The sequence below is a fragment of the Micromonospora sp. RL09-050-HVF-A genome (assembly GCF_019374995.1).
Classification (GTDB): domain Bacteria; phylum Actinomycetota; class Actinomycetes; order Mycobacteriales; family Micromonosporaceae; genus Micromonospora; species Micromonospora antibiotica.
In genome coordinates, this window is the sequence record NZ_JAGKQP010000002.1 from 3,228,054 (window position 1) to 3,343,396 (window position 115,343).

A 115,343-nucleotide genomic window follows, 5' to 3' on the forward strand; every position below is an offset into this window, starting at 1 on the left:
ACGTGAAGCTGCTGTGCCACGCTGTCTCCTTGCTGCGGCGGCGGATTGTCGAAAGTCTAGTCGGAGCCTGGTGACCTACCCAACGCGGGTGCCGAGACGTACGCCACCACCCGGCGTGTCGGCTGGCCGGGCGGTGGCGTCGGCATCTGGCGGATCACTTGGTCTTGTTACGGAACTCCGGGTGCTCCAGCAGGAAGGCGTCCAACTTCTCGTTGCCGAGGGCGGTGAAGAAGTCGTCGGCGACGGGCAGCAGCCGCTCGCCCCGGTAGCCGTTGCCGGTGCCGATCCCCTCCCCCGGCAGCTTGATCAACTCGACGTTCTCCGAGCGGATGCCCTTGAGCGCGATGGCGAAGTCGACCACGCTGCTGCCCCGGCCGTTGAAGGTCAGCGACTGACCGGCAGCCCGGATCACCCGGTCCAGCTTGATCGGGTTGGTCACCACGTCGGCGCTGAACGCCTGGCTGACCATCGCCTTGATGAACTGCTGCTGGTGGCGCTGCCGGCCGTAGTCGGCGTCGGGAACGCCGTTGCGGGGGTAACGCTGCCGGACGTAGTCCAGCGCCTGCCAGCCGTTGAGGTGCTGGTTGCCCTTCTTGTAGACCGCCTGCGGCCCGATGTAGCCCTCGCCGTACGGGTTGCCCTTGCGGTGCTTGCCGTTCGGCTCCCGGTGCTCGGACTTGACCTGACGCTCGATGTACATGTCGACACCGCCCATCGCGTCGACGATCTTCTGGAAGCCGGTGAAGTTGATGATCGCCCCGGCGTCGAACCGCTCGATCCCGGTCGCCTTCTGCACGGTCTTGGCGAGCAGTTCGAAGCCCTGCGGGGCGCTGGGGTTCTTGCCCTCCACGATGCTGCCGAACGACATCGCCGCGTTGATCTTGCCGGAGCCACCCCGGTAGCCGGCCTTGTCGAACTTGGGGATGTCGACGTAGAGGTCGCGCGGAATGGAGAAGATGTACGCCTGCTCCAGCGACTCCGGCACGTGCAGCACCATGATCGAGTCGGCCAGCGGCGGGGTCTTCGCGTCCCGGGGGTCGATCCCCACCAGCAGGATGTTCAACGGGCCCTTGACGTTGCTCTTGCGCTCCTGCGCCCCGGCCGCCTTGTCACCGAAGAGGTCGGCCTTGCCCACCGAACCCTCGTAACGCGACAGCAGCGTCTCGTAGCCCACCAGGACCGCGCCGCTGAGCATCAGCAGCACGACCCCGAAGATGGTGCACACGCGCGCCCAGCGGGGCACCCCGGACCAGATCGACCGCCTGCCGCCCTTGCCGGTCTCACCGACCGCGCCGGCCCTGCCGATCCCGCCGCCCTTACCGTCCCTGTCGCCCTTGCCGGCCTTGCCCACCAGCAGCTCCATTCGTCGCGCACGGGGACTCGTCACGAGGATTCGTCACGCCCACGAAGAGGAGACGGGCGTACCCGGTCGAAAAGTTGCACCGCGTCGACACCCGAACCCGAGAGTCGTTCTCGAAACGGTACCCCGCCTCCCGACCAGTCCTGCGCCCGGCAACCGGACACCGGCCCCCAGCAGGCACAACAACGGCCGAAGGCCACCCCGGCTCGCGCCGGGGTGGCCTTCGTGGGACGACTGTCGAGGGGCTCAGCCCTCCGACATCAGCTCCTTCGCCTTGCGCTCCAGGTCCTCCAGACCACCGCACATGAAGAAGGCCTGCTCGGGGAAGTGGTCGTACTCACCCTCGCTGATCTTCTTGAACGCCTCGATGGTCTCGGCGATCGCGACCGTCGAGCCCGGCACACCGGTGAACTGCTCGGCGGCGTAGGTGTTCTGCGAGAGGAAACGCTCGATCCGGCGGGCCCGGCCGACGGTGAGCTTGTCCTCCTCGGACAGCTCCTCGATGCCGAGGATCGCGATGATGTCCTGGAGGTCCTTGTAGCGCTGGAGGATGCGCTTGACCTCGGTGGCCACCGTGAAGTGCTCCTCGCCGACGAACTCCGGGGCGAGAATCCGGGACGAGGACGCCAGCGGGTCCACGGCCGGGTAGATGCCCTTGTCGGAGATCGACCGCTCCAGGTTGGTGGTCGCGTCCAGGTGGGCGAACGTGGTGGCCGGCGCCGGGTCGGTGTAGTCGTCGGCGGGCACGTAGATCGCCTGGAGCGAGGTGATGGCCTGGCCCCGGACGGAGGTGATCCGCTCCTGGAGCTCGCCCATCTCGTCGGCCAGGGTCGGCTGGTAACCCACCGCGCTCGGCATCCGGCCGAGCAGGGTGGAGACCTCGGAACCGGCCTGGGTGAAGCGGAAGATGTTGTCGATGAAGAGCAGCACCTCCTGCTTCTTGACGTCCCGGAAGTACTCGGCCATGGTCAGCGCCGACAGCGCCACCCGCAGCCGGGTGCCCGGCGGCTCGTCCATCTGGCCGTAGACCAGCGCGGTCTTGTCGATGACGCCGGACTCGGTCATCTCGGCGATGAGGTCGTTGCCCTCACGGGTGCGCTCACCCACGCCGGCGAAGACCGAGGTGCCACCGAAGTTCCGGGCCACCCGGGTGATCATCTCCTGGATCAGCACCGTCTTGCCCACGCCCGCGCCGCCGAACAGGCCGATCTTGCCGCCCTTGACGTACGGGGCGAGCAGGTCGATGACCTTGATGCCGGTCTCCAGCATCTCGGTCTTCGGCTCCAGGTCCGCGAAGGCCGGGGCCTTGCGGTGGATGCCCCACCGGTCGTCCGCGTCGAGCGTCTCGCCCTCGGTGAGGTTGAGGCACTCGCCGATGGCGTTGAAGACGTGGCCCTTGACGGCGTCGCCCACCGGGACGGTGATCGGGGAGCCGGTGTCGACCACCTCGGCGCCCCGGACCAGACCGTCGGTCGGCTGCATGGAGATGGCGCGGATCAGGTTGTCACCCAGGTGCTGGGCGACCTCCAGGGTCAGCGTCTTCTCACCACCGGAGAGGTTCACCTCGACGTGCAGGGCGTTGAACAGGGCCGGCATGCCGTCGCGCGGGAACTCGGCGTCGACGACCGGGCCGATGACCCGAACCACGCGACCGGTGGCCGTCCTGGTCTCTGCCGGTCCCCCGGCAACTGCGGATACAGTCATCACACTTCACTTCCCGACGCGGCCAGCGCGTTCGCGCCGCCGACGATCTCACTGATCTCCTGGGTGATCCCGGCCTGGCGGGCCGAGTTCATCTCACGCGTGTACTTCTCGATCATCTCTTCGGCGTTGTCGGTGGCGCTCTTCATCGCCCGCCGCCGGGCCGCCGACTCGCTCGCCGCCGACTCCAGCAACGCCGCGTAGATCCGCGTGTTGATGTACCTCGGCAACAGCGCGTCGAGCAGCGACTCCGCCTCCGGCTCGAACTCGTACGCCGGCAGCAGCCCCTCGGAGCGCGGCCGGTCCTCGACCTGCATCGGACCGATGATCTTGGTGACCGGGTTCTGCGTCATCAGGCTGTGGAACTCGGTGTAGACGATGTGCAACTCGTCGATGCCGAGCACGCCGTCCGGCCCGGCGTCACCGTCGGTGTCGTCGGCACCGGCGGTGAACGCCGCGATCAGCGTCTCGCCGACCTCACGGGCGTCGGCGAAGGTGGGCTGCTCCGAGAAGCCGGTCCAGTTCGCCGCGATCTGCCGGTTGCGGAACCGGTAGAACGTCAGGCCCTTGCGCCCGATGACGTAGAGCACCGGCTCCTTGCCGTCGGCGGTGAGCCGGGCGATCAGCGACTCGGCGGTCCTGATCGCGTTGGAGCTGTACCCACCGGCCAGGCCCCGGTCGGAGGTGACCAGCAGGACGCCCGCCCGCCGCACCCGCTCGCGCGGGGTGAGCAGCGGGTGGTCGATCCGGGCGTTCGAGGCCAACGCCGTGAGCACGCCGGTGATCGCCTGGGCGTACGGCAGAGACGCCGTCACCCGGGCCTGGGCCTTGGCGATGCGGCTCGTCGCCACGAGCTCCATCGCCTTGGTGATCTTCTTCATCCCCTTCGCCGAACGGATCCGTTGACGAAGAACGCGTACCTGGGCCGCCATGACTCAGCCCTACTGCTTCTCGGCGTCGCCGCCGGCGTAGCGGGTGACCGTCTCGCGGTCGGCCTCACCCTCCAGCGGCTTGGCGGGCGCGTCGTTGACCCGGTGCTCGTCGGCCTTGCCGAGGAAGACCTGCTTGAACTCGGCGATGGCCGAGTCGAGCGAGGCCGCGATGTCGTCGCCCCACTTGCCACCGGCGATCGAGGCCAGCACGCCCTCGTGCTTGTGCCGCAGGTACTGGAGGAACTCCGACTCGAAGCGACGGACCTCACCGACCGGGACGTCGTCCAGCTTGCCCTCGACGCCGGACCAGACCGAGACGACCTGCTCCTGCACCGGGTACGGCGAGTAGTTCGGCTGCTTGAGCAGCTCGACCAGCCGGGAACCCCGGTTCAGCTGGGCCTGCGAGGCCTTGTCCAGGTCGGAGGCGAAGGCGGCGAACGCCTCCAGCTCACGGAACTGGGCCAGGTTGAGCCGCAGCGAGCCGGAGACCTTCTTCATCGGCTTCATCTGCGCGGCACCACCGACCCGGGAGACCGAGGTGCCGACGTTGATGGCTGGCCGGACGCCCTGGTTGAACAGGTCGGACTCCAGGAAGATCTGGCCGTCGGTGATGGAGATGACGTTGGTCGGGATGAAGGCCGAGATGTCGTTGGCCTTCGTCTCGATGATCGGCAGGCCGGTCATCGAGCCGCCACCCAGCGCGTCGGAGAGCTTCGCGCAGCGCTCCAGCAGGCGGGAGTGCAGGTAGAAGACGTCACCCGGGTACGCCTCACGGCCCGGCGGGCGACGCAGCAGCAGCGACACGGCCCGGTACGCCTCGGCCTGCTTGCTCAGGTCGTCGAAGACGATCAGGACGTGCTTGCCGCCGTACATCCAGTGCTGCCCGATGGACGAGCCGGTGTACGGGGCGAGGTACTTGAAGCCGGCCGGGTCGGACGCCGGGGAGGCCACGATGGTGGTGTATTCCAGCGCGCCCGCGTCCTCCAGGATGCCCTTGATCGAGGCGATCGTGGAGGCCTTCTGGCCGATGGCGACGTAGATGCAGCGGACCTGCTTCTTCGGGTCGCCGGAGCGCCAGTTGTCCCGCTGGTTGAGGATGGTGTCCAGCGCGACGGTGGTCTTGCCGGTCTTCCGGTCGCCGATGATCAGCTGCCGCTGGCCCCGACCGATCGGGGTCATCGCGTCGATCGCCTTGATGCCGGTCTGCAGCGGCTCGTCGACGGACTGCCGGGACATCACGTTCGGGGCCTGGAGCTCCAGCTCGCGGAAGCCCTCGTCGGCGATGTCGCCGAGGCCGTCGATCGGCTGGCCGAGCGCGTTGACCACGCGGCCGAGGAAGGCGTCGCCGACCGGGACGGAGAGCACCCGGCCGGTGCGCTTGACGCGCTGCCCCTCCTCCAGCTTGGCGGAGTCACCGAGAACGACGACACCGATCTCCCGGACGTCGAGGTTCAACGCCACGCCGAGCGTGCCGTCCTCGAACTCCAGGAGTTCGTTGGTCATGGTCGAGGGCAGGCCCTCGACGTGGGCGATGCCGTCACCGGTGTCGGCGACGGTGCCGACCTCCTCGCGGGAGACGTCGGTCGAGTAGGAGGAGACGTAGCGCTCCAGGGCGCCGCGGATCTCCTCCGTCGAGATGGTCAGCTCGGCCATCCTCTGCTTCCTTAAAATTCAGGGGCCCGGGATACCTAGTACCGACCGGTCCGAATGGCGTCGATCAAAGGGCGGCGAGGCCGCTGGTCAGCGCTGCACGAGCGCGTTGCGGGTCTCGTTGAGGCGGCGCAGGACGGTGCCGTCGTACAGGTCGGAACCGACCCGCACGCTCACCCCACCGAGCACCTCCGGGTCGACCGTCTGCTTGACGGAAACCTCTCGACCGTACATCGCGGAGAGGCGGGCACCGAGCCGTCGCTCGTCGGCCTCACTCAACGGGGCAGCCACGGTCACGTACGCGACCTGGCGGTCCCGCCGGTCGGCGGCCAGCTCGACCAGCCGGGTGAGCGCCCCGGTGAAGGAGCGTCCCCCGAACCCGCCGAGAGCCACCTCGACGAGGCGGACGGTGACCGGACGGGCCTTGCCGGCGAGCAGTTCCCGGGCCAGCGCGGCCCGCTGCCCGGCCGGGGCGATCGGGTCGGCCAGCGCCGCGGAGAGCGCGGACTGACCGGTGACCACCTGGCCGAAACGGAACAGCTCGTCCTCGACCTCACCGAGGTCGCCGGCGGAGTCGGCGCTGGCCAGCAGCGCCTCCACCCCGAGCCGCTCGGTGCCGTCGAGCAGCTCCGACGGTGCCGACCAACGGCCGGCGACCAGGCCGGACAGCAGGTCGAGCGCGTCCGCGCCGATCTTGCCGGCCAGGATGCCGGTGAGCAGCGCCGCACGGTCGTCGCCGCTGCGGGCCGGGTCGGACAGCGCCCGGCGCAGCCGCGGCTCACCCCGCAACAGGGCGGCGACGGCGAGGATGTCGTCGGCGGTGGAGGCCACCACCGACGGCTCCGCACCGCGGACGTACGCGTCGAGGCGCTCGGCCGCGATCGCGTACGACTCCCGGCTGGCGGCCTGCATCAGCGGGCCCCCGTGCTCTCGAGGTTGCTCAGGAACCGGTCGACGGTGCCCTTGCGGCGGGCCTCGTCGGCCAGCGACTCCCCGACGATCTTGCTGGCCAGGTCGACCGCGATGGTGCCCACCTCGGTACGCAGCTCGCGCACGATGGTGGCCCGCTCCGCGGCGAGCTGCTCCTTGCCGGCCGCGATGATCCGGTCGGATTCCTCCCGCGCCTTGCCGAGGATGTCCTGCCGGATGCCCTCCGCGTCGGCCCGGGCGTCGTCCCGGATCTTGGCAGCGTCGGTACGCGCCTCGGCGAGCTGCGCGCGGTACTGCTCGAGGAGCTGGTTGGCCTCGGCCTGGGCGGCCTCGGCGCGCTTGATGCCGCCCTCGATCGCGTCGACCCGGGCCTGGAACGTCTGTTCCATGCGGGGGAAGACGAACTTCATCAGGACGAAGCAGAGTACGGCGAAGGCGACGCTGCCGACCACGATCTCCTGCCAGATCGGGATGATCGGGTTGTGCGTCGACTCACCACCCTCAGCGGCGAGGAAGTACATGGATGACCTCCTGGTCTGCGGGGACTGGGTCAGCCGGCCCAGATGAAGCCGAAGGCGATGCCCAGCAGCGCGAGCGCCTCGATGACGGCGAAGCCGATCCAGACGTACGGCAGGGTCATCCGGGACGACTCCGGCTGGCGGGCGGTCGACTGGATGTAGGCGGCGAAGACCAGGCCGACGCCGATGCCCGGGCCGATGGCGGCGAGGCCGTAGCCGATGGCGGCGGTGCTGCCGGTGACCTCGGCGAGAACGCTAGCGTCCATGGGTGTGGTTCCTCCTGGGTATCTCGCGTGACTCTCACGCGGGACGACAACGGGTTGATGCGGTGGACCAGTGCTCGCACGCTGGCGAGCCCCCGCCCGGTGGACCAGTGCTCGCTCGCGAGCCCCCGCCCGGTGGATCAGTGCTCGTCGGCGAGCGCGCCCTGCACGTAGCTTGCGGTGAGGACGGTGAAGACGTATGCCTGCAGGCAGATGACCAGGAACTCGAGGAAGGTCAGCGCGATGGTCATCACCCAGGACAGCACCGAGACCGGCGCCAGCCAGGCGTTGGCGCTGATCATCGCGAAGCCGCCGAGGGTGAAGACCAGCAGCAGCATGTGCCCGGCGAACATGTTGGCGAACAGACGCACGGCCAGCGAGAACGGCCGGACGATGAAGGTCGAGAAGAGCTCGATCGGGATCAGCAGCGGCAGGATGAACCAGGGTGCCGGCGGAACCAGAGAGTTCTTGAAGTACTTCACGAAGCCGTGCTGCCGGATGCCGATGTAGTTGAACAGCACGTAGCTGATCACCGCGAGGATCGCCGGGAAGGCGATGTGCGAGTTCGGCGAGATCTGGAACAGCGGCACGATCGCGAAGAAGTTGGTCAGCAGGACGAAGCAGAAGAGCGTGGTGAAGTACGGCGCGAACCGCACCCCCCGGTGCCCGAGCATGTCGACCGCGATGTTGTTGCGGACGAAGCCGTAGATCGACTCGGCGAGCCACTGCTTCTTGGTCGGGACCAGCTGCGGCTTCCGGTAGGTCGCCAGGAAGAAGATGATCAGGATGCCGGCCGCGACCCAGACCATCGCCGTGATCTTCGTGAACCAGTACGAGTCGTGCGCACCCCAGGGCAGGATGCTGGGCAGGTAGAAGTCCTCCACGCTGGGTGGGAATGCCGCCTGGCCCGCTGCCAGGACGTTCGCCTGTCCGAACACCGCGTCCCTTCCTAAGTAGGCGTGCCGAGCCGACGGACGACCAGGATGATCCCCCCGGCCATGCCGAGCACGACACCGATCCCGGTGGCGATGCCGCCGGAGTCGAGCCACTGGTCGACCAGCCAGCCGATGAAACCCCAGACGAGCATGCCCCCGATGAGGTACGAGAGCGCGGTCCAGCCCTGACCGGCGCCGGTCGGAACGTCGTCCGGACCGCCGGTGGGTTGGGGGGTTTGGTCACCAGCCATGACGGGGCGAACGATATCAGTCGGGAAGACGAGGCTGTGCCTCACCCCCCGCACAACCGTCGTTGTGTGGGCATCAGGCGGGCTCCATCGTCTGGGGGCACGCTACTCCCCTTCGGCCAGTGAGAGAATGACCGCACGCCGACAGTCGCCCACCCGTCCACCATGTGGGACGCCCGGTTCACGGTCGACGGGAATTCCTGCTGCTCAGCCACCAGATGTGCACTCCGGTCCAGACCGCCACGCCGGCGGCGATGCCGACACACAGCGGCACCAGGCCGTCCCAGCCGGTCGACGCCACCGCCACCATGACCACCCCCAGCAGGGTGAACTTGGCGATGTACAGGCCCAGCCCGAGCGGCAGCACCAACTGCGGGTTGATCGCGTCGGCCCAGGCCAGCACCACTGTGGTCAGGGTGTAGCTGAGCACGGTCACCGCCACCCCGGCCGCCGCGCCCGCCGCCGCGGCTCCGCCGCCGGTCAGCCCGCCGACCACCGCCGCGACCGCCCCCAACACCGCCGAGGCGGCCAGCAGCACCGGCAGGTGGCGCAACCGCCAGCCCCGTTCGTCGGCCACCTCCGGCGCGCGTACCCCCGGCTCAGCCACGCGAGTCCACCGGACTGCCGAAGACCAGCCGGACCAGCTCCGGACCAGGGGCGTCGAGCCGGTCGAGGGCCGGTTCCCACAAGGTGTGCTTCGCGTTCTCCACAGCGAAAGAGTCTACGGAGCCGCACACTGGAGACCGTGAGATGCCTCGTCACCGGCGCCACCGGCTACATCGGTGGACGACTCGCGCCCCGGCTGCTGGCCGAGGGGCACCAGGTGCGCTGTCTGGCCCGCAGGGCGGGTCGGCTGCGCGACGTGCCCTGGGCGGCCCGCGCCGAGGTGGCCGAGGGGGACCTACGCAAACCCGAGACGCTGTCGGCCGCGTTCGCCGACGTCGACGTCGCGTACTACCTGGTGCACTCGCTCGGGCAGGCCGACTTCGAGGCCGCCGACCGGGAGGCCGCCACCCACTTCGCCGCGGCCGCCGCGGCCGCCGGCGTACGCCGGATCGTCTACCTGGGTGGGCCGGAGCCGGCGGCGGGCGGCGGCGTGCCGTCGCCGCACCTGCGGTCCCGGGCCGAGGTGGCCCGGATCCTGCTGGCCGGCGAGGTGCCCACGGTGGTGCTGCGGGCCGCCGTGATCATCGGATCCGGGTCGGCCTCGTTCGAGATGCTGCGCTACCTCACCGAGCGGCTGCCGGCCATGGTCACCCCCCGCTGGGTCGGCAACCGGATCCAGCCGATCGCCGTCCGGGACGTGCTGCGCTACCTGGTCGGCTGTGCCACCCTGCCGGCCGAGGTGGACCGGGCCTTCGACATCGGCGGCCCGGACGTGCTCACCTTCCGGGAGATGATGCAGCGGTACGCGCAGGTCGCCGGGTTGCGCCGCCGGATCATCGTGCCGGTCCGCCCGCTGACCCCGGCGCTCTCCTCGCACTGGGTGGGGCTGATCACCCCGGTGCCGAACGCCATCGCCCGGCCCCTGGTCGAGAGCCTGATCCACGAGGCGGTGGCGCACGAACACGACATCGCCCGGTGGCTGCCCGACCAGCCCGGCGGACTGACCGGCTTCGACGACGCCGTCGCGCTGGCCCTGACCATGGTGCGCGACGCCCAGGTGGAGACCCGCTGGTCGAACGCGAGCGGCCCGGACGCACCGGCCGAGCCGCTGCCGTCGGACCCGCACTGGTCCGGCGGCACGGTCTACACCGACGTCCGGGAACGCGAGGTCGACGCCTCGCCGGCCGAGCTCTGGCGGGTGATCGAGGGCGTCGGCGGTGAACACGGGTGGTACTCGTTCCCGCTCGCCTGGTCCGTCCGGGGTTGGCTGGACCGGCTGGTCGGCGGGGTGGGGCTGCGCCGGGGCCGCCGTGACCCGCACCGTCTCCAGGTCGGCGAGGCGTTGGACTTCTGGCGGGTGGAGGAGATCGTCCCGGGTGAGCTGCTCCGGTTGCGTGCCGAGATGCGCCTTCCCGGCCGGGCGTGGTTGGAGATGCGCGCGGAGCCGCTCGGCGAGGGCCGCACCCGCTACGTCCAACGCGCCGTCTTCCTCCCCCGCGGCCTGCCCGGCCATCTCTACTGGCTCTCGGTGGCCCCCTTCCACGCCGTCGTCTTCGGCGGCATGGCCCGCAACATCGCCAACCACGCCCCGACCCCCTGATCCCCTGCCCCCGCTCCCCGCTCTGTCGATCATGGAGTTGTGGTGGCCGGATCAGCCTGTTTTAGCCTGTTCTGCGAGCACCACAACTCCATGATCGACGGGGGGCGGGTGGGCGGGGGGCGGGGGCGAGGTCAGTTGCCGGTGCGGGGGGTGGGGGTGAGGCGGTAGGTGATGGACTCGTTGGGTGGGACGAAGTCCCGGACGGGGGTGTCGGACAGGGCGGCGGCGAGGATCCGGCCCACCGCGTCGACCATCCGGGACTGGACGGCGGCACCGACTGCGTCCCGGGGGTCGTCCGGGTTGGCGGCGATCTGGGCGACCGCGAGCTGCGGGGTGAAAGCCACCACCGACTCGGTCTCGTTCCGCTCCGAACTGCCGGTCTTGCCGGCCACCGGGCGACCCAGCCCCGTCCGGAGCTTCTCCGCCGTACCACCGTCGCAGCGGCGGTACATCGACTGGTCGCCGACCGGACAGCGGGCCGCGTCGGCGGCGGCCCGGGCCACCTCGGTGTCGACCACCTGCCGGCAGTCGGGCCGGCCGGCGGCCACCTCCTTCCCGGCGTTGTCCCTGATCGACACGACCGGCAGCGGCGCACACCAGGTCCCCTCGGCGGCCACCGTGGCGTACGCGTTGGCCAGGTCGAGCGGGGTGGTGGAGGAGACCCCCAGGGTGAACGCCCCCCAGTCGCGGGCCCCGGACCGGGCCAGTTCGGCGTCGTCGGCGGCGCGGAACCGGATGCCCAGCCGCTCGGCCATCTCCACCACCCGGTCCGCGCCGACCTGCTCGGTGAGCCAGGCGAAGTAGGTGTTCACCGAACGGCCGAAGGCGGTCCACATGGTGCGGTAGCCGTCCATCCACTCGGGGGTGGCGTTGGCCGGGCACCACCGGCCGCCGCAACTGGCCCGGGCGTCGTCGGTCGGGAAGCGGGTCACGATCCGGCTGGGCGCGATGAAACCCGTCTCCAGGGGCCGCCCGGACTCCAGGGCGGCCAGCAGGGTGAACAGCTTGAACGTCGAGCCGGCCTGGTATCCCTCGATGCCGCCGCCACCAGCGATCAGCTGGTTGACCGTGTTCGGATAGTTCCGCTGCCCGGCCGGGTTGGGGGTGACGCTGTAGTGGCGGTTCACCGCCAGGGCGAGCACCCGCCCGGTGCCGGGCTGGACCACCGCCACCGGCGCCGCCCGGGGATCGTCGACGTCGTAGATGTCGGTCGCCTGGCGGACGGCGGAACGCTGCACGGCCGGGTCGAGCGAGGAGACGATCCGGAAGCCGCCCCGGCGCAGGTTGTCCTGCCGCTCGGCGGCGGTGGCACCGAAGGCGGGCTGGTCGCTCCACCACTGGGTGAACCAGTCGCAGAAGAAACCCCAGTCGTTGCGCTGCTCGGGCACGGCGGTGCAGTCGTTCGGCGTCCGGCTGGGGCGCAACGTCAGCGGCGCGTCCCGGGCCACCGCCGCGTCCTCCGCCGGCACCTGGGCCAACGCCACCATCCGGTCCAGCACGTACGACCGGCGGGTCAGCGCCGCGTCGGTGTCGCCGTTGATCGGATCGTCGGTGTCCGGGGAGCGGACCAGCCCGGCCAGCAGCGTCGCCTGGGCCAGGGTCAGCCGGGCCGGGGTGGTGGAGAAGTACCGCTTGGCCGCCGCGGCGATGCCGTACGCCCCGGCACCGAAGTACGCGATGTTGAGGTAGCGGGTGAGGATCTCGTCCTTGGTCAGTTCGCGCTCCAGCGCCAGGGCGTACCGCATCTCCTGGAGCTTGCGGGCGGTGCTGATCTCGGTGGCCTTCTTCCGCTGCTCCTTGGTCAGCCGGGGATCGCTGCTGAGCACGTTACGGACGTACTGCATGGTCAGCGTGGAGGCACCCTGCCGGGCCCGGCCGTCGCGCTGGTTGGCGGTGAAGGCCCGGACCACGCCCCGCACGTCGACACCCCGATGCTGGTAGAACCGGGCGTCCTCGGCGGCCACGATCGCCTGCCGCATCACCGGGGCGACCTTGGCCAGCGGCACGTCCACCCGGTCCTCGGTGTAGAACGAGGTGATCAGGGTGACGCCGTCGGCGGCGTAGAGGGTGGAGCGTTGGGCGGTGGGTGGGGTGCGCAGCGTGTTGGGCAGCTCGGCGTAGGAGGACGCCAGCCCGCCGAAGCCGATGCCGAACACCAGGGCGAGCGGCAGGGCGGCCGCCGCCAGCACCAGACCGGCGAGCACGCCGGCGATCAGCACGGTGAACACCTTGTCGAGGTGGGCCCGGATCATCAGTGCTCCCCGCAGGAGTCGTCAGGACCCGTTCAGCATGACCCGCAAAACCACCCGAACTCTCATCTTTCCCCGAAACCGGAGGAAGATCGCGAGAAGGACACGGCGCGCACTGCGGGACACGCCGCACCCATCACCCGCAGGAGACCGGCACCGCCACCCGCCGCAACCGGCGCGGCCGGGAGTCCGGCACCCCGCCTTGAAGCCAGCGCAGCGCGAAGACCGGAAGCCAGGGCAGCGAGAAGATCAGGGCAGCAGCGCCGAGGCGAGCGGGTGCACCGTCTCCTCGATCTCGTCGGCCACCCGGCTGAAGCACTGGTCACCCCGGCCCCACGGATCGTCCAGGTCGTCGGAGTGCAACGAGGCCGCCCCCTGCCGGGCCGCGTCGACCGCCGCCACCAGGGCCACCCCCCGGGCGTACACGGCGTCCGGGGTGGCCTGGGCCGATGGCAGGGCGGCCACGTCCACCGTGGCGAGCAGCCGGCCGAACTCCCCCAGCACGAAGGTGCGACCGGCCGCGTCCGGGCGCAACGCCACCACGTACTCCTGCTGGTCGGCGGTGGCGGTGAGGACGAGGTCGGCGGCGTCGATCAGGTCGGAACGCAGCTTGCGGGCGGCGAACCCGTCCACGTCACCACCGCGGCCCAGCACCTGCCGGGCGGCGGGCGGGTTCATCTCCTCCCCCGCGTGCCAGCCGCCGGTGCCGGCGCTGTGGCTGTGCAGCAACGCGTCCGAGCCGGCCGGGTCGACGCCGAGCCGGCCCAACCGCTCGCGGACGGCGAGCACCAGCAACCGCTCGGCCATCGGGGACCGGCAGATGTTGCCCATGCAGACGTGCAGGACGGTGAACGGCGGCACTCAGGCTCCCCGCTCGTCGAGGATGTCCGGCGCCACGTCACGGAGCTGGTCCAGGTTGATCGCGCCGACCCGGAGCAGCCGGGGCACCTCGGCGGTCAGGTCGACGATGGTGCTCGGCACCGGATCGGGGCACTCCCCGGCCTCCAGATAGACCCGCACCGAGTAGCTGAGCTGGTCGCGGGCCTGCTCGGCGGTCAGTGCCGCCGGCTGGCCCACCTTGTTGGCCGAGGCCACCGCCATCGGGCCGGTCTCCCGCAGCACCTCCAGCGCCACCGGGTGCAACGGCATCCGCACCGCGACCGTCCCGCTGGCGTCGCCCAGGTCCCAGGCGAGGCTCGGCGAGTGCTCCACCACGATGGTCAACGCCCCCGGCCAGAACGCCTCGACCAGGTCACGGGCCGCCTTGGGCAGCGAGAAGACCAGGCCGTCGAGGGTGTGCCGGGAACCGATCAACACCGGCGGCGCCGCCTGGCTGCCGCCCCGGGCATCGGAGAGGGCCTTCACCGCGTACGGGGTGAACGCGTCCGCGCCGATCCCGTAGACCGTGTCGGTGGGCAGAACGACCAGCTCGCCGTTCTTGACCGCCTCGATCGCCGCGGCGACACCGCGGTCCCGGTCGGCGGGCGACCGACAGTCGTAGAGCATCACGAGGAGCCAGTCTGCCACGCCGACGCCCGGACGGCGTGCGGGCCGTCCGACCGGCGGGACGCGGTGGCGAACCGGGCCCGCCCGGCCAGGTCCCGGTGGGCCCGCACCGCCGCGTACCGGCCGTCGGCGGTGAGCAGCGCCGGCACCGCCGCGCCGTGCGTGTCGTCGTGCTCGACGCCCAGCTCGCCGCCGGGTCGTAGCAGCTCGGCCGCCCGGCGCAGCACCGGCCGCAACACCGTCAACCCGTCGGCCCCGCCGAACACCGCCTCGTCCGGGTCGTACCCGGCCACCTCCGGCGGGACCGCCACCGCACGCGGCACGTACGGCGGGTTGCACAGCAGCACGTCCACCGCACCGACCAGGTCGGCGAGCAGCCCCGCACCGGTGACGTCGGCCACCACCACCTCGACCGGCCGGTCCCCGGCGGCGGCCCGCTCGGCGGCGTTGCGGCGCAGCCAGGGCAGCGCGGCCGGGGACCGCTCCACCGCCACCACCCGGGCCGCCGGCACCTCCTGGGCCACCGCCAGCGCGATCGCCCCCGAACCGCTGCACAGGTCGACCACCACCGGGGCGTCCCGGGTCAGCGCCCGCTCGATCCCCCAGCCGGCCAGCAGCTCCGTCTCCGGGCGGGGCACGAAGACCCCCGGCCCGACCGCCAGCTCCAGGTGCCGGAAACCGGCCCGGCCGGTCAGGTGCTGCAACGGCTCACGATCGGCCCGCCGGGCCACCAGCGCCTCGTAGCGGGTCCGCTGGGCGTGGGTGAAGCCGTCGGACAGCACGAGCCGCCCCCGGGGCACCTCCAGCACGTACGCGGCGAGCTGCTCCGCCTCGGCGCGGGCCGACGCCACCCCGGCGGCGGCGAGGGTACGGGCGGCTCGGGCCACCACGGGCGAAGTCCGCTCGCGTTCTGTCCCTTCGGACGGGTGGCGCGGGAGTGAGGTCACGCCATAATCATGAGGCGTCGTCGACCGCGCCACGAGTGGGTGCGGCCGGGCGCACACCGACGGGAGGTTCGCCAGGTGGGGTGGCTCGACCGGGTCGATGACCAGGTTGACGCCCTGACCCATGCCCGCGACCTCCAGGAGGCCAGCCGCTCGGCCGAGGCGGTCGGGGTCCTCGACCGGGTGCTGCGCACCACCGCCGACCCGTACACGAAGGCCGACGCGCTGGTGCAGCGGCTCTGCGCGCTGATCAACCTCGGTCGGACGGCCGAGTTCACCCGGGCCATCGAGGAGGCCTCCGGGGCCGTGCGGGACCTCCCCGAGCCCTACCTGCACGGGCACCTCAACGCGCTGGCCGCGCTGGCCGCGCACCACCAGGGCGCGCTGGACCGCTGCGTCATGCACCTGGTCCGGGCCTCGCGGGCGCTCAAGGCGGCGGAGGACCGGGACCGGGACACCGCCTGGGGCTGGCACGACCTGGCGATGGCCTACTCCTACCTCAGCTTCCACGGCCATGCGCTGGGCGCGATCGAGCGGGCCCGCCAGCACGGCGCCGCCGCCGGCATCCCCGAGGAGACCTTCGCCGCCCCGGGCATCCGGCTGCGCAACGCCGTCGCCCTGGACCACAACGGCGACAGCGACGGCTGCCTGCGGGTGCTCCGCGACATCGCCGCCGACCTGGCCCGTTTCGTCGCCGACGGCCGGGCCGAGCGGCTGCGGCCGAGCAGCCTCGCCGCCTACGGCTACGCGGCGGCCCGCCGGACGGCGCTCGGCGACCCGGGCCCGGTCGGCCCGGAGCCGGCCCGGCTGCTCGACCACAGCGGGGACAGCGCCCGGGCCCGGGACATGCGGCAGCTCGGCCACGTCTGCCTGGCGGTCGCCGACGGACGCCCGATCGAGGCGATCACCCGGCTGGACTCGGCCCGGGTGTCGGCCGAGACGCTCGGCGCGGCGGAGCCGTCCCGGCTGCGCAGCATCGCCTTCTCCCGGGCCGGCGACCACGCCGCCGCGCACCGCGCCGACCGGATGGCGTTCCGGCTGGCCGGGCAGCGCAACGACCGGCTGCGGGACGTCTACATCGACGGCATCGCGTTGCGCATCGACCACGAGGAGATGCGCCGGGAGGCGGCCCGCTACGAGGGTGAGGCGCTGACCGACCCGCTCACCGGGCTGCCCAACCGGCGTCAGTTGGAGCGGCACATCGCCTCGGTGGTGTCCCGGGGCGAGCGGGTGGTGATCGGCGTCTGCGACCTGGACGGCTTCAAGGCGGTCAACACCACCCACGGCCACCACTCCGGCGACCTGGTGCTGCAACGCATCGCCGGGGTGATCAACCGGGTGATGCGGCGGGGCGACTTCGTGGCCCGCTACGGCGGCGACGAGTTCGTGGTGGTGCTCTCCGGGGCCGGCATGGCCGAGGCCGCCGAGGTGACCCGCCGGATCGACGCGGCCGTGCGTACCGAGGACTGGGAGTCGCTGGTGCCCGGCACTCCGGTCGGGTTGAGCATCGGCTTCGCCGAGGTCAGCGGCACCGGGACCGCGCTACGCGACGCCCTCGGCGCCGCGTTCGAGATCGCCGACCGGGAGATGCTGCGGGCCAAGAACCGCACCCGCGCCTCCTGACCGCGCCGGGGACGGCCCGGGTGACCCGGCCCGGCGGCGACGCAGCCGGTGGCGGGCCACCGCTGGTGGGGCGCCGGTGGCGGGGCGCGGTCAGCGGCGGGTCAGCTCGGTGTCGCCGGCCAGCCGGGCGGCCCGGTCGGCCTCGGTGAGGGCGTCGAGGACCCCGTCCAGTTCCCCGGCGAGCGCCAGGTCGAGGTTGTACGCCGTGTAGCCGATCCGGTGGTCGGTGATCCGGTTCTGCGGGAAGTTGTAGGTGCGGATCCGCTCCGAGCGGTCCACGGTGCGCACCTGCGCCCGGCGGGCGTCCGAGGCGGCGGCGTCGGCCTGCTCCTGGGCCACCGCCAGCAACCGGGCCCGCAGGATGCGCATCGCCTGCTCCCGGTTCTGCAGTTGGGACTTCTCGTTCTGGCAGGAGACCACCACCCCGGTCGGCAGGTGGGTGATCCGTACCGCCGAGTCGGTGGTGTTCACCGACTGGCCGCCCGGCCCGGACGAGCGGAACACGTCGATGCGCAGCTCGTTGGGGTCGATGGTGACGTCGACGTCCTCGGCCTCGGGCAGCACCAGGACGCCGGCCGCGCTGGTGTGGATGCGGCCCTGCGACTCGGTGACCGGGACCCGCTGGACCCGGTGCACGCCACCCTCCCACTTCAGCCGGGACCAGACGCCGTTGCCGCCGTCCGGGACCCCCTTGGTCTTGATCGCCAACGAGACGTCCTTGACCCCGCCGAGGTCGGAGTCCTGCGCGTCGATCACCTCGGTCAGCCACCCGTGCCGCTCGGCGTAGCGGGTGTACATCCGCAGCAGGTCCCCGGCGAACAGCGCGGACTCCTCGCCGCCCTCACCGGCCTTGATCTCGATGATCACGTCCTTGGCGTCGTGCGGGTCGCGGGGGATCAGCAGCTCGGCCAGCCGCTCCTCCAGCGCCGGCAGGGTCGCCGCGATCGAGTCCGCCTCCTCGCCGAACGCCGGGTCCTCGGCTGCCAGCTCCCGGGCCGCGACCAGGTCGGCGCGGGTCTGCTCCAGCTCGTCGGCGGCCTTGTGCAGTGGGACCAGCGCGGCGTAACGACGACCGACCCGGCGGGCGGTGTTCTGGTCGGCGTGGATGGCCGGGTCGGCCAGCCGCTTCTCCAGCTCGGCGTACTCGTCGAGGAGGGCGGCCAGGCGCTCGCTGCTCATGTGGGGGTGCTCCTTCGACGGATCCGGTGCAGAGGGAAGGCTGAGGTGAAAAGTAGGACGTAACGGACGACGCCCGCGTCCGGCACGGGGCCGGACACGGGCGTCGTCGGTGGAGCTACTTGGCCTTCTTCGCCTGAACCTTGGCGTACTTCTGCTGGAACTTGGCGACCCGGCCGGCGGTGTCGAGGACGCGCTGCTTGCCGGTGTAGAACGGGTGGCAGGCGCTGCAGGTCTCGACCGAGATCGAACCGCCCTTGGCGGTGCTGCGGGTCGTGAAGGAGTTGCCGCAGGAGCACTTGACCTCGGTCGTCGTGTACTCCGGGTGGATGTTGGGCTTCATGTCGCCTCGGTCCTTTCGTCAGGTGGTCGCCGGGTCGCCGCTGATCCCCCGTCGCCTGGTGCGCGACGGACTCGGGCGTGAACCGGAACCGGTGGCCGATTGACCAGTGTGCCATGGGCGTTAGCCGACCCGACGGGCGGGCCACACGATCGGTCCGGCAGTCGTAACGCCGGCCCACCACCCGTCATTCCCGCTGCTCGCGCCCACCATTCCTGCCCCGGCGCACCGACCGGCCGGGCGGGCTCCTCCCCCAGGTTCAGGAGCCCGCCCGGCCGGACCGCCGGGCGGCGCACGCCTCCCCAGGTCTGCGCCGCCCTCCGGTGGCCGGCCCGGCCGGATCGGCCGGGAACCGCACCTCCAGTCAACCCGGCGGCGCACACAACTTTCAAGAGCTGCCAGGTCTGCCGAAAGAAAAGTCCACCGACGGGGATTCCCACCTACAGGACTCCGGGGGTACGACGAAGGGCACGACCGGAGCGGCCGTGCCCTTCGTCGTGGTCTCACCCGGGAGGGGTCACTCCCCCGGCGTCGACTTGGCGATCTGCATCAGGAACTCGATGTTGGTGCGGGACTGCTTGAGCCGGTCGAGCAGCAGGTCCAGCGCCGCCTGCGAGTCCAGCGAGTGCAGGACCTTGCGGAGCTTGTGGATGATGGCCAGCTCCTCCGGCGCGAGCAGGATCTCCTCCTTGCGGGTACCCGAGGAACTGACGTCCACCGCCGGGAAGGTCCGCTTGTCGGCGATCTTCCGGTCCAGCTTCAGCTCCGCGTTGCCGGTGCCCTTGAACTCCTCGAAGATGACCGTGTCCGCCATCGACCCGGTCTCCACCAGCGCGGTGGCGAGAATGGTCAGCGAGCCGCCGTTCTCGATGTTGCGGGCCGCACCCAGGAAGCGCTTCGGCGGGTAGAGCGCGGTGGAGTCGATACCACCGGACATGATCCGCCCGGAGGCCGGCGCCGCCAGGTTGTACGACCGGCCGAGCCGGGTCACCGAGTCGAGCAGCACGACCACGTCGTGCCCCAGCTCGACCAGGCGCTTGGCCCGCTCGATCGCCAACTCCGCCACCGTGGTGTGGTCCTGCGGCGGACGGTCGAACGTGGCCGCGATGACCTCGCCCTTCACCGAACGCTGCATGTCGGTGACCTCTTCGGGCCGCTCGTCGACCAGCACCACCATCAGGTGGCACTCCGGGTTGTTGTGGGTGATCGCGTTCGCGATCGCCTGGAGCACCATCGTCTTACCGGCCTTGGGCGGCGACACGATCAGCGCCCGCTGCCCCTTGCCCAACGGCATGACCAGGTCGATCACCCGGGTGGTCAGGATGTGCGGCTCGGTCTCCAGCCGCAACCGCTCCTGCGGGTAGAGCGGGGTCAGCTTGTAGAACTCGGGACGACGCTTCGCCTCGTCCGGCTCCATGCCGTTGATGGTGTCCAACCGGACCAGCGGGTTGTACTTGTCCCGCCGCTGGTCACCGCTGGCGCTGCTGTCCCGGGTGGCCCGGACGGCGCCGGTGATCGCGTCACCCCGGCGCAGACCGTACTTCTTGATCTGCGACATGGAGACGTACACGTCGTTCGGGCCGGCCAGGTAGCCGGTGGTCCGGACGAAGGCGTAGTTGTCGAGCACGTCGATGATCCCGGCCACCGGGACCAGCACCTCGTCCTCGCCGACCTGCGGCTCACGGCTGCCGCCGCCGTTGTCGTTGCCGCCCTCGACCCGGTCGCCCCGGCCACGCCGGCGGTCCCGGAACCGGCTGCGCCGACCCCGCCGGCCACCGCCCTCGTCGTCATCCGAGTCGTCGCGGTTGTCGCGGTTGTCGCGCTGACCACGCTCGCCCGAGCGGTCACCCCGGTCGTTGCGGTCGGACCGCTCGCCCCGGTCGCCCCGGTCGTTGCGGTCACCCCGGTCGGAGCGCTCGTTGCCGCCGCGCTCGGCCCGCTCGCCACGGTCGCCGCCCGTCCGCTCGGCCCGGTCGTTGCCGGCCCGCTCACCACGGTCGTTACCGGTACGGCCGGCGCGGTCGTTGTCCGTCCGCTCGACCCGGTCGCTGCCGGCCCGCTCGGCCCGGTCCACGCCGGTCCGCTCACCACGGTCGTTACCGGCCCGCTCGGCCCGGTCCACGCCGGTCCGCTCGCCACGGTCCCGACCGCTGCGTCCCTCGGCCCGCTCGGGACGCTCGCCGGTCTCGACCGGTGCCTCCTCGGTACGGGTCTCCACGGGTCGGGCCTCGGCGGCCCGTGGCTCGGCGGCCCGTGGCTCGGCGGCCGACCGGGCCTCGGCGGTGCTGGCCCGGCTGCGCCGGGTCCGGGTCCGACCCTCGGTCTCACCGGTGGCGGCAGGGGTCGCCGACGCCGGCTCGGTGGCCCGCTCCGGGGTGGTCACCTCGGCACGCACCTCCTCCCGGACGGGGGCAGCCGCAGCAGCAACCTCGGCCCGCGGTCGAGGGGTGCCGGTCGCGGCGCCGCCCTGCTGCCGCTCGGAGATCGCGCTGATCAGCTCGCCCTTGCGCATGCGGGCGGTCCCGGAGATGCCGAGCGACGCGGCCAGGCTCTGCAGCTCCGGCAGCAGCATCGCCGACAGGCCGGTGCCGCTACGCCGACGGCGGGCGGGGGCGGCGGTGGTGGCATCGCCAGCGACGTTGGAAACATCCGACGTCACGTCGGTGGTGTCGCTCAATGGAATCCTTCCCTCGATAGGCCGGGACTGCCCGGGATCGACAAGCAAGGTGGCCGGGCGGCCTCGGTGCACCCGCCTCGCATGACGCGTCGCGGGAGTCTGTGGCACAGCAGCCGGGCGGTTTCCCAACTCACCAACGTCGGTGAGCAGGTCTCGCCGTCTGCGGCGACCTGCGGAAACTGCGGTGCGGCGTGGGCCTTTGGCAGGGGTGGCGGGCTGACCGCCGAGAGCTTCGGGGTGCGCCGACCCGCAGAGAGATCGCGTGCTTCGCGGCTGTGCTGAGTCTAGAGCGTAATCAACTCTTCCGACCTGCGGCAACAGGGCCCCGCTCGGCGTGTCCCAGTCTACCCCGTGCGACCGTCGCTCCGCGCGCCTCTACCGGCAACCGCCAGACTTCCCATTCTGTTCCCTCGGTGAACCCCGCGGGCGGCTCGGTGAACGCCAGCACGGTGGGGCCCGCCCCACTGACCACGGCCGCCACACCAGCCGCTCGCAACGCGCTGACCAGGGCAGCCGTCTGCGGCATTCCCGGCGCACGGTAATCCTGGTGCAGCCGGTCGACGGTGGCCGGCAGCAGCAACGTCGGCTCGGCGGTCACCGCGTGCACCAGCAACGCCGACCGGCCCGCGTTCAGCGCCGCGTCCCCGTGCGGGACGGTCGACGGGAGGGCCGCCCGTGCGGTGGCCGTCAGACCCCGCTGCGCCGGTACGAAGACCGTGGGGCGGACCCCGGCCGCCACCGGCAGCGAGACCGCCCGGCCGCCACCCGGCTCGGTCCAGGCGATGGTGAACCCGCCGAGCAGGCAGGGCGCGACATTGTCCGGATGGCCCTCGATCTCGGCGGCCAGCCGCAGCACGGCGTCGTCGTCGAGCCGCTGCGCGCCGTCGGTGACCAGCGCCCGGGCCAGCAGCACCCCGGCCACGATCGCCGCCGAGGAAGACCCCAGGCCCCGTGCCTGCGGGATCCGGTTGACGCACTCCAGCGCCAGCCCGGGCGGCTGCCCACCGAGCAGGTCGAAGGCGGCCCGCATGGCGACCACCACCAGGTGCCGGTCGTCCTGCGGCAGCTCACCGGCCCCCTCACCGGTCACCGCCACCCGGACGTCGGTCGAGGTCACCTCGGCGGACACGTCGTCGTGCAGGGCGAGGGCGAGCCCGAGGGCGTCGAACCCGGGGCCCAGGTTGGCGCTGGTCGCGGGCACCCGCACCCGCACCGGCCCGGAGGCGAAAGTCGTCGGCACCGGCTCATGCTAGGGCCCGGGGCCGACGACGCACCCGCTCGCCCGGCCGGTGGGACTGGATCGCCTCGGTTAGCCTGACGCCGATCTATCAGCCGCTCAGGAGGCGACGTGGGAATGTTCGGTTACCGGATCACGCAGTTGGTGGGGCACCTTCCCGTGCTGCTCACGCTGCTCGTCGTCCTGGTGCTCGCCGCCACCGCCCGCCGCCGGCTGCCCGGCCGGGCCCGGTCGTTGCTGATCGCCGGGGCCGCTGTCCTGCTGCTGGTGGAGCTGTTCAACACCGCCTGGGTGGCGGCCCTGCCCGAGCTGATCCGGGCCCGGGTCCGCTCCGGCGGGATGCGGCAGTTCGAGCTGATGAACCTCGCCGCCAGCACGGTCAGCTGGATCGGCTACCCGATCGGCCTGGGCCTCGTCGTCGCCGCCGTGTTCGCCGGCCGCGCCGCGAGCCACGCCCCCGGCCAACCGTGGGGCGCCTGGACGCCCCGGCCGGATCCGCCGCCGGCCAACCGTCCGGCTTCGCCGCCGGCCACCCGGGCACCGGCCACCCGGGCCACGGCCACTCGGCCTCCGGCCACCCGGGCCCCGGCCCCGTGGTGCCGGGCCCGGCCGCCCCCTGGGGCGGGAGCGACCGGCCGCCGGCCGCACCGCCACAGGGCGACCGGGTCGACTGAGCCGCCCGAGGGTCAGCGGGCGGTCAGCGGGTCCGGGCCGGCGGCCGGGTCGGTGAGCGAGAGCCGGCGGGTGGCGATCCGCCAACCCACCGCGTACACGACGGTGACCAGGCCGCAGCCGGCCAGCACCACCCGCTCGTCCACCAGGTCGACCACGCCGGCCACCACCAGCTGACTGACCGAGATCGCCAGGGTCGCCAGCATCATGTCGGTGGCGAACACCCGGCCGCGCAGCCGGTCGGGCACCTCGCCCTGGAGGGCGAAGTTCGACAGCACCCAGTTGCTGCCGCCACCGAAGTGGGCCACGAAGACCAGCAGCAGCACCAACGGGAACCAGCTCGCCACCGCCGCACCCAGGTAGGCCAACCCGTACAGCGACATCGACAGGGCCAGGCCGGGCAACAGCCAGGCCCGGTTGGTCAGCACCCGGCTCATCAGGATCGGCCCGACCAGCGCCCCCGCCCCGCGCGCGGCGAAGAGCAGCCCGGTGCCGACCGGCCCCACCCCGTAGACGGCGGCCAGCAGCGGAAAGACCGTCAGCACACCGTTGCCCAGGCCCACCGCCGACTTCACCGTGACCAGCGCCAGCACCCGGGGCCGGTGCCGGATGTGACCCAGCGCCTCGCGGATCGCCACCCAGGTGCGCGGCGTCGACCGGTCGGCCTCCCGGGGCGCCTGCAACGGCCGGCGGATCAGCGCCGCCAGGCCCGCCGCCAGCACCAGGCCGACCGCCCCCACCCAGAAGCAGGCGTACGGCCCGACCACCGCGCTCAACACGCCACCGAGGGACGCGCCGACCACCGTCATCGTCCCCCAGGCGGACCCGGCGATGGCGTTGCCGGCAGCCAGGTCGGCCGGGTCGACGACGTTGGGCAGGGCGGCCTGCGCGGCGGGCGAGTAGAACGCCTTGCCGACCGCCACCGCCGCGATCGCCACCATGGCCAGCCAGGCCGTGCCGGCGTCACGCACCCCGAGCAACAGCAGCACGCCGAGCAGGGTCACGCCGTTCGCGGCCATCATGACCTTGCGGCGGTCGAACCGGTCGGCGATGGTCCCGGTGTACGGCAGCAGCAGCGCCAGCACCCCGGTGTCCAGGGCCAGCACCAGGGCGCCCCACACGCCGCTGCCGGTCAACTGCGGCAGCAGCACCAGCAGCGGCACCATGACGAACCAGTCGGCGCCGAAGACCACCAGCTCGGCCAGGAAGAGGTTGCGGAAGTCCCGGTTGCGGACGAGTACGGAGAGCGGAGAGGACACGTGCCCGCACCCTACCCGCCGGCTCGCGGCCCGCTCGTTCGGCTCAGCAACTGGGAGACCGTGACGAAGGTGTAGCCCCGGGCCCGCAGACCGGTGATCATCGCGTCCAGGCCCCGCACCGCCACCTGCCGGTTCTCCGGACCCGCGTCGTGGGCCAGCAGGATCGTGCCCGGCACGACGTCCGCCACGATCCGCCGGGCGTGTCCGGCCGGGTCGTCCGGGAACTCACCCTCCACCATCTGCAACGACCAGAGCACGACCCGGTAGTCCAGGCGTACGGCGGCGTGCAGCACCCCGCCGCCCAGGTGCCCGTACGGCGGGCGGGTCAACCGGGGTGCCACCCCGGCGGCCTCGGCGATGGCCTCGTGCGACCGGCGCAGGTCGTCGTGCACCTCGGCGGCGGCCAGCCTCGCCAGGTCCCGGTGCCGCCAGCTGTGGTTGCCCACCTCGTGCCGGGCCAGCCGCCCCCGGATCAGGTCGGCGTGCCGGCGGACCCGCGCGCCGACCAGGAAGAAGGTCGCCGGCACCGCGTGCCGCTCCAGGGTGTCCAGCACGGTCGGCGTCCACCGCGGCAGGGGCCCGTCGTCGAAGGTGAGGGCCACCAGCCGTTCGGTGGTGGGGGCGTGCCACACCACCTGGAGCCCGCCCGCACCGACGTCCTGGCGTCGGTTGCCGACGGTGGCGCTGGCCGGGCCGCCGGAGAGCGGCAGGTGCCGGTCGGCGAGCGACGCCCCCTGCGACATGCCGACGGCGCCCAGCGTGATGCCCCGGCCAGCAGCGCCCCGCCGCCCAGCACCCGCCGTCGGCCCCACCGCCCGCCGCCCGGGCCGGTCGTCTCACCCCCGTCCCGCGCCATCACCGACGGTGGATGGACGATGACCGAAGGTAGGTGACCACAGGGTGACCGTACCCCCAGGTCGGCGCGCTGTCCCGGGCCCGACACGACGCGCCCCGGCCGGTGGTCCCGGGCCGGGGGCGCGTGGTGGGGCGACGGTCGTGCCGGGTCTGACCCGGCGCGCTGGTGCGTCGTGGCGTGTCCACCGCGCCGCGACCCGGCTGACGGTCGCGATGCGGTGGACGGGGCTACTCGGTCGGTGGCAGCGGCGACCGGCGGCTCTTCGGCAGCCGCAGCACCTCGAACTGGTCGGTGCCGTCCACCAGGGCCGCCGACGGGGTCGGCCGGGCCGGCGCTTCGGCGGCGGCCTCGGCTGCCGGGGCACCCACCGGCGCCGACACCTCGGCGTCCGGCTCGGCGGGCGTCCCGGCGGGTCCACCCTCGTCGGAGGTGCGCCCCCGCCGGCCGGCCCGCCGCTCCCGCAGCGACTCCTTGGTGCGCTCCACCATCGTGTAGAAGGTCGGCACCAGCACCAGGGTGAGCAGGGTGGAGCTGAGCAGGCCACCGATCACCACCACGGCGAGCGGCTGGGAGATGAAGCCGCCCTCCCCGGTGAGCCCGAACGCCATCGGCAGCAACGCGAAGATGGTGGCCACCGCAGTCATCAGGATCGGCCGCAACCGGCGTCGGCCGCCCTCGACCACCGCCTCGCTGACGCTCATCCCCTGCCCCCGGTACTGGTTGACCAGGTCCAGCAGCACGATCGCGTTGGTCACCACGATGCCGACCAGCATGAGCACGCCGATCAGCGCCGGCACGCCCAGCGGGGTCCCGGTGACCAGCAGCAGGCCGATCGCACCGGTCGCCGCGAACGGGATGGAGATCAGCAGGATCAGCGCCTGGACGATGCTCCGGAACGTCGCCACCATGATCAGGAAGACGATCGCGATCGCCGCCAGCACGGCCAGGCCCAGGTCACCGAAGGCGTCCTCCTGCTGGGCGCTGGCCCCGCCCACGGTGATCGTCGCCCCGGCACGTCCAGCTCGTCCAGCCGCTGCTTCAGCTCGGTCGTGGTCGCACCGAGGTTGGAGCCGGTGGCCGTGCCGGTCACCGACACGCTGCGCTCACCGTCGATCCGGGTGACCTGCTGCGGCCCCTCGCCCCGGGTGACGTCGGCGATGTCGTCCAACTTCACCGGGCCCACCGGCAGTGCCCGCAACTGCTCCTCGGTCAACGGCGGGGTGGCCGTGGTCCGCAGCACCACGTCCTGCTGGCCGCCGTCGAGCGTCACCCGGCCCAGCGGACTGCCCCGGTACGCCTGCGACACCAACTGCCCGACCGCCGCCTCGCTCAGCCCCACCCGGGCCGCGGCCAACCGGTCGACCCTGACGTCGACCCGGGGCACCCGGTCGGCCAGGCTGGTGGCGACGTCCTCGACCCCCGAGATGCCCGCCATGGCGCCCCGGACCTGGTCGGCGGCCCGGTTCAGGGTGTCGGTGTCGGCGGCCTGGACGACCACCTCCAACTCGTTGCCCGAGGTGCCCCCCTGCCCGTTGTCGAAGCTCAGCTCGCCGGCTGCGGCACCGAGCCCGTCGAACTCCCGGCGCAGGACCTGCTTCATCTCCTTGGCGTCGGTGTCGCCGCCGAGCGCCACCGACCAGCGGGCGGTGTTGTTGCCCCCACCCGCCAGCCACGGCTGGTCGTTGCCGCCCGCGCTCACCTGGTAGGTCTCGACCCCGTCGGTACGCGCCAGCACGCCCTCCACCAGGCGGGCCGCCTGGTCGGTGGCGGCCAGCCCCGAGCCGGCCGGCAGCTTCTGGCTGATGTTCAGGGTGTCCTGGCCTGAGTCGTCGAGGAAGTTGGTCTCCAACTTCTGGGCCAGCCCGAAGGTGCCGAACAGCAGCAGGATGCCCACCGCCACGGTGATCCACCGGGTCCCGCGGGACCGGGTGGCGAACCCGATCACCGGCAGGTACGCCCGTTGCAACGGGCTACGCAGCTCCTTGGCCTCCGCGGCGCGGCGTACCGCCTCGTCCGCACCGTCGCGCGGCGGCTTGAGGAACCAGTACGCCAGCACCGGGATCACCGTCAGCGACACCAGCAGCGAGGCGAGCAGGGCCACCGTCACGGTGATCGCGAACGGCGCGAAGAGCTGCCCGACGAAGCCACCCACCAGGGCGATCGGCGCGAACACCGCGACCGTGGTGAGCGTCGACGCGGTGACCGCCCCGGCCACCTCACGGACGGCGGCGACGATCGCGTCCCGTTTCGGTTCGCCGTACTCCAGATGGCGTTTGATGTTCTCCAACACCACGATCGAGTCGTCGACCACCCGCCCGACCGCGATCGTCAGCGCGCCCAGGGTGAGCAGGTTGAGCGAGTAGTCACCGACCCAGAGGGCGAGCAGCGCCACCACCACCGACAGCGGGATGGAGACCGCGGTGACCAGGGTGGACCGGACCGACAGCAGGAAGACCAGGATCACCACGACCGCCATCAGCAGGCCGAGCAGCCCCTCCGTGGTCAGGCTCTCGATCGACTTCTCCACGAACGGGGCCTGGTCGAACACGATGGTCAACTCGGCGCCGGAGGCGGACCGCAGGTCGTCCAGCCGGTCCCGGATGTCGTGCGAGATCCGTACGGCGTTGCCGTCCTGCGCGGCCGTGACCTGGACGCCGATGCTCTCCTTGCCGTTGGTACGGGTGATCGCGGTGGCCGGGGCGAGCTGCTGCTCGACGGTCGCCACGTCACCGAGGCGGACCGGGGCGGCCTTCGGCGCGGTCGGGGTGAGCGCGATGCCCCGCAACTCGTCGAGGGTGGTGACCGGGGCCCCCACCTGCACCGGCAGCGCGGTGGTGCCGTCGACGACCGCACCGGCCGGGACGGCGATGCCGTTGGTCTTGAGCGCGGTGGCGATGGCGGTCGGGTTCAGCTTCGCGGCGGCGAACTTCGCCGGGTCCGGGACGATCGTCACGACCTGGTCGCGGGTGCCGGTGACGGCGACCGTACGGACCCCGTCGATGCCCTCCAACTCGGGCACCACCGTGTCGCGCAGCTTGGCGGCGAGCGCCTGCTCGTCGCCGCCGCCGGTGGCGGCCAGCACCACGGCCGGCAGGTCGTCGGTGCTGCCGGTGATGACCTGCGGGTCCACGTCGTCGGGCAGTTGCGCGTCGACCCGGCTCAGCGCGGTCTGCATCTTGTTGGCCACGTCGTCGATGTCGGTGCCGAAGACGAACTCCACCGCGATCGTCGCCGACCCCTCCCGCGAGGTGGAGGTGACCTTCTCCAGCCCGGGGATGCTCTGGAGGCTGTTCTCGATCGGCTCGGTCACCTGCGCCTCGACGATCTCCGGCGAGGCGCCCGGGTAGACCGCGACGACGAAGGCGCCGGGGAACTCCAGCGACGGCAGCAGCTGCTGCTTGAGCGAGGGGACGGTGAACGCCCCGAACGCCGCGGTCACCACTGCGATCAGGGCGACGAGCCCCCGGTTGGCGAGGCTGGATCTGGCGAGCAGCGACATCGGCGTGGCTCACTCCTGGGAGAGGGGATGGGCGTGGGGAAAGTCTGCCCGACCCGGTATTCCCTACCCGTAACGGGGTGGTCACCGCCGGCCGGGGCGACGGGGGGACGGCACGGTGGCCGGCACCGCCACCCGCCGCGGGTGGCCGGCACCGCCGCCCTCGGCGGGATCGGATCAGGCCAGGTCGAGCGAGCGGGCGGCGGTCAGGGCGTCGTTGGCGATGGTGATCGGAGCGGGTGCGGTGGAGATCGCCCACTCCGGGTCCTTCAGGCCGTGGCCGGTGACCGTGCAGACCACCGTCGCCCCGGCCGGCACCCGGCCCTCGGCCCCCTGCTGGAGCAGGCCCGCCACGCTGGCCGCGCTGCCCAGCTCGACGAAGACCCCCACCTCCCGGGCGAGCAGCCGGTAGGCGGCGAGGATCTCCCGGTCGGTCACGGCGGCGATCAGCCCCTGCGAGGCGTCCCGGGCGTCGAGCGCCTTGGTCCAGCTCGCCGGGTTGCCGATCCGGATGGCGGTGGCGATGGTCGACGGCTCCGGCACCACCTGACCGCTGACGATCGGGGCCGCCCCGGCGGCCTGGAAGCCGTACATCTTCGGGGCGCGGGTGGCGTTGCCGGCCCGCAGGTCCTCCGAGTAGCCCATCCAGTACGCGGAGATGTTGCCGGCGTTGCCGACCGGCAGGCAGTGGATGTCGGGGGCGTCGCCGAGCGCCTCGACGATCTCGAAGGCGGCCGTCTTCTGGCCGTGCAGCCGGTCCGGGTTCACCGAGTTGACCAGGGCGACCGGGAAGTCCTGGGCGAGCTTCGAGGCCAGCGCGAGACAGTCGTCGAAGTTGCCCTGCACCTGGAGCAGCTTGGCCCCGTGCACCAGCGCCTGGGCCAACTTGCCCAGCGCGATCTTGCCCTGTGGCACCAGCACCGCGCAGGTGATCCCGGCCCGGGCCGCGTACGCGGCGGCGGAGGCGCTGGTGTTGCCGGTCGAGGCGCAGATGATCGCCTTGTCACCGGCCTCGACCGCCTTGGAGACGGCGACGGTCATGCCCCGGTCCTTGAACGAGCCGGTCGGGTTGGCCCCCTCGACCTTCAGGTAGACGTCCGCGCCGAGCCGGGCGGACAGCGCCGGCGCGGGCAGCAGCGGGGTGTTCCCCTCGTGCAGGGTGACCACGGGCGTGGCGTCGGTGACCGGCAGCCGGTCCCGGTACGTCTCGATCAGGCCCCGCCACATGTCGCTCTCCTCGCCTCTGCCGCCCCGGTCGTGCCGGGGCCCCTGCCAGCCTGGACCAGCCTCGTCGATCTGTCCCCGGCACACCCACCGATAACCATCAGGCGAGACGCCGGGTCACGCGCCGCCCTCGACCCGCAGCACGCTGGCCACCGAGCGGACGATGTCCAGCCCGCGCAGCTCCCGTACCGTCGCGGCGAGCGCGGCGTCGGGGGCGACGTGGGTGACGATGACCAGGTCGGCGTCCTCACCACGGCCCGCCGGACCGCCCCCGGCCGGCCCCTGCCGGACGGTGGCGATGGACACGTCGTGCCGGGCGAACACCCCGGCCACCGCCTGGAGCACACCCGGCCGGTCGACCACGTCGAGACTGATGTGGTAGCGGGTCAGCGCCTCGCCCATCGGCCGGACCGCCAGGTCGGCGTAGGCGGACTCGCTGGCCGCGTACGCCCCGGCGAGCCGGTTGCGGGCCACCGCGACCACGTCGCCGAGGACCGCGCTGGCGGTCGGTGCGCCGCCCGCTCCCCGGCCGTAGAACATCAGCTGCCCGGCCGCCTCGGCCTCGACGAAGACCGCGTTGAACGCGTCGCCGACGCTGGCCAGCGGGTGGGTCAGCGGGATCATCGCGGGGTGCACCCGGACGCTGACGGTCTCCCGGCCGGCCGCGTCGGTGCCCCGGGCGGCGATGCAGAGCAGTTTGATGGTGCAGCCCATCGCCTTGGCGCTGGCCATGTCGGCGACGGTCACCTCGGTGATGCCCTCGCGGTGCACGTCGGCGGCGGTGACGCGGGTGTGGAAGGCGAGCGAGGCCAGGATGGCGGCCTTCGCGGCGGCGTCGAAGCCCTCCACGTCGGCGGTCGGGTCGGCCTCGGCATACCCCAGCTCGGTCGCCTCGTCCAGTGCCTCGGCGAAGCCGGCGCCGGTGGCGTCCATCGCGGAGAGGATGAAGTTGGTGGTGCCGTTGACGATGCCGGTGACCCGGTTGATCCGGTCGCCGTGCAGCGACTCGCGCAGCGGGCGCAGCAGCGGGATCGCCCCGGCGACGGACGCCTCGTAGTAGAGGTCCGCCCCGCCCTCGGCCGCCGCGTCGTGCAGGGCCGCGCCGTCCTCGGCGAGCAGCGCCTTGTTGGCGGTGACCACGCTCTTGCCGGCGCGCAGCGCCTCCACCAGCCAGCTCCGCGCCGGTTCGATACCGCCGACCACCTCGACGACCACGTCCACGTCGTCGCGTTTGATCAGGCCGAGCGGGTCGGTGGTGAACAGCGCCGGGTCGACGGGGAGGTCACCCCGGTCCCGACCGACCCGGCGCACGGCGATGCCGGCGATCTCCAGCGGAGCACCGATCCGGGCGGTCAGGTCGGCGGCCTGCGTGTGCAACAGGCGGACCACCTCGCTACCGACCGTTCCGCAGCCGAGCAGGGCCAAGCGCACAGGTGACGTCATCCCACATCCAAAGCGAGCAGGTCTTCTTCGGTCTCCCGCCGCACGATCAGCCGGGCCTGGCCGTCACGCACCGCGACCACCGGGGGGCGGGGCACATGGTTGTAGTTGCTGGCCATGCTGCGGCAGTACGCTCCCGTGCCGGGAACGGCGACAAGATCTCCGGGCTGCACGTCGGCGGGCAGGAATTCATCCTTCACCACGATGTCCCCGGACTCACAATGCTTTCCCACCACGCGGGCCAGCAACGGCTCGGCGGTCGAGGCCCGGCCGGCAAGCGTGGCCGAGTACGACGCGTCGTAGAGGGCGGTCCGGATGTTGTCGCTCATCCCGCCGTCCACGCTGACGTAGGTCCGCAGCCCGTCGACGTCCTTGACGGTGCCCACCTCGTAGAGGGTGAAGACGGCGGGCCCGACGATGGCCCGGCCCGGCTCGATCGACAGGTGCGGGACGGTCAGGTTCTCCGCCGCGCACTCCGAGTCGACGATCTTGCGGAGCCGCTTGGCCAGCTCGTCCGGGGTGGCCGGGTCGTCCTGGGTGGTGTACGCGATGCCGAAGCCGCCGCCCAGGTCCAGCTCGGGCAGTTCCACCCCCCGGGCGTCGCGGATCTGCGCCTGGAGGGCGAGCACCCGGCGGGCGGACACCTCGAAGCCGCTGGTGTCGAAGATCTGCGAACCGATGTGCGAGTGCAGCCCGCGCAGGTCCAGCACACCCTCGTCGATGACCGTGAAGGCGGCTGCGGCGGCGGCCCCGCCGGCCAGCGAGAAACCGAACTTCTGGTCCTCGTGGGCGGTGGCGATGAACTCGTGGGTGTGCGCCTCCACGCCGACGGTGACCCGGATCAGCACGCCGGGGCGGACCCCGCGCTCCCGGGCCAGCGCGGTGAGCCGGTCGATCTCGGTGAACGAGTCGAGGATGATCCGCCCCACCCCGGCGTCCAGCGCCCGGGTCAGCTCGGCGACGGACTTGTTGTTGCCGTGGAAACCGATCCGCTCCGCCGGCATCCCGGCCGACAGCGCGGTGGCCAGCTCGCCACCGGAGCAGACGTCCAGGTGCAGGCCCTCCTCGGCGATCATGCGGACCACCGCCCGGCACAGGAAGGCCTTGCCGGCGTAGTAGACGTCCACGTCGGGGAAGGCGGCCCGGAAGTCCCGGGCACGCGAGCGCAGGTCGTCCTCGTCGAGGACGTACGCCGGGGTGCCGTACTCGGCGGCCAGCTCACGGACGTCGAGGCCCGCGACGGTCAGCGCACCGCCCGTGCCGCGCTCCACCTGACGCGGCCAGAGCTGCGGGACCAGGGCGTTGACGTCGGCCGGGGGACGCAGCCAGCCCGGCCCCCGGTCACCGATGTCGCCGTGCATCGCACCGGCTTCGTGGGCACGCATCAGGGCTACATCCTCTCCGGGGCGGAGACACCGAGCAGGCGCAGCCCGTTGGCGATCACCGTACGGGTGGCGTCGTTGAGCCAGAGCCGGGCCCGGTGCAGGTCGGTGACCTCCTCGTCGCCGCGCGGCAGGATTCGGCAGTTGTCGTAGAACCGGTGGTACGCCCCGGCGAGGTCCTCCAGGTAGCGGGCCACCCGGTGCGGCTCGCGCAGCTCGGCGGCGGCGGCGACCACGGCGGGGAACTCGGCGAGCGCCTTGAGCAGCTCGTTCTCCTTGTCGTGGTCGAGCAGCTCGGGGTGGAACCCGGCCCCGTCGCCCCGGCTCAGGCCGACCTCGGCGGCGTTACGGCCGACGCTCGCCGTCCGGGCCGCGACGTACTGCACGTAGTAGACCGGGTTGTCGCGGGTGGCCCGGGTCCACAGCTCCACGTCGATGTCGATCGGCGAGTCGCTGGAGTAGCGGGCCAGCGCGTAGCGGGACGCGTCCACCCCGATCGCGTCGACCAGGTCCTCCAGGGTGACCACCGTGCCGGCGCGCTTGCTCATCCGCAGCGGGACGCCGTCGCGGACCAGGTTGACCAGCTGGCCGATGAGGATCTCCAGGTTGACCGCCGGGTCGTCGCCGAAACAGGCGGACATCGCCTTCATCCGCCCGATATAGCCGTGGTGGTCCGCGCCCAACATGATCACGACCCGCTCGAAGCCGCGTTCCCGCTTGTCCAGGTAGTAGGCGCAGTCGGCGGCGAAGTAGGTCCACTCGCCGTTGGACTTGCGCAGCACCCGGTCCTTGTCGTCGCCGAAGTCGGTGGTGCGCAGCCAGGTCGCCCCGTCGGCCTCGTAGAGGTGACCCTGCGCGCGCAGCCGGTCCAGGGCGAGGTCCAGCTCACCCCGGTCGTGCAGGTCCTTCTCGTTGAAGTAGGTGTCGAACTCCACCCCGAAGCCGCGCAGCGAGGACCTGATCTCGGCGAACATCAGCGTCACGCCCTCGACCCGGAAAACCTCCTGGGCCTCGCCGTCGGGCAGGTCGAGCACGTCCGGCCGGACCGCCCGGACCTGCTCGGCGATCTCGGCGATGTACGCCCCGCCGTAGCCGTCCTCGGGGGCCGGCTCGCCCTTGGCCGCGCACAGCAGCGACCGGGCGAACCTGTCGATCTGCGACCCGGCGTCGTTGAAGTAGTACTCGGTGCCGACGTCGGCACCGGTGGCCCGCAGCAGCCGGCTGAGCGCGTCGCCGACGGCCGCCCAGCGGACCCCGCCGATGTGCACCGGGCCGGTCGGGTTGGCCGAGACGAACTCCAGGTTGATCCGCTGCCCGGCGAGCCGGTCGCTGCGGCCGTACTCCTCGCCGGCCTCGACGATCACCCGGGCGAGCTGGCCGGCGGCGGCGGCGTCGAGCCGGATGTTGAGGAAGCCGGGGCCGGCGATCTCCACCGACTTGACCCCGGCCGCCCGGCCGAGCTGGTCGGCGAGCGCGGCGGCCAGCTCCCGGGGCGGGACGCCCACCTTCTTGCTGAGCTGGAGGGCCAGCGTGGAGGCGTAGTCACCGTGGTCGGGGTTGCGCGGTCGCTCCACCGCCGTACGCGCCGGAAGCGCGGCGGGGTCGAGCCCACGCGCGGTGAATACGGCGTGGGCTGCGGAGAGGACGACCTCGGCCAGTTCTGCGGGAGTCACCGAACCATGTTATCGGGGGTAGACTCGGGCACTCGGCGGCGACCCTGAGCGTCACCCGGCCCGCCAGATCCCCTGACCGACCGACCTGACGAGGCACGATGAGCATCAGCACCCCGGGCGGCCCTGAGCGCCGTCCGACCGTGGTCAGCACCGGTAAGAAGCCGGCGGCCGGCCGGCCCGCGGCCGTCGCCAAGCCCGGGGGCGGCAAGTCCGCGGGCGCGCCCCGGCAGACCTCGGGCGGCAAGGGCCCCCGCAAGCCGATCACGCCGGTGAAGGTGAGCCAGGGCCGCTCGTGGGGCCCGATCGCCCTGTTCGTCGCCGTGGGCGTGCTCGCCGTCTCGATCATCGGCTACGGCGCGTACGCGGCCTTCCAGGGTTCCAAGTCGTGGGAGCAGCGGGCCGCCGACATCGACGGCATCGTCGACTTCCGGGACAAGGACCCCAAGCTCGTCCAGGGCGGCCAGCACCAGCAGGGCGCGATCAAGTACGACGTCCTCCCTCCGGTGGCCGGCCCGCACAACCCGGCCTGGCAGAACTGCATGGGTGACGTCTACGACGCCCCGATCGCCAACGAGCACGCGGTGCACAGCCTGGAGCACGGCACGGTCTGGATCACCTACCGCCCCGACCTGCCGGCCGATCAGGTCAGCAAGCTCCGCAGCAAGACGCAGGGCGTGGAGAAGGTCATGCTCAGCCCGTTCGAGGGGCTGGACAAGCCGATCTCCCTCCAGGCGTGGGGCTACCAGCTCAAGGTCGACAACGCCGACGACAGCCGGATCGACGAGTTCATCAAGACGCTGCGGGTGAACGCCTCGGTCGAGGGTCCGAACGCCAACTGTGGCCAGGGCATCACGGCCACCGGCACGGCCCCGCGCGACAACGTCCCGCAGCAACAGCAGCAGCCCACCCAGTGAGGACGTGGCGATGACCGCTCCCGCGACGACCGACACACCGCCCGTCGAGCCCTCGGTCACCGGTTCCGGTGACCGGCGGCCCGCCGGCCGCTACGGCCTGCTCGCCCTGGCGGCCGCCGTCGTGGTCGGTCTCCTCCTCGGGTACGCCGGCGGCCTGCTGACCCCGACGTTGACCCGACCGGGTGACAGCTCGGCGGAGGCGGGCTTCGCCCGGGACATGACCACCCACCACGCCCAGGCGGTGGAGATGGGGCTGATCGCCTTCGACCGGGGCACCGACCCTGAGGTTCGCCAGATCGGCGGCGACATCGCCACCGGCCAGCAGGGCGAGATCGGCACCATGCAGACCTGGCTGCGGTCGTGGGGGCTCGACCCGACCGGCGACCAGCCCCGGATGGCCTGGATGCCGGACGGCACCGGCAAGATCGAAAACGGTCTGATGCCGGGCATGGCGACCCCGGAGGAGATGGCGAAGCTGCGCGTCGCCCAGGGGCGCGAGCTGGACGTCCTCTTCCTCCAGATGATGATCAAGCACCACCTCGGCGGCATCCACATGATCCAGGGCATCCTCGACGCCGGTGGCGACGACGACGTCCTCGCGGTGGCGCAGATCATGAAGAACACCCAGCAGACGGACCTGACCAACCTCCAGAACGCGCTGAAGCGACTGGGCGGCTGACCCGCCCGTCCTCCAGGGAGGCCCGCGTCCCGCTCCGGCGGACGCGGGCCTCCGCACGTCTCCGGCCTCCCCACGCCTGGGGGCCTCCGCCCGACTGGAACCTCCACGCACCTGTGCACGTCTCGGGCCCCCGCATGCCCTCGGACTGCCGGCCTTCCCCGAAGCGTCAGCGGCCCGGGCCGGGCCGCATCCCTGCCGCCAGGGAGTTATGGGCGTTTTGGGTTTTTAGCGTGCCGCGCACCTTTGAAGACCTAAGAGACTTTTCTACCCACATATCGTGACCAGTTGTGATTCGTGCTCGTTGCGCAGGACGTGGGGGTTGCACTCAGAGACGCGCGGCGGTCGGTCACCAGTTGGTGCCGACGCCACACCATCGGCGGTGACGGAGCGGTGGCAGCCGCCCGTCGCGGACACCGGCAGGGCGAGTCGGGAGCGCTCAGCCGGGAACAGGAACTCGAACTGATCGACGTACTGCGAGGCGTCCACCCCGACGAGTTCGGGCTGGACGAGGAGCTGTGGACGCGGCAGAGCCTCGCCGCGCTGATCCAACGCCGCTTCGACCTGACGATCGACGCCGGCACGGTCGGGGCGTACCTGCGGGCCTGGGGGTTGGGCCCCCGTGAGCCGCGCGAACGGGCCTGCGGGCTCTGCGTCGGCGCGGTCGAACGTTGGGTACGCGGCGAGTACCCGGCCATCACCCGGGCCGCCCAGGAACACGACGCGGAGGTCTACTGGATCGGCCGGGTACGCCTGCGGGGCACCATGCCGGCCGCCGAGGTCATCTCGGCGGTGTCGTCCCGGGGGCGGGTCCGGTTCATGGTCACCACGCCCAGCGTGGACCCACCGCTGCCCCGCGACTTCGTGTTCCGGCTCAGCGGTGCCGACCAGCACCCGGTGCACCTGATCGTGGACGGCTCCTGGCCCCGGAACGAATGGCCCCGCCGGCTCCCCCGGCGCATCGCCCTGCACCCGCTGCCCAGCTGCGGACGCACCCTGGCCGCCGCCTGAACAGCTCGCCCCGGCCGCCGGTGACGGCTCACCTGCCGGCGGCGCGTCCCACCACCAACGGTGACGGCTCGCCCCACCACCGGCAGTGACGCTCCACCCGCCGCCATCGGTGACGGCCTGCCCGCCACCAATGGCGGTCGGGGTGGCTCCGCGGCGTCACGATCATGCAGGTCAGCGGACAGCACCGAGGGGTGCCGGGTGGCGATTCGGTGATCCGGAAGGGGGTTTGCTACTCTTCTCAGGTCGCTGAGCCCCCGTAGCTCAGGGGATAGAGCACCGCCCTCCGGAGGCGGGGGCGCAGGTTCGAATCCTGCCGGGGGCACACTTGCTAAGAAAGCCAAGACCAGCACACGAAGGCCGCTGACCAGGGGAAACCCGATCAGCGGCCTTCGTCGTATCTCCGGCCAGGTCCGGCCGTCAGCGGCCGTGACGGGTGTCTGTGCCACCGCGCTGACCGACTCAATGTCGCCCTCGTGCCGTTGTCACGGCTCGGCGATGCCGCTATACCCGCCCACGAGAGTCGGCCACCGCCGGGCCGGGCAGGCACCCACGGGAACCGATCACCGCCCATCCTGGGCAGGCGGCGGGTCAGGGGGTTTCGCGGCGGGCTCTGGCCCGGCGTTTCCCCTCGTGCATGGCCTGCACCCGGGGTACCGGGATGGTGCGGCCCTCGGCGACCAGGTCGGCCGGGAGCCGCTGCGGTGCGGGCATCGCCTCGGCCCACGGGTCGCGGTCACCGAGCAGCGCGGGGACCGTCCGCACGGTGAAGTCCCCGGGGCTGATCGTGTCGAGGTCGTCCCAGCCCACCGGGAACGACACCGGCAGCCCGGGGCGCAGCCGGGGGCTGTACGCGGCCACCACGGTCGCCCCGCCGGCCCGGGTCGGATCGACGAAGACCCGACCGCCCCGGTCCTCCCGGATGAAGGCGGTGGTGGCGGACTCCGGGTCGAGGCGCTCGGTGTGTACGGCGAGCGCCCGGGTGGCGGCGGCGACCTCCTCGGCGGTGGTGTCCGGGTGCACCGGGACGAAGATGTGCAGCCCTTTGGCGCCGCTGGTCTTCACCGCCCCGGCCAGCCCGACGTCGGCCAGCGCCCGGCGGACCGCCCCGGCGACCCGGGCCACCACCGCGAAGGCGTCCCCCTCGGGTGGGTCGAGGTCGAGCACGAGATGGGTGGGCTGCTCGGGCCGGGTCGCGGTGACCAGCGCCGGGTGGTACTCGATCGCCCGCTGGTTGGCGAACCAGAGCAGGGTGCGCCGGTCGTCGCAGAGCGCGTACGACACCTGGCGGTGGGAGGTCTCGGCCCAGATCGCGGTGCGGCGTACCCAGTCGGGGGTGTATTTCGGCAGGTTCTTCTGCATGAACGGCTCCTGCCCGCGCAGCAGCCGGACCACCGACAGCGGCCGGTCGCGCAGGCCGGGCAGGATGCGGTCGTGCACGGTGTCCAGGTAGTCGACCAGGTCCCGCTTGGTCACCTCGTCACCGGCGAGCAGCAGCTGCTCCAGGTTGGTCAGGCCGACCCCGTCCCGCGTCTCCTGCGCCCCCGCCATCCGCCCACCCTCCCGGGCGCACGGCCCCGGCGCAACCCCGACACGGGTCGGCCACCGAACCCGTCACCGAGGGGTCGTCTGTGACCATGACACCGGTGGAAGGAGGCACCCCGTGCCCCAGGAACACGACGACGGCACCCCCGGCGGTGACTGCACGCTGCGGGAGGCGCTGGACCGGGTGGGCGGCAAGTGGAGCATCGGCATCCTGTTGGCCGCCTCCCCCGGGCCGGTCCGCTTCAACGAGTTGGCGCGGGGCGTCGAGGGGATCAGCCGGCGGATGCTCACGTTGACGCTGCGTAACCTGGAGCGGGACGGCCTGCTGCACCGGCAGGCGTACCCGACCGTGCCGCCGAGGGTCGAGTACCGCGCCACCCCGATGGCGATGGAGCTGTACGAGCCGTTGGTGGCGCTGACCGACTGGGCGCAGCGGCACCGGGCGGCGATCAGCCAGGCGCGGGCCGCGTACGACCGGGGGCATGGCGGGGCCTGAGCGCGGTGCGGACCCGGCGTGTGGCGAACGCCACCGTCTTTCTCTGACCGATCGGTCAGTGTCTGACCGATCGGTCAGGCATGCTGGAACGCATGATCCGGCGCACCCCCCGCACCCACGGTGAGATCCTCGCCGCGGCGGCCCGGCGGTTCGCGGTGACCGGCTACAAGGGCACCTCGTTGCAGGACATCGCCCGCGAGGTGGGCTGCTCCAAGGCGGCGGTGCTCTACCACTTCGCCGGCAAGGAGGCCCTGCTCGCCGAGCTGATGGCCGGGCCGATCTCGGTGCTCTGCGAGCTGGACGAGCGGATCTCGGCGCTGACCGGGGCGGCGGCGCAGCAGGCGGCGGCGGAGGGCTTCGTCGACCTCGCGGTGCGGTTCCGGGGCGAGATCGCGCTGCTGCGCGGTGAGTTCCCGGAGCTGCTCGCCCAACCGGCCTTCGCCCACATCCACCTCATCTCGGAACGGCTGATCGAGGCGATGACCGGCCCCGACGGTGGGCAGGACGCGCGGGTCGCCGCGCTGGTCCTGCTCGCCGGCATCGCCGAGGGATGCGGCACGTTCGCCGACATCCCCGACGAGGAACTGCGTCCCGCCCTGCTGGCCGTCGCCCAGCGGGTGCTCGTGACTGCCGCACCACCGCCACCACCGCCAACTCCCGACCACCAACACCAGGATTGAGGACAAGGATCTGATGGCGACCCTGCTGTACCGGCTAGGCCGGGCATCGTTGCGCCGCCGGCGACTCGTCGTCGCCGTCTGGCTCGTCGTACTCGTCGGCCTCGGCATCGCCGCAGCCACCCTGAAGGGCCCGACAGCCAGCAACTTCACCATGCCCGGCACCGAGTCGCAGCAGGCGTTGGACCTGCTCGCCGAGCGGTTCCCGGCAGCCAGCGGCGCCACCGGCACCATCGCGGTGAAGGCGCCCGCCGACGGCCAGTTGACCACCCCTGAGGGGCAGTCCGTCGTCAAGGGAGTCGTCCAGGAGGCGTCGACGCTGCCCGGCGTGGTCGGCGCCGTCGACCCGTACCAGTCCCAGGCGATCACCCCCAACGGCCGGTACGCCCTGATCCAGGTGCAGTTCGCCACCGGCGGGGACGAGGTGACCCCCGAGCAGCGCGAGGCGTACGAGAAGGTCGGCGCGCAGGCCGAGGCGCAGGGTTGGCAGATCGCCCCCGGCGGTGAGGTGCTCAACTCCGAGCCGGAGGTCGGCTCGACCGAGGCGTTGGGCGTGCTGGTCGCCGCGATCGTCCTGATCGTCACCTTCGGTTCGCTGGTCGCGGCCGGGATGACCATGCTGAACGCGCTGATCGGCGTCGGGGTCGGGATGGCCGGCCTGTTCGCCCTCAGCGGTACGGTCCAGTTGACCAGCACCGCGCCCATCCTGGCGCTGATGCTGGGCCTCGCGGTCGGCATCGACTACTCGCTGTTCATCACCTCCCGGCACCGGCAGCACCTGCTCGAAGGACTCACCCCGGAGGAGGCGGTCGGCCGGGCCGTCGGCACCGCCGGTTCCGCCGTGCTCTTCGCCGGGGCGACCGTTGTCATCGCGCTCGCCGGGCTCGCCGTCGTCGGCATCCCGTTCCTGACCGTGATGGGTCTGGCCGCCGCCGGCACGGTCAGCGTGGCGGTGCTGGTGGCGATCACCCTCGCCCCGGCGCTGCTCGGTTTCGCCGGCCGCCGGGTCCTGCCCCGCCGGCTGCGCAAGGCCGCCCCGGCCACCGAGACCGTCGAGACCGTGGAGGCCGCGCCGGCCGCCGAGGACCGCTCCGGGTTCGGGTTCCGCTGGGCGCAGTGGGTGACCCGGCTGCGCATCCCGGTCATCCTGGTCGGCCTTCTCGGCCTCGGGCTGCTCGCCCTGCCGGCCCAGGACATGCGGATCGCGCTGCCGGACGCCAGTACCGCCCCGGTGGGCAGCCCGGCCCGCACCAGCGCCGACCTGATCCGGGAGGGCTTCGGTCCGGGCTTCACCGGCCGGCTCGCCGTGGTGGTCACCTCGGACTCCGCGCAGGACACCGCAGCCGCCGTGCCGCAGGTCGCGGCGCTGATCCAGCGTACGGACGGGGTGCTGGCGGTGGCCCCGCCGCAGCTCGACCCGACCGGTCGGACGGCACTGCTCGGGGTGATCCCGAAGAGCGGGCCGACCGACGCCGCCACCGAGACGCTGGTCCACGACATCCGGGACCGGGTCGGCTCGGTCGGCAACGCCGAGGTGCTGCTGACCGGGGTGACCGCGATCGGCATCGACGTGTCCGAGAAGCTCTCCGCCGCGATGCCGGTCTACCTGCTGCTGGTGGTGGGGTTGTCGATCCTGCTGCTGATGCTCGTGTTCCGGTCGATCCTGGTGCCGGTGAAGGCCGCGTTGGGCTTCCTGCTCACGGTGGCCGCCACGTTCGGCATCACCGTCGCCGTGTTCCAGCAGGGCCACCTGGCCAGCCTGGTCGGCCTGGACAGCCCGGCCCCGCTGATCAGCTTCCTGCCGATCCTGCTGATCGGCATCCTGTTCGGCCTGGCCATGGACTACGAGGTGTTCCTGGTCTCCCGGATGCGGGAGGACTTCGTGCACGGTGACACGGCCCGGCAGGCCACCATCAACGGGATGGGGCACGGGGCCCGGGTGGTGACCGCCGCCGCGCTGATCATGATGTCGGTGTTCGGGGGCTTCGTCTTCCTCGACGATCCGGTGATCAAGTCGATGGGCTTCGCGCTCGCGATCGGTGTCGCCATCGACGCCTTCGTGGTCCGGATGACCATCGTCCCCGCCGTGATGTCCCTGCTGAACACCAGGGCGTGGTGGCTCCCCCGCTGGCTCGACCGCGCCCTGCCCAACGTCGACATCGAGGGCGAGGGTCTCCGCGCCCACCTCGACAAGCAACCGGTCAACGTCTGACCCTGCCGATCATGGAGTTGTGGTGCCCGGCCCGGGGTTTTTCGCCCCGTTCCGTCCGGCACCACAACTCCATGATCCACTTGGGGGCGGGGCTCAGAGGCCGGTGGGGTAGGTCTCCAGTTCGGCTACGGTGCTGGGGGCGGGTAGCGGGTGCAGGGCGGTGGAGGTGTCGCACCAGATGAAGGCGTCGTAGCGGTCGGCCAGCCGACTCGGGACGTAGTTGCCCCAGCGCTCGAAGGTCGGGTCGTAGACCACGCCGATGGCCCGGTGGTCGGCGGTGCCGGTGACCCAGGCGGGCTGGTCGGGGCCACCGAAGACGAGCACCGCCCGCTCCGGCAGCAGCTCGTGCAGCCGCGACTCCACCGAACCCTCCCGGGCCGGCGGCACCGTCATCACCTCGGCCGGTGAACCCCAGTGCGGGGCGGCCACCACAGTGCCCTGGTAACCACCGAGACCGATCAGCGCCACCGCGTCGCGGCCCAGCCGTTCCCGGGCCAACTGCCCGATGTTGACCATCCCGTCGCCGGCCATGCCGGTGGCGCGGGCGTCCCCGATGTGGGTGTTGTGCGCCCAGACGATGCCGCGTGATCCGGGTCCGTAGCGGGTCAGCAACCTTTCCAGGGTGTCCGCCATGTGGGTGTCGCGCACGTTCCAGGAATCCGGCCCACCGTGCACCATCGCCCGGTAGTACCGTTCCGCTCCCGCCACCACTTCCGCGTTTTGCCAGGCAGCGAAGGCGTCCGGGCCGTCCGAGGCGACATGTGCCCGGGTACGTGCCAACAGCCGGATCACCTCCTCCTCGCAGCGCGCCGAGACGAACCGGCTGGCCGCGCCGTACTCCTCGACCCGCCGGCCGAACGGCTCGAAGCACCGGTACGCGTCCTGGGCGGCCTCCATCGACTTCGGGTCCTCCTCACCGAGATAGTCGAAGATCGCCTGCATGGACTCCCAGAGGCTGTAGACGTCCAGCCCGTGGAAGCCGGACCGTTCCCGCTCCGGACGCTCCAGGTTCCACGCCCGCAGCCACCGGCAGAACCGGTCCACCTCGGCGTTCGCCCACATCCACGTCGGCCAGCGGGTGAACCGTCCCAGCGCGGTCCGGGGGTCCTGGGCACCACCCGGTGCGCCGACCACCGACCGGTGCACCCGGTCGCAGTCCGGCCAGTCCCCCTCCACCGCCACGAAGTCGAACCCCTGCTCGGCGATGAGCCGCCGGGTGAGCTGCTCGCGCAACCGGTAGTAGTCGTAACTGCCGTGCGTCGCCTCACCGATCATGACCACGCGGGCGTCCCGGACCCGCTCCAGCAGGGGGTCGAAGTCGCTAGGCGTACCGAGCCGCTGTACCAGCATGGGCGGGGCTACCCGGCAGGGTCGGCGGACAAACCGCCGATGGTGTGGCGGGACCGGCCGGTGTGGCGGCGGGCGGAACGGGTAGCCGGCGGCATGAGCGTCACCGGGTTGCAGTTGCAGGAGTACCTGGCCGGGCTCGACTACCCGGTCTCCCGCGAGGACCTGGTCCGCTGGGGTCAGGAGAACGGGGCGAGCACCGAGCTGCTCCAACTGCTGCGGGCGCTGCCCGCCGAGCAGTTCGAGGACCCGGCCGACCTGAACGAGGCCCTCACCACCCTCGCCTGAGCCCCCACCCGGATACCTGGGCCCAGGGCGGGCGGCCCCGCTCACCACCGGCGGTCACCGGGTCGGCCCGGTGCGGTGGAAGCGTGCAACAGCCGGAACAGCACCAACCACTGTTCCGGCCAGACCAGCCCGACCGGGGTGGCCGGGTCGATCCGCGCCGCCCGCAGCGCACCGTCGACCCGCCGGCCGGGATGGGCCGCCCGCAGCGAGGCCGCGAGCGACCCGCCCGCCCCGCCGAACCCCAGCTCCACCATCCGCCGGTACGCCGGCAGCGCGGCCACGGCCAGCAGCGGCTCCGGCCGACGGTCGATCCGCAGGATGCCCCCGTCGACGGCGGGCACCGGACGAAACGCGGTGCGCGGCACCCGCCCGGCGAGCCGCCAGTCGTACTCCGGCCAGGTCAGCACCGTCAACCGACTCCACCGGCCGAGGTCACCGGTCCGCTTGCGGGCGTACTCCCACTGGGTGAGCAGGGTGGCCGCGCGCAACCGGGGCGCGGCGAGGCACCAGCGGACCACCGCAGCGGTCAACGACCACGGGATGTTGCCGACCACGGCGAACGGCTCGTCGGGCGGCGCGACGGTCAGGAAGTCGGCCTGCCGGTGCGCCACGTGTGGCAGCGCCGCGCACACCGCCGCCAACTCGGGGGCGACGGTCGGGTCGACCTCGTAGGCGATCAACCGGCCACACCGTCGGGCCAGCGGCCGGGTCAGCTGACCGCGACCGGCACCCACCTCCAGCAGCAGGTCGTCCGGGCCGGTATCGGCCGCCCGGACCATCCGCGTCACGGCGGCCGGGTCGGCGAGAAAATTCTGGGACAGTACGCGACGGGACCGGTCGCGTGCGGTGGTGCGGTCTCGGCGGGGCGCCACGGGTTCGTCCTGTCTGTCGCCGACCGGCGACGGTACGGACAGGCGCAGCACGACGCGGGGCCTGTCCGAGTGGAGCGGGACTCGGACGACCCTGGGGATCGGCGGGGGGACGCTACGCGGTGACGGGGCAGGCGACGATCAGGCCAGACCCCTGCTCAGATCAGCGTGATCAGGCAGAGCGTGAACACGGGGAACGTGATCAGGGTCGGCGTGACCGGGGTCGGCGTGATCACGCCGAGGCGGTCTCGTCAGGTCAGGCGCGGTGGGCGTCCCGGCCGGCCAGGGCCGGACGCCGGACTCGCGGGCGGGCCACCAGGAGGGGCCCCCGCGCGGCCGACGTGACGGCCACGGTGATCAGGGCATGCATGCACATGGCCGCCACGCTAACGCACCTCCCACGTTCCGCAAGGCAATTCCGGATCGGTCCGCCACCGCCCCACCGCCCCACCGGCTCATGACCCCGCCCACCCACGACACCACCGGCCCACGACACCTGACCCGATCAGCACCCGCGCCGCGCCACCTCCGGGCCGGAAAGATCGGCCGCGCTGACGGTGCTCCGGCGGCCGGCCCGTCCGGTTCCACCCCGGTCCGCAGGACGGTGCCCTACGTCGAGGCGCACGGCACCGGGACCGCGGCCCGCCGTCACCGCTGTCGGGCTGTCCCGCGCCGCGCCACCAGCTACCCAGCGTGACCCGGCAGGACACCATTGCCCAGACATCGATATGACGCAGCGGCATATTTATGCCACCCAGGCATCACGCTCCTCGCCGCACCATGGGTCCACCGCCGCCACGCCCGACCGACCACCGAACCCACCGCACCACGGGACCACCACCGCCACACCCGACCGACCACCGAACCCACCGCACCACGGGACCACCACCGCCACACCCGACCGACGACCCCGCCCGCCCGACGACCGAGCCCGGACGCACGATGGCCCACCGCACGCCGAGCCGACGCACGGCCAGCCGACCTGTGACATGCCCTACCAGCGACGGGCCGACCCCCGACAAGCCGGCCGGATCGGGCGGTCAGTGGTGGAGGTCGACGGTGCGGGCCTCGGCGCGGGCGGTCTCCGCAGCCGCCAGGACCGCCACCACCTCCCGGCCGAACCGGACGTCACACTGGTGGTCCCGCTCACCCGAGTCGATCTGCCCCAGCAGTTGGTCGACGGCCGTACCGAAGGCGGTCAGCGTATTGCCGTCGCCCGGCGGTACGGTCTCGACGCCGTTCTCGCCGTAGAAGACGACGTCCCGGGCAAGCGCCGTCGGCGGGGCGTCCAGGGTCAGCGACAGCGCGCTGGTGGCACCGCCATCGTGGGTGAGCAGCAGGTGCACCATCCCACCGGGACCGTCCAGCGCGGCGACCCGGGTGACCCGGCCGAGCACCGGCACGACGATCGAGAGGGCGTGCGGGCCGATGTCCCACAGCGCCCCCTGCTCCCGCCGCCAGCGGGAACCGGCGTACGGGCTGCCGTGCTGGTAGATCGAGGCGAACTGGGTGGCGCGGGCGTGCTGCCAACCGCCGGCCGCAGCGGTGGCGGTGAGGAAGCCGTCGACGTTCGGGTGGAACCGCTGGGTGAAGAAGACCACCGAGGCCACCCCGGCGGCCCGCACTGCTGCGACCAGCCGGTCGGCCTCGGCGAGACTCAGCGCGAGGGGTTTGTCCAACAGCAGGTGGCGGCCGGCGGTGGCGGCCCGGGTGGCGATCCCGGCCTGTACGTGCGGGGGCAGTGCCACGGCCACCGCGTCACAGACGTCGAGCAGCGCGTCGATGTCGGCGAACGCCGGTACACCGTGCCGGGCGGCCAGTGCGCCGGCCTTCTCCGGGTCGCGCCCCCAGACGCCCACCAACTCGGCGCGCGGATGCGCGTCCAGCCCCGCGCCGTGCGTCTGCGCCGCCCAGTGACCGGTGCCGAACAGGCCGAACCGCAGCACGAGGTACCCCCGGTCTCGTCGGGCCACGCGACACCGTGGCCGTCACCCACGCTAGCCGCCCCGCCCAGGCGACGCAGCCGGGACCGGGCGACGCAGCCGGGACCGGGCCGGGAACGCCGTTGTCCGCGTGGCGACCGGCCGTCCGCACCGCCCGCTCCGGCGGGACCGGTTCGCCGGACCGGGACCGGTTCGCCGGACCGGGACCGGGGCCATCCGGGACGGGGACCGGGACGACAGCGATTACTACGCTGGTTAGTAGGCTGTGCCGGTGACCGAGACACCCATCGGAGGGCCGCGATGACCGCCGCGGCGTCGGCCGGCTCGCCGGTGGACGGGGTCCTCGCCACGGCGACGATCGTGCTGTCGCTCGTACTCGCGCTGTGGAGCCTGGTGGCAGCGGTCCGGCACCGGCCGCCGGACCTCGTGCAGTCCGTCGGCCTGGGCCTGCTGGAGGTGGCGCTGCTCGCGCTGACCACCCTTGCCCTGGTCGCGGTCGTCGGCGGGGACCGGGCCGGCGAACCCGGCGCGTTCTTCGGATATCTGGTGACGTTGGTCTGCCTGCCCCCGCTGGCCTGGGTGCTGGCCAGGATGGAGCCGACCCGGTGGGGGTCGGCGATCGTCTGCGCGGTCTGCCTGGTCCTGCCGGTGGTCGTGGTCCGGCTCCAGCAGACCTGGGAGGTCGTCGGTGGTTGACACCCGGGCGTCGGCGCGCGCCACCAACGCGGGGCCGGGACGGCTGCTGATCGCCGTCTACATTCTGTTCGCCATCGCCGCCACCTCCCGGGCCGCACTCCAGATCGCCACGAAGTTCGACGAGGCGCCGGTGGCGTACCTGCTCTCGGCGGTGGCCGCGCTGATCTACATCGTGGCGGCGGTCGGGCTGGCCCGCGCCGGGCACGCCGGCCGACGGGTCGCGCTGGCCTGCTGCTCGGTGGAGCTGGTCGGGGTGGTCGGCGTCGGCGTGCTCAGCCTGGTCGACGCCGAACTCTTCCCCGACGAGACGGTCTGGTCCGGCTTCGGCAGCGGCTACGGCTACATCCCGCTGGTGCTGCCGGTGTTGGGGCTGCTCTGGCTCTGGAGCACCCGCACCCGCACCGCCGCCGACTCCTGACGCCGGCCCCGGGTCCGGGTCCTGACGCCGGCTCCCGGCCCGACTCCCGACGCCGGCTCCCGGTCCGGGTCCTGACGCCGGCTCTGACGGCTGACGCCGGCCCAGGGCCGGACGCCCCGGCCCGGTCAGTCCTTCGGGCCGCCCGCGACGTAGATGACCTGCCCGGAGACGAAGGACGCGCCCTCGCTGACCAGGAACGAGATGGTGTGCGCGACGTCCTCGGGGCGGCCGGGTCGACGGACCGGGATCTCGGCGGCGGCGTGCTTCTGCAGGTCGTCGAAGTCGACCTTCATCCGGGCGGCGGTGGCGGCGGTCATGTCGGTGACGATGAAGCCGGGGGCGACCGCGTTGACCGTCACCCCGAACGGCCCCAGCTCGATGGCGAGGGTCTTGGTGAAACCCTGGAGGCCGGCCTTGGCCGCCGCGTAGTTGGCCTGGCCCCGGTTGCCCAGCGCCGAGGTACTGGACAGGTTGACGATCCGGCCGTACTTCTGCTCGACCATGTGCCGCTGGGCGGCCTGGCTGAACAGGAACGCGCCGCGCAGGTGCACCCCCAGCACGGTGTCCCAGTCGGCGTCGGTCATCTTGAACAGCAGGTTGTCCCGCAGCACCCCGGCGTTGTTGACCAGCACCGTCGGCCCGCCCAACTCGGTGGCGACCCGCTCGACGGCGGCCTCCACCTGGTCCCGGTCGGCGACGTCCGCGCCGACACCGACGGCCCGGCCACCGGCGGCGGTGATCGCGTCCACGGTCGGCCCGGTCGCCGCCTCGTCGATGTCGACCACGGCGACGGCCATGCCGTCGGCGGCCAGCCGCCGGGCGGTGGCCGCGCCGATGCCGCGCGCGGCTCCGGTGACGATGGCGACGCGGGACTCCTCCGACATGACTACCTCCCGGTAACTTCTGGCTCGATCGGAGGAGCCTACCCGCCCCGCCCCCCGTCGACGTCCCGGCCGGGCCGGGACGTCGACGGGGGGTGACGGTCAGTAGGTGGTGGAACGGCAGAGCCGGATCCAGCGGTAGCCGTGCCCGCCCAGCTTCAGGCTGTCCAGCTTGCCGACGTCGCCGTAACCCCGGTCGGTCAGGACGTCGATCGGCAGGTCCGCCTCGGCGGCCAGGGTGCTCAGATCCACCTCCACGTCCTCGGTACCGAGGTTGTGCAGGAAGACCATGGTGCCGGTCGGACCGTCGGCGCGGTGCGCGAGCACCCCGGCCGGCATCGGCACGTCGATGTGCGAGGTCGAGCCGGAACCGATCTCCGGGGCCTCCCGCAGGGTCCGGATCATCCGCTCGAACCAGGCCAGCAGGGACGTCGAGTCGCCCCGTTGGGCGGTGACGTTGACCTGCTGGTAGCCGAAGTCACCCTGGTCGATCACCGGGCGGATCAGCTTCTCCGGGTCCGCCGTGGAGAAACCACCGTTCTCCTTGTACGACCACTGCATCGGGGTACGGATCGCGTCCCGCCCGTCCAGCGCGAGGTTCTCCCCCATCCCGATCTCCTCGCCGTAGCGCAGCACCGGCGTGCCGCGCAACGAGAACTGGAGCGCGTACGCCAGCTCGATGTGCCGGCGGTCGTTGCCGAGCATCGGGGCGAGCCGCCGCCGGATGCCCCGACCGTAGAGCTGCATGTTCTCGTCCGGCCCGAACTTCGCCAGCACGTCGTTGCGCTGGTCGGCGGTGAGCCGGGACAGGTCGATCTCGTCGTGGTTGCGCAGGAAGGTCGCCCACTGGCCACCGGTGGGCAGCTTCGGGGTGTCGCGCAGCGCGTCGATGATCGCCTCCGGGTCCTCCCGGGCGAGGGCGAGCATCAGCCGGCCGTTGAGCATGAAGTCGAAGAGCATGTGGATCCGGTTGCCCGAGCCGCCGCCGTCGCCGAAGTAGACGGGCAACTGGTCGGGCTCGACGTTCGCCTCGGCAAGGAGCACCGCGTCGCCGCGCCGCCACTGCACGTGCTGGCGCAGGTCGGTGATGAAGTCGAAGTCCTTGGGGGCGTTCGGGTTGCCCGGCTCGGTCTGCTCGATGATGAACGGCACGGCGTCCATCCGGAAACCGGAGACGCCGAGCTGGAGCCAGAACGAGGTGATCTTCTTGATCTCGGCGCGGACCTTCGGGTTCTCGATGTTCAGATCCGGCTGGAACTTGTAGAAGCGGTGGTAGAACCACGCCTTGGCGGTCCGGTCGTAGCTCCACGTCTCGTGCTGCTCGCCCGGGAACACCATGCCCTGGTGCCGGTCCGCCGGCTCGTGGTCGGCCCAGACGTACCAGTCACGGTACGGCGAGTCGGGCGAGGACCTGGCGGACTGGAACCACGGGTGCTGGTCGGAGGTGTGGTTGACCACCAGGTCGATGATGACCCGGATGCCCCGGTTCTGTGCCTGGTGCAGCAGCTCGGCGAAGTCGCCGAGGGTCCCCAGGCGCGGGTCGACGTTGTAGAAGTCGGTCGCGTCGTAGCCGTCGTCCTGGTTGGGCGAGGGGTGGATCGGGTTGAGCCAGAGGCAGGTCACCCCCAGCCGCGCCAGGTAGTCGAGCCGGCCGATGAGGCCCCGGAAGTCACCGACCCCGTCACCGTCGGAGTCCGCGTACGTGTCGACGTCGAGGCAGTAGACGACGGCCTCGGAATACCACCTGTCACCCATGCCGGCCTAATGTCTCCGATCGCTCGACGCCGCAAACGCGAGGCCCGTTCCATCGTCCGTCGGTGGCCACCACGCCGACCCGGACGGGCCGGTGCGGGGTACGGTCCGGGCATGGCTGCGCATCCGACGGACGGCTCCCGGACGGTCGACTGGGACGAGGGCCGGTGGCTGCACCCACCGGTACGGGTGGACCGGGCCGGCGACGGCGCGCTGCTGGTGGAGCCGGCCGCCAACAGCGACCTGTGGCGGCACACCAGCTACGGCTTCGTCCACGACGACGGGCCGGCGCTGCTCGCCCCGCTGCCGGCCGACGGCGCGGTCGAGGTGGACTTCCTGCTCGACTACACCGCCCAGTTCGACCAGGCCGGGGTGCTGGTGCGGGTGGACGAGCGGAACTGGATCAAGGCCGGGGTGGAGGTCAGCGACGGACTGCCGCAGGTCGGCGCGGTGGTGACCCGGGAGTTCTCCGACTGGTCGGTGGCCCCGGTGCCGGACTGGCAGGGCCGGGAGGTGACCGTGCGGGCCAGCCGCAGCGGCGACGCGCTGACGGTCCGGGCGCGGGCCGCCGACGGGCCGTGGCGGCTGGTGCGGCTCGCCCCGCTCGCCCCGGACGCGGTGGCACTGGCCGGGCCGTTCTGCTGTGCGCCCACCCGGGGCGGGCTGACCATCCGGTTCACCGGCTGGCGACAGGGTCCGGCGGACCGGGGACTGCACCCCTGCGACTGAGCCCCGGCTCAACCGGCTGCGACCGCCGGTCTCCTGGCGGCACGACCGGCTGCGACCGGTCTCCTGGTGGCGTGGGTCGGACGGCGCGACCGGGCACCGGTGGGGTTCGGCGGGTGGGCCCCCTCACCGCAGGGTGTAAGTGGTGGCCGGCTGGGTACCACTGTCCGATCCCGCCGGCCCGCTGGAAGGACGCCCATGGCTCTCGCCGAGAACGTCGACCCGAACAAGTTCACCGGGCTGACCGGATGGGTGGCGGGCGTCATCGACTCCCTCGGCGCGGTCGGCGTCGCCTTCCTGGTGGCGTTGGAGAGCATCATCCCGCCGATCCCGAGCGAGATCGTGCTGGCGATGGCCGGCTACCTCGCCGCCGAGGGCCGGTTCAGCCTGGTGGTGATCGTCCTCGCCGCGACGGTCGGTTCGCTGGTCGGCGCGCTGGTGCTCTACTGGCTCGGCGCGGCGATCGGCGAGGAACGGCTCAAGCACTGGCTGGACCGCATCCCGCTGGTCGACCGGGAGGACCTGGAGAAGGCCGACCGCTGGTTCGAGCGGCACGGCCGGTGGGCGGTGCTGATCGGTCGGCTGGTGCCGGTGGTGCGCAGCCTGGTCTCCGTCCCGGCCGGTGCGAACCGGATGCCGATGGGCGAGTTCGTGCTGCTCACCACCCTGGGCAGTGGGGTGTGGAACGCGCTGGTGGTCGGCCTCGGTTACACGCTGGGCTCGCGTTGGCAGGACGTGGAGAAGTACAGCGACTGGTTCAACTACGCCATCTTCGCGGTCTTCGCCGTCATGATCGTGAGCTGGGCGGGCAAGAAGATCCGCTCCCGCCGTGACCGGGGTGACCGGGGTGACCGGGGTGACCGACGGTCGGTGTCCGCCGACCACTGACCGGACCACCGCGCCGCCCGACCGGCACGGGCTCACCCCGCCCGAAGGGCCGCGAGGGCAGGGTGAGAGGTACGGCCAGTAGACAACGGCCGGGCAGGAAGACCGCCCGGCCGAGCAGCCGCCCCGCCGGTGGAGCCGGACCGTCGGACCGGCCGGCCCCACCGGGCGGTGGTGTTCAGAACCTCGCGGTGATCGAGGTGAACTCCCAGAGGTTCTGGGCGATGCCGGAGCAGTTGGCGACCACTCCCCCGTCCGGGCAGGCGCGGTCGCGGTTGACCGACCAGAAGGTGAACCGGGACAGCCCCCGTGCCTTGGCCCAGTCCCGGATCTGCGTCCAGGTGGCCGGCGAGGTCAGCTCCCGCTGGTCGGACAGGCCGTTCATGCCGCTGATGCCCATGTGCGCGTACGCGGTGGCGTCGGACCAGCCGAACGCCGACTTGAGCGTGGTCTTCAGCCCTTCGGCGGCGTTGACGGTGTTCTGGTACATGTTCGCCCCGCCGCCGAAGTCGAACGGCATGATCGTGAAGGTGTCGATGTTCGCGCCGAGCGCGGCGGCCTGGTTGATCAGCCGGGTGCCGTAGTACGACGGCCCGGTGGTCGAGGTGCCGAAGGTGACGATCGTCCTGATCCCCGGGTTGTTCTGCTTGACGATCTTCAGGGCGCCGAGGATGCGGTCCTGCACCACCTCGTTCTCGAACTCGTCGCTGTTCTCGATGTCGATGTCGATCGCCTTCAACCCGTACGCGTTGATCACCTGCTGGTACGCCCCGGCGAGGGCGCTGGCCGACGCGCAGTTCGGGCCGAGCTTGTTGCCGCTCCAGCCGCCGAACGACGGGATGACGTCGCCGCCGGCCGCCCGGATCGCGGCGATGGTGTTGGCGTGCGCGCCCCCGGTGAGCGGCCCGGAGCCGTCCCAGGCGGGGGTGCAACCACCGCCGGAGAGCACGAACGCGATGGTGAACCACTTCACCCCGGTCGCCCCCATCACGGTGGCCGGCGCGGGCGGGTCGCCCCAGCCGGGGTAGAGGTAGGGGGCGGCGGCCATCGTGCCGTTGCCGCCGGTGCAACCGGTGGTGGTGGCCGACACCGCTGCCGACTTCGCCGACTCACCGGCCGCGTTGTAGGCCGTGACGGTCCAACTGTGGGTGGAGCAGGCGGCCAGCCCGGAGACGGTGGTCGAGGTGCCGGTGACGGTGGCCTTCACCGTGCCGCCCTCGTAGATCCGGTAGCCGGTGACCGTGCCGGAGACGGCGTTCCAGGCCAGCGTGGCCGACGAGGCGGTGGTGCCGGTGACCCGCAGCCCGCCCGGGGTGGCCGGGCCGGTCGGGTTGCCGGGGCCGCCGCCGGTGCAGGCCCCGCCGTTGACCGTGCAGTTCGTCGGGTCGCCGGTGCCGGCGACGACGAAGCCGAAGGTGGTGCTGGCGCCGGGGGCGAGGCTGCCGTTCCAGCTCTGGTTGAGGGCGGTGACGCGCTGGCCGGAGCTGCTCAGCCGGGCGTCCCAGAACGACCCGACGGTGCTGCCCGAGGGCAGGTCGAACGCGACGGTCCACGAGCTGATCGCGGTCGAGGTGTCGTTGGTGACGGTGAACTTGGCCTCGTACCCGCTGCCCCAGCTGGCGGTGCGGACGAAGGCGGCGATGGCGGCGGACGCGGCCGGCGGGGCCACGAGCGTGCCGGTGACCAGGGCGGCGGCGAGCGCGACGGCGAGGGTTGCCGCGCGGGGGGAGCGGAGTCTCACGGGTGGCCTCCAGTGGACCGGAGCGGGTCGGGGGCGGGGGTGCGACCAGGCCGCGTGCGCGGGCCGGTGGGCGCGGTCCGGGGGTGGGACCGCCGGGACGACGATGAACCGATCCACGGTCGTCCACGTCCGCGCTCATTATTAAGACTCTTAACTGTTAATGTCCAGAGCCCTTTCGGCCGCCCACTCCCCGCCGCCCCGACCCGACCGGCAGGGCCCGGCCGGAACAGCGCATCCAGGACCCGGCCCGCCGGGTGCACACCGGCACCGGCGGCCGCCGGGTCGCGAGCCGGCCCCGCACGGACGAGGGGGCCGCGCCACACCGGCACGGCCCCGCACCGCCCGGGTCAGCGGCGGAAGGTGAACCAGTTGACGTTGACGAAGTCGGCCGGCTGGCCGCTGCTGAAGGTGAGGTAGACGGTGTGTCGGCCGGTCACCGCCGACACGTTGCCGGGCACCGACCGCCAGCTCTGCCAACCACCGGTGTTGGCGATGGCGAAGCTGCCGATCGGGGTGGCGGTCGGGCTGTCCACCCGCACCTCGACCAGGCCGCTCACCCCGCCCGCCGCGCCGGAGGCCACCCGGGCCAGGAAGTCGCGCGGGCCGCTGCTGCCGAAGTCCACGTTGTCGTAGCGGGCCCAGTCACCGTTGCGCAGCGCGGCGATGTTCTGCCCGCCCTCGGCGCAGGTCTCGACGGCCACCCCGTTCTGCCCGGAGAACGCCTCGGCCTGGATCGTCGAGTAGGCGTCCACGGTGCCCGACGGCGGCGGGGTCGTCGGGGCGGGCGTGGTGGGGGTGGGCGTCGGGGTGGAGCCGCCGCCCCGGCGGTAGACCGCCACGTAGTCGACCACCATCGGCCGGCCGGAGACGGTCGAGCCGGTCGGCGTGACGGCACCGGCCACCCCGTCCGGGAAGGAGCCGCCCATCGCCACGTTGAGCAGCAGGAAGTAACCGCCGTGGCCGGTCATCTGCGCCCAGTAGCTGGCCCCGACCTGGTTCTGGGTGACGGTGTGGAACAGCTGCCCGTCGACGTACCAGCGCAGTTGCTGCGGGCTGACCGAGGTGTCCCACTCGGTGCGGTAGGTGTGGAAGGCCGCCTGGCAGGCGCTGCCGGGGCAGACCCGGGTCGCGCCCAGCCCGCTGAACTCGTTGCACGGACCGCCGGGGGCCACCCCGCAGTGCAGCGCGCCCCAGACCTGGTTGAGCCCGTTGACGTTCTCCATCACGTCGATCTCGCCGATGCCCGGCCAGTTCTGGTAGTTGCCCCGGTAGGGTGCGCCGAGCGCCCAGAACGCCGGCCAGTAGCCGGCCGCCTGGGCACCGGTGACGTTGGGCATCTGGATCCGCCCCTCGATCGCCAGCACCCCGCCCGACGGGGCTTGAAGTCGGTGCGCACGGTCTCGATCCGGGCCGAGGTCCACCGGCCGGCGGAGTCGCGCAGCGGGGTGATCCGCAGGTTGCCGGACCCGTCGTGGGCCAGGTTGGCGGTGCTGCCGGTGTACGTCTGGATCTCGCCGGTGCCCCAGTTGGCCGGGCCGCCCGGGTAGCTGGTGCCGGTGTCGACGATCCAGTTGGCCGAGGACGGCAGGGTGCCGGCCCCGCCGGTGAAGTCGTCGCTCCACATCAGGCTCCACCCCGACGGCGGCGACGGGACGGCGGCCTGGGCGGCGACCGAGACGCCGGTCAGCGCGGTGGCGGCGGCGAGCGTGACCGCCAGGGCGAGCCGGCGGCGGGGCCGGCGCCGGGCGGTGGGGGCGACCGGAGCCGCCGGGTCAGCGTTCATCGGGATGCCTCTCTGGGGGACGGGAGCAAAGAGAGCGCTCTCTGAGCGGTTTTCTACGCTCCCGCCCCACCACTTGTCAACGCTCGTCGATGGCTTCGGCCGGCACCGGTTGCGGCCGACGCAGCAGCACGTGTTCGGCCACCGTCCACCCGGTGGTGGTGACCAGGTAGAGCACCGCCGCCAACGGCACCACCAACGCCAGCAACACCGTCCCGTACGGCAGCAGCGGCAGCACCCGGGCCAGCAACGCCGCCCCGGCTGGTCCGTCGGTGCGGCGGCCGACGCCGTCCGCCGGGCCCGCCGGGACAGCACCGTGGCCAGGCCGGCCAGGGTCGCCAGCAGCACCCCGAACACCAGCAGCACCGACAGGGTCAGCCCGTCGCCCAGGTGCCAGCCCAGCGGCACCCCGGCCAGCCGCGCGTCGAGCAGCCCGACCGCACCGTCACCGGTGCCGAACAGGCGGTACATGACCAGGAAGAACGGAGCCTGGAGCAGCGCCGGCAGGCACCCCGCCACCGGCGACGCCCCGGCCCGGCGGTAGAGCGCGAACACCTCCGACTGCAACCTCGCCGGGTCGTCCGCGTACCGCTGCTGGAGCTGGCGGAACTGCGGGGCGAGGGCCGCGCGACGCCGCTCCGCGCGGACCTGGGCGACGGTGAGCGGTGAGATCAACAGCCTGACGGCGATGGTGAACAGCACGATGGCGGCGGCGGTGGCGGCCCCGCCGGCCAGCGGTGTCAGCAGCCCGGCGAGCCAGCCGACGACGGAACCCGCGGCGGCAGCCGCGTCGTGCACAGGTGAGAAGGCGAGCATGGGGAACCCCTCGGTCCGATTCCGGAGGTCCGCACGGGACGTCGACCGGCCGCCCGTCAGGGCGGTCGGCGGGTCACCGTGGGACGGATGGCGACGGAACCGGTCGGCGTCGGCGGCGCGCGGGATCAGCCCGCGGCCGGGGACCACCCGACCGGGAGGGAACCCCCGGGTGCCCGGGGGCGGGGTCGGCCCGCCGCGTCCGGATCGACCTGCCGGGGTACGCGTCTACGCCGGGCCCGGTCGCGTAACCCGACAGCCCGCCGTCGCCCCGTGCCGGGGCCGGACGTCGGCCGGGGACGGGTCGCCAGCAGGACGACGAGCAGCAACGCGGCCACCACCGCCGCACCGGCGAGCAGGTCACCCGGCCGGTCCGCGAGCAGGGTCAGCCCGACGAGCGCGTACGCCCACAGACCCGTCACCACCCGCAGCCCCGACACGCCCGCCAGCCTAGGACCCGCTGTCACGTCGGAGGGCCGCGACGGCCTCGACCACCGTCTCCGGCCGGTCCACGTGCAGCAGGTGCCGGGCGTCCCGCAACACCTCCTGCCGGCCGGCGGGGAAGCTCGCCGCCAACGCCGCATGGCCCGCCCGCCACGCCGCCCGACCGGCCGGGGTGGGCACGTCGCCGAGCGCGGTCAACACCCGCACCGGCAGCGTCGGTGCCGCCGTCACCGCCCGCAACGCCACCAGCTCCGCCGCCACCGCCGGGTACGCCAGCCACTGCACCAGCGCCCCGACCAGCACCGATCCGCAGCCGTACGCCGCCGCGGCGGTCGGGTCGGGCGGACGGATGCTCATCGGGCGCACCGCCCGACGCCACGCCCCCGGGCCGTACCGGCGGGCCAGACCGGACCGGTCGAGCGCCCCGGCCAGCACCGGTGCCCCGGCCGCCACCGTGCCGGCCGTCCACGCCGACCACCGCCGCCACCGGGCCGCCCCGCCCGGGTCCACCAGGCTCGGGTCCACCAGCACCAGCCCGGCGAGCCGCCCCGGATGCCGCCGGGCGTACGCCTCGGCGGGCAGCGCCGCCGCCGAGTGCGCCACCAGCACCGGCCGGTCCAGCCCGGTCACCGCCGTGTCGACGCGGGCCAGTTCGGCGGTGAGGGTGGGCACCCGGGTGTCGTCCGGCCGGTCCAGCCGGCGCACCAGGTACCCGGCGGCGGTCAGCGGCGGCACCAGCCGGTCCCAGGTCGCCGCCCCCTCCCCCATCCCCGGGCAGAGCAGCACCCCGGGGCCGCCGGCCCGACCGGTAGCCGCCGCGTCGTCGGCAGTGGGCCGGTCGGGCGCAGGCCGATCGGCGGCGGGCCGGTCGGGGGTGGCCGGGCCGGTCACCGGGGCGCTCCGGGCCGGGACCCCGGCGGGCGACGGCGGCGGTGAGCAGCAGCCAGCCGGACAGGCCGGTGAGCTGGACCCGCTGCCACAGGCCCAACCCCCACTCGGGGTGCAGGGTGGCGACCAGCGTGCCGACCGTGCCGACCGCCAGCACCACCGCCACCACCAGCCCGGCCCGGCGACGGACCGGACCACGCAGCACGGCGAGGACCGCCACCAGGCTGAGCAGTGCGCCGGCCACCGCCACCGACGAGGTGACCGTGTGGGCCTGGTGCCGCCAGGACAACTCGCCCGCCTCCTCCAGCCGGGCGCAGCGGTCGTCGATGGAGGGGGCGCAGTCCATCGAGGTGTACCCGCCGTCGACGGCGGTGGCGACACCGAACACCAGCAGCCCCCACCAGGCCGGCCGGGGCACCTCCCGGACCACCCGGGCCAGCAGCAACCCGGCCACCGTCGCGCACAGCCCGGTCGTCACGTCGCCGAGCTGGAAGACCAGGTGGTACGGCTGGTCCCGGGCGGCCAGTTCACTCAGGTAACTCTGCACCGGCCGCAGCCCCGGGTTGAGCACCGGGGCGAGCAGCCAGGAGGCGTAACAGACCGCCGCCACCACCAGCGCCACCGCCGCCCCGGTCCGGGCGATCCGGTGCCCGTCACCCCCACGGCGGGCCGCCGGGTCCGGGTCACGGTGGGGGCGGTTCACGAGGACTCGCGCACCATCGGGAACGGCAGGGTCTCCCGGATGGACCGGCCGGTCAGCAACATCACCAACCGGTCCACGCCCAACCCGAGGCCACCGGTCGGCGGCATCGCGTACTCCAGGGCGGTGAGGAAGTCCTCGTCCAGCTCCATCGCCTCCGGGTCACCGCCGGCCGCCTTCAGCGACTGGGCGGTCAGCCGTCGCCGCTGCTCGGTCGGGTCGACCAGCTCCGAGTACGCGGTGCCCAACTCCATCCCGAACGCCACCAGGTCCCACCGCTCGGCCAACCGGGGATCGGACCGGTGCTGCCGGGTCAACGGCGACACGTCGGTCGGGAAGTCCAGGTAGAACGTGGGCACGTCGGTACGCGCCTCGACCAGTCGCTCGTACAGCTCCAGCAGCAGTTCGGCGCGCTCCCACCCCGGGTCGTACGGCACCTGGGCCGTGTCGGCGAGCCGGCGCAGGGTGGCGACGTCGGTGTCGACGGTCACCTCCTCGCCCAGCGCGGCGGAGACCGCCCCGTGCACCGTGTGCACCGGCCACGGCCCACCGATGTCGACCAGCTCACCGGTGCCCGGTCGACGGGCCAGTGGAGCCCCGTGCACCGCCACCGCCGCCGCCACGATCAGCTCCCGGGCCAGCTCCCGCATGTCGTGGTAGTCGGCGTACGCCTGGTACGCCTCCAGCACGGTGAACTCCGGGTTGTGGCTGAAGTCGACACCCTCGTTGCGGAACACCCGGCCCAGCTCGTACACCCGCTCGACGCCGCCCACGGCGAGCCGCTTGAGGTAAAGCTCCGGGGCGATCCGCAGGGTCAACCGCAGGTCGTAGGCGTTGCTGTGGGTGACGAACGGGCGGGCGTTGGCTCCGCCGTGCACCCGTTGCAGGATCGGCGTCTCCACCTCCAGGAAGTCCCGCGACACCAGGGTCCGCCGCAGGCTGGTCAGGGTGGCGCTGCGGGCGCGCAGCAGGTCCCGGGCCTGCGGGCTGGTCGCCAGGTCCAGGTAGCGGCGGCGGACCCGCGCCTCCGGGTCGGCCAGGCCGTGGTGCTTGTCGGGCAGCGGGCGCAGGCACTTGGCGGTGAGCTGCCAGTCGGCCACCCGGACCGACACCTCGCCGCGCCGGGTGGCGTACACCTCGCCGGTCGCGCCGACGTGGTCGCCGATGTCGACGGTGGCCCGCCACCGGGGCAGCTCCTTCTCCAGCACCAGTTGCAGGTCGCCACTGCCGTCACGGATGGTGACGAAGCAGATCCGACCGTGGTCACGGACCAGCAGCACCCGCCCGGCCACCGACACGGTCTCCCCGGTGCCGGTGTCCGGGGCCAGCCCGGCGTGCCGCGCCCGCACCGCCGCACACCCGTCGGTACGCGGCCACCCCACCGGGTACGCCTCGACGCCCTGCGCCCGTAGCCGGTCCAGCTTCGCCCGCCGGACCCGCACCTGCTCGGGCTGCTGCTCGCGGGCCGGTTCGGGGCTGACCGCGTGCACCGTGGCCGCGTCCGGCGGCACGAACCCCACCCCGCCACCGGCCGGGGGTGCCCCGTACAGCGGGGACGGCCGGCCGCCGGGCAACGCCACGAAGCCCTCCGCGACAGCGGCGGCCAACCCCACCCGGGCCAACTCCCGCCGCTCGCCGAAGCACAGATAGCGGGGCGTCCAGTGCGGCTGGTACTTGGCGTTGGACAGGTACAGCGACTCCAACTGCCACCAGCGGGAGAAGAACAGCAGCGTACGCCGCCACAGCCGGATCACCGGGCCGGCGCCGATCCGGGCGCCCTGCTCGAAGACCGACCGGAACACGGCGAAGTTCAGCGACACCCGCTCGACACCCAGCCGGGGGGCCGCACCGAGCAGCGCGGCCACCATGAACTCGGTGACCCCGTTCTCGGCGGTGCGGTCCCGACGCATCAGGTCCAGCGACAGGCCGTCGGTGCCCCACGGGCTCAACGACAGCAGCGCCCGCACCCGGCCGGTGCCGTCGCGGGCCTCCACCAGCACGCAGTCACCGTCGGCCGGGTCACCGAGCCGGCCCAGCGCCATCGAGAAGCCGCGCTCGTGCTCGGTGTCCCGCCAGCGGGTGGCCAGGGCGGCGAGGTCGGCCAGCTCGTCCGGCGGGATCTCGTGGTGCCGGCGGACCAGCGCGGTGTGACCGGCCCGCTCGACCCGGTGCACCGCCTGCCGGACCGGACGCATGTCCCGCCCGCCCAGGTCGAACTCCCGGGCCAGCAGGATCGCCTCGTCGCCCAGTTGCAGCACCTTCAACCCGTGCCGGTGGTAGGCCCGCGCGCCGGCCTCGCTGGCCCCCATCACCGCCGGGGTCCAGGCGTACTCCCGGGCCTGGTCCAGCCAGGCGGTGATGGCCGGACCCCACGCCTCCGGGTCACCCACCGGGTCGCCGCTGGCCAGGCTCACCCCGTTGACCACCCGGTAGGTCAGCGCCGCCTTCCCGCTGGCCGAGAAGATCGCCGCCTTGTCCCGTCGGGTGGCGAAGTAGCCGAGCGAGTCCCGGTCGCCGTAGCGGGCCAGCAGTTCCCGGATCCGCTGCTCCTCGTCGGGGTGCAGCACGGCGGCGGCGCGCTGGGAACGCAGCAGGGTGAACAGGCCGGCCAGGAAGGCGACCGCGCCCATCCCGCCGAGCAGCAGGTTGACCCAGCCGGGGGCCTGGCCCTGCCGGGTGACGTCCAGCGTGATGGCCCCGCCGAAGACCTTCTCGATGGCGTACCCGACCCGGTCCAGCAAGCTGCGCAGGCTGCCGGGCACGGCGGTGAGCAGCAGGTAACCGAGCCCGACGGCAGCCGCGGCGAGGCCGAAGAACACCCCGAGGGCGCGGCGGGTGCTGCCGCTGCGGACCCGGGCGTAGAACTCCCGCCGGGCGGTCAGCAGCAGGGTCAGGGCGGCGGCGGCGAACCCGATGCCCACCCAGACACCGACGGCGTCGATCAGGGTGAACAGCTGCCGGCCGGCGTCGTCGGTGAGCTGGTCCGCGCCGACGGTCACCAGCACCAGGCCGGTCAGCACCCCGACGACCAGGCTGAGGATGAAGTAGACGACCAGCACCCAGTACGCCAGCCGCTTGCGGCGCAGCACCGCCGCGGCGAGGGTGCCGAGGAACACCGCGTACGCCAGGTTGGCCGGTGCCGGCACCAGCAGCGTGTCGATGGTGGTCCGGACCGGCTGGAACTCGGCGTTGGCCGCGCTGCTCACCGCCGCCAGCGCGCAGATCGCGGCGATGAACCACAGCAGCGCCGCGAACATCCGGGGCACCTGCCGCCGCCAGTCCCGCCCGGCCGGCCGGGGCGGGTGGCCGGGCCGCCGCGCCGGGGTCGGGGGCGCCGACTGGGGCACCGTCGTCGGGGTCACCTGACCTCCCTCACGTTCCCGCCCCGACCCGCTCCAGGTCGGGGCGGGGGTGCGGCACGGCACCGGTCGGCGGGACCGGGTCATGGTAAGCATCCGGGGCGATGGCGCGCCGTGTCGCGTTTTCTCCGCCGGACACTGCGGGTAATGGGCCGGACAGCACCGTGGCGAACCCGCCGCGGCGGGACGGGACGGACGGTGATGGCGATGACCAGTGGGGTGGCGGCCGGGGCGGTGGCTCCGGAGCGGACCGGGCCCGACCGGCTCACGGTGGGCGTGGAGGAGGAGTTCCTCCTGGTCGATCCGCACACCGGTGCCGCGGTGCCCGCCGTCGACCTGGTCATGGCGCAGGTGCCGGCCGAACTGCGCGGGCAGGTGGAGCGGGAGTTCCAGACCAGCCAGATCGAGATCGGCAGCCCACCCGGGTTGGAGCTGAGTTCGATCCGGCACTCGCTGGGTGTGCTGCGCGGCGCGTTGGCCGACGCCGCCGAGCGGGCCGGCGTCCGGGTGCTGGCCATCGGCACCGGCCCGGTGGCGGGACCGGTGCCGCCGGTGGTGGACAAGCCCCGCTTCGACCGGATGATCGACCGGTTCCGGCTGCTGGTGCCCGGCCCCGGCAACAACGGCATGCACGTGCACGTGGGTGTCCCGGACCCGGACACCGGTGTGCAGGTGCTCAACCACATCCGGCCGTGGCTGCCGGTGCTGCACGCGATGACCACCAACTCGCCCTTCTCCGAGGGGGTCGACACCGGCTACGCGAGCTGGCGTTCCGTCGAGTGGGAACGCTGGCCGTCGGTCGCGCCCACCCCCTACCTGGAGTCGTACGAGCACTACGAGCGGCTGATCCGGCAGTTGATCGCCAGCGGGGTGATGCTCGACGAGGGGATGCTCTACTGGTACGCCCGGCTGTCGGCGAAGTACCCGACGGTGGAGGTCCGCATCGGTGACGTCTGCCCGTCGGTCGACGACGCGGTGCTGGTGGCGGGGCTGGTCCGGGCGCTGGTCGCCACCGCCATGGACGACGTGGCGGCGGGCCGCCCGTCGGTGAACACCGACCACCACCTGCTGGTGGCCGCGCACTGGCGGGCCGCCCACGACGGGTTGGAGGGCGACGGCGTCGACCTGACCAACGGTGAGCTGCGCCCGGCCTGGGAACTGGTCGACCGGCTCGTCGAGCGGGTCCGCCCTGCCCTGGAGGCGCACGACGACCTGGCCGAGGTCACCGAGCTGCTGGCCACGCTGCGCCGGCACGGCACCGGGGCGGCCCGGCAGCGGGCCGTGTTCGCCCGGTCGGGCCGGCTGGAGGACGTGGTCACCGAGGTAGCCCGGCAGACCCGTGGCTGACCGGCCCGGGGGCGGCCGGCGCGTGGAAGACTGGGCGTCGTGACGGAGCGGCTGATCGTCGTCGGTGGGGACGCCGCCGGGATGGCGGCGGCCTCCCAGGCCCGCCGCCGCCGGGGCGTCGACGACCTGGAGATCGTGGCGTTCGAGCGAGGACACTTCACGTCGTACTCGGCGTGCGGCATCCCGTACTGGATCAGCGGGCTGGTGCAGGAGCGGGACGCGTTGATCGCCCGCGACCCGGCCACCTTCCGCGACGACTTCGCCATCGACGTACGGCTGCGTACCGAGGTCACCGGCATCGACCTCGACCGCAGGGAGGTCACCGCCCGCCGGCTCGACGACGGCGGCGAGGTCCGCGAACCGTTCGACACCCTGATGTACGCCACCGGCTCCGTCCCGAACCTGCCCGACTGGGCGGACGACGACGTCGACGGCATCTTCGGCATCCAGACCCTGGACGACGCGGCGGCGCTGCGGGCCTGGCTGGACGCCGACCCGACGCCGACCCGGGCGGTGGTGGTCGGCGGCGGCTACATCGGGGTGGAGATGGCCGAGGCACTGATCCAACGCGGGCTCGCCGTCACCCTGGTCGAGCGGGGCGAGCAACCGATGGCCACCGTCGACGAGGACATGGCCGGCCTGGTCGCCGACGCGATGCGCGGGCTGGGCGTCGAGATCCGTACCGGTGTCACGGTCAGCGGGGTCGAGCAGCGCGACGGCCGGGTGTCCGCGGTGGTCACCTCCGCCGGCCCGGTGCCGGCCGACGTCGTGGTCCTCGGCCTGGGCGTACGCCCCAACACCGCGCTCGCCGCCGCCGCCGGTCTCCCGCTCGGCCAGACCGGCGGGGTCCGCGTCGACCGCCGGATGCGGGTCGCCGGGGTGCCCGGCGTCTGGGCGGCCGGCGACTGCGTGGAGACCCTGCACCGGGTCACCGGCCTGTCGGTGCACATCCCGCTCGGCACCCACGCCAACAAGCAGGGCCGGGTCGCCGGGATCAACATCGGCGGCGGGTACGCCACCTTCCCCGGGGTGATCGGCACCGCCGTGACGAAGGTGTGCGACCTGGAGGTGGGGCGTACCGGGCTGCGGGAGCGGGACGCCACGGCGGCCGGGTTCGAGTTCGTCTCGGTGATCGCCGAGTCGACGAACCGGGCCGGCTACTACCCGGGGGCCCAGGCGATGACGGTCAAGCTGATCGCCGAACGGCCCACCGGTCGGCTGCTCGGCGCACAGATCGTCGGCCGTTCCGAGGCGGCGAAGCGGATCGACGCGCTGGCCGTGGCGCTGTGGAACGAGATGACGGTGGACGAGATGACCGCCCTCGACCTCGGCTACGCCCCGCCGTACGCGCCGGTCTGGGACCCGGTGCTGATCGCCGCCCGCAAGGCCGTCGACGCCCTCGACCGCTGACCCGCCGCCTCCCGCACCCACGCCGACCACCCCGCCGCACGACGGCGTGCCGCACGACGGCGTGCCGCACGACGGAACATTGTGGAGAGTTGTTGTCGCCCTGGCGACAACAACTCTCCACAATGCGTGGTCTGCTCGTGCGATGCGGATGCCCGGCGACGACGACACGCCGCTCGACTGGCTGCTCTTCACCCAGGCCGGGGTGGTGAGCTGGGCGTAGGCCACCGCCGAACTCACCCCCGCCCGGGTACGGCACCTGCTGGCCACCGGCCGCTGGGAGCGGGTGTGCCGGGGCATCCTGCGCGTCGGCGGTGGCCCGGTGACCGTCGACCAGTCGCGATGGGTGGCGGTGCTGGCCGCCGGTGCCGACGCGGTGCTGGCCGGTCTCGCGGCGGCGCAGGCGGGTGGGCTACGCGGGCGGTGGCGGCACGAGGCGGTGGACGTGCTGATCCCGTACCAACGTCAGGCCCCCGACCTGCTGCGCCGGCTGCCCCTGGGGATGCCTGCGGTGCGGGTACGACGGACCCGGCAGCTCACCGACGGCGACCGGCAGCGGGGGCGGCCGGACCGCACCACGATGGCCCGCTCGCTGATCGACGCGGCCCAGTGGATGCGCGGCGACGACGACGCCCAGTCGGTGCTGGCGGCCGGTTGTCAACAGCGGCGGGTGACCCCCGGCGAACTCGACGCGGTGTCCCGTCGACTGCCCCGCCTGCGCCGGTCGGCGCTGATCCGCACCACCATCGCCGACCTGACCGGCGGTGCGGAGGCGCTGTCCGAGATCGACCTGGTCCGCCTGTGCCGCAGGTATCGGCTGCCCCGGCCCGAATTGCAGGAACGGCGGCGGGACGCCGACGGGCGAACCCGCTACCTGGACGCGTACTGGCGGCAGTGGGGGCTGCACGTCGAGGTCGACGACGCACACCACATGGACGTCCGGCACTGGGCGGCGGACCTGCGCCGACAGAACGGGGTGTGGATCTCCGGGGACCGGATCCTGCGGTTCACCGCTTTCGACGTCCGCCACCGCCCCGACGAGGTCGCGGCCCAACTCCGCGCCGCCCTCACCGCCGCCGGCTGGCACCCCTGACCGTCCCGCTTTCCCGGACGGCTCAACCGGCTTCACTTGATTGTGGAGAGTTGTTGTCGCCAGGGCAGCAACAACTCTCCCCGATCCGCACAATGGGCGGGTGGAGATTCCGGCGGGGTTGTCGTGGGTGCGGCAGACGCCGGAGGGGCGGGAGTGGCTGGCCACGCTGGCCCGGTGGCGGGACGAGTGCGCGCAACAGTGGTCGCTGCGGCTCGGCCCGCCCTTCCCGTACGCGTTCGCCTCGCTGGCGATGCCCGCCGACCTGCCCGACGGCACGCCGGCGGTGCTGAAGTTGCAGTACCCGGACCCGGACAGCCGGCACGAGGCCGACGCGTTGGCGCACTGGGACGGCGAGGCGGCGGTCCGGCTGCTCGCCCACGACCCGCAGCGGCGGGCGCTGCTGGTGGAGCGGTGCCGGCCCGGCTCACCGCTGCACGAACTGCCCGCCGACGAGGCGGTGGACGTGGTGGCCGGCCTGCTGCCCCGGCTGTGGCGGCGGGTGGCCGGGCCGTTCATCCCGCTCGCCGAGGAGGCGACCGGCTGGCGGCACCGGCTGCCGGAGAAGTGGGACCGGGCCGGCCGGCCCTACGAGCGGCGGCTGGTCGACGCAGCGCTCGACCAGCTCGACCGGCTGGTCGACAGCCAGGGCGAGCAGGTGCTGGTCAACCAGGACCTGCACGCCGGCAACGTGCTGCGGGCCACCCGCGAACCGTGGCTGGTGATCGACCCGAAGCCGCTGCTGGGCGAGCGGGAGTTCGCGGTGGTGCCGATCGTGCGCGGCGTCGAGCTGGGGCACTCCCCCGAGGCGGTACGGCGTCGGCTCGACCGGGTCACCGGCGCGCTCGGCCTCGACCGGGACCGGGTGGTCGGCTGGACCATCGCGCACTGCCTCGCCTGGAGCCTGGACGGCGACACGGTCTTCACCAACCAGGTCGAGGTGGCCCGCTGGCTGGTCGACGGCCACTGAGTCAGGGTTGACAGGTGGCGCACCAGTAGAGGTTGCGGCCGGCCAGCCCGCCCCGACTGACCGGGCCGCCGCAGATGTGACACGGGGCGCCGTCGCGGCGGTAGACGTACACCTCGCCGCCGTGCCGGTCGACCCGGGCGGGGCGGCCCATCGCCTCGGGCAGGTGGGCGTCGCGGACGGTGTCGATCCGGCCGCGCGTCACCGCCAGCGTCATCAGCGCCACCAGGTCGGCCCAGAGCGCCGCCCAGCCGGCCGGGATGAGCTGCCGGCCGGGCAGCATCGGCCGCAGGCCGGCCCGGAACAGCGCCTCGGTCACGAAGATCAGCCCGGTGCCGGCGACCACCGACTGGTCGAGCAGCAGCGCGGCCAGCGGGGTCGGGCTGCGGCCGATCCGGGCGTACGCCCGGTCGGGGTCGGCGTCGGCGCGCAGCGGATCCGGGCCGAGCCGGCCGCGCAACGCCGCCACCTCGGGCGGGGTGAGCAGTTCACAGGCGGCGGGTCCACGCAGGTCGAGCCAGTGCCGGTCGCTGGCCAGCCGCAACCGGACCTGCCCCACCGGTACGGGCGGTTCGCCGTCGCCGTCGGTGAACCTGCCGTACAGGCCCAGGTGGACGTGCAGGGTGCGCTCGTCGGCGTGGTGGTGCAGCAGGTGCTTGCCGTACGCCTCGGTGCCGTGCAGGACGGTGCCGGAGATCAGGGCGGCACCGTCGGCGAAGCGGTCCTGCGGGCTGCTGGCGGTGACCTTGTCTCCGGCGAACAGCTCGGCGTGCCGGGCCGCCAGCCGGTGGATGGTGTGTCCCTCTGGCACGGGCACCAAGGGTAGTCAGGCGACCGGACCCCACCGACGCCGGTGCCCCGCCCCGGCCCGCACCGCCCCGGCCGGCACCGCCCCAGCCCAGCCCAGCACGGCACGGCACGGCCCAGCCCGACACGGCCCGGCCCGGCCCGGCCCAAGCCCAGCCCGACACGGCCCGGCACGACACGGTCCGGGCGGCTCGGCACGGCCCGGTCCGGCTCGGCACGGCCCGGTCCGGCGCGGTGGTGTGTGGTCGATGGACGTGCGGGGTACATCCAGATCGTTCCCGCGTGGCGGCCACCGACCCTTCCGAGGGCTCCACGCATCGACAAGGAGGTGTGGTGGTGAACGTTCCTTCGCTCCTGCGTCGTCGTACGGCGCAGGACAGCAACGGTGACGGGGTGGTCGACGCGCGCGGCGACCAGCCGGTGGTGACGGACCGGGACGCCGAGCGGGCGACGTACCGCAGCGGGTCGCTGGCCACCGACGGTGAGCGCGACGCCGATGTGGCGCGACGCAGCGCCGAGCGTGCGGACGCCACCCGGCGTGGCGTCGACGGCCGCGTCGACGCGGGCGGGTCCGACCCGGATGCGGAGCGGCGGGCGGCGGAGCGCGGCGCGCTGGCGCGGGCGGCGACCGCCCGCAGCGCCGTCGACGGCAGCCGCAGCGCCGCCGCCCGACCCGGCACGGTCGACGAGGAGCCCCGGACGCCGACCGACCCGATCCGGGTCGCCGACGCCGGCCCGGTACGCACCGCACCGCGCCCGGTGGACGCGGACCGCCCGACCGACCGGGACCGGGCGACGCCCGCCGACCGGACGGCACCCGCCGCACCGGCCGGCGTCCCCACCCCGACCACCGACCGGGACCGGGTGGCCGCCGACGAGGTCCGCCCGGAGCCGCCGGTGGTGGCCGGTCCGAAGCCGAGGACGAGCCTGCTCGCCACCCTCGGCCTGATCGTGTCGGTGGTGGGCGCGGCGTTCGTGCTCACCGGTTCCCTGGCCGGGTACGGCATCGCGCTCGGCGCGCTCGGCGCGGTGTTCTCGGTGCTGGGCCTGATCGCGACCCGCCGTCGGCACGTGGCCGGTACGACGGACGCGCTGGTCGGCGTGTTGGTCGGCCTGGCCGCGGTGGTGCTGGGCGTGCTCGCCTTCACCGGCCAGTTCGACTGGCCGACCACCGACGGCGACTGGGTGGCCCGGTTCCGGGAGTGGCTTGACTCACAGTTTGTGGACCGGTTCTGAGGGCACATTTGATCTCGCCGGCGGTTCGCCGGCGACGTTGGACCAGCCGGTTCGCCGGCACCGCCCGACCAGTCTGGTGGTTCACCAGCCGGGCACCCACTCGTTCGGGGGCAGCGGTTCGCCGCCACCGATGCGCACAGGGGCCGTCACTCCCGCCGGGGTGACGGCCCCTTCGCTGTGCGCTGCCACGCAACGGATCGCCGTCGCGGTCGGACCACACGCAACGAACCGCTGCCGTACGCAAGTCTCGGCGGTGGTTGCCGCACCCCCGGGGCACATACCGTTGAGCCACGGCGCCAGCCCGTGGGCCACGGAGGCCGGGCGCGCCCGACCCCAGGAGCAGGACAATGACGATGGACGCCACCAGCCAGCGCTTCCTGATGTGCCGGCCGACGTACTTCGCCGTCGACTACGCCATCAACCCGTGGATGGACCCGACCGCACCGGTCGACACCGCGCTGGCGATCCGGCAGTGGGAGCAGCTGCGCCGCACCTACCTCGACCTCGGCCACACCGTCGAGCTGATCGACCCGGTCGCCGGCCTGCCCGACATGGTCTTCGCCGCCAACGGTGGCACGGTCATCGGGGACCGGGCGATGGCGGTGCAGTTCCGCGACCCGCAGCGCGCCGACGAGGCCCCCGCCTACCGGGCCTGGTTCGAGGCCGCCGGCTTCGAGGTGTACGACCCGAAGCACGTCAACGAGGGCGAGGGGGACGTGCTGCTGGTCGGCGACCACCTGCTCGCCGGCACCGGGTTCCGTACCGCGCACGCCTCACACGCCCAGTTGCAGGAGGTCTTCGGTCACCCGGTGGTCACCCTGCAACTGGTCGACCCGCGCTTCTACCACCTGGACACCGCGCTGACCGTGCTCGACGAGCGGACCGTGGCGTACCTGCCGGAGGCGTTCTCCCCCGGCAGCCGGGCGGTGCTGCGCCGGCTCTTCCCGGACGCCGTCCACGCCACCATGGCCGACGCCGAGGTGCTCGGCCTCAACGCGGTCGGCGACGGCCGGCACGTGGTGCTGCCCGCGCAGGCCACCGGGCTGGCCGCCAAGCTGCGCGACCGGGGTTACCAGACCATCGGTGTCGACCTGTCCGAGCTGCGCAAGGCCGGCGGCGGACCGAAGTGCTGCACGTTGCGACTCCGTCAGGGAAAGGCGAGCCAGTGATCGAGGACATGCTGCGGACCCCGTCCGCCGTCCGGGACGCGGAGCGGTACACCGCGCACAACTACCACCCGCTGCCGGTGGTGATCTCCTCCGCCGAGGGCGCCTGGCTCACCGACGTGGACGGCCGTCGCTACCTGGACTGCCTGGCCGGCTATTCGGCGCTGAACTTCGGCCACCGGCACCCCACCCTGATCCGGGCCGCCCACGAGCAGCTCGACCGGCTCACCCTCACCAGTCGGGCGTTCATCCACGACCAGTTCGCCGACTTCTGCCGGGAGCTGGCCGCGCTCTGCGGCAAGGACCTGGTGCTGCCGATGAACACCGGCGCCGAGGCGGTGGAGACCGGCATCAAGGTGGCCCGCAAGTGGGGCTACCAGGTCAAGGGGGTCACCCCGGGGCAGGCCAACATCATCGTGGCCGACGGGAACTTCCACGGCCGGACCACCACCATCGTCAGTTTCTCCACCGACGACGACGCCCGCGCCGACTTCGGGCCGTACACGCCCGGGTTCATCGTGGTGCCCTACGGCGACCTGGCGGCGTTGGAGGCGGCGATCGACGAGAACACCGTGGCGGTGCTGCTGGAGCCGATCCAGGGCGAGCAGGGCGTGGTGCTGCCGCCGGACGGTTACCTGCCGGGCGTACGCCGGGTCTGTACCGACCGCAACGTGCTGTTCGTCGCCGACGAGATCCAGTCCGGTCTGGGTCGTACCGGGCGCACCTTCGCCTGCGAGCACGAGGGTGTCGTGCCGGACCTGTACCTGCTGGGCAAGGCGCTCGGCGGCGGCATCGTGCCGGTCTCCGCGGTGGCCGGGAACGCGGACGTGCTCGGGGTGCTCAAGCCGGGCCAGCACGGCTCGACCTTCGGCGGCAACCCGCTCGCCTGCGCGGTCGCCACCGAGGTGGTCCGGCTGCTGGCCACCGGCGACTTCCAGCGCCGCTCCACCGAGCTGGGCGAACGGCTGCGGGCCGGGCTGGAGGGGCTGCTCGGCAAGGGTCTGGTGGCGGTACGGGTGCGTGGGCTGTGGGCCGGGGTGGACATCGATCCGACGCTGATGACCGGCCGGCAGGCGTGTGAGCGGCTGATGGAGCGGGGCGTGCTCGCCAAGGACACCCACGGCTCGACGATCCGGCTGGCCCCACCGCTGGTGATCACCGCCGACGAGATCGACCACGCGGTGGCGCAGCTCGCCGCGGTGCTGGCCGGCTGAGCCGCGTACCCACGGCGGGTGTCGGGTCGACGCCCGCCGTGGCGGCACACCTTGCCGTGGCGGCCCGCCGGTCACCGTGGCGGCCCGCCGGGGCATGTGAGCCGACGACCGGCCGGTCTGCGCGACCGGTCGGTCAGGGCGACCACCGGTCAGTTGCGGGGCAGCCGCATCGCCATGGTGGGTGCCTCGGCCATCACCGAGGTCGGGGTGAACGCCGCGCCGGTGGGCAGTTCCCGGGCCCGGCCGACCTGCACCCCCGGGTACAGCTCCACCATGTCCGCGCCGCCGAGCACCCGGGACTGCTTCGGTGCCAGCGGGACCCGCTCCGCCTCGGCCATCGAGCCGTTCGGCCGGATGCCGGAGCCGTTGGTGCTCACGTCGGTGACGATCACCTCGCCGACCCGCAGCTCGAACCGGACGTGTGCCCGGCTGATCCACCGTCGCGTCTCGTCGTTGAGCCACTGGCCGAGCATCACGCCACCGGGCTCCTCGGGCGCCCGGCCGACCGTCACCGGCTGGTCCTCGGTGAGGACGAAGCGGCGACGGATCAGGCCACCGATCCGGATCGCCAGCACCTCGCTGCGCGGGCGCGGCCCGGCGTCGGAGAGCCGGGCACCGTGCCGGGGGCAGGTCGGCACACCCTGCCGCAGGGCCGGCGGCGGCTGGCCGGCCGGGGCACGGTCCACCCGGGCCAGGTCGGCGAACGCCCCGCCGCCCCCACCGCCGCCGAAGAGCGCGCAGCCCGGTTCCGGGCACCGCCACTGTCGGGCCAGCAACTGCCCACCGACCGGGGAACGGTCCCCCTCGACCGGGGTGTGCCCGCCGCCGACGTGCGCGACGAAGGCCGGGCCGCCGGCACCGGGCACCGGGGCGACCACCCGCCCCGGCTGTTCCACCAGCCAGGGGAACCGGCCGCGCAGCCCGTCGAACCGGATCCGGCTGACCACCGGCAGGCCGAGCAGGTCGGCCACCTCCAGCATCCGGTCACCCGGGTTGTCGAGCACCTCGACCAGGCCGTCGTCGGCCCACCGGCGGACCACCATCCGCTCGTTGGAGGTGAGGTCGGCGTCGGAGAGCAGCGCCCGGTGCACGATCGCGTAGACCGGGACGCTGTCCTCGGCCAGCTCGCGGGAGAGCGCGTCGATCACCATGCCGAGCCGCAGCAGGCTGGCCGGACGCCCGCCGTCGAGATCCTGGTAGCGGATCACCTCGGCCAGGTCCAGCACCGCTCGGGCCAGGGACGGATCGGTGCAGACCCGCCCCTCGATGGCGTCCAGCACCTTGCTGATCTCGAATCTCATCGCGCGCTCCGGAGGATCTCGTCGCTCTGCCGGGCCGCCACCGCCGGCCCGGTCGGCGTCTGCGCGCCGGCTCGGCGGTGCGCAGGCGCTGCCTTGGCACGACCCTACCGGTGGGCGGCTCAGCCCATCCGGCCCACCGCCGCCCGCAGCCGGCTCACATCCCGCCGACGCCGCTCGTAGGTGGCCGCGAGCGTGATCAACGCCAGCCCGCCGACGGCCAGGTAGATCCAGCGGGGCAGCAGGTCCCAGCCCCGGACCAGTTCGTGCAGCGCGAGCAGGACGAGGCTGCCGCCGCCGAGCACCACCGGCGCCTGCCAGCGCCGGACCGCGCCGACCAGCACCACGCCCAGCGCGGCACCGCCCAGCAGCAGCCGCCGCCAGGGCTGCGGGTCCGCCGCCACCAGCACCGACACCAGACTGGGCAGCAGAGCGGCGGCGAGCCCGGGGCCGAGGGCCAGCCAACTGGTCAACCCGGGCCGGCTCCGCAGCGCCAGCAGGCCGGCCACCAACGTCAGCCCGGCCACCGGCAGGGTGTACGCCTCCAGCAGCACCACCTCGCCGCTGATCAGCAGCAGCCACGCGCCGAGCAGTTCACTGCCACCGGCCACCGCCCCGAAGACCCACCGCTGGCCGGCCGACTGACCCGGGTACAGCACCCGCAGCGCCACGGCGGCCCCCCAGAGCACGCAGATCACCGCCGCGTGTCGGATCGCACCGACGGTGAGCAGCAGGGCGAGCACGGCCACCGCCTGCGCGGCGGCCTCCAACGCCCGTACGGTGAGCGACCCGCGCCGGGCCAGCAGGGGTGCGCCGAGCAGCACCGCCACCGCCACCACGAGCACCGGGAACCCGGCCGTCCGGGTCGGCAGGCCGGCGGCCAGGGGCGCGGTCAACGCGAAGGAGGTGGCCGCCGCGACCGTGGTCAGGCAGCCGAGCAGCCGTACTCCGGGCCGCCTGCCGACCGCACCGATCACCGCCGTCACGATCACCAGCAGGGCCAGCGCGGCCAACGTACCGGCCCGGGTGGCGAGCAGCCCGACCAGGCCGAAGAACGTCCACAGCAGACCGATCGGGGTGGTGACCGGCACCAGCAGTTCCCCGCCACGCCGGTGGCCCACCGGCGGTCCACCCGCTGTCGGTGCCGCGCCGGAACCGGGCCCACCCGGGACAGCCGCAGGCGGGGTGGCCGTGGCAGCGGGGGCGGTCCGAACCGGGCCGGCGAGCGCGGCGGTGAGCAGCGCCGCGCTGCCGACGAGCAGGACCACCGCCGGCACCACCGGCCAGGGTGCGGGGCCGACGAGCAGCAGCACGGGCAGCGCCGCCGCCCCGAACGGCAGCGCGGCCACGGCCGACCCGGACCGGCGGCCGGTGTACCGGTGGACGAGCAGCGCGGCGGTGAGGGCGAGGACCAGCAGCGCCACACCGACCGCCGGGGCACCCGACGCGCCGTCCCCGGTCGGCACCCCCGACCAGGGTCGGACCGGGTCACCGTAGGGGGCGACCAACGCGGTGAGGGTCAGCGGAGCGGCGGCGACCAGGGCCAGCCCGGCCAGGCCGACGCCGACCACCCGGCCGGTCGTCACCGCAGCGGTACGCCGTTCGGCCAGCACCAGCATGCCGAGCGCCGCCGCGGCATAGAGGGCCAACGACTCCCCACCCGGTACGACGGTCGGCGTGACCACGGCGGCCAGCGCCACGGCGAGCGCGGTGCCGGCGTACCCGTCGAGGTCGGGACGGCGGCGACGGAGCGCGAGCAGCGGGACCAGCAGCAGCACGGCGGCGGCGAACCCGACCCGCAGCTGCCACCAGGCCGGCGACCCGGCGGCCCGCAGCGCGACCGCAGCGCCGGCCGGCACGGTGAGCAGGGCGACCGTCAGGGCGACCCCGGCGACCCGGGCCGCGACGGCGTTCGCCGGGCGGGGGGGCAGCGCCACCGCCAGCCCGACGACCAGTACCACCCCGAGTGCCGCCAGCAGCCCCACCGGTTCTGCCGCCGCCACCAGCAGGCCGTGCCCGAGCAGCACGGCGGCACCGGCCGCGCCGACCAGCACCGTCGCGGCACGACGGCACCGCAGCACCGCCACCGGCAGCAGTGCCGCCCCGACGACCAGGTCGACCGCGAGGGTGGCCGGCCACGGCGTGGTGGTCACCGCCGGTAGCGCGGCGGCGGTGACCACCACGCCCAGCAGTACGGTCACCGGACGGGCCGTCCTCGACAGCAGCAGGAGGCCGGCGCCGACGGTGAGCAGGGCGGTGAGCGGGAGCTGCCAGCCCCACGGGAGATCGGGACCCGCGGCGGCCCCCTGCCAGGCGGGCAGCGACCGGCCCACCGCGAGCGCCGCGAGGGAACCGGTGGCGAGCACGGTGACCTGGGCCGCACCGGCCGCCACCAGCAGCGCGCCGACCCGGGGGCCGGTGCGGTGCCGCTGCGGCAGCAGCCGGACGCCGCCGGCCAGAGCGGCCGCCACCAGGCCGACGGCGAGCAGCAGGAACCCGGCCCGCAGCTCGGCCACCGGCCGCAGCATCGCGACGGCGAGCAACGGCACCAGCAGCCCGGTGGTGAGCTGGCGGAACACCCCGGCACCCGCGACCCGGGCCGCACCGGCCAGGACCAGGCCGACGAGCAGCATCGGCAGGCCGGCCAGCAGCGGCTGACCGCCGGCCCGGCCGAGCACCAGCGGCACCAGCGCGCAGCTCGCGGCGACCGTCGTCGCGGCACCGAAGCCGAGCCAACCGAGCACCCGGCCGGCGAGCACGGCGGTGGAACCGGGCGGTCCGGCGACCGGCCCCCGCCGGCCGCCGGTCCCCCGTCCGCCGGGACGGTGGTGGCGCCCGACCCCCCGGCGGGCACCACCACCGCTTCCCCGGGACCCGCAGCGGCCGGAGCCGCCCCGGGTGGCACCGCTCCGGCCAGTGGCGGAGCGGCGGGATCAGGCCCGGCCGGCACCGGGCGGTTCGCTGCCGACCCGGTGACCGCCGGGACCGGGCCGGTCGGAACCGGGCCGGTCGGAACGGCGAGCGGGGCCGGGCCGGTCGGAACGGCGAGCGGGGCCGGCGAGCGGCGGCGCAGCGCGACCACCACCGCAAGGTCGAGCAGCGCCACCCCGAGGAACGTCAGCGTCCAACCGGTGGCTCCGGGCCGGGACTGCGCCACCGCCAGCGGCAGCACCGGCTGGACGACGAACAGCGCCGCGAACCACGGCACGGTGAGCCGGCTGAGCAGGGCGTACCCGGTGGCGACCGCCGCGCTGAGCCCGGTGACCAGGGCGGCGTACCGGGTACCCGACCAGTCGGCGGTGCCGAGCAGGTTCACCGACCAGGCGGCGTACCCGTCGAGGACCACCAGCAGCAGACCCACCGCCGCGAACGTCTCGGCGGTGCCGCGCAGGCCGCGCCACTTCGCCACCAGCGGCACCGCCAGGGCGAGCGCGGTGAACCCGGCCAGGATCAGCGCCCGGCCCGCCACCCCCACCGCCGCCCAGGCGACCGCGGTGAAGACCACCGCCGCCGTGCCCAGCAGCAGGCCACCGAGGACGAACAGCAGCCACTGGATCGTCCGGGTCGAGGTCTCCGGGCGGCCCGGCGTACCCACGGGTGGGGGTCCGGACCCGGCGGGCGGCACGGACCCGCCGGACCCGACGACACCGCCGGGACGCACCGGGACCACCGGGCGCGCGGCCGGGACGACCGGGTGGCCTGCCGGACGAACAGCCGGCGGGACGGGACGTCCGGCCGGCGCGGGTACGCGGACCGCCGCACCGACCGGGACCGGCGCGGGGATCTCCCGGCGGATCCGGGCCGCCAGTTCCGCCCGCTGGCGCTGCGCCGCGAGCAGGCGCGCGCCGAGCCCCTGGTACGCCTCCCGGGCCCGCTCCACCTCCCGGCCGAGCGAAACGATCTCCCGGTCCAGCCGGACCACCTCGGCGGCGGGCGGGTACGGCCCGAACCCGCAACCGACGCACCCGCGGGTCAGTTCGGCGGGCGCACCGCAGCGGGGGCAGGGGTAACCGGTGTTCTGCACCCGGCCATCCTGCCGGTGGGCGGCAACCCCTGGCCAGAGTGCCCGTACCTAGGTACGGGTGTTCTCGTGCACCCAGAGCGCGTACGCCGGGTCGCCGCTGTCCACCCGGGTGACCAGGATCTCGGGCACCTCGTAGGGATGGTTGGCCCGGATCTGGCCGACCAGCGCGGTGGCCCGGTCCGGGGCGGTCTTGAACTGCACCGACCATTCGGTGCTGGTCTCCACCCCGGCCCGCCACCAGTACGTGCTGTCGACCTGGCCGCCGACCTGGGCGCAGGCGGCCAGCCGCCCGGCCACCGCGGCAGCCGCCATCAGGTCCGCGACGGAGCGCGAGTCCACCACCGTCGTCACCACGCAGATCTGGTCCACCTGCGCACCCTACGTGGGATCGGCGGCGAAACGGTCGACCGTCACGGTGCGTTCACTCAGCGGTCACGCCGTCCCGGTTGGCGGCGATCCACCTGTCGATCCGGTCCCACCAGTCGAAGAGCCAGTCGATCCGTTCCTGCCGGCCGGTCGGGACGTCCTCGGGCGGCACCGACCAGAACCGCATCACGATCCGTTTGTCCATCGGCAGCTCCCGCCACACGTCGGCGACGGTGAGCATCCGGTCCAGGCCGGTGTGCGCCACGAAGATCACGCCGGCCTCGGGTGCGGCGTCCAGGGCGGCGAGCACCCCGCCGGGCTGCGGGGCGAGCACGTGCTGCATCCGCTCGGCGCGCACCGCCATCCGCTCCAGCCCGAGCGCGCGGAGCCGGTCGATGGCCCGTACGCGTCGGCCGGGGGTGAAGTTGCCGCCCTCCGGGAAGATCACGAAGGCGTCGTCGTCGTCCAGGCCGGTGGCGAGGTGGCCGATCTGCCGGACCGCCGCGTCCCGGCCGTCACCGGCGGCGACGAACCGGTTGGGCAGGCGGTTGAGCAGCACGTCGATCGCCGGGTCCCACTGGAGCGCCTCCTTGAGCACGATCCGGGGCTCCCGCTGGAACCAGTTGACCAGGGAGTGGATCAGGATGAACGAGTCACCCGGGCCGGCGTGCCGGCAGAGCACCAGCTCCGGCCGGCCCGGCAGGGCGGTGTCCGGGTCGGTGCCGACCACGTCGATGCTCAGCCGCAGCGTCCACCGGGCCTGCCAGAACAGCACCCGCAGGAACCAGCCGGCGAGCACGTAGTGTGCCCGCTGGAAGGACGGCGTGCGCTTCCACCGGCCGAATCCGGAGGCCAGCCACAGCACGAAGAGGGCGACCAGTGCGGCGGCGTCCCAGACCAGGTAGACGCACCCGATCCAGAGCAGCCGCAGCGGGCGCAACCGGCCCGGCACGAACGGCGACGCGGCCAGCGCGAGCAGCGCCCAGACCGGCACCGCGGTCAGCACCGTGACCGCGAGCAGGATCACCCCGGGTGCGAACAACAGCCGGCGTACCCACCGAGGGGGCAGCGGCATCAGCGGTCCAGGCTCGCCAGGTAGTGCCGGGAGGCGGTGTAGGCGCGGCTGATCCGCCGTCCCACCGCCGCCATGTCCCGGTAGGCCCACGGGCTGTCGTCGCGTGGTTCCAGCCCGCCGGTCGGCAGCACGTGCACCCGTACCCCCTCGGGCAGGGCCGCCATCTCCCGGGCGAACCGGTGCCGGCGGGCGATCTCGAATGCGACCTGGGCGATCTCCCACGGTCGGCGGGGCGGCGTCAGCTCCCGCTCGATCCGCCCCACCTGGAGGACGAAGATCTGCGTCGCGCCGACCGCGACCGCCTCGCCGATCGGGATGGAGTTGACGATCCCGCCGTCTATGTAGTGCTGGCCGTCGATCTGTGCCGGCGGCAGCAGCCCCGGTACGGAGGCGGAGGCGAGCACCGCCGGCACCAGCGGTCCGGTGTGGAACCAGTGTTCGGCGGCCCGCTCGATGTTGGCCGCGCAGCAGCGGAACGGCACCTTCAGGTCGGCGAAGGTGGTGTCCGCGCCCAGCTCCCCCTCCAGCAGCTTGCGCAGCGGCCGGGGCGAGTGCAGGTGGGTACGGGCGGCGAAGCGGCGCAGTTGCCGGGCGACCGAGTCGCCGTACACCTCGCTCGCCTCCGGGGACGCCCACAGCCGGACCAGCCGGTCGGTGACCGCCTCGGACGGGTCGGCGGCGACCAAAGCGCCGTTGACCGCGCCGATCGAGGTGCCGAGCACGACGTCGGGGCGGATCCGGGCCCGGAACAGGGCACGCAGCATGCCCACCTCGACCGCGCCGAGCACTCCCCCGCCGCCGAGCACGAACGCCACCGGACCGCCACTCATGTCGTTCATCCTGGCACGCCACCGCCCGTGCCTGCCGGCGCAGCCGCTGGTCACCGGCGTCGATCAGGAACCGGTGGCGGTGGGCGAAACGGCCACTGCAGAGGGTCACCGGACAAATGGACAACCGTTGACAGGGGGGACACATTCGCGCAACCTGACACCACCCCGAACCCCAGGCAGGTGCGAACACTGATGGCAGCCCTGAACGCCGGTAGGTTGCTGGCCCGCAGGTACCGGCTCCTCGACAGGATCGGGGCCGGCGGGATGTCGGTGATCTGGCGGGCCCGCGACGAGGTGCTGGACCGGGTCGTCGCGGTCAAGGTGCTCGCGCCGTCGCTGGCCGCCGACGCCCGCTTCCGGGACATGGTCCGCGAGGAGGCCCGGTCGGCCGCCCAACTGGTCCACCCGCACGTGACCGCGGTGCACGACTACGGCGAGGCGCTCGCCCCGGACGGCGAGATCACCTCGTTCGTGGTGATGGAGCTGCTCACCGGCGAGGAGCTGGAGCACCGGCTGAGCGAGGGCCCGCTGCCCTGGCCGGAGGCGGTCGAGGTGGGCGCCCAGGTCGCCGAGGCGTTGGCGGCGGCGCACCGGCTGGGCATCGTGCACCGGGACATCACCCCGGCGAACGTGATGATGACCCGGACCGGGGCGAAGGTGCTCGACTTCGGCATCGCCACCCAGGTCGGCACCCCCGACGACGACGAGGACGGGGGCACCTTCGGCACCCCGGCGTACGTGGCCCCGGAACGCCTGGACGGGGCGCCGGCCCAGCCGTCGACCGACGTCTACTCCCTCGGCGTGCTGCTCTACGAGACGCTGACCGGCCATCCGCCGTACCCGGCGGAGACCTGGGAACAGCTCGCCGACGCGATCGTCGACGAGACACCACCGTCGCTGGACGGCGTACCGGGGCTGCCTCCGGTGGTGGTGGACGTCTGCCTGCGCTGCCTGGCCCGGGACCCGCACGACCGGCCGACCGCGCACCAGGTCGCCACCGCGCTGCGGGACCAGCTGCTGCCCGGTGATCCGCAGGCGGCCACCATGCTCTCCCCCACGGTCACCCTGCCCGCACTGGCCGGCACGCCGGGCGCGGCGTCGGGCGTCGGTGCGGCTTCGGGGGTGGGCGCAGTGGCCGGCGTCGGTGCGGCCGGCACCGGCATCCCGGGGGCCGGGCTGGCCGGGGCGGGGTCCGGCGACGCAGCCGGCGACCGGTCCCCCGCAGGCGGGCCGCCGGGCCCTGGCGCGGCGGACGGCCGGCACACCGCCTACGGCGCGGCGAACAACGGCGCAGGTGGCACGGCCAACGGTGGCGCAGGTGCCGGCGGCACGGGGAACGGTCGTGCGGCGACCGGGCCCGCCGAGCCGGAGCCGGAGCTGCCGCCGTCGCGGCGGCCGTTGGTGGCGGTGGGCGCGCTGGTGGTGTTCACCGTCGCGGCGGTCCTCCTGCTCGCCCCGCTGCTGGAGCCGGGGACCCACACCACCCCGCCGGTCGCCCGGCAGACCGAGGCCCCGGCGACGGAGCCGTCGCTGCCGCGCACCCAGCCACCGGCGGACCCCACCGCGCAGCCGGCCCCCCGGCGGGCCACCACGACGCCCACACCGCCCCGCCCACAGCCCACCACCACCCCCGACGGCGGGCAGGGCGGCGGCGGGTTGACCGAGGCGGCCGACCGGATGCGTCAGCTGATCGACGACGGGGTCCGCACCGGCGAGGTCCGCGAGGACGTCGGCCTGGACCTGCGCAACGTGCTCGCCAACCTGACCCGGTCCGCCGCCGAGGGCCAGTCCGACGTGCCCGCGCAGGCGACCGCGCTCCGCGAGAAGGTCACCCGCCGGATCGACGAGGGTGGCATCACCGCGGCGTACGGCCGGCAACTCGAAGCCGCCGCCCGGAAACTGGCCGCGACCGCCGTCTGACGCCCCGCGCCGGCACCGGAACCACCGTCCGCTGCACCGCCCCGCACCCCGTTCAGCGGGTACGCAGTGCGACGGGCCGGTGCACGGGCGGGGCCACGCCGAGTGCCACGGCCCGGTAGATCGCCTCGTAGCCGCGCGCCATCCGCCCGGTGGAGAAGTTGTCGGCCACGTGGGCGGTGCAGGCCGCCGGGTCGAGCCGGACCACCTCGCGCAGGGCCGCCGGCAGCTCGTCGGCCCGGTCGCGGACCAGCCCGGTCACCCCGTCGACCACCACTTCCGGCACCGCGCCCCGGCGCAGCGCCACCACCGGTGTGCCGGTCGCCATGGCCTCCACCATCACCATGCCGAACGGTTCCTCCCACTGGATCGGCATGATCAGGCAGCGGGCGTCGACCAGTAACCGCAGGGTCGCCTCCCGGTCGGCGTTCATGATCACGTCGACGTCGTCGCCCAGCATCGGCTGGACCACCTCGGCGAAGTAGTGGCGCTCGGCCGGCTCGTTGCACTTGCCGGCCAGGGTGAGCGGAAGGCCGGCCGCCCGGCAGGCCCGGATCGCCGTGTCGGGGCCCTTGTCCGGACTGAACCGGGCCAACCAGAGCACCGGGCCCCGGCCGGGTTGCCGCTTGGTCGGCACGTCCCGGGCGTTGAGGGCGTTGTGCACCGTGCCGACCCAGGGCAGGCCGGGGTTGGCCCGCCGTTGGGCGTGGGAGATCGCCACCAGGCCCACCCCGTGGTCGGTGTCGCTGAGCACCGCGCCGTACTCGCCGACCGGGTTGCCGTGCACGGTCGCCACGGTGGGCACCGCACGCCGGCCGGCGACCAGCGGCCCGATCGTGGTGTGGTCGTGGATCACGTCGAAGTCGGCGGCAGAGATCAACTGGTTGGCCCGCGCCAGGTGGGCGAGCTCCGGCAGCGACTCACCGAGCCGGTCGTACTGCACCTCGTCGATGGTGGAGACGAAGTCGGCGGCGGTGCCGTGCTGCCGGCCCGCCCCGAAGAGGGTCACCTGGTGGCCGTGGCTGGCCAGCATGTCGACCAGCCCGTGCACCACCTGCTCCAGCCCGCCGTAACCGGGCGGCGGCACCGACAGCCAGGGCGGAACGAGCATCGCGATCCGCAGTGGCGGCCCGGACGGTGGGCGTTCCGACGGACGGTGGGTCACGGCCACGAATCCTCCCCCGTTGTCCCGCTACGGAACCTCGTCCCGACCCGGGATCGGCGGCGATTTCCCGCTGGCCGGACAACCAAACGCACCCCGGTCGGGTGGGGCCCGGCCGGGGTGCGTACGGCGGCGGGCGGTGGAGCCAACCCCCTTGGCTCCGCCGCCCGCCGCCCGGAGGAGGTAGGTCTGAGGACTATGACGTCTCGGCGAGCGTCACGGTTGCAGTCGCCTCCGTACCATTTCGCTTGTAGGTCACCTGGACCCGGTCGCCGACCTTGCCGGCCTGCACCGCGCCGACCAGATCGTTGGAGTCGTTGATCACCTTGTCGCCGAACCTGGTGATCACGTCTCCCCGCTGGATGCCGGCCTTCTCGGCGGCGCTGCCCCCGGTGACGGCGGCCACCAGGGCCCCGCCGTCCTCGGCCGCGTTGACGCTGACGCCGAGGGACGGGTGGCTGACCTTCTCACCCCGCTGGAGCTTCTCGGCGACGTTCTTGGCCTTGTTGCTCGGGATGGCGAAGCCGACCCCGATGTTGCCGGTGCTGCCCTGCCCGGCAGTGGCGATGGCGGTGTTGATGCCGATCACCTCGCCCCGGGTGTTGACCAGCGCGCCGCCGGAGTTGCCCGGGTTGATCGGGGCGTCGGTCTGGAGCAGGCCGGAGATCGAGCTGGCGCCACCCTGCGGGGCCTGCTGCGGGCTGTCGCCGCTGCCGGCCTGGATGGTGCGGTCCCGGGCGCTGAGGATGCCGGCCGTCACCGAACCCTGCAGACCGAGCGGGCTACCCAGGGCGAGCACCTGGTCGCCCACCTGCATGGCGTCGCTGTCGCCGAACTTCGCCGCCTTGAGGTTGTCCAGGCCGCTGGTCTTGACCACCGCGAGGTCGGTCTTCGGGTCGGTGCCGCGGATCTCGGCGGAGGCGGACTGGCCGTTGGCGAACACCACCCGGACGGTCTTGCCGGAGGCGGACGCGACCACGTGGTTGTTGGTCAGCACGAAGCCGTCGGAGCTGAGGACCACGCCCGATCCCTCACCGCTGTCGGTCATGATCGAGACCACGCTGTCCTGCACCGAGGCGGCGATCTTCGGCAGGTCGGCGCTGTTGATCACGGGGGCGGCCGAGTAGTTGCGGGTGATGCCGCCCCCGTCGCCGTCGACCGCCAGGGCGAGCGCCCCGCCGGCCACGCCCGAACCGAGCATCAGGGCGAAGACCGCCACCCCCGCGCCGACGAACTTGGCCACCTTGCCGGCCTGCGGCGCCGGGCCGGACGCCCACGGCGGGGCCGGCTGGCCGGGCTGCTGCGGCCCGCCGGGGCCGGGCTGACCCGGGTAGCCGGCGGACGGCTGCCCCGGGTAACCCCCCGACGACTGCGCGCCGGGCTGGCCGGGGTAACCGGCACCCGGCTGACCGCCGACGGCGGAACCGGGCTGACCGGGATAACCGGCGGACTGCGCCGCCGCGCCCGGCTGGCCGGGGCGGTGCTGGCCGGGGTAGCCGCCGGCCCAGCCGGACTGGTGCTGGCCGGGCTGCGGGTAACCGGCCGACGGGTACTGCCCCGCCTGCGGGTAGCCGGTGGACGCCGGATAGCCGGGCCGGTACGCCTGGTCACCGGAGGCCGCCGCAGGCTGGTACGACGACTGCGGGTACGCGCTCGCGGCGGGCGGCGCGTACGGCGACGACGGTGGCGCGTACGGCGATCCGGGGTGGGATGTGCCGGCCGGCGCCCCCGCGGTGCCGGCGGCGTCGCCCGGAGAGGCGGTGGTGTCGGACTCGCCGCGCTCGACGCGGGACGGCTCGGCGGAGGGGTGCGACGGCTCGGCGTCGGTGGCAGCCGGCCGACGCTGCGGGTCGGTCTCGAACTCGGTCATGCCACTAGTTTTCCCTGTGCCACTGTCACCAGCCTGGAATCCCCCTGGAAGTTTTCTGAAAGCCACTCCCGGCCCGGAGCGGGATCACTCACCGTCACCGCCGGACTCGGACAGCAGCGGCAGCCGGACCCGGAAGGTCGCCCCGCCGCCGGGCGTCTCGGCCACCTCCACCGTGCCCTGGTGCGCGGTGACCAGGGCGGCGACGATGGCCAGCCCCAGCCCGGTGCTGGTGATCCCGCTGGCCCGGCGGGTCCGGGCCGCGTCGGCCCGGTAGAACCGCTCGAAGACCCGCTCGGCCTGCTCCGGGGCGAGCCCCGGCCCGGTGTCGGCCACCTCCACCACGGCCAGGTTCCCGGCCTCGGAACGCAGCCGCAGGGTCACCGACGCCTCCGGCGGGGTGTGGGTCAGCGCGTTGGTCATCAGGTTGCCGATCACCTGCCGCAGCCGGGCGTCGTCGGCGTGCACCACCAGCGGGCCGGAGCCCGGCGCGATCTCCAGCTCGATGCGCCGTTGCGGAGCGACCACCCGGGCCGCCTCGACCGCGTCGGAGGCGAGCACCGGTAGCTCCACCGGGGCCAGCGACAGCGGGCGTTCCCGGTCCAGCCGGGCGAGCAGCAGCAGGTCCTCCACCAGCAGCCCCATCCGGGCCGCCTCGTCCTCGATGCGGCGCAGCAGGTCGGCGGTCTGCTCGGGGGCGCGGGCCGCGCCCTGCCGGTACAGCTCGGCGAAGCCCCGGATGGTGGTCAGCGGGGTACGCAGTTCGTGCGAGGCGTCCGCGACGAACTGCCGCATCCGCTCCTCCGACCGCCGGGCGCGGGCCTCCGACGCCAGCGCGGCGTGCGCCGCGTCCCGGGCGCCGGCCTCGGCCGTACGGGCGGCCATCTCCGAGGCGGCGCGGGCGGTGAAGGCGGCCTCGATCTGGGCCAGCATCGCGTTCAACGCCCGGGAGAGCCGGCCCAGCTCGGAGGTGGCGCACTCCTGCCCCTCCTCGGGGTCGGGCACCCGGCGGGTCAGGTCGCCACCGGCGATCGCCGCAGCCGTCCGTTCGATCTCCACGAGCGGTTTCAGGCTGGTCCGCACGATGGCCGCGCCGATCGAGGCGAGCAGGATCAGCACCGCCCCGCCGACCAGCATGTCTATCCAGATCAGCCGCTTGACGGCCAGGTCGACGTCGGTGAGGTGCTGCCCGACGGCGAGGACCCGGCCGTCGGACAGCTCCCGGTAGAGCATCCGCCACCGTTCCCGGCCGTCCTGCGAGCGGACCGTGAACGGTTCGCCCTCGTCAGCCCGGAACCCGGGCAGGTCCGCCGGGACCGGGGGAAGGTCGTCCGGTTCGAGCGCCGGGTCGTACCCGATGAACCGGGAGGTGTCCTCGTCGGCGAGCGCGACGACGTAGTCGGTGGGCAGCGCGGCCTTGACCCGTCCGCTCTCCAGGTCCGGCAGCGCCCGGCCGACCTGGACGCTGGCCGACTGCAACTCGCCGTCGACCTGCCCGATCAGGTACTCCCGCAGGAAGTACGTGGTGAGCGAGCTGATCACCACGAGCGCGACGGCGACCAGGGTGAGGACCGCCGCGACCAGCTTGACCCGCAGCGGAACGCTCCGGATCCGTCCCTTCGCCTCGTCGAGCGGATTCACGCCGCCGGCTTGCGCAGGACGTAGCCCACGCCGCGCAGGGTGTGGATCAGGCGGGGCTGGGTGTTGTCGACCTTGCGGCGCAGGTAGGAGATGTAGGACTCGACGATGTTGTCGTCGCCCCGGAAGTCGTAGTTCCACACGTGGTCGAGGATCTGCGCCTTGGACAGCACCCGGTTGGCGTTGAGCATCAGGTAACGCAGCAGCTTGAACTCGGTCGGCGAGAGCTGCACCCGCTGACCGGCCCGGTGCACCTCGTGGGTCTCCTCGTCCAGCTCCAGGTCGGCGAAGGTGAGCCGGGACGGGGCCTGCTCGCCGGTCGCGGTGCGTCGCAGCACCGCCCGGATGCGGGCGGTCAGCTCCTCCAGGCTGAACGGCTTGGTGACGTAGTCGTCGCCGCCCAGGGTGAGCCCCCGGATCTTGTCGTCGGTGGCGTCCCGGGCGGTCAGGAACACCACCGGGGTACGCGTGCCGCCCTCCCGGAGCATCCGGATGACCTCGAAGCCGTCCAGGTCGGGCAGCATCACGTCGAGCACCACCAGGTCGGGGCGGTGGTCCTTGGCCGCGTGCAGGGCCGCGCTGCCGCTGGTGGCGGTCGCCACGTCGAACCCCGCGAAGCGGAGGCTGGCGGAGAGCAGTTCGAGGATGTTGGGGTCGTCCTCGACGACGAGCAGTCGCGCCTCAGTCTGGGTAGCGGCCATGCTGGCCATCATCCGTGATGTCGCTGCGGCGGCGCTGGACGGTTGCTGCAAAAATCCTGTGAAGCCGTCCGGTGCCCCGGTCGCGGCCGGCGGAGAGCACGACGACCGGGGCGACGCCCGCGACACGTGGCCGTCAGCGCAGTAGCCGGCTCAGCCCGTCCAACGCGCCGTCGAGGACCCGGATCGCGGTACGGAGCTGGGTGTCGCTGAGCCGTCCGGCCCGGACCAGCGCCCCGACCTCGACGGTGAACGCGGCCAGCCGCTGGTCGAACTCCGCCAGCAGTGGGGAGTCGCCGTCGGCGGGGGCCGCCGGACGCGACGGCGAGGTGGGGGTCGCCGGGCGGGGCTGCGGGGTCGGGGTCGGGCGGTCCCAGCGGGTCAGCCGGGTCTGCCGGGTGGCCTCGCGCAGTTCGCGTTTGAGGTCGCGCACCGAGCCGCGTACCTCGGTCTGGATCTCCCCGGCCAGGGCGGAGAGATCCTCCACCGAGGCGGTGATGTCGGATTCCAGGGTGGTCACCTCGTCGGCGCGCTGGCGCAGCTCGGCCCGGCCCGCCTCGGTGATCTCGTAGACCTTGCGGCCCCCGGCGGCGGTGTGGGTGACCAGGCCGTCGGCCTCCAGCCGTTGCAGCCGGGGATAGATGGTGCCGGCGCTGGGGACGTAGAGGCCGAGAAAGCGCTCCTCCAGCAGCCGGATCAGCTCGTAGCCGTGCTTGGGGCCGTCGTCGAGCAGCCGGAGCAGATAGAGCCGCAGCCGCCCGTGACTGAACACGGCGGTCACGGCAGCTCCTCCTGGTCGGCGTCCACCGGCCGAGCGAGCAGGGCGATGCTGCCGGACGTCGCGGACGCCCAGAGCTTACCCTCGCCCGCGCCGAGCACCCCGTGGCTGTCCTTGACCGGGCCGACGCCGACCCCGCCACCGACCTGCGGGAAGCCGCTGGTGATCCGCCCGGAGGTGGTGTGCAGGTGGACGGCGAGGTCGCTGTCCTCACGGACCCGTACGGTGATCGGCCCGGAGATGGTGGTGAGCCGGATCTCGCTGCGCCGGGGGTTGTCCAGGTCGCAGGTGATCGCCCCGGAGATGGTGTTGGCGTGCACCCGGCCCGCCGCGCTCTCGGCGAGGGTCACCTCGCCGGAGACCGTGTCCAGGGTGAGGTCACCGGTGACCCCGAGGGCCTCGACCGGGCCGGAGACGATCCGCGCGTTGGTTCGCCCGGCCAGCCCCATCAGGGTGATCTGCCCGGAGGTCACGTTGACGGTGGTGTCGTTGACCAGCCCGGAGGCGACCAGTGCGCCGTCGACCAGGTGCAGGTCGGCCAGGACGGCGGCCGGGACGGCGATGGACACCTCGGCCCGGAACCGGCGACCGAGCTGGCCGAGCCACCAGAGGAACCCGGGCCAGCGCGGGTGGCGCTCGTGGCCGACCCGGAGCACGCCGTCGCGGTGTTCGACGATGACCGGCCGGCTGCTGACCCGGGTGACGTCGACCCGGGCCGGGCCGTCGGTGCCGACCACGTTGAGCCGGCCGGTGATCAGTCGTACGTCGAGTTGGGTGACCGGCCCCTCGATGGTGATCCGTTGTGGTCTGTCGACCGTCCAGTTGGTCATGACGTCTCCCTCCGGGGTCGCGGCCGACGGCCGCGCCACTGCACGGAGGAAGCGTAACGCGATACATCGCGATAGAACAAGACTGTCGCGAGTCGCAAACCCACCAATGCCCACCCCCGCCTCGCCCCCACCTCCGCTTCACTCACTTGGGCCGATGTTGCGGTAACCGGTCGCCAGGGCGCCGCAACAACGGCCCACCCGAGTGGATCATGCCGTCGAAGCAGCCCTCGGATGAGATCGGGTCAGGCGGCCAGGCCGAGGCCCTTCCCGGCGGCCGGCGCGGACGCGGACCCGGGCGGGGCGACCCCGGGCACAGCGGCCAGGGTGGGCCGGCTGACGACCGGGCGGGGCGGGAGCAGGTGCACGGCCGACTCGGCGGCGCGGGCCAGCAGCCGACGGTCCGCGCCGGGGGCCGGATGCAGGGCGGCGGTCACCGCGACGTGCACCACCAGGTCCCGGGCGGCCAGCACCCGACGCACCGAGCGCCACAGGGTCTCGTCGCCGAGGAAGGCGGCGGTGGTGGTCGTCGCCCCGGTGGCAGCAGAGCGGTAGCTGATCCGCAGCGGCACCACGGGGACCCGGGCGTCGATCGCCGCCTGGAAGACCGCCGGCCGGAATCCCCGCGACGGTCGACAGCCGGCCGAGGGAGCGACGCCGCACCAGGTCGTACCCTCGGGGAAGACCGCGACCGGGTGACCGGCCCGCAGCGTCGCCGCGAGCCGGTCCACCGTGCGGGGCAGGTCCCGGGGTCGCGACCGGTCCACGAAGAGTGCGCCCCCGGCGCGGGCCAGCAGCCCGAGCAGCGGCCAGTTCCGCACCTCCCGCTTGGCCAGCAGCCGGGCCGGAGCGACCGTCAGCACCGCGAGGATGTCCAGCCAGGAGACGTGGTTGGCGACCAGCAGCGCCCGCCGCCGGGGCAGCCGCCCGCGTACCGCCAGCCGCACCCCGAGCGCACCGGCGGTCCACCGGGCCCAGCCCCGCAGTGCCGACGCCCGCCCCGCCGTCGGCAGCACCGGCAGCAGTACGACCAGGACGGCCCCGACCAGCAGCATCCCGAGCACGCCCAGCAGTCGGGCCACCTGCCGGCCGGGCGACACCTCCACCCGCCGCGCCCCCGGCAGGCAGTCCGGGCCGCAGCCGGCGGTCGGACGCCACAGTTCGGCGCTCACCGCGCCGCCCCGCCCAGGAAGTGCCGCAGGTAGCGCGGGTTCATCCGGTCCAGCGCGAACAGCACGTAGAAGTCGGCGCAACGGAAGTCGGGGTCGTACGCCGGTTCCCCGGCGATCCACGCGCCCAGCCGCAGGTAGCCGCGCAGCAGCGGCGGGACCAGTGCCCGCCCGGCGGAGTCCCCGGTGGCGGTCTCCGCCGCCGCCGCGCCCGGCTCGGCGAACCAGGGCCGCAGCGGACGGACCCGCAGCAGCGGCGGGGCCAGGTGACCGGCGCGGCCCAGCGCCCACGCCTGCGCGGCGGCCCGGCCACCGTCGTCGACCGGCACCGAGGCGCAGCCGCCCAGCCAGTTGGAGCCGCGCAGGTGCAGGTAGCGGGTCAGCCCGGCCCACATCAGGTTGATCACCGCGCCGGAGCGGTGGTCCGGGTGGACGCAGGAACGCCCGGTCTCGACCAGCAGGTCACGCAGCGGGTCCAACGCGGTCAGGTCGAACTCCCCGGCGGCGTACCGACGCCCGGTGCGGCCCGGTGGCAGCAGCCGGTAGGTGCCGACCACCGCGCCGGTGCGCTCCTCACGGACGATCAGGTGGTCGCAGTGGGCGTCGAGGTCGTCGGTGTCCAGTCCGGCGGCATCCGGACGCAGGGTCGCGCCGAGTTCGGTGGCGAACACCTCGTGGCGCAGGCGTTGCGCTGCCGCGACCTGGGTCGGGTCGTCGGCGATCAGCAGGGTGTATCCACTGGTCGTCAGGGGTGCGCCAGCGGCATGCAGAACAGCCATGGGACCTGTGTAGGTGCCCCGGGTGGCCGGGCCCCCGCCTGACGGGTGTCGATCCGGTGAACGCCGGTCGGCGGGCCGCCCCCGCAGTGACCTGCGGGGCCGCCGGGCCGGCCCGGATGTCGGTCGGCAGTCGGGTGGGCCCGGGTCCGGCGGCGCGTGCCGTGGTGCGGGTGGGGCGTGCGAGGCTGCCTGCGGGCGTCCGGCCATCCGGGGCGGACGACGACGTGCGGAGTGGCGATGATCATCGAATCCCGGTACAACGGCCCGCCCGGTTCGGGCAACGGCGGGTGGAGCGCCGGGGTCTTCGCCGGGGCGTACGACACGGACCGGCCGGTCGAGGTGACGCTGCGTCGTCCGCCGCCGCTGGACATCCCGCTCACCCTCACCGACGGCGACGTGTACGACCCCGACGGGCACCTGGTCGCCGAGGTACGCCCGGCCGGCGACCTGCCCGACCCGGTCGCCCCGGTGGACCCGGTGACCGCGCGTGCCGCCTCGGCCGGCTATCCGGGACTGGTGGACCACCCCTTCCCCGGCTGTTACGTCTGCGGCCCGGAGCACCCGGACGGGCTGCGGATCTTTCCCGGTCGGCTGCCCGACGGCCGGACCGCCGCGTCGTGGCGTACCCCCCGACGGGTGACCGCGCCGACCGCCTGGGCGGCGCTGGACTGCCCCGGGGGCTGGGCGGTGATCGCCCCCGGCCGGCCGTACGTGCTGGGCCGGATCGCCGTGGCGCTCGACGCGCTTCCCGAACCCGGTGAGGAGTGCGTGGTCACCGGTAAGGTGATCACCGCGGAGGGACGGCTGGCGGTGGTGCACACCAGCCTCTACGGCAGCGCCGGCGCGCTGCTCGGTCGGGCCCGCGCCACCTGGGTGGCGCTGCCGCCCGTGTCTCGTCCCTGAGGACGACCGCCTCCTGCCTGAGACGGAGCACGACTTACCGACCCGGGCTGATGGCATATCTTGACCAGGCCAGTCAGGCTGGTCAGCGGCGCGTTGCGTAACGACGCCGCAGACTGCGGCGCGCGAGGCGCCGCCGCACGGGAGGAGAACGATGTCCGACGGGCAGTGGAGCCCCAGCACCGGCCAGATCGTCGTGTCCGGACTGACCAAGCAGTACAAGAACGTACGGGCGGTCGACAACCTGTCCTTCACGGTCGAATCCGGCCGGGTGACCGGCTTCCTCGGCCCGAACGGGGCGGGTAAGACGACCACTCTGCGGATGCTGCTGAACCTGGTCACCCCGAGCGGTGGCACGGCGACGATCGGCGGCCAGCGGTACGCCGACCTGACCGACCCGCTGCGGCACGTGGGCGCGGTGCTGGAGGCGTCCAGCGCGCACAAGGGTCGTACCGGGATCAATCACCTGCGGGTGATCTGTGCGGCGGCGGGCCTGCCGAAGAGCCGGGCCGACGAGGCGCTGGCCCTGGTCGGGCTCACTCCGGCGGCGAAGCGCAAGTTCAAGGGGTACTCGCTGGGCATGAAGCAGCGGCTCGGTATCGCCGCCGCGATGCTCGGCAACCCCCGGGTGCTGATCCTCGACGAGCCGGCCAACGGTCTGGACCCGGAGGGCATCCGCTGGATGCGGGGCTTCCTCAAGGGGCTGGCCCACGAGGGGCGTACGGTGCTGGTCTCCAGCCACCTGCTGTCCGAGATGCAGCTCCTCGCCGACGACGTGGTGATCATCGCGGCCGGCAAGCTGATCCGGCAGGGGCCGGTGGAGCAGGTGCTCGGCTCGATGGCGCAGGGCGGCCGGGTTCGGGTGCGTACCCCGCAGGCCGAGGAGTTGACCGTGGCGCTGCGTGAGCAGTCCGCGACGGTGGAGACCGACGAGCACGGTGTGCTGCTGGTCAGCGGGCTGGAGGCCCCGGCGATCGGCCGGGCCGCGCTGGCCGCGAAGGTCGAGCTGCACGAACTGACCCCGGAACGACCCGACCTGGAACGGGTCTTCCTGGAGCTGACGGCCGGGAAGGCGGGCATCCGATGAACCTGGTCCGATCTGAGCTGTTGAAGATCCGCACCACCAGCACGTGGTGGATCTTCGGCCTGATCACGGTGCCACTGTGGGCACTCACCGCCCTGATCAACTGGTTGCAGACCGACGCGCTGGCCAACAACAACTTCGGCGACGTGCCGGCCGACCAGGCCGACCAGATCCAGGCCGCGCAGTCGGTGGACAGCCTGGCCGCCAACGTCTACACCAACGGGCAGTTCTTCGGTCTGATGATCGTGATGCTGCTCGGCATCATCGTGGTGACCAGCGAGTTCTTCCACCAGACGGTCACCACCACCTTCCTCACCGTGCCGCACCGCACCGCGGTGATGTTGGCCAAGCTGGCCGCCGCGGCCGTCCTGGCCGTGCTGTTCTGGCTGGTCACCACCGGGTTCAACCTGATCTTCGGGGCACTGGTGATGAGCAGCGTCGACCTGGGCTCCCAGCTCGGCAGCGGCGCGGTCTGGCGGGCCACCGCGCTCAACGGCCTGGCCTATCTGCTCTGGTCGGTGCTCGGCGTCGGGATCGGGGTGCTGATCCGCAGCCAGATCGGTGCCACGGTCACCGGCATCCTGCTCTACCTGGGTGGCGCGGTCGGCGCGGCCATCGCGATCAGCATCCTGGCCGCCCGCTGGGGTGACTGGATCAACGACCTCCAGGTGCTGGTGCCGTCGCTGGCGTCGTCGCTGATGGTCAGCGGGACCGAGATCCCCGGCAACCCGCCCCGCTGGGCGGGCGCGGTGGTCCTGATCGGGTACGCGGTGGTGGCCGGCGCGATCGGCACGCTCACCATGCGGCGGCGGGACATCTCCTGACCGACCGTGCTCCGACCGGCCCGGCCCGGCGTGACGACCGTCACGCCGGGCCGTTCCGTCTCCGCCCGGTGCCCCCATCCGGGAGGCCCGGATGGAAACCGGGAGGCCCGGGTGGGCGCCGGGAGCCCGCCCGGCGCGGGTGACCAGCTGACTCCGATCCGGATCATCAGAACAGTCCGGAGCCAGGTGGACACGAAGAGCTGATTGACTTCCTACAATTTTTGTGAAAAGGACCACCTGGCCGAGGCGGAAATGCCTATCGTATTTTCACGGCGTAGCCTGGGACTCGTCTCCGTCCCACGACACTTCGCATGACGGCGGCACCGCGTGACACACAAAACCGCGTGACACACAAACCCGCGTGAAAGAGGCGATTACCGGCCGTGTCGACCCAGCAGACTTCGCAGGAGAACCCACTGGCGGGTTTCGGCCCGAACGAGTGGATCGTCGAGGAGATGTACCAGCGCTACCTCGCCGACCCATCAAGCGTCGACTCGGCCTGGCACGACTTCTTCACCGACTACCGACCTGCCCCGGGCGCCGCGACACCGCGTCCGGCCGACGGTAGGGCCGCGTCGCCCCAACCGGCCGCAGCGCCGGAGCCGGCCGCAGCCACCAAGGCCGAACCGGCAGCGAAGGCTCCGGCGGCCGGCGCGAAGCCGACCACGACCGCGAAGCCGACCGCCGCTGCCGCACCGACCGCGACCACGAAGCCGGCCACCGCCCCCAAGCCGGCCACCGCCACGAAGTCGGCCACCAGGTCCGCCGGCAAGCCGGCGTCGACCGAGAAGCCCGCCCCGGCGAAGGCACCGGCGGCCAGCTCCGCGGGCACCACGCCGCTGCGCGGGGTGGCCGCCCGGATCGTGCAGAACATGGACGCCTCGCTGTCCGTGCCGACCGCCACCAGCGTGCGCGCCGTGCCGGCCAAGCTGCTGGTCGACAACCGCATCGTGATCAACAACCACCTCGCCCGGGGGCGCGGTGGCAAGGTGAGCTTCACCCACCTGATCGGGTACGCGCTGGTCCGGGCCGTGGTCGAGCACCCGGAGCTGAACAACTCCTTCGCCGAGGTCGACGGCAAGCCGGCGATGGTCCGCCCCGAGCACGTCAACCTGGGCATCGCCATCGACCTGACCAAGCCCGACGGCTCCCGCAACCTGGTGGTGCCGTCCATCAAGGGCTGCGAGCAGATGGACTTCCGGCAGTTCTGGCAGGCGTACGAGGACGTGGTCCGGCGGGCCCGCCGCAACGAGCTGACCATGGAGGACCACAGCGGCACCACGATCTCGCTGACCAACCCGGGCGGCATCGGCACGGTGCACTCGATCCCCCGGCTGATGCAGGGGCAGAGCGCGATCATCGGGGTCGGCGCGATGGAGTACCCCGCGCCCTACCAGGGGATGAGCGAGGCGACCCTGGCCGAGCTGGCGGTCAGCAAGATCATCACGCTGACCAGCACGTACGACCACCGGATCATCCAGGGCGCGCAGTCCGGCGAGTTCCTCAAGGTCATGCACGAGCTGCTGCTCGGCGAACGCGGCTTCTACGACGAGGTCTTCACCTCGCTGCGCATCCCGTACGAGCCGGTGCGCTGGATGCGGGACGTGGCCGTCGACTCCGAGGGCCAGATCAACAAGACCGCGCGGGTGCACGAGCTGATCCACGCCTACCGGGTCCGGGGCCACCTGATGGCCGACACCGACCCGCTGGAATTCACCATCCGCAAGCACCCCGACCTGGACGTCCTCCAGCACGGGCTGACCCTGTGGGACCTGGACCGCACCTTCCCGGTCAACGGCTTCGCCGGCAAGCAGCGGATGAAGCTGCGCGAGATCCTCGGCGTGCTGCGCGACTCGTACTGCCGTCGGCTCGGCATCGAGTACATGCACATCCAGGACCCGGAGGAGCGCCGCTGGATCCAGGAACGGATCGAGCGCCGCTACGAGAAGCCGGCCGCCGACGAGCAGAAGCACGTGCTCAACCGGCTCAACGCCGCCGAGGCGTTCGAGACGTTCCTGCAGACCAAGTACGTCGGCCAGAAGCGGTTCTCGCTGGAGGGCGGCGAGTCGCTGATCCCACTGCTCGGCGAGGTGCTGGAGGCGTCCGCCGAGGACGGGCTGGACGAGGTCGTCATCGGTATGGCGCACCGGGGCCGGCTCAACGTGCTGGCCAACATCGTCGGCAAGCCGTACGAGAAGATCTTCTCGGAGTTCGAGGGGCACCTCGACCCGCGCTCCACCCAGGGCTCCGGCGACGTGAAATACCACCTGGGCCAGAACGGCAAGTTCACCACCCCGGCCGGCGACCACTCGGTCAAGGTGTCGTTGGTGGCGAACCCGTCGCACCTGGAGGCGGTGGACCCGGTGCTGGAGGGCATCGTCCGGGCCAAGCAGGACCGGATCGACCTCAAGCTGGAGGGTTACACCGTGCTGCCGTTGGCGGTGCACGGTGACGCCGCGTTCGCCGGCCAGGGGGTCGTCGCCGAGACGCTCAACCTGTCCCAGCTGCGCGGTTACCGCACCGGCGGGACCGTGCACGTGGTGGTCAACAACCAGGTCGGCTTCACCACCGCCCCGGAGTACAGCCGGTCCAGCCTCTACAGCACCGACGTGGCCCGGATGATCCAGGCGCCGATCTTCCACGTCAACGGCGACGACCCGGAGACCGTGGTCCGGGTCGCCCGGCTGGCCTTCGAGTACCGCCAGGCGTTCAACAAGGACGTCGTGATCGACATGGTCTGCTACCGGCGGCGCGGGCACAACGAGGGCGACGACCCGTCGATGTCCAACCCGCAGATGTACAAGATCATCGACTCGAAGCGGTCGGTCCGCAAGCTCTACACCGAGGAGCTGATCGGCCGGGGCGACATCACCGTCGAGGACGCCGAGGAGCTGCTGCGCGACTACCAGTCGCAGCTGGAGCGGGTCTTCAAGGCCACCCGCGACGCCGCCACCACCCCGCGCCAGGTCAGCCGGCCCAGCCGCGAGGCCGAGCCGGAGCCGCAGGTGGCGACCGCCACCGACGCCGCCGTGGTCAAGGCGATCGGCGAGGCGCACGTCAACCTCCCCGAGGGCTTCACCCCGCACAAGCGCATCCAGCAGTTGCTCGACCGGCGGGCCAGGATGTCCGCCGAGGGCAACATCGACTGGGGGTACGGCGAGATCATCGCCTTCGGCTCGCTGCTGCACGACGGGGTCACCGTCCGGCTCGCCGGCCAGGACTCCCGCCGGGGCACCTTCGTCCAGCGGCACGCCTCGATCGTCGACGCCAAGACCGGCGAGGACCACCTGCCGCTCAAGTCGCTCACCGCCGACGGCGAGCGGTCCCGGTTCTTCGTGCACGACTCGCTGCTGAGCGAGTACGCGGCGATGGGCTTCGAGTACGGCTACTCGGTGGAGAACGTCAACGCGCTGGTCTGCTGGGAGGCGCAGTTCGGTGACTTCGTCAACGGCGCCCAGTCGGTGATCGACGAGTTCATCTCCTCCGGCGAGGTGAAGTGGGGCCAGCGTTCCGCGGTGACCCTGCTGCTGCCGCACGGCCACGAGGGGCAGGGCCCGGACCACACCTCCGGTCGTCCCGAGCGGTTCCTGCAGATGTGCGCCGAGGACAACATGCGGGTGGCGATCCCGACCACCCCGGCGAACTACTTCCACCTGCTGCGCCGGCAGGCCCTGTCGCCCAAGCGCAAGCCGCTGGTGGTGTTCACGCCGAAGTCGCTGCTGCGGCACAAGCTCTGCGTCAGCCCGGTGGAGGACTTCACCACCGGCACCTTCGCCCCGGTGCTGGCCGACACCGCCGCACCCGCGCGGGAGCAGGTCAAGCGGGTGCTGCTCTGCTCGGGCAAGGTCTACTACGACCTGTTCTCCGCCCGGCAGGAGCGGGGCGTCACCGACACCGCGATCATCCGGATCGAGCAGCTCTACCCGCTGCCGGTGCAGGAGATCCGCGACGCGCTCGCGGCGTACCCGAACGCGGAGGACTTCGCCTGGGTGCAGGAGGAGCCGGCCAACCAGGGGGCGTGGAGCTTCGTCGCGCTCAACCTGCTGGAGCACCTGGCCGACGTCCGGCTGCGTCGCATCTCCCGCCCCGCCGCCGCCGCCCCGGCGGTCGGCTCGGCCAAGATGCACGAGGTGGAGCAGACCGGGCTGATCGACGCCGCCCTGCCCCGCCCCTGACCCATTCCGACCCACCCGGCCCGCCCCCTGACAGGGGGGCGGGCCGGGCCCGTCAGCAAGGAACGAGGAGCCCCGGTGTACTTCACCGATCGTGGCATCGAGGAACTGGTGCAGCGGCGCGGCGACGAGCAGGTGACCCTGGAGTGGCTCGGGGAACGACTGCGCGACTTCGTCGACCTCAACCCCGAGTTCGAGACGCCGATCGAGCGCTTCGCCACCTGGCTGGCCCGCCTCGACGACCTCGACGAGGACTGACCGGGGCCGCCCCGGGCAGGCCCCGGGGCGGGCGGAACGCGGGACGCGGACGACCCACCCCGTACCGGGGACCGGCGGCGGTCAGCCGTTGCGGACGGCCGGTTCCAGGCCGGTGCGGCGCAGCTTCTGCCAGCCCAGCCGACCACCGGTCAGCGCGGTGACCACCGCCTGGACCATCACCAGGTACATTAGCTGCCGGTAGACGAACTGTTGCAGGGGCAGCACCCACAGCACCCCCAGCTTCTCCCGGTCCAGCCGGAACGCCACCACCGCGGTGGCCGCCTGCACCCCGAGCATGGCCAGCCAGGCCACCGCCGTGGCCTTACGGTCGAGGAAGAACAGGCCGTACAGGGCCAGCAGGTCGATCACCGGCGCGAGCAGGGGCAGCAGCACCCCGAACAGGCTGAGGAAGAACAGGCAGCGCCTGGTGAACCGGCCGGACGCGCCCCGGTCGAAGACCGAACGCCGGTGCTTCCACATCGCCTGCATGGTGCCGTAGCTCCACCGGTAACGCTGCTTCCACAGTTGGCCGATGGTCGCCGGGGCCTCCGTCCAGGCACGGGCGGTCTCCTCGTAGACCACTTTCCAGCCGGCCCGGCCCAGGGCGATGGTGATGTCGGTGTCCTCGGCCAGGGTGTCGTCGGTCATCCCCCCGGCGTAGCGCAGCGCCTCCCGCCGGAACCCGCCGATCGCGCCCGGCACCGTGGACATGCAGCGCAGCGTCTCGTAGAGCCGCCGGTCCAGGTTGAACCCGATGACGTACTCGATGTGCTGCCACTTGGCGATCAGGCTGCGCCGGTTGCCGACCTTGACGTTGCCGGCCACCGCGCCGACCTGCGGGTCGGCGAAGGGCTGCACCAGCCGGCGGACCGCGTCGGGCTCGAACACGGTGTCCCCGTCGACCATCACGATCAGGTCGTGCCGGGCCAGCGCCAGGCCGGTGTTCAGGGCGCTGGGTTTGCCGCCGTTGGGCTTGCGGACGACCCGGACGTTGGGCAGGCCGAGCGCGTCGACGATGTCGGCGGTGCCGTCGGTGGAGCCGTCGTCGACGACCACCACCTCGATCCCACCGGGGTGGTCGCCACCGGCGAGGGAACGGACCGCGGCGGCGATCCCCTCCTTCTCGTTGTACGCCGGGACGATCACCGAGACCGGCGCGGTGACCGGCGGCCCCCAGCTCCAACCCTTGGCCCGCCGTCGTCGGGCGTGCCGCCCGGCCAGCACGAACAGCACGAACGTGCGGCCCACGGTGAGCAGGCCGACGACGACGAAGAGCCCGCCGAACACGGTCAGCATGCTGTCGGCGCCCTGCACCGCCCAGATCAGCATCCGGCCGCGCCACCGGTCGGCGGCGGTGGCGGGCACGGCGGCGTCCACCCGGTGGTCCGCCCCGGCGGCGGCGAAGGCGAGGTTCAACCCCTCGGTGGCGGTGACGAACCGGTACCCCCGCTGCTTCATCATCGGGATGAACCGGTCGAGGGCGGCGACGGTCTGCGCCCGGTCACCACCGGCGTCGTGCCAGAGGGTGATCGCACCGGCCCCGTCGTCGGGGGTGGCGTTGTCGATGATCCGGTCCACCCCGGGCAGCGACCAGTCCTGGCTGTCGGTGTCGTTGAGCAACGTCAGGTAGCCCAGGTCACCGGCGGCGGTCATCACCGGCCAGTCCCGGTTGTCGATGGCGCCCGGGTGTGAGGAGTAGGGGAAGCGGACCAGCGAGGTCCGCAGGCCGGTGGCGCTGGCCACGGCGAGCTGGGTCTGGGCGTACTCCAGGCGTTGCCGCCACGCTGGCAGCTCGGCGAGGTCGGGGTGGGTGAAGGTGTGCACACCGAGCTGGTGACCGCCGTCGGCCAGCTCACGGGCCACCTCGGGGTGCCGGGCGACCTGGGTGCCCAGCACGAAGAACGTGCCCTTGACCTGGTGGGCGTCCAGGACCCGCAGCACCTCCCGGGTCCAGACCGGGTCGGGGCCGTCGTCGAAGGTCAACGCGATGGTGCGCGGCGGCAGCCGGTAGGAGCGGACCACGTCGCTGCTGGCGCTGATGATCGGGCCACCGGTCACCACCGAGGTGGGCACTTCCCGTTGCCCGGCGGTGCTCTCCCGGCGGTCCGGGGCGAAGGACGCGTTGGCGTACGCGCCGACGAGCAGCACGCCGGCCAGCAGGGCCAGCACCGTACCCAGCAGGATCCAGCTCGGTGGTGGCACCGCCCGGCGTCGCCTGGCGGACCGGACGACGCGACGGCGCCCCGGCCGGACGGCCGGCTCAACCATCGAGGCGTGCGCCGTCGACGCCGCCGGGCAGCGGGTCGGGCAGGGACGGTGGTTCGTCGGTCGGGTCCGGGGGTTCGGCGTCGTCGGTTCCGGGCCGGGCCGGGTGGGCCGGGGTGAGGCCGACGCGGAGGCCGGGCTGCGGCTCGGCGAACCGGTGGCGCTCGGCGACGGCGAGGCGGTGCCGGTGGTGGGGCGGACCGTGGACGGGGTGACCGGGACGGCGGCGCGTGTGCCCGACCCGGGCGTGCGGGGGGCGACGGTCGGCGGCACGGTGGTGGCGGGGGCGGGCGGGGTGCCCGTCGCGGGCGACGGGGAGGGCGACGGCGACCGTTCGGGTTGCGCGACCTCGTCGACGAAGGGAAGCACCGCGTGCGGCGCGATGCCGCCCGCGAAGCTGACGCCCACCAGCCCGGTGTAGATCAGGCCCACCAACCCGAGGGCGTACGCCAGCCAGCGCAGTCGGGAGTGACGTCGGCCGCTGGGGTCGACGAAGACGGGGGTCAGCTGGGGTACGGCGGCGATCGTCGCGGTGGGCCCGTCGGCGCGGCTGATCGTCACGGTCGGCCCATCGAGGCCCGTCACGCCGTTGGTACGATGTGGATCCTGAGCCGACTGACCGCCAATTGCGCCCTCAGGCTTCGATCTCTCGGAGGGAGCATTTTTCCTGCTCAGAGGGTCGGCAGTCATGGGATGCGAGTTTAGGCACGAGGATCACTCAGCTCCTAGCGCGTCCCACGAATGAGACTCGGGTCGCACCGACGGCCGCTGGCGGGTGCCGGCCGGCACCGCTTGGCGGCACCGGTACGGGACGAAGGTCCCGGGCGGGGGACGACGTGATCTCCTAGGGTGGGGGCGTGGCCCGCAGCGTCTACCTGACCAGCGTGGGGTCCGGCGGCGGCAAGTCGACCATCGCCCTCGGCCTCGCGGAACTCCTCTCCCGGCAGGTCGAACGGATCGGGGTGTTCCGGCCGCTGGTCTCCGACGCCGGCCCCGACCCGATCCTCGCCCTGCTGCACGACCGCTACCGGATCGACCTGCCCGACGACGAGCTGACCGGCACCACGTACGCCGAGGCGTCGGCCCTGGTCGCCGACGGACGGCGGGAGGAGCTGATCTCCCGGCTCGTCGAGCGGTACCGGGCGGTGGAACGACGCTGCCCGGCGGTGATCGTGGTGGGCAGCGACTTCGCCGACGGCGGGGACACCGCCGGGCCCCGCGAACTGGCCTTCAACGCCCGGTTGGCCACCGAGTTCGGCAGCGTGGTGGTGCCCGTGGTGGACGGCTTCGGGCAGCAGCCGGAGGCGGTCACGGCGGCGGCGCGGGGGGCGTACCACGATCTGGCCGACCTGGGCGCGACGGTGCTGGCGGTGATCGCCAACCGGGTGACCGGGGCGCTGACCCTGCCGGAGCTGCCGGTCCCCGCGTACGCCATCCCGGAGGTGCCGAGCGTGTCGGCGCCGACGGTGGCCGAGGTGGCGGCGGCGCTCGACGCCACCCTGCTGGCCGGGGACGCCGCCGCCCTCGGCCGGGACGTGCTCGACTACGTGGTCGGCGCGGCGCACGTGCCGATCCTGCTCGACCACCTCACCGAGGGGGCCCTGGTGATCACCCCGGGTGACCGGGCCGACCTGCTGGTCGCGGCGAGCACCGCGCACGTCGCCGGGCAGGTCTCGCTGGCCGGGGTGGTGCTCACCCTCGGCGAGCAGCCCGACGCCCGGGTGATGCGCCTGGTCGAACGGCTCAACACCGGCTTCGCCGTGCTCTCGGTGACCAGCGACAGCTACGACACGGTCGAGGCGTCCAGTCACATCGAGGGCCGGCCCGGCCCGGCCAACCCGCGCAAGGTGGAGGCCGCGCTCGGCGCGTTCGAGCGCCACGTCGACACCGTCGACCTGGCCCGCCGGCTGCGGGTGACCCGCTCCGAGCGGGTCACCCCGCTGATGTTCGAGTACGACCTGATCGACCGGGCCCGCGCCGACCGTCGCCGGTTGGTGCTGCCGGAGGGCTCCGACGAGCGCATCCTGCGGGCCACCGAGATCCTGCTCCGCCGGGGGGTCGCCGAGCTGACCCTGCTCGGCCGCCCCGACGAGGTGGCCCGCCGCACCCGTGAGCTGGGCATCGACCTGACCGGCGCGGAGGTGGTCGACCCGGCCGGCAGCGCCTGGCGGGACGAGTTCGCCACCCGGTACGCGCAGCTGCGCGCCCACCGGGGCGTCACCGCCGAACTGGCCCACGACATCGTGGCCCAACCCAACTACTTCGGCACCATGATGGTGGCCACCGGGCACGCCGACGGGATGGTCTCCGGGGCCACCCACACCACGGCCGCCACCATCCGTCCCGCCTTCGAGATCATCCGTACCGTGCCGGGCGTCTCGGTGGCGTCGAGCGTGTTCTTCATGCTGCTCGCCGACCGGGTGCTGGTCTACGGCGACTGCGCGGTCAACCCCGACCCGGACGCCGCCCAGCTCGCCGACATCGCCATCTCCTCGGCCGACACGGCGGCCCGGTTCGGCATCGAGCCCCGGGTGGCGATGCTGTCCTACTCGACCGGGGACTCCGGCGCGGGGGCCGACGTGGAAAAGGTCGCCGCCGCCACCAGGCTGGTCCGCGAGCGCCGGCCCGACCTGCTGGTCGAGGGGCCCATCCAGTACGACGCGGCGATCGACCCGCAGGTCGCGGCGACGAAGCTGCCCCAGAGCACGGTCGCCGGGCGGGCCACCGTGTTCGTCTTCCCGGACCTCAACACCGGCAACAACACGTACAAGGCGGTGCAGCGGTCGGCGGGGGCGGTGGCCGTCGGGCCGGTGATGCAGGGCCTGCGCCGGCCGGTCAACGACCTGTCCCGGGGCGCGAAGGTCGCCGACATCGTCAACACGGTGGCGATCACCGCCATCCAGGCGGCCGGATCGCCGGAGGAGGGGTCGTGACCGACCGGGTGCTGGTGCTCAACTGCGGGTCGTCGTCGGTGAAGTACCGGCACTACGACGGGGAGTCGGTGCTCGACTCCGGCACGGTGGAACGGGTCGGCGAGCCGGGTGGCGGGCCGGCCGACCACGCCACCGCCGTGCGGGACATCCTCGGCCGGCTCGACCTGACCGGGCTGACCGCGGTGGGGCACCGGGTGGTGCACGGTGGCCGCCGGTTCAGCGCACCGGTCCGGATCGACGACGCGGTCGTCACCGCGATCGGGGAGCTGGTGCCGCTGGCCCCGCTGCACAACCCGGCCAACCTGGCCGGCATCGAGGTCACCCGGGAGCTGCTGCCGCAGGTCGCCCAGGCGGCGGTCTTCGACACCGCGTTCCACCACACCCTGCCCGAGTCCGCCGCCACGTACGCCATCGACCTGGACACCGCCCGCCGCCACGACATCCGCCGGTACGGCTTCCACGGCACCTCCCACGCGTACGTGTCGCGGCGCACCGCCGAGCTGCTCGACCGGCCGTACGACCGGTTACGCACGATCAGCCTGCACCTGGGCAACGGGGCGAGCGCCTGCGCGGTGGACGGCGGACGCAGCATGGCCACCTCGATGGGGATGTCGCCGCTTGCGGGGTTGGTGATGGGCACCCGCAGCGGCGACCTCGACCCGACGGTGATCTTCCACCTGCGCCGGGAGGGCGGGATGGGGGTCGACGAGATCGACGACCTGCTCAACCACCGCAGCGGGCTGCTCGGGCTGACCGGGGCCAACGACATGCGGGAGGTGCAGTCCCGTCGGGCCGCCGCGGATCCCGCCGCCGTCCTCGCCTTCGACGTCTACTGCCGGCGGATCACCGCCTACGTCGGGGCCTACCACGCGCTGCTGGGCGGGGCGGACGCGATCACCTTCACCGCCGGGGTGGGCGAGCACTCCCCCGAGGTGCGGGCCGCCGCCCTGGCCGGGCTGGAGCGGCTCGGCATCGCCGTCGACCCCGACCGCAACACCGGCACCGGCGACCGGGTGATCTCCCCGGCCGGCGCGCAGGTCAGCGTCTGCGTGGTCGGCACCGACGAGGAACGGGAGATCGCCCGGCAGACCCGGGCGGTGCTGGCCGAGGCGGGCTGAGCGGTGGAGGCCGACCGACCGGGGTGGTGACCACCATCGGTCCGGACGGCGGGGCCGGACCGGGCCACCGACCACCTACCGTGCAGGCATGGGGGTGAGGCGGCTGTGCGCCGTGGTGCTGGCCGCGTTGCTCGCCGGTTGCGGCCCGGCCACCGCCGCCACCGATGCACCGCCACCGCCGGCCCGGCACGCCCCGGAGCAGGCCCTGCCGGTCGCGGTCCGCACCCTCACCGTCGACCCGTCCGGGCCGCGCCCACTGCCGGTGACGCTGTGGTACCCGACCGTGGGTGGCCGGGTCGCCCCGGGCCGGTTCCCGGTGGTGGTGCACAGCCACGGCCTGCACAGCCTCCCCGCGCTGCACGCCGCGTTGGCGGTCCGGTGGGCCGCCGCCGGTTTCGTGGTGGCCGCGCCGACCTACCCGTTCACCAACCGGCGGGCGGCCCGGTTCAGCCGCGCCGACGTCCGCAACCAGCCCGCCGACGCCTGGCGGGTGATCCGGCACCTGGTCCGGCTGGACGCCCGCGCCGGTGACCCGCTGGCCGGGCACCTGGACGTCGGCCGGTTCGCCGCGACCGGCCACTCGGCGGGCGGCTTCACCACCGCCGGCATGTTCACCTCCGGTCACCCGGCCCGACTGCGCTCCGGCGTGATCATCGCCGGGGGCGGACTGGCCGGTGCCTTCGCCGGGCCGGCCGCCCCGCTGCTCTTCGTGCACGGCACCGCCGACCCGGTGGTGCCGTTGACCGTCGGTCAGGCCGGTTACCGGCGGGCGACCGGCCCGAAGGGGTTCCTCAGCGTGCTCGGGCAGGGCCACGGCGAATACCTGACCCCGGGCCGCCCAGGCTTCGCCGAGGTCCTCGCCGCCACCACCGACTTCCTCCGGTGGACCCTCTACGACGACCGGGACGCCGGCCGCCGGCTGCGTACCGGCGCCGCCCGTCCCGGCGTCACCACCCTCGACGACCGGTGGGCCCTGAACGGCCGGGGCGGGTCGGCGGGCTGACCGTCCCGCCGGGGCGGCCGTAGCCGGTCGGGTGGCCCGGCGGGCGAGGCACAATCGGGTTCATGTCCCGTCGCCTCACCCCGGTCCTGCTGACCGCCGCGCTGCTCGCCGCCGGCCTGGCCGGCTGCTCGACGCAGACCCCCGACCGCGCCGTCGCCCCACCGGAACCGCCGAAGACCAGTGCGCCGGCACCGCGCGTCCCCGCCGGCACCGCGCCGGCCGAGGCGTTCGCGGTCGGCGTACGACAGCTCAAGCTCAACCGGGGCGGCGACCGCCCGCTGCCGGTGACCCTGTGGTATCCGGCCCGGGGCGCCGCCGGCGAGGCGGCCCGGCGCGACGCGACGGCGGCGACCGGACGGTTCCCGGTGGTGGCGTTCAGCCACGGCCTGGACGGGCGGCCGGTCGACTACCAGGTGCTGCTGACCCGCTGGGCGGCGGCCGGTTTCGTGGTGGCCGCGCCGACCTTCCCGCACACCGGCAAGGGCACCGACGGCAGTGTCCTCGACGTGCTCAACCAGCCCGCCGACGTGTCGTACGTGCTGGACAAGGTGCTGTCCCTGGACGCGAGGGCCGGTGACCCGCTGCGCGGCCGGCTCGCCACCGACCGGGTGGGCGCGGCCGGCCACTCGGCCGGTGGGGTGACCACCATCGGTCTGTTCACCACCGGCCGCGACGAGCGGCTGAAGGCCGGGGTGGTGCTCGCCGGGACGGGTCTGGGCGTGGGCACCGCCTTCGCCGGGGCCGCCGCCCCGCAGCTCTTCGTGCACGGCGAGGCCGACGAGGTGGTCGACTACGCCGCCGGCAAGGCCGTCTATGACGCGGTGCCCTGGCCCAAGGCGATGCTCAGCCTGCCCCGGGGTGACCATGGTCGGGCGCTGCTCGGTGACGGCCCGGCCCTGCGGGTGGTCGCCGACACCACGATCGAGTTCCTCCGCTGGTCCCTCTACGGCGACGAGGCCGCCAAGGGGCGACTTCCCGCCTCGGCGGCCCGGGGCGACGTCGCCGTCCTCGACGACCGCCTCTGACCGCGCCGGTCGCCCGACCGGCGGCCGGCCCCACGGGCCGCCCGGCACCGCCGGGCAGTCAGGCGGCCCGGCGGCCCGGCACCGCCCGTCGGTCAGGTGGTCAGGCGGCCCGGCACCGCCGGGCGGTCAGGCGGTGTGGTCGACGACGACCTTGCCGAAGACCTCGCCGGAGCGCAGCCGGGCGAAGGCGTCGGCCACCCGGCTGAACGGGACCACGCTGTCCACCACCGGGCGCACCTCGTGTTCGGCGCAGAAGGCGAGCAGCTCGGTCAGCTCGTCCGGGGTGCCCATGGAGGTGCCGAGGATCTCCAGCTGCATGGCGAAGACCCGGCGCAGGTTCACCGGCGGCAGGTGGCCGGAGGTCGCGCCGGCGACCACGATCCGGGCCATCGGGGCGGCCGACTTCAACGAGTGGTCGAAGGTGGCCGCACCGACCGTCTCGATGACCACGTCGACCCGCTCCGGCAGCCGGGCGCCGGGCTCCACCGCGGTCGCCCCAGCGCGGCGACGCGTTCCCGCTTGGCGGCGTCGCGGCTGGTGGCGTACACCCGCTTGCCGAGCGCCAGGCCGAGCGCGACCGCCGCGGTGGCGACACCCCCGCCGGCCCCCTGCACCAGCACCGCCTCGCCGTCGGCGATCCGGCCCCGGGTGGTGAGCATCCGCCAGGCGGTGAGCCAGGCGGTCGGCAGGCAGGCCGCGTCGGTCGCCGACAGGCCCGCCGGCAGCGGCAGCAGGTTCATCCGGGGTACGGCCACCCGCTCGGCGAGGGTGCCCTGGTAGTGCTCGGAGAGGATGGAGACCCCGCGCGGGTCGCCGGGGGTGGGCAGCACCGGGTAGATGACCACCTCGTTGCCGTCCGGGTCGGTGCCGGCCGCGTCGCAGCCGAGGATCATCGGCAGTTGACCGTCGGCGAGCCCCACGCCCTGTAGCGACCACAGGTCGTGGTGGTTGAGCGAGCTGGCCCGCACCTGCACCGTCACCCAGTCGTCTGCCGGGTGGGCGGGCTCGGGACGGTCACCGACGGTGAGCGCGGCGAGCGGGTTGTCGGCGTCGAACCGGGAAGCATAGGCGGCACGCATGATCCGCACCGTAACAGCGTAACGATCGTTCACGAAGGGTCCGGGCCGTCGGCCCGGACCCTTCGCACCTGCTCGGGGCGCGTCGTGCGGCACGCGACCGGTCGATTCAGGCGCGGGCGACCCCGTCGTGGCGGGCCGCCTCGGCGACCGCCGCCGCCACGGCTGGGGCGACCCGGGGGTCGAGCGGGGACGGCACGATGGCGTCCGCGCTGAGCGACCCGTCGACCACCCCGGCGATCGCGTCGGCGGCGGCCACCTTCATCCCGTCGGTGATCCGGGTGGCCCGCGCGTCCAGCGCGCCCCGGAAGACCCCCGGGAAGGCGAGCACGTTGTTGATCTGGTTGGGGTAGTCGCTGCGCCCGGTGGCGACCACCGCCGCGTGCCGGGCGGCCACCTCCGGGTCGACCTCGGGGGTCGGGTTGGCCAGCGCGAAGACGATGCCGCCCGGGGCCATCCCGGCGACCGCCGCCTCGGTGATCCGCCCGCCGGAGACGCCGATCAGCACGTCCGCGCCGCGCAGCGCCTCGGCGACGTCACCCCGGCGGCCCTCGGCGTTGGTGGTCTCGGCGAGGTGCGCCTTGGTCGCGGTCAGGTCGGTGCGGTGCGGCCCGATGACGCCCCGGGAGTCGCAGACCACCACCTGTGCGGGGTCCACTCCCCCGGCGACCAGCATGTGGGTGACCGCCACCCCGGCGGCACCGGCCCCGCTGACCGTCACCCGCAGATCGCCGAGCTTGCGGTGCAGCAGGGTCGCCGCGTTGCGCAGCGCCGCCAGCACCACGATCGCGGTGCCGTGCTGGTCGTCGTGGAAGACCGGGATGGGCAGCATCTCGTCGAGCCGCCGTTCCACCTCGAAGCAGCGTGGGGCGCTGATGTCCTCCAGGTTGATCCCGCCGAACGACGGGGCGAGGGCCCGCACCGTCGCCACGATCTCGTCGACGTCCTGGGTGTCCAGGCAGATCGGCACCGCGTCGACGTCGGCGAACTGCTTGAACAGCACCGCCTTGCCCTCCATCACCGGCAACGAGGCACGTGCGCCGATGTTGCCGAGCCCGAGGACGGCGGAGCCGTCGGTGACCACCGCGACGGTGTGCGACACCCAGGTGTAGTCGTCGGCCAGGGCCGGGTCGGCGGCGATCGCCTCGCACACCCGGGCCACCCCCGGGGTGTACGCCAGGGAGAGGTCCTCGCGGGTGCTCAGCGGGACCGTCGGGGCGACGGCGAGCTTGCCGCCCCGGTGCAGCAGAAAGACGGGATCAGCGGGATCCACGGTGGACGCAGACATGGTGACTCCAGGATCTGTCGAGCAGACGGAGCGGCCGGCGCGAGGGCGCGAGGTGAGGCGGAGCGGCGACACGCGGTACGGGGGTCACCCGGGCACCTCCCGAGCATAGTCAGCCGACCCGTACCCGGTTGTGAGGAGGGTCATATCGGCGTGGTCGCCAGCCGGCCGGGACGGGGCCAGTAGCGCAGCACCACCCGGCCCAGCACGTCGGCCACCCCGTACGCCCGGGAGTCGTCGGTGACCAGCGCGTTGTCACCGTGCAACCACCAGCCGCCCTCCTGGGGGCGGACGGCACGCTTGACCACCAGCAGTTCCGGGCGGCTCCGGAAGACGGCCACCACCACGTCACCGGGGCGGACCGGCCGACCGCCCCGCCGGACCAGGACGGCGTCGCCGTGGCGCAGGGTCGGCGACATGGACGGCCCGGTCACGCCCACGGCGGTGAGCGGGGCGGACAGCCGTGGGGGGGAACCGGACCCGTCGACCGCCACGAGGTTTCCCCTCCGCCCCTGCCGGGGACGTGCTCAGGAGTAGTGTCGGCTCGGATCATCGCAAACATCCCATGGAGGACCCTGATGCGACTTGCCCGCATCCTTTCACCCCGTGTGACCGCCAGCGCGCACTGCGACCTGCCGTGCGGCGTGTACGACCCGGCGCAGGCCCGGATCGAGGCCGAGTCGGTCAAAATGATCTGCGAGAAGTACCAGGCGAACACCGACCCGGAGTTCCGCACCCGGGCGATCCTGATCAAGGAGCAGCGCGCGGACCTGGTCAAGCACCACCTGTGGGTGCTGTGGACCGACTACTTCAAGCCGCCGCACTTCGAGAAGTACCCGCACCTGCACCAGCTGTTCAACGAGGCCACCAAGGCGGCCGGCGCGGCCGGCGCCAAGGGTGCGACCGACCCGGCCAAGGCCGACGAGCTGCTCCAGAAGATCGACGAGATCTCCAAGATTTTCTGGGAGACCAAGCAGGCGTGACCGTGCCCGCCACGGCACCGACGATCCGGCCGGCACGTCCTGAGGACGTGCCGGCCGTCGTCGCGATGGTGCACGAGTTGGCCGACTACGAACGGGCCGCCGACCGGTGCCGGCTCACCACGGCGCAGCTGGACACCGCGCTGTTCGGCCCCGCACCGGCCCTGTTCGGGCACGTCGCCGTGGACGACGACGACCAGCCGGTCGGCTTCGCGCTGTGGTTCCTCAACTTCTCCACCTGGGCCGGTGTGCACGGCATCTACCTGGAGGACCTGTACGTCCGCCCGACCCACCGGGGCACCGGGGCCGGTCGGGCGCTGCTCGCCACCCTCGCCGGGATCTGCGTCGAACGCGGTTACCAGCGGCTCGACTGGTGGATGATCGACTGGAACCCGGCCGCCCGGTTCTACGCCTCGATCGGGGCCGGGCCGATGACCGAGTGGGTGCCCTACCGGCTCGACGGGGCGGCCCTGCGCGCGCTCGCCGCGGTAGGGGTGACGTCGGCCACGCGTCCGGATGCCCGGCCGGGTAGAGTCCCGGACCGGGGGGATGAGGCGTGACTCAACTGACCGGCCAGCCAGCGACCGACGACGACGTGGTGCACCTCACCGTGCCCGCCGACGGCGGCTACCTGGGCGTACTGCGCACCGCCACGGCGGGCCTCGCGGCCCGTCTCCAGTTCGCCCTCGACGAGATCGAGGACCTGCGCATCGCGGTGGACGAGGCGTGCGCGATGCTGCTCGCCATCGCCACCCGCGACGCCGAGTTGGAGTGCCGCTTCGCGGTCACCGAGGACGCGCTGACCGTCGAGGTGACGGTGCCGACCGTGCGCGGGGCCGCCCTCCCGGGCGAGTCCTCGTTCGCCTGGAAGGTGCTCACCGCGCTGACCACGGCGGCGGCGGCCGAGTCGACCGACGGCCGGGCCACCATCTCACTGTTGACCCGCCGCTCCGGTTACTGAGCTCGTCGCCGGGGGCGGGGCGTCCCGGTCGCTCACGGCGGCCCACCCGGCACGGTGGACCCCGGTTCGAGTCGGCTCTCGACCGGTGGGCCCGTGCCGGTCGTCGCCACCGGGTCGGTCAGCCGAAACCCAGCGCCTTCGTGGTGGGTGGGCTGACCAGCAGCGCGCAGACGCCGAGACCGAGCACCATCAGCGGCACGCCGAGCCAGCCCAGCCCGCCGGAGATCATGAACCAACCGACCGGCAGCAGCATCAATTCCAGCACCATCGCCGGGGCGCGGGCACCGGCCCGGCGGCCCGCCAGCGCCCCACCCAACGCCCAGAGCGCCGCCGCCCCGCCGACGGCGAACCCCGTCACGAAGAGTGCCGAGACCAGGTCGGTCCGGGTGGCGGTGAGGTCGGCCCAGACCAGCCAGCCGGCGAGTGCCGCCAGCGCGACGGCCTCGGCCCGCAGCAGGCGTACCGCCCAGCGCAGGGTGTCGGGAACCGGCGCGGAGTCGATCGTCACGCGGGCCACGATACCCCCACCCGATCACGTAAAGTGCCGGCCATGCGGGCCGTCCTGGTGGTCAATCCGAAGGCCACCACCACCAGCGAACGCAGCCGGGACGTGCTGGTCCGGGCGCTGCGCAGCCAAGTAGACCTGTCGGTGCGGTACACCCGACGTCGGGGTCACGCCACCGACCTGGCCCGGGAGGCCGCCCAGGAGGGCGTCGACCTGGTGGTCACGCTCGGTGGTGACGGCACCGTCAACGAGGTGGTCAACGGCCTGATGACCGCCGATCCGCCGACGATCCGCACCGGTGGCTCCCCGGCGGAGCGGTTGCCGGCGCTGGCCACCGTGCCGGGTGGTTCGACGAACGTCTTCGCCCGGGCCCTCGGGCTGCCCCGGGAGTGGGCGGACGGCACCAGCATGATCCTGGAGGGGCTTCGGCTGGGCCGGTCCCGCACGATCGGGCTGGGGCGGGCCGACGACCGTTACTTCACCTTCTGCGCGGGCTTCGGCCTGGACGCGGCGGTGATCCACCGGGTGGAGCAGGCCCGGCGACGGGGCCGGGTGTCCTCGCCGTCGCTCTACTTCCGTTCCACCCTCAGTCACTACTTCCTCGGTTCGCACCGCCGGCATCCGGCGATCAGCCTGGAGCGGCCCGGGGAGCCGGCCGAGGGCGAGCTGGGCACGGTGATCATCCAGAACACCGCGCCGTGGACGTACCTGGGCGACCGGGAGGTCAACCCGAACCCGGAGGCGTCGTTCGATCTCGGGCTGGACGTGCTGGCGCTACGTCAGCTGCGCGTCGCCAGTACGACACGCACAGTGACACAGTTGCTGTCCCGACACCCCGATCCGCGCGGCAAGCAGGTGCTGCGGTTGCACGATCTGGGCGAGTTCACGCTGGTCTCGGCCCGCCCGCAGGCCTTCCAGTTGGACGGGGACTACCTCGGCGAGCGACACAAAGTCAGATTCACCTCCGTTTCCGGCGCACTGAGAGTAATCTGCTAGGTCTCGGGTAACGCCCTAGGTCGAGCGGTCGGGACACCGCGCGGCGCGGTGGCCGCCACACCGAGGAGGAGTGCCGGAAATGTCAGCAATGTCACGCGGACTGTACTATATTGATCCTCGACTGTGGTACGCCGGGTAACAGGGAAGCCTGAAAACCCGACAAAAGGGTCGTGAGCTTGCTCACCGAGCGGAGTTTTTCCGAGCGTCACCCCTTGACATCGCGTTCGTTCGTGAAAGTATTCACAAGCGAACTTGAGTTACCGGGACATTGCCAGGACATGCTCGGCCGGTTGAGCAGTTCCAGCAGGCCCAGGCGCTGAACGAGTCTGCTCACGCAATGCTGAATAGTCGTACGCGAACCGTGACGACCGGCACTGCGGACGCAAATAAGAAAAGCACCAGCGTTATCTGCCATCCATCCAGAATGAGGAGTGTTGCCGCCATGGACTGGCGTCACAATGCCGTCTGCCGCGACGAGGACCCGGAGCTGTTCTTCCCGATCGGGACGTCCGGCCCGGCTGTTCTTCAGGTCGAGCAGGCCAAGGCCGTCTGCCGGCGCTGCTCCGTGACCGACCAGTGCCTCCAGTGGGCACTGGAGTCCGGTCAGGACGCCGGCGTCTGGGGCGGGATGAGCGAGGAGGAGCGCCGCGCGGTCAAGCGCCGTGGCGGGCTCCGGGTGCTGCGCGCTCACTCCGCCTGAAAACCATCACACGCTGTTCGCCCCGGCCGGGTTCACACCCCGCCGGGGCGTTCTGCTTTCCACACTCTGCGTAATCAAACGGACCGAAATGCCGGTGTCGGCGCAATCACGGAAAGTAGCACCCGGGCGGTGACGCACATCACTCCACAGCGGTGGCGTCGACCCGGCGCAGCACCAGGTCGACCAACTCTGGCGAGTCGTCCAACGGTCCGCTGACGGCCACCGCACCCGCCCGGTCAGCCGCCGCCACCACCGAGTCGTGGAACAGCCCCGGGGCCAGGAAGTACGCCACCACCGCCACCCGACGGGCACCCGCCCCGCGCAGCCGGGTCACCGCCACGTCGGCGGTCGGCGGGGCCGCCGAGGCGTACGACACGGTGCAGGGCACCCCGAAACCGTCCGCCAGGGCGGCGGCGACCCGCCCCACCGAACCACGGGCCCGCGCATCCCGGGTGCCCGCCGCCGCCAGCACCAACGCGTCCACCGGCCCGGGTCGGGCCTCGGCCAACCGGCCGGCCAGCCCGGCCAGCAGCCCCGCGTCCACCGTCCCGTCGGCCGGACCGAGCACGTCGGTCACCCGTACCGTCAGCCCGGGCGCGACCTGCCGGGCCGCCGTGACCGCCGCCGGGACGTCCACCCGACGGTGGTAGGCGGCGGTGAGCAGCAGCGGCACCACGACCGCCGTCCGGTGACCGGCGGCAGCCAGCCCCCGCAGCACCTCCGTCGGCCCCGGATCGGTGTGGTCCAACCAACTGGGCAACACCGGGGTGCCCGGCCGGGCGGCCTCGACGGCACCGGCCAACGCCCGGGTCGCCGCCGCCGCCCGCAGGTCCCGGCTGCCGTGCGCCACCAGCACCACCGGCACCCCGGAGCCGGGCCGCGCCGCGCCGGACGCGACGGCGGCACCGGGCCGCACCACGGTGGGCGCGACGGCGGCACCGGACAGGCCGGTGGCCGGCGTGGTGAGTCCCACGCCGGCCACCGGAACGCGCTCCGGGCCGGTCAGAGGTGCAGACCGCACTCGGTCTTCTCGAACATCGCCCACCGGCCGGACCGGGGGTCCTCCCCCGCCTTGGTCCGGCGGGTGCACGGCCAGCAGCCGATCGAGCCGTAGCCCCGGCCGAGCAACTCGTTGACCGGGATGTCGTAGCGGGAGATGTAGGAGTCCACGTCGGCCTGCGACCAGGCGGCGATCGGGTTCACCTTGACCTTGCCGCGCCGGGGGTCGAACGTCACCACCGGCGTGTTCGCCCGGGTCGGCGACTCGTCCCGGCGCAGCCCGGCGGCCCAGGCGTCGTAACCGGACAGGGCCCGCTCCAACGGCTCCACCTTGCGCAGCTGGCAGCAGTCGTCCGGGGAGCGGTTGAACAGTCGGGGGCCGTACTCGCCGTCCTGCTGGCCGACGGTCTGCCGGGGCCGGATCGAACGCACGTTCACCGGCAGGCGGCGGGCCACCTCGTCGCGGACCCGCAACGTCTCCGGGAAGTGCAGCCCGGTGTCGAGGAAGACCACGTCCACCCCGGGGGCGACCCGGGACACCAGGTGGGCGAGCACGGCGTCGGCCATCGAACTGGTCACGCAGAACCGGTCGCCGAAGGTGTCGGCCGCCCAGCGGGCGATCTCCAGCGCCGGGGCGCCCTCCAGTTCGCGGCCGGCCCGCTCGGCCAACGCCCGCAACTCGGCCGGGTCACGCCGGGTGGGGTCACGGCGGGCCGGATCGGTCAGCTTCGGGCCGCCGGAACCGACCAGGCCCAGGCCCGTGGCGGACAGCAGGCGGGTCACCGGGCCACCGCCCGACTCAGCAGGCCGTTGAACTTCACGGTGAAGACCCGGGCGCAGGCGTGGCACTCCCAGGCGCCGTGTCCGGCCTCGTTCGGCCGCAGGTCCTCTTCGCCGCAGTACGGGCAGTACAGCGGCGCGGATCGGGTTTCGCTCATCGGAGTTCCTCCTCGTCGACCCTGATCACCCAGTTGGCGAACGTCTCGCCCTCGGTCCGGCCGGCCAGGTAGCGGCGGGCCAGTCGTTCCACGTACTCGGGAAGCTCGTCGGCGGTGGTCTTCAGGCCACGCAGCTTGCGGCCGAACCCGGCGGTCTGGCCCTGGGCCATCCCCAACCCGCCGCCGAGGTGCACCTGGAAGCCCTCCACCTGCCGGCCGTCCGGGCCGACCACCAGCTGGCCCTTGAGGCCGATGTCGGCGACCTGGGTGCGCGCGCAGGCGTTCGGGCAGCCGTTGAGGTGGATGGAGATGTCGGCGTCGAAGTCGCGCAGCCGCTCCTCCAGCCGGGCCACCAGCTCCTCGCCGCGCGCCTTGGTCTCGACGATGGCCAGCTTGCAGAACTCGATGCCGGTGCAGGCCATGGTGCCGCGCCGCCAGGCCGACGGCCGGGCCTCCAGGCCGATCCCGCGCAGCTCGTCGACCAGGGACTCGGTCCGCGCCGGCGGCACGTCCAGCACCAGCAGCTTCTGGTACGGCGTGAGCCGCACCCGGTCGCTGCCGTGCGCCTCGACCACGTCGGCGAGCTTGGTCAACTGCCCGCCGGACACCCGCCCGACCACCGGGGCGGCCCCGACATAGTTGAGCCCGTCGCGCTGCCGGTGCACGCCGATGTGGTCGACCGGCTTGTCGGGCAGCTGCGGGGCCGGGCCGTCGAGCAGGGTACGGCCCAGGTACTCCTTTTCCAGCACCTCGCGGAACTTCTCCACGCCCCAGTCGGCGACCAGGAACTTCAACCGGGCCCGGTTGCGCAGCCGGCGGTAGCCGTAGTCGCGGAAGATGCCGACCACCCCCGCCCAGACGTCCGGCACCTCGGCCAGCGGCACCCAGACGCCGAGCCGCTTGGCCAGCATCGGGTTGGTGGACAGGCCGCCACCGACCCAGACGTCGAAGCCGGGGCCGTGCTCCGGGTGCTCCACCCCGAGGAAGGCGATGTCGTTCGCCTCGTACGGGGTGTCGACCAGCCAGGAGATCGTGGTCTTGAACTTGCGGGGCAGGTTCGAGTACGCCTTGTCGCCGACGTACCGGCTGACGATCTCGTCGAGCGCGGGGGTCGGGTCGAGCACCTCGTCCTCGGCGACCCCGGCGACCGGGCTGCCCAGCACGATACGGGGGCAGTCCCCGCACGCTTCGGTGGTCTGCAGGCCGACCGACTCCAGCCGACGCCAGATCTCCGGCATGTCCTCGACCCGGATCCAGTGGTACTGGATGTTCTGCCGGTCGGTGATGTCGGCGGTGTCCCGGGCGAACTCCCGGGAGATGTCGGCGATGACGCGCAACTGGGCCAGGGAGAGCTGGCCGCCGTCGACCCGGACCCGGAGCATGAAGAACTCGTCCTCCAGCTCGTGCGGCTCCAGCACGGCGGTGCGCCCGCCGTCGATCCCGGCCTTGCGCTGGGTGTAGAGGCCCCACCAACGGAACCGGCCGCGCAGGTCCTGTGGGTCGATGGAGGCGAAACCGCCGTGGGCGTAGATGTTCTCGATCCGGGCCCGGACGTTCAGCGGGTCGTCGTCCTTCTTGATCCGCTCATTGGGGTTGAGCGGCTCACGGTGGCCGAGGGCCCACTGTCCCTCGCCACGGGGACGACGGGGGGCACGGGTGGCGGGAACGGCGGTGGCCGTCGGGGTCCCGGGACGGGCCGGGGTGCTGCTGACCGCCATCGCGGCGTCCTCCGTTGTCTCTGCGGTGCCTCGGTGGGAGCGCGCTCGCGGCGGCAGCCGGCCCGGGAAGGGCCGAGGACAACGGTGTCGGAACGGCCGGCGCGGAACACGCGCCCGAGACGAATGAGTCGGGCGTCGTCAGTGGGCCGGACAGATCGCGCTGCGCACGCGGCCGTAGTCGACGTGGCGACGGGCCACGAAGCGGCGGACGACAGCGGCGGTCATGCAGCCATGCTCCCACACCCTGCGGAGGTGGGCCAATGACCACGTGCGGGATCCCACATCACGGGCCGCATCCCCACCGTCACCGCCCCTGCCCGCCTCCCCGGCTCCCGGCGGGCCGGCAGGGCCAGCGGAGGGCCGGTGGGCAGACCAGGGGGCCGGCC

General features: G+C 73.2%; 92 protein-coding genes, 1 tRNA gene and 7 pseudogenes (1 of these 100 only partly in view). 37 read left to right on the forward strand and 63 right to left on the reverse strand.

The window, feature by feature from the left end:
* The 11 genes from J7462_RS13925 to J7462_RS13975 form a co-directional block, all read right to left on the reverse strand.
* On the reverse strand, positions 1-20 hold the 5' end (the start) of the coding sequence (locus J7462_RS13925; RefSeq protein ID WP_219464438.1) for a F0F1 ATP synthase subunit epsilon. It extends 259 nt beyond the left edge of the window; 20 of the gene's 279 nt are visible here — the first part of the coding sequence; it begins with the start codon at positions 18-20; the stop codon falls past the left edge of the window.
* Between the two features lie 134 nt (positions 21-154).
* A complete protein-coding gene (locus tag J7462_RS13930) occupies positions 155-1,387 on the reverse strand; it encodes an LCP family protein (RefSeq protein WP_308290898.1) in 1,233 nt (410 codons plus the stop codon).
* Between the two features lie 219 nt (positions 1,388-1,606).
* Complete coding sequence (atpD, locus tag J7462_RS13935) at positions 1,607-3,064, reverse strand: F0F1 ATP synthase subunit beta (protein ID WP_208568410.1); 1,458 nt, start codon at positions 3,062-3,064, stop codon at positions 1,607-1,609.
* The gene (locus J7462_RS13940) at positions 3,064-3,993 is read right to left on the reverse strand and encodes a F0F1 ATP synthase subunit gamma (RefSeq protein WP_219464440.1); all 930 of its coding nucleotides are present in this window, start codon (positions 3,991-3,993) and stop codon (positions 3,064-3,066) included. Before J7462_RS13940 ends, atpD begins: the two co-directional genes overlap by 1 nt.
* Before the next feature lie 9 nt (positions 3,994-4,002).
* Positions 4,003-5,646, reverse strand: a complete 1,644-nt coding sequence (gene atpA / locus J7462_RS13945; protein ID WP_219464442.1) for a F0F1 ATP synthase subunit alpha — start codon at positions 5,644-5,646, stop codon at positions 4,003-4,005.
* Between the two features lie 87 nt (positions 5,647-5,733).
* Positions 5,734-6,555, reverse strand: a complete 822-nt coding sequence (locus J7462_RS13950) for a F0F1 ATP synthase subunit delta (RefSeq protein WP_208568407.1) — start codon at positions 6,553-6,555, stop codon at positions 5,734-5,736.
* Complete coding sequence (locus J7462_RS13955; protein ID WP_208568406.1) at positions 6,555-7,094, reverse strand: F0F1 ATP synthase subunit B; 540 nt, start codon at positions 7,092-7,094, stop codon at positions 6,555-6,557. The genes J7462_RS13950 and J7462_RS13955 overlap by 1 nt, the downstream gene beginning before the upstream one ends.
* A 29-nt stretch (positions 7,095-7,123) precedes the next feature.
* Complete coding sequence (locus tag J7462_RS13960) at positions 7,124-7,357, reverse strand: ATP synthase subunit C (RefSeq protein ID WP_067312849.1); 234 nt, start codon at positions 7,355-7,357, stop codon at positions 7,124-7,126.
* Between the two features lie 137 nt (positions 7,358-7,494).
* Positions 7,495-8,292 (reverse strand): F0F1 ATP synthase subunit A, encoded by a 798-nt coding sequence (atpB, locus tag J7462_RS13965; protein ID WP_208568405.1) that lies wholly within the window; start codon positions 8,290-8,292, stop codon positions 7,495-7,497.
* A gap of 11 nt (positions 8,293-8,303) precedes the next feature.
* Complete coding sequence (locus J7462_RS13970; protein WP_208568404.1) at positions 8,304-8,540, reverse strand: AtpZ/AtpI family protein; 237 nt, start codon at positions 8,538-8,540, stop codon at positions 8,304-8,306.
* Positions 8,541-8,718: 178 nt separating this feature from the next.
* Positions 8,719-9,144 (reverse strand): hypothetical protein, encoded by a 426-nt coding sequence (locus J7462_RS13975; RefSeq protein WP_219464443.1) that lies wholly within the window; start codon positions 9,142-9,144, stop codon positions 8,719-8,721.
* Positions 9,145-9,282: 138 nt separating this feature from the next.
* On the opposite strand from J7462_RS13975, the gene J7462_RS13980 reads away from it, so the two are divergent.
* Entirely contained in the window at positions 9,283-10,743 is a 1,461-nt protein-coding gene (locus J7462_RS13980; RefSeq protein WP_219464444.1) for an SDR family oxidoreductase, read from the forward strand.
* 131 nt (positions 10,744-10,874) lie between these two features.
* Here the strand turns inward: J7462_RS13980 and J7462_RS13985 are convergent, their stop codons facing one another.
* The 4 genes from J7462_RS13985 to prmC form a co-directional block, all read right to left on the reverse strand.
* The gene (locus J7462_RS13985; protein WP_219464445.1) at positions 10,875-12,995 is read right to left on the reverse strand and encodes a transglycosylase domain-containing protein; all 2,121 of its coding nucleotides are present in this window, start codon (positions 12,993-12,995) and stop codon (positions 10,875-10,877) included.
* Between the two features lie 246 nt (positions 12,996-13,241).
* A complete protein-coding gene (locus J7462_RS13990) occupies positions 13,242-13,853 on the reverse strand; it encodes a phosphotyrosine protein phosphatase (RefSeq protein ID WP_219464446.1) in 612 nt (203 codons plus the stop codon).
* Positions 13,854-14,498 carry an L-threonylcarbamoyladenylate synthase gene (locus J7462_RS13995; protein WP_208568501.1) on the reverse strand — a complete coding sequence of 215 codons (645 nt, stop codon included), beginning with the start codon at positions 14,496-14,498 and terminating at the stop codon, positions 13,854-13,856.
* The gene (gene prmC, locus J7462_RS14000; protein WP_374197521.1) at positions 14,498-15,388 is read right to left on the reverse strand and encodes a peptide chain release factor N(5)-glutamine methyltransferase; all 891 of its coding nucleotides are present in this window, start codon (positions 15,386-15,388) and stop codon (positions 14,498-14,500) included. Before prmC ends, J7462_RS13995 begins: the two co-directional genes overlap by 1 nt.
* Before the next feature lie 132 nt (positions 15,389-15,520).
* On the opposite strand from prmC, the gene J7462_RS14005 reads away from it, so the two are divergent.
* Positions 15,521-17,065 (forward strand): GGDEF domain-containing protein, encoded by a 1,545-nt coding sequence (locus J7462_RS14005; protein WP_219464448.1) that lies wholly within the window; start codon positions 15,521-15,523, stop codon positions 17,063-17,065.
* A 90-nt stretch (positions 17,066-17,155) separates the two neighbouring features.
* Here the strand turns inward: J7462_RS14005 and prfA are convergent, their stop codons facing one another.
* The 11 genes and pseudogenes from prfA to argS all read right to left on the reverse strand — a co-directional run bounded on the left by prfA (position 17,156) and on the right by argS (position 34,497).
* The gene (gene prfA, locus J7462_RS14010; RefSeq protein ID WP_219464449.1) at positions 17,156-18,244 is read right to left on the reverse strand and encodes a peptide chain release factor 1; all 1,089 of its coding nucleotides are present in this window, start codon (positions 18,242-18,244) and stop codon (positions 17,156-17,158) included.
* Positions 18,245-18,359: 115 nt separating this feature from the next.
* Positions 18,360-18,584: a 50S ribosomal protein L31 gene (gene rpmE, locus J7462_RS14015; protein ID WP_088642795.1), complete on the reverse strand. Its 225-nt coding sequence runs from the start codon at positions 18,582-18,584 to the stop codon at positions 18,360-18,362.
* A gap of 514 nt (positions 18,585-19,098) precedes the next feature.
* Complete coding sequence (gene rho, locus J7462_RS14020) at positions 19,099-21,258, reverse strand: transcription termination factor Rho (protein ID WP_219464450.1); 2,160 nt, start codon at positions 21,256-21,258, stop codon at positions 19,099-19,101.
* 295 nt (positions 21,259-21,553) lie between these two features.
* On the reverse strand, positions 21,554-22,498 hold the full coding sequence (gene thrB, locus J7462_RS14025; RefSeq protein ID WP_219464451.1) for a homoserine kinase: 945 nt from the start codon (positions 22,496-22,498) through the stop codon (positions 21,554-21,556).
* Between the two features lie 683 nt (positions 22,499-23,181).
* On the reverse strand, positions 23,182-24,426 hold the full coding sequence (locus J7462_RS14030) for an MFS transporter (protein WP_219464452.1): 1,245 nt from the start codon (positions 24,424-24,426) through the stop codon (positions 23,182-23,184).
* Between the two features lie 11 nt (positions 24,427-24,437).
* Positions 24,438-25,169 (reverse strand): polysaccharide deacetylase family protein, encoded by a 732-nt coding sequence (locus J7462_RS14035; protein ID WP_219464453.1) that lies wholly within the window; start codon positions 25,167-25,169, stop codon positions 24,438-24,440.
* Between the two features lie 340 nt (positions 25,170-25,509).
* Positions 25,510-28,781 (reverse strand): annotated as a pseudogene (locus tag J7462_RS14040) (efflux RND transporter permease subunit).
* 174 nt (positions 28,782-28,955) lie between these two features.
* Positions 28,956-30,005, reverse strand: a complete 1,050-nt coding sequence (gene thrC / locus J7462_RS14045) for a threonine synthase (RefSeq protein WP_219464454.1) — start codon at positions 30,003-30,005, stop codon at positions 28,956-28,958.
* A gap of 114 nt (positions 30,006-30,119) precedes the next feature.
* Positions 30,120-31,433 carry a homoserine dehydrogenase gene (locus J7462_RS14050; RefSeq protein WP_219470327.1) on the reverse strand — a complete coding sequence of 438 codons (1,314 nt, stop codon included), beginning with the start codon at positions 31,431-31,433 and terminating at the stop codon, positions 30,120-30,122.
* A gap of 8 nt (positions 31,434-31,441) precedes the next feature.
* Positions 31,442-32,827, reverse strand: a complete 1,386-nt coding sequence (gene lysA, locus J7462_RS14055) for a diaminopimelate decarboxylase (protein ID WP_219464456.1) — start codon at positions 32,825-32,827, stop codon at positions 31,442-31,444.
* A gap of 5 nt (positions 32,828-32,832) precedes the next feature.
* On the reverse strand, positions 32,833-34,497 hold the full coding sequence (argS, locus tag J7462_RS14060) for an arginine--tRNA ligase (protein WP_219464457.1): 1,665 nt from the start codon (positions 34,495-34,497) through the stop codon (positions 32,833-32,835).
* Positions 34,498-34,595: 98 nt separating this feature from the next.
* Here argS and J7462_RS14065 point away from each other — a divergent pair, with 98 nt between their 5' ends.
* The 4 genes from J7462_RS14065 (at position 34,596) to J7462_RS14080 (ending at position 37,420) form a co-directional block, all read left to right on the forward strand.
* Positions 34,596-35,411: a DUF3105 domain-containing protein gene (locus J7462_RS14065; RefSeq protein WP_208568386.1), complete on the forward strand. Its 816-nt coding sequence runs from the start codon at positions 34,596-34,598 to the stop codon at positions 35,409-35,411.
* 10 nt (positions 35,412-35,421) lie between these two features.
* Positions 35,422-36,090, forward strand: a complete 669-nt coding sequence (locus J7462_RS14070; protein ID WP_208568385.1) for a DUF305 domain-containing protein — start codon at positions 35,422-35,424, stop codon at positions 36,088-36,090.
* A gap of 312 nt (positions 36,091-36,402) precedes the next feature.
* Entirely contained in the window at positions 36,403-37,098 is a 696-nt protein-coding gene (locus tag J7462_RS14075) for a winged helix-turn-helix domain-containing protein (protein ID WP_219470329.1), read from the forward strand.
* A gap of 250 nt (positions 37,099-37,348) precedes the next feature.
* Positions 37,349-37,420, forward strand: a tRNA-Arg gene (locus tag J7462_RS14080).
* Between the two features lie 266 nt (positions 37,421-37,686).
* On the opposite strand, the gene ligD is transcribed toward J7462_RS14080, so the two are convergent.
* Positions 37,687-38,646: a non-homologous end-joining DNA ligase gene (gene ligD, locus J7462_RS14085; protein ID WP_219464459.1), complete on the reverse strand. Its 960-nt coding sequence runs from the start codon at positions 38,644-38,646 to the stop codon at positions 37,687-37,689.
* 112 nt (positions 38,647-38,758) lie between these two features.
* Between ligD and J7462_RS14090 the strand changes: the two genes are divergently transcribed.
* The 3 genes from J7462_RS14090 (at position 38,759) to J7462_RS14100 (ending at position 42,025) form a co-directional block, all read left to right on the forward strand.
* Entirely contained in the window at positions 38,759-39,136 is a 378-nt protein-coding gene (locus J7462_RS14090; RefSeq protein WP_219464460.1) for a helix-turn-helix domain-containing protein, read from the forward strand.
* Between the two features lie 92 nt (positions 39,137-39,228).
* A complete protein-coding gene (locus tag J7462_RS14095) occupies positions 39,229-39,816 on the forward strand; it encodes a TetR/AcrR family transcriptional regulator (RefSeq protein ID WP_219464461.1) in 588 nt (195 codons plus the stop codon).
* 13 nt (positions 39,817-39,829) lie between these two features.
* Positions 39,830-42,025 carry an MMPL family transporter gene (locus J7462_RS14100; RefSeq protein WP_219464462.1) on the forward strand — a complete coding sequence of 732 codons (2,196 nt, stop codon included), beginning with the start codon at positions 39,830-39,832 and terminating at the stop codon, positions 42,023-42,025.
* Positions 42,026-42,118: 93 nt separating this feature from the next.
* On the opposite strand, the gene J7462_RS14105 is transcribed toward J7462_RS14100, so the two are convergent.
* Complete coding sequence (locus tag J7462_RS14105) at positions 42,119-43,375, reverse strand: erythromycin esterase family protein (RefSeq protein WP_219464463.1); 1,257 nt, start codon at positions 43,373-43,375, stop codon at positions 42,119-42,121.
* Between the two features lie 93 nt (positions 43,376-43,468).
* Here J7462_RS14105 and J7462_RS14110 point away from each other — a divergent pair, with 93 nt between their 5' ends.
* Positions 43,469-43,660 carry a DUF2795 domain-containing protein gene (locus tag J7462_RS14110; RefSeq protein ID WP_208568497.1) on the forward strand — a complete coding sequence of 64 codons (192 nt, stop codon included), beginning with the start codon at positions 43,469-43,471 and terminating at the stop codon, positions 43,658-43,660.
* Positions 43,661-43,701: 41 nt separating this feature from the next.
* On the opposite strand, the gene erm is transcribed toward J7462_RS14110, so the two are convergent.
* Both erm and J7462_RS14120 read right to left on the reverse strand, forming a co-directional pair.
* The gene (erm, locus tag J7462_RS14115; RefSeq protein WP_219464464.1) at positions 43,702-44,532 is read right to left on the reverse strand and encodes an ErmE/ErmH/ErmO/ErmR family 23S rRNA (adenine(2058)-N(6))-methyltransferase; all 831 of its coding nucleotides are present in this window, start codon (positions 44,530-44,532) and stop codon (positions 43,702-43,704) included.
* A gap of 1,037 nt (positions 44,533-45,569) precedes the next feature.
* Positions 45,570-46,475: a Gfo/Idh/MocA family protein gene (locus tag J7462_RS14120; RefSeq protein ID WP_219470331.1), complete on the reverse strand. Its 906-nt coding sequence runs from the start codon at positions 46,473-46,475 to the stop codon at positions 45,570-45,572.
* Positions 46,476-46,772: 297 nt separating this feature from the next.
* Here J7462_RS14120 and J7462_RS14125 point away from each other — a divergent pair, with 297 nt between their 5' ends.
* Positions 46,773-47,168 carry a hypothetical protein gene (locus J7462_RS14125; protein ID WP_219464465.1) on the forward strand — a complete coding sequence of 132 codons (396 nt, stop codon included), beginning with the start codon at positions 46,773-46,775 and terminating at the stop codon, positions 47,166-47,168.
* Complete coding sequence (locus tag J7462_RS14130) at positions 47,161-47,586, forward strand: hypothetical protein (protein WP_208568378.1); 426 nt, start codon at positions 47,161-47,163, stop codon at positions 47,584-47,586. The genes J7462_RS14125 and J7462_RS14130 overlap by 8 nt, the downstream gene beginning before the upstream one ends.
* A 125-nt stretch (positions 47,587-47,711) precedes the next feature.
* Here J7462_RS14130 and fabG read toward each other — a convergent pair whose 3' ends face one another.
* Together fabG and J7462_RS14140 are read right to left on the reverse strand one after the other, a co-directional pair.
* Complete coding sequence (gene fabG, locus J7462_RS14135; RefSeq protein ID WP_219464467.1) at positions 47,712-48,470, reverse strand: 3-oxoacyl-ACP reductase FabG; 759 nt, start codon at positions 48,468-48,470, stop codon at positions 47,712-47,714.
* 99 nt (positions 48,471-48,569) lie between these two features.
* A complete protein-coding gene (locus tag J7462_RS14140; protein WP_219464469.1) occupies positions 48,570-50,222 on the reverse strand; it encodes an alpha-amylase family protein in 1,653 nt (550 codons plus the stop codon).
* A gap of 111 nt (positions 50,223-50,333) precedes the next feature.
* Between J7462_RS14140 and J7462_RS14145 the strand changes: the two genes are divergently transcribed.
* Both J7462_RS14145 and J7462_RS14150 read left to right on the forward strand, forming a co-directional pair.
* Positions 50,334-50,948, forward strand: a complete 615-nt coding sequence (locus tag J7462_RS14145) for a DUF1349 domain-containing protein (RefSeq protein WP_219464471.1) — start codon at positions 50,334-50,336, stop codon at positions 50,946-50,948.
* A gap of 195 nt (positions 50,949-51,143) precedes the next feature.
* Entirely contained in the window at positions 51,144-51,833 is a 690-nt protein-coding gene (locus tag J7462_RS14150) for a DedA family protein (protein ID WP_219464473.1), read from the forward strand.
* A gap of 175 nt (positions 51,834-52,008) precedes the next feature.
* On the opposite strand, the gene J7462_RS14155 is transcribed toward J7462_RS14150, so the two are convergent.
* From J7462_RS14155 to lysX, 7 genes and pseudogenes are all read right to left on the reverse strand, one after another.
* Complete coding sequence (locus J7462_RS14155) at positions 52,009-53,571, reverse strand: cellulose binding domain-containing protein (protein WP_219464474.1); 1,563 nt, start codon at positions 53,569-53,571, stop codon at positions 52,009-52,011.
* A gap of 347 nt (positions 53,572-53,918) precedes the next feature.
* Positions 53,919-55,354: pseudogene (locus J7462_RS14160) on the reverse strand (carbohydrate-binding protein).
* 351 nt (positions 55,355-55,705) lie between these two features.
* Positions 55,706-56,167 (reverse strand): annotated as a pseudogene (gene yidC / locus J7462_RS32230) (membrane protein insertase YidC); the annotation flags it as partial.
* 125 nt (positions 56,168-56,292) lie between these two features.
* A complete protein-coding gene (locus J7462_RS14170) occupies positions 56,293-56,604 on the reverse strand; it encodes a DUF6412 domain-containing protein (RefSeq protein ID WP_308290899.1) in 312 nt (103 codons plus the stop codon).
* Positions 56,605-56,614: 10 nt separating this feature from the next.
* Positions 56,615-57,499, reverse strand: a complete 885-nt coding sequence (locus tag J7462_RS32235) for an alpha/beta hydrolase (RefSeq protein ID WP_308290900.1) — start codon at positions 57,497-57,499, stop codon at positions 56,615-56,617.
* A 94-nt stretch (positions 57,500-57,593) separates the two neighbouring features.
* Positions 57,594-58,199 (reverse strand): annotated as a pseudogene (locus J7462_RS33630) (DUF998 domain-containing protein); the annotation flags it as partial.
* Positions 58,196-61,558, reverse strand: a complete 3,363-nt coding sequence (lysX, locus tag J7462_RS14180) for a bifunctional lysylphosphatidylglycerol synthetase/lysine--tRNA ligase LysX (RefSeq protein ID WP_308290901.1) — start codon at positions 61,556-61,558, stop codon at positions 58,196-58,198. The gene lysX and the pseudogene J7462_RS33630, both read right to left, overlap by 4 nt.
* Before the next feature lie 204 nt (positions 61,559-61,762).
* Between lysX and J7462_RS14185 the strand changes: the two genes are divergently transcribed.
* The 4 genes from J7462_RS14185 to J7462_RS14200 all read left to right on the forward strand — a co-directional run bounded on the left by J7462_RS14185 (position 61,763) and on the right by J7462_RS14200 (position 66,369).
* A complete protein-coding gene (locus J7462_RS14185; RefSeq protein ID WP_219464478.1) occupies positions 61,763-62,902 on the forward strand; it encodes a glutamate--cysteine ligase in 1,140 nt (379 codons plus the stop codon).
* Between the two features lie 39 nt (positions 62,903-62,941).
* Complete coding sequence (locus J7462_RS14190; protein ID WP_219464481.1) at positions 62,942-64,312, forward strand: FAD-dependent oxidoreductase; 1,371 nt, start codon at positions 62,942-62,944, stop codon at positions 64,310-64,312.
* Positions 64,313-64,631: 319 nt separating this feature from the next.
* Complete coding sequence (locus J7462_RS14195; protein ID WP_308290902.1) at positions 64,632-65,402, forward strand: hypothetical protein; 771 nt, start codon at positions 64,632-64,634, stop codon at positions 65,400-65,402.
* Between the two features lie 100 nt (positions 65,403-65,502).
* Entirely contained in the window at positions 65,503-66,369 is an 867-nt protein-coding gene (locus J7462_RS14200; RefSeq protein ID WP_219464482.1) for an aminoglycoside phosphotransferase family protein, read from the forward strand.
* Position 66,370: 1 nt separating this feature from the next.
* On the opposite strand, the gene J7462_RS14205 is transcribed toward J7462_RS14200, so the two are convergent.
* Positions 66,371-67,177, reverse strand: a complete 807-nt coding sequence (locus J7462_RS14205) for a DNA-formamidopyrimidine glycosylase family protein (protein ID WP_219464483.1) — start codon at positions 67,175-67,177, stop codon at positions 66,371-66,373.
* Between the two features lie 329 nt (positions 67,178-67,506).
* Here J7462_RS14205 and J7462_RS14210 point away from each other — a divergent pair, with 329 nt between their 5' ends.
* From J7462_RS14210 to rocD, 3 genes are all read left to right on the forward strand, one after another.
* Positions 67,507-68,409: a DMT family transporter gene (locus tag J7462_RS14210; RefSeq protein ID WP_219464484.1), complete on the forward strand. Its 903-nt coding sequence runs from the start codon at positions 67,507-67,509 to the stop codon at positions 68,407-68,409.
* Positions 68,410-68,762: 353 nt separating this feature from the next.
* Positions 68,763-69,578 carry a dimethylargininase gene (ddaH, locus tag J7462_RS14215; protein WP_208568495.1) on the forward strand — a complete coding sequence of 272 codons (816 nt, stop codon included), beginning with the start codon at positions 68,763-68,765 and terminating at the stop codon, positions 69,576-69,578.
* Positions 69,575-70,789 (forward strand): ornithine--oxo-acid transaminase, encoded by a 1,215-nt coding sequence (gene rocD, locus J7462_RS14220; protein ID WP_219464485.1) that lies wholly within the window; start codon positions 69,575-69,577, stop codon positions 70,787-70,789. Before ddaH ends, rocD begins: the two co-directional genes overlap by 4 nt.
* 149 nt (positions 70,790-70,938) lie before the next feature.
* On the opposite strand, the gene J7462_RS14225 is transcribed toward rocD, so the two are convergent.
* On the reverse strand, positions 70,939-72,090 hold the full coding sequence (locus J7462_RS14225; RefSeq protein WP_219464486.1) for an FHA domain-containing protein: 1,152 nt from the start codon (positions 72,088-72,090) through the stop codon (positions 70,939-70,941).
* 119 nt (positions 72,091-72,209) lie between these two features.
* Positions 72,210-74,846, reverse strand: coding sequence for an SCO7613 C-terminal domain-containing membrane protein (locus tag J7462_RS14230; protein ID WP_219464487.1), 2,637 nt, complete (start codon positions 74,844-74,846; stop codon positions 72,210-72,212).
* A 372-nt stretch (positions 74,847-75,218) separates the two neighbouring features.
* Here J7462_RS14230 and J7462_RS14235 point away from each other — a divergent pair, with 372 nt between their 5' ends.
* A complete protein-coding gene (locus tag J7462_RS14235; RefSeq protein WP_219464488.1) occupies positions 75,219-76,097 on the forward strand; it encodes a hypothetical protein in 879 nt (292 codons plus the stop codon).
* A gap of 62 nt (positions 76,098-76,159) precedes the next feature.
* On the opposite strand, the gene cutA is transcribed toward J7462_RS14235, so the two are convergent.
* From cutA to J7462_RS14250, 3 genes are read right to left on the reverse strand one after another with little or no spacing between them, the layout of a single operon-like run.
* Entirely contained in the window at positions 76,160-76,480 is a 321-nt protein-coding gene (gene cutA / locus J7462_RS14240) for a divalent-cation tolerance protein CutA (RefSeq protein ID WP_208568358.1), read from the reverse strand.
* A gap of 52 nt (positions 76,481-76,532) precedes the next feature.
* Entirely contained in the window at positions 76,533-77,552 is a 1,020-nt protein-coding gene (locus J7462_RS14245; protein WP_219464489.1) for a 1-acyl-sn-glycerol-3-phosphate acyltransferase, read from the reverse strand.
* On the reverse strand, positions 77,552-78,382 hold the full coding sequence (locus tag J7462_RS14250) for a patatin-like phospholipase family protein (protein WP_208568494.1): 831 nt from the start codon (positions 78,380-78,382) through the stop codon (positions 77,552-77,554). The genes J7462_RS14245 and J7462_RS14250 overlap by 1 nt, the downstream gene beginning before the upstream one ends.
* A gap of 192 nt (positions 78,383-78,574) precedes the next feature.
* Between J7462_RS14250 and J7462_RS14255 the strand changes: the two genes are divergently transcribed.
* Positions 78,575-80,302, forward strand: a complete 1,728-nt coding sequence (locus J7462_RS14255; protein WP_219464492.1) for a serine/threonine-protein kinase — start codon at positions 78,575-78,577, stop codon at positions 80,300-80,302.
* A gap of 52 nt (positions 80,303-80,354) precedes the next feature.
* Here the strand turns inward: J7462_RS14255 and J7462_RS14260 are convergent, their stop codons facing one another.
* The 9 genes and pseudogenes from J7462_RS14260 to J7462_RS14295 form a co-directional block, all read right to left on the reverse strand.
* The gene (locus J7462_RS14260) at positions 80,355-81,464 is read right to left on the reverse strand and encodes a glycosyltransferase family 4 protein (RefSeq protein WP_374197580.1); all 1,110 of its coding nucleotides are present in this window, start codon (positions 81,462-81,464) and stop codon (positions 80,355-80,357) included.
* Between the two features lie 193 nt (positions 81,465-81,657).
* A complete protein-coding gene (locus J7462_RS14265; protein ID WP_219464494.1) occupies positions 81,658-83,331 on the reverse strand; it encodes a trypsin-like peptidase domain-containing protein in 1,674 nt (557 codons plus the stop codon).
* 84 nt (positions 83,332-83,415) lie between these two features.
* A pseudogene (locus tag J7462_RS14270) lies at positions 83,416-84,666 on the reverse strand (sensor histidine kinase); the annotation flags it as partial.
* 137 nt (positions 84,667-84,803) lie between these two features.
* Positions 84,804-84,969, reverse strand: a pseudogene (locus J7462_RS33635) (two-component sensor histidine kinase); the annotation flags it as partial.
* On the reverse strand, positions 84,966-85,667 hold the full coding sequence (locus tag J7462_RS14275) for a response regulator transcription factor (RefSeq protein WP_091068807.1): 702 nt from the start codon (positions 85,665-85,667) through the stop codon (positions 84,966-84,968). The pseudogene J7462_RS33635 and the gene J7462_RS14275, both read right to left, overlap by 4 nt.
* Positions 85,668-85,800: 133 nt before the next feature.
* A complete protein-coding gene (locus J7462_RS14280; RefSeq protein ID WP_219464497.1) occupies positions 85,801-86,445 on the reverse strand; it encodes a PadR family transcriptional regulator in 645 nt (214 codons plus the stop codon).
* Complete coding sequence (locus J7462_RS14285; protein ID WP_219464498.1) at positions 86,442-87,272, reverse strand: DUF4097 family beta strand repeat-containing protein; 831 nt, start codon at positions 87,270-87,272, stop codon at positions 86,442-86,444. Before J7462_RS14285 ends, J7462_RS14280 begins: the two co-directional genes overlap by 4 nt.
* Before the next feature lie 242 nt (positions 87,273-87,514).
* Positions 87,515-88,441, reverse strand: a complete 927-nt coding sequence (locus tag J7462_RS14290; protein WP_219464499.1) for a 1-acyl-sn-glycerol-3-phosphate acyltransferase — start codon at positions 88,439-88,441, stop codon at positions 87,515-87,517.
* The gene (locus J7462_RS14295; RefSeq protein ID WP_219464500.1) at positions 88,438-89,217 is read right to left on the reverse strand and encodes a GNAT family N-acetyltransferase; all 780 of its coding nucleotides are present in this window, start codon (positions 89,215-89,217) and stop codon (positions 88,438-88,440) included. Before J7462_RS14295 ends, J7462_RS14290 begins: the two co-directional genes overlap by 4 nt.
* A 237-nt stretch (positions 89,218-89,454) precedes the next feature.
* Between J7462_RS14295 and J7462_RS14300 the strand changes: the two genes are divergently transcribed.
* The 5 genes from J7462_RS14300 (at position 89,455) to J7462_RS14320 (ending at position 96,455) form a co-directional block, all read left to right on the forward strand.
* Positions 89,455-90,120, forward strand: coding sequence for a hypothetical protein (locus tag J7462_RS14300; protein ID WP_219464501.1), 666 nt, complete (start codon positions 89,455-89,457; stop codon positions 90,118-90,120).
* A gap of 151 nt (positions 90,121-90,271) precedes the next feature.
* Positions 90,272-91,204 (forward strand): ABC transporter ATP-binding protein, encoded by a 933-nt coding sequence (locus J7462_RS14305; RefSeq protein WP_219464502.1) that lies wholly within the window; start codon positions 90,272-90,274, stop codon positions 91,202-91,204.
* A complete protein-coding gene (locus tag J7462_RS14310; RefSeq protein WP_208568347.1) occupies positions 91,201-92,025 on the forward strand; it encodes an ABC transporter permease in 825 nt (274 codons plus the stop codon). The genes J7462_RS14305 and J7462_RS14310 overlap by 4 nt, the downstream gene beginning before the upstream one ends.
* A gap of 383 nt (positions 92,026-92,408) precedes the next feature.
* Positions 92,409-96,200 carry a multifunctional oxoglutarate decarboxylase/oxoglutarate dehydrogenase thiamine pyrophosphate-binding subunit/dihydrolipoyllysine-residue succinyltransferase subunit gene (locus J7462_RS14315; RefSeq protein ID WP_219464503.1) on the forward strand — a complete coding sequence of 1,264 codons (3,792 nt, stop codon included), beginning with the start codon at positions 92,409-92,411 and terminating at the stop codon, positions 96,198-96,200.
* Between the two features lie 75 nt (positions 96,201-96,275).
* Positions 96,276-96,455 carry a DUF6104 family protein gene (locus J7462_RS14320; protein WP_091241170.1) on the forward strand — a complete coding sequence of 60 codons (180 nt, stop codon included), beginning with the start codon at positions 96,276-96,278 and terminating at the stop codon, positions 96,453-96,455.
* Between the two features lie 81 nt (positions 96,456-96,536).
* On the opposite strand, the gene J7462_RS14325 is transcribed toward J7462_RS14320, so the two are convergent.
* Positions 96,537-98,723, reverse strand: coding sequence for a bifunctional polysaccharide deacetylase/glycosyltransferase family 2 protein (locus J7462_RS14325; RefSeq protein ID WP_255598597.1), 2,187 nt, complete (start codon positions 98,721-98,723; stop codon positions 96,537-96,539).
* An 854-nt stretch (positions 98,724-99,577) separates the two neighbouring features.
* Between J7462_RS14325 and pta the strand changes: the two genes are divergently transcribed.
* From pta to J7462_RS14345, 4 genes are all read left to right on the forward strand, one after another.
* Entirely contained in the window at positions 99,578-101,653 is a 2,076-nt protein-coding gene (gene pta, locus J7462_RS14330; RefSeq protein WP_219464507.1) for a phosphate acetyltransferase, read from the forward strand.
* Positions 101,650-102,771, forward strand: a complete 1,122-nt coding sequence (locus J7462_RS14335; protein ID WP_219464508.1) for an acetate/propionate family kinase — start codon at positions 101,650-101,652, stop codon at positions 102,769-102,771. The genes pta and J7462_RS14335 overlap by 4 nt, the downstream gene beginning before the upstream one ends.
* An 88-nt stretch (positions 102,772-102,859) precedes the next feature.
* Positions 102,860-103,774 (forward strand): alpha/beta hydrolase, encoded by a 915-nt coding sequence (locus J7462_RS14340; RefSeq protein WP_219464509.1) that lies wholly within the window; start codon positions 102,860-102,862, stop codon positions 103,772-103,774.
* A 62-nt stretch (positions 103,775-103,836) separates the two neighbouring features.
* Positions 103,837-104,799, forward strand: coding sequence for a chlorophyllase (locus tag J7462_RS14345; RefSeq protein WP_219464510.1), 963 nt, complete (start codon positions 103,837-103,839; stop codon positions 104,797-104,799).
* A gap of 126 nt (positions 104,800-104,925) precedes the next feature.
* On the opposite strand, the pseudogene J7462_RS14350 reads toward J7462_RS14345, so the two are convergent.
* The 3 genes and pseudogenes from J7462_RS14350 to J7462_RS14360 all read right to left on the reverse strand — a co-directional run bounded on the left by J7462_RS14350 (position 104,926) and on the right by J7462_RS14360 (position 107,654).
* A pseudogene (locus J7462_RS14350) lies at positions 104,926-105,887 on the reverse strand (zinc-binding dehydrogenase).
* A gap of 97 nt (positions 105,888-105,984) precedes the next feature.
* Entirely contained in the window at positions 105,985-107,163 is a 1,179-nt protein-coding gene (locus J7462_RS14355; protein ID WP_219464511.1) for an NADP-dependent malic enzyme, read from the reverse strand.
* A 140-nt stretch (positions 107,164-107,303) separates the two neighbouring features.
* Positions 107,304-107,654, reverse strand: coding sequence for a S24/S26 family peptidase (locus J7462_RS14360; protein WP_219464512.1), 351 nt, complete (start codon positions 107,652-107,654; stop codon positions 107,304-107,306).
* A gap of 84 nt (positions 107,655-107,738) precedes the next feature.
* Between J7462_RS14360 and sodN the strand changes: the two genes are divergently transcribed.
* From sodN to J7462_RS14375, 3 genes are read left to right on the forward strand one after another with little or no spacing between them, the layout of a single operon-like run.
* Positions 107,739-108,143: a superoxide dismutase, Ni gene (sodN, locus tag J7462_RS14365; RefSeq protein WP_091241196.1), complete on the forward strand. Its 405-nt coding sequence runs from the start codon at positions 107,739-107,741 to the stop codon at positions 108,141-108,143.
* A complete protein-coding gene (locus J7462_RS14370) occupies positions 108,140-108,700 on the forward strand; it encodes a GNAT family N-acetyltransferase (RefSeq protein WP_308290903.1) in 561 nt (186 codons plus the stop codon). Before sodN ends, J7462_RS14370 begins: the two co-directional genes overlap by 4 nt.
* Complete coding sequence (locus J7462_RS14375; RefSeq protein WP_208568337.1) at positions 108,697-109,101, forward strand: ATP-binding protein; 405 nt, start codon at positions 108,697-108,699, stop codon at positions 109,099-109,101. Before J7462_RS14370 ends, J7462_RS14375 begins: the two co-directional genes overlap by 4 nt.
* 118 nt (positions 109,102-109,219) lie before the next feature.
* Here J7462_RS14375 and J7462_RS14380 read toward each other — a convergent pair whose 3' ends face one another.
* Positions 109,220-109,609 (reverse strand): hypothetical protein, encoded by a 390-nt coding sequence (locus tag J7462_RS14380; RefSeq protein WP_219464513.1) that lies wholly within the window; start codon positions 109,607-109,609, stop codon positions 109,220-109,222.
* Between the two features lie 42 nt (positions 109,610-109,651).
* On the opposite strand from J7462_RS14380, the gene J7462_RS14385 reads away from it, so the two are divergent.
* Positions 109,652-110,602, forward strand: coding sequence for a diacylglycerol kinase family protein (locus J7462_RS14385; RefSeq protein WP_219464514.1), 951 nt, complete (start codon positions 109,652-109,654; stop codon positions 110,600-110,602).
* 442 nt (positions 110,603-111,044) lie between these two features.
* Positions 111,045-111,302: a WhiB family transcriptional regulator gene (locus J7462_RS14390; protein ID WP_067311984.1), complete on the forward strand. Its 258-nt coding sequence runs from the start codon at positions 111,045-111,047 to the stop codon at positions 111,300-111,302.
* Positions 111,303-111,441: 139 nt separating this feature from the next.
* Here the strand turns inward: J7462_RS14390 and J7462_RS14395 are convergent, their stop codons facing one another.
* The 4 genes from J7462_RS14395 to J7462_RS14410 all read right to left on the reverse strand — a co-directional run bounded on the left by J7462_RS14395 (position 111,442) and on the right by J7462_RS14410 (position 114,957).
* Complete coding sequence (locus J7462_RS14395) at positions 111,442-112,218, reverse strand: CbiX/SirB N-terminal domain-containing protein (RefSeq protein WP_308291116.1); 777 nt, start codon at positions 112,216-112,218, stop codon at positions 111,442-111,444.
* Positions 112,219-112,304: 86 nt separating this feature from the next.
* On the reverse strand, positions 112,305-113,084 hold the full coding sequence (locus J7462_RS14400) for a phosphoadenylyl-sulfate reductase (RefSeq protein ID WP_219464516.1): 780 nt from the start codon (positions 113,082-113,084) through the stop codon (positions 112,305-112,307).
* Positions 113,081-113,239: an IS1 family transposase gene (locus J7462_RS14405; RefSeq protein WP_208568333.1), complete on the reverse strand. Its 159-nt coding sequence runs from the start codon at positions 113,237-113,239 to the stop codon at positions 113,081-113,083. The genes J7462_RS14400 and J7462_RS14405 overlap by 4 nt, the downstream gene beginning before the upstream one ends.
* Positions 113,236-114,957, reverse strand: a complete 1,722-nt coding sequence (locus J7462_RS14410) for a nitrite/sulfite reductase (protein WP_219464517.1) — start codon at positions 114,955-114,957, stop codon at positions 113,236-113,238. The genes J7462_RS14405 and J7462_RS14410 overlap by 4 nt, the downstream gene beginning before the upstream one ends.
* Positions 114,958-115,343 lie beyond the last annotated feature (386 nt).

Coding starts and splice junctions, on each gene's coding strand:
- atpD (WP_208568410.1), bottom strand. CDS start 3,064: ATGACTGTATCCGCAGTTGCCGGGGGACCGGCAGAGACCAGGACGGCC.
- J7462_RS13940 (WP_219464440.1), bottom strand. CDS start 3,993: ATGGCGGCCCAGGTACGCGTTCTTCGTCAACGGATCCGTTCGGCGAAG.
- atpA (WP_219464442.1), bottom strand. CDS start 5,646: ATGGCCGAGCTGACCATCTCGACGGAGGAGATCCGCGGCGCCCTGGAG.
- J7462_RS13950 (WP_208568407.1), bottom strand. CDS start 6,555: ATGCAGGCCGCCAGCCGGGAGTCGTACGCGATCGCGGCCGAGCGCCTC.
- J7462_RS13955 (WP_208568406.1), bottom strand. CDS start 7,094: ATGTACTTCCTCGCCGCTGAGGGTGGTGAGTCGACGCACAACCCGATC.
- J7462_RS13960 (WP_067312849.1), bottom strand. CDS start 7,357: ATGGACGCTAGCGTTCTCGCCGAGGTCACCGGCAGCACCGCCGCCATC.
- J7462_RS13970 (WP_208568404.1), bottom strand. CDS start 8,540: ATGGCTGGTGACCAAACCCCCCAACCCACCGGCGGTCCGGACGACGTT.
- J7462_RS13985 (WP_219464445.1), bottom strand. CDS start 12,995: ATGATCCGGGCCCACCTCGACAAGGTGTTCACCGTGCTGATCGCCGGC.
- J7462_RS13995 (WP_208568501.1), bottom strand. CDS start 14,498: ATGCTCTACGACTGTCGGTCGCCCGCCGACCGGGACCGCGGTGTCGCC.
- prfA (WP_219464449.1), bottom strand. CDS start 18,244: ATGAGCAGCGAGCGCCTGGCCGCCCTCCTCGACGAGTACGCCGAGCTG.
- rpmE (WP_088642795.1), bottom strand. CDS start 18,584: ATGAAGCCCAACATCCACCCGGAGTACACGACGACCGAGGTCAAGTGC.
- J7462_RS14035 (WP_219464453.1), bottom strand. CDS start 25,169: ATGTCGCAGGGGGCGTCGCTCGCCGACCGGCACCTGCCGCTCTCCGGC.
- thrC (WP_219464454.1), bottom strand. CDS start 30,005: ATGTGGCGGGGCCTGATCGAGACGTACCGGGACCGGCTGCCGGTCACC.
- lysA (WP_219464456.1), bottom strand. CDS start 32,827: ATGCGTGCCCACGAAGCCGGTGCGATGCACGGCGACATCGGTGACCGG.
- J7462_RS14065 (WP_208568386.1), top strand. CDS start 34,596: ATGAGCATCAGCACCCCGGGCGGCCCTGAGCGCCGTCCGACCGTGGTC.
- J7462_RS14070 (WP_208568385.1), top strand. CDS start 35,422: ATGACCGCTCCCGCGACGACCGACACACCGCCCGTCGAGCCCTCGGTC.
- ligD (WP_219464459.1), bottom strand. CDS start 38,646: ATGGCGGGGGCGCAGGAGACGCGGGACGGGGTCGGCCTGACCAACCTG.
- J7462_RS14095 (WP_219464461.1), top strand. CDS start 39,229: ATGATCCGGCGCACCCCCCGCACCCACGGTGAGATCCTCGCCGCGGCG.
- J7462_RS14100 (WP_219464462.1), top strand. CDS start 39,830: ATGGCGACCCTGCTGTACCGGCTAGGCCGGGCATCGTTGCGCCGCCGG.
- J7462_RS14105 (WP_219464463.1), bottom strand. CDS start 43,375: ATGCTGGTACAGCGGCTCGGTACGCCTAGCGACTTCGACCCCCTGCTG.
- J7462_RS14110 (WP_208568497.1), top strand. CDS start 43,469: ATGAGCGTCACCGGGTTGCAGTTGCAGGAGTACCTGGCCGGGCTCGAC.
- J7462_RS14125 (WP_219464465.1), top strand. CDS start 46,773: ATGACCGCCGCGGCGTCGGCCGGCTCGCCGGTGGACGGGGTCCTCGCC.
- fabG (WP_219464467.1), bottom strand. CDS start 48,470: ATGTCGGAGGAGTCCCGCGTCGCCATCGTCACCGGAGCCGCGCGCGGC.
- J7462_RS14140 (WP_219464469.1), bottom strand. CDS start 50,222: ATGGGTGACAGGTGGTATTCCGAGGCCGTCGTCTACTGCCTCGACGTC.
- J7462_RS14145 (WP_219464471.1), top strand. CDS start 50,334: ATGGCTGCGCATCCGACGGACGGCTCCCGGACGGTCGACTGGGACGAG.
- J7462_RS14150 (WP_219464473.1), top strand. CDS start 51,144: ATGGCTCTCGCCGAGAACGTCGACCCGAACAAGTTCACCGGGCTGACC.
- J7462_RS14185 (WP_219464478.1), top strand. CDS start 61,763: ATGACCAGTGGGGTGGCGGCCGGGGCGGTGGCTCCGGAGCGGACCGGG.
- ddaH (WP_208568495.1), top strand. CDS start 68,763: ATGGACGCCACCAGCCAGCGCTTCCTGATGTGCCGGCCGACGTACTTC.
- J7462_RS14225 (WP_219464486.1), bottom strand. CDS start 72,090: ATGAGATTCGAGATCAGCAAGGTGCTGGACGCCATCGAGGGGCGGGTC.
- J7462_RS14245 (WP_219464489.1), bottom strand. CDS start 77,552: ATGCCGCTGCCCCCTCGGTGGGTACGCCGGCTGTTGTTCGCACCCGGG.
- J7462_RS14250 (WP_208568494.1), bottom strand. CDS start 78,382: ATGAGTGGCGGTCCGGTGGCGTTCGTGCTCGGCGGCGGGGGAGTGCTC.
- J7462_RS14255 (WP_219464492.1), top strand. CDS start 78,575: ATGGCAGCCCTGAACGCCGGTAGGTTGCTGGCCCGCAGGTACCGGCTC.
- J7462_RS14265 (WP_219464494.1), bottom strand. CDS start 83,331: ATGACCGAGTTCGAGACCGACCCGCAGCGTCGGCCGGCTGCCACCGAC.
- J7462_RS14275 (WP_091068807.1), bottom strand. CDS start 85,667: ATGGCCGCTACCCAGACTGAGGCGCGACTGCTCGTCGTCGAGGACGAC.
- J7462_RS14285 (WP_219464498.1), bottom strand. CDS start 87,272: ATGACCAACTGGACGGTCGACAGACCACAACGGATCACCATCGAGGGG.
- J7462_RS14295 (WP_219464500.1), bottom strand. CDS start 89,217: ATGGCTGTTCTGCATGCCGCTGGCGCACCCCTGACGACCAGTGGATAC.
- J7462_RS14300 (WP_219464501.1), top strand. CDS start 89,455: ATGATCATCGAATCCCGGTACAACGGCCCGCCCGGTTCGGGCAACGGC.
- J7462_RS14305 (WP_219464502.1), top strand. CDS start 90,272: ATGTCCGACGGGCAGTGGAGCCCCAGCACCGGCCAGATCGTCGTGTCC.
- J7462_RS14310 (WP_208568347.1), top strand. CDS start 91,201: ATGAACCTGGTCCGATCTGAGCTGTTGAAGATCCGCACCACCAGCACG.
- J7462_RS14325 (WP_255598597.1), bottom strand. CDS start 98,723: ATGGTTGAGCCGGCCGTCCGGCCGGGGCGCCGTCGCGTCGTCCGGTCC.
- J7462_RS14340 (WP_219464509.1), top strand. CDS start 102,860: ATGGGGGTGAGGCGGCTGTGCGCCGTGGTGCTGGCCGCGTTGCTCGCC.
- J7462_RS14345 (WP_219464510.1), top strand. CDS start 103,837: ATGTCCCGTCGCCTCACCCCGGTCCTGCTGACCGCCGCGCTGCTCGCC.
- J7462_RS14355 (WP_219464511.1), bottom strand. CDS start 107,163: ATGTCTGCGTCCACCGTGGATCCCGCTGATCCCGTCTTTCTGCTGCAC.
- sodN (WP_091241196.1), top strand. CDS start 107,739: ATGCGACTTGCCCGCATCCTTTCACCCCGTGTGACCGCCAGCGCGCAC.
- J7462_RS14385 (WP_219464514.1), top strand. CDS start 109,652: ATGCGGGCCGTCCTGGTGGTCAATCCGAAGGCCACCACCACCAGCGAA.
- J7462_RS14390 (WP_067311984.1), top strand. CDS start 111,045: ATGGACTGGCGTCACAATGCCGTCTGCCGCGACGAGGACCCGGAGCTG.
- J7462_RS14405 (WP_208568333.1), bottom strand. CDS start 113,239: ATGAGCGAAACCCGATCCGCGCCGCTGTACTGCCCGTACTGCGGCGAA.
- J7462_RS14410 (WP_219464517.1), bottom strand. CDS start 114,957: ATGGCGGTCAGCAGCACCCCGGCCCGTCCCGGGACCCCGACGGCCACC.